This window comes from Acinetobacter sp. LF10, from assembly GCF_048585715.1.
Taxonomy (GTDB): Bacteria; Pseudomonadota; Gammaproteobacteria; order Pseudomonadales; family Moraxellaceae; genus Acinetobacter.
In genome coordinates, this window is the sequence record NZ_CP184160.1 from 1,036,082 (window position 1) to 1,151,424 (window position 115,343).

A 115,343-nucleotide genomic window follows, 5' to 3' on the forward strand; every position below is an offset into this window, starting at 1 on the left:
CCATTGTTTGCAGGGTTTATGTATTCAGCAGTGGGTAGTTTTTTTGCTCGTTCTTTGCGACTCTATAATGTTTCATTCGAGAATTTGCCGAATTTTGGCAATATGCTGTGTTTGGCAGTGTTGTCTTACCTTAACTTTATGAGCAAGTTTTTTATTCCTGATATTCGTCTTGCGCTATTTATTTGGAGCATCGTAATTTTTTGGAAAACTCGGCTTTATTTTCAGTTGCAGCAACATCGTTTTAAAGTGCCTATGCTACCGATTTTATTGTTGCTTGCTTTTTTGATTTGGATTGCAGAGAACATCAGTACTTTCTATAAAATTTGGCTTTATCCAAGCCAAGTTGATGCTTGGCATATGGTGGGTTGGGGCAAGTTAGGTTCTTGGTATCTATTATTACTTTTAAGTTTAGTCTTGGTTTTAAAAATATTAGGTGTGCGGGATAAAAATGGATCTTGGCGATTGCGCTAAAAGATTATAGTCGTGCAAATGGAGCTTTTATTGAGCTCCTTTTTGTTATGAATATTTCATATATATTTCAAAATTTATTTGCTAAAAAAGTTTAACCTCGTTATGTTAATCTTTGTGTAAGAACAATTACACAGCACAATAGTGATAACAAATAGTTAAAAATAATTGAGACTGGAGACATTTCTTATGTTAAAAAAAATTGCATTAGCAGCTTTGCTAGCAGCTGGCTCAAGTGTTGCAATGGCTGATAATGATGTTGGTTGCGGTGCTGGTACACAAATTTGGGCGGGTCAAAAAGGTATTGCACCTAAAATCCTTGCAGCAACAACCAATGGAATTTTTACCAACCAATTATTAGGGATTACGTTCGGTACTTTAGGATGCCGTCAAGGTGGTACAGTAACGGCTCAAGTTGTGACATTTACCAATGAAAATGCAGAGTCTTTAGCGCGTGATATGGCAGTTGGTCAAGGCGAAAGTTTAAATGTACTTGCCGAATTAATGCAAATTAAAGCCAACGACAAAGCTCGCTTCTTTGCTGTGTCTAAAGCAAACTTTGCTGAAATTTATTCAAGCAAAAATACAAACTCACTTCAAGTTTTAGATGCTTTACAAAGCGTGATGGCAAAAGACGCTGTGCTTAAAGCATACGTTTAATTTGTTGCACGATAAAACCCTGTCTTAATGGCAGGGTTTTCTTATACTTATTCTGATTATTTTTAAAAATTGCGATTGAATGAAATTAGCTACTTTTGTATTTACATCTTTGATATGTCATTTTACATATGCCTCGGTTGAATCTGATTTACAAAAGTATTTAGACCTTGCTCAACAAAAACAATTAGATCATCAAACCACATGGCAACGCTTGATGTATGCCGATCAAAAACAAAACAGCGAAGTCACTTATGCTGGTTATTTTTATGCCAAAGACGGCAAAACAAATTTAAAGAGTGAATTACAAGCAAATATTAAAGCCTTGTTTCTTGAAGCCCCAGATAACCAATCCATCCGTTGTAAGTTTCCTGCACGTAGTCGTTGGTTAATGCAACAACTCGATATTGATGTACAACAACTTCCAAAAGTAAATTGTGTTGAATTTAACGATTGGATCAATCAAATCAAGCCGCATAAAGCCACTTTGGTTTATGCCACTGACTTTATGGGCAATCCGAGTTCGATGTTTGGGCATACTTTGCTGCGTCTAGATCCTAAAGATCAGAAACAACTCAATCTAGTGTCCTATGCCGTGAACTATGCTGCCACAGTGAAAGGTGATGATAACTGGTCCTATGCATGGAAAGGCTTAACAGGACAGTATCCCGGTGAATATTCACTAATGCCGTATTATCGCAAAGTAAAAGAGTATGGTGATTTTGAAAGTCGTGATCTATGGGAATATGAGCTCAATTTAACACCTGAAAAAACTCATTTTTTGGTTGAACATATTTGGGAAATGCAGCATGTGAGTTTTCCCTATTATTTCGTCAGTGATAATTGTGCTTATCGTTTATTAGGTCTAATTGATTTAGTACGTCCCGATTTAAACCTAAAACAGCAGTTTAGTTACGCTGCAATTCCAATTGAAACCTTAAAGGCTGTTGATCAGCAAGCTTTAGTTAAAGAAGTGGTCTATCGTCCTGCATTGGAAACTCAACTACTTTCGCAAGCCAAACAACATGGTACAGATTTGGCTAAAATTGCCCATCAAATTGCTTTTATTGAAACTGATCAAGTTCAATCCACGCTAAAAACATATAGCCAGCAAGATCAGGCCAAAATTTTAGAAATGGCTTACGATGATTTATATCTACAATATATCAGCCGTCAAGTTGATGCCAATATTGCTCAGCCAAAATTAAGACAGCTTCTTGCTGAAAGAAGTCAGATTGAAGTTGAAAAGCAACGCCAACAACCAGAGCGTCCAAAAATGCAGCCTGTAGAAGGGCATCATGCACGTAATTTGTCAGTGAATGTGGGTGAGGTGCAAGGACAAAAGTTTGTGGAGCTGGGTCATCGTCAGGCTTATCACGATTTGATTGATCCACAAGGAGGTTATCGCACAGGCACACAATTACTATTTTTAGATGGTAGTCTACAATATCGTGATGACAAGCTCAAGCTCGAACATTTAGATCTATTGTCAGTGAATTCTTATAATCCAGTTCAACCTTTTAAATCGCCGTTAACTTGGGGATTTAATCTAGGTTGGAAACAGGAAGCGATTGAAAATGGGCAGTTGAGTGAAGATGAGCAACATGGCGTGATGAATCTAAATATGCAAGTTGGTTATAGCGTGGCAGATTATGATCGTCGACATCTGTGTTATGCCCAACTACAAAGCCATATTCAAGGCGGTAAAAATTTAGATAAAGGCTGGCGTGTTGGAGCTGGGCCGACTGTAGGTTGTATGAACGTATGGTCTGATAATATTAATAGTGTGGTGCAAGTTGAACTGCCGTATTGGCAAGATCAGAACCAGTGGAATTTAAGAGTCGGTACACAGCTACAATATAGTGTGAATACAAATCATGCTCTGCGTCTGAATTTGGATTTTGAACAACAAGATCATAAAGACTGGAATAAAGTAGGTTTAGGCTATGTTCTGTTTTTTTAGATAAGATATCACTAGGATCAGGCTAATTTCCAGTATCTAGACTTCAACGATGACATAGTATTTTTTAACTGCTTCAACGACTTCAAATGTACCGACAAATGCGGGTGGGATAATCCCTGCATTTCCAGCAGTCACTTCAATAAAAGAATGAGTTTTTGCATCATGGATACGGACAATTCCTTCAATCACTTGAAAAAACTCTTGTTTATTGTCAGCGAATTGAATATTCCAAGCACCAATTTCACATTTCCAAATACCGCAGTCCATATGTGGATGTTCATATAAGCTATAGGTGAGACGTTCAGGATTACCTCGAACCAGACGATCGGGACGAGGGTAATCAATAGTTGCTTCATTTACGATTAAATCGCCGAAACCTGCTAACTGAACTGATGACATTCTAATTGCTCAGCTTAATAGCTTTCAGGAACAGCACTTAAAAACTCACGACGTGCATCTTTATCCGTTTTAAAATCACCAACAAAAGAAACCGTACGTGTGGTTGATTCTTGTTTACCTACACCACGCATCATCATACACATATGCGCAGAGTCAATTACAACTGCAACACCACGTGCTTGAGTCACTTCTGCAACTGCTTCGGCAATTTGCTGTGTTAAGTTTTCTTGAATTTGCAAACGACGCGCAAACATTTCTGTAATACGTGCAAATTTAGATAAACCTAAAACTTGACCTTCAGGTAAATAAGCAATATGGACACGACCATAAAAAGGGAGAAGGTGATGTTCACAAAGCGAATAAAACTCGATATTTTTGACCAATACCATTTCGTGGTTATCGGATGGGAAAACCGCACTATTTGTAACTTCTTCAAGGGTTTTGCTATAACCAGAAGTTAAAAAAGAAAAAGCTTTAGCCGCACGCATAGGCGTATCTTTTAAGCCTGGGCGATTTAGATCTTCACCAACGGCAGTTAAAATATTTGCGTACGATTGCTGCATAGACATAACAATGTTCACTTAGGTGGGTTGAACAAAACGGGAATTGTATCAGAAAACGACTCAAAAACTTAATTTTGAACCAAATGCCGATTATTGTTTGTGCTTTGGGTTCTTTTCTGCACGTTTTAAGAGCACTAAAACAGCACCAGTACCCCCTTGATTTTCAGGTGCGCTGACAAATGCAAGTACATCACGATGTTGTCTAAGCCAGCCATTGACATAGGTTTTTAAAATGGCTTCAGGTCCTTTACCGTGAACAATTTTGATGACATTTTGATTTTCATCTTTTGCCATTTGAATGATCTGTAGAACGGCTGCTCTGGCTTGTTCAACGGTACAGCCATGTAAATCGACTGCTTCAAACCAACGAGTTTTACCTGTTTTTAAATCTTCAAAGACTTTGTGCTGCAAGGTTGCAATGCGATAGCTTAAAGTCGCTTGGCTTGCCACTGGATTTAAGATCGCTTGAGTATCCGAAATTTCTGTAAGCTCTTGCTCAGTACCACCTTCGGCTGCTGCGCGTTTTGCTAAAGTTTGGGCATCAACTTTTTTGCGACGTGTGACTTTGGTGTCTGCAATATTTTGATTGTCGATAGGTTTTACCCCAAGTAGGGCTTTTTTAAAAAGCTCAGTATCTTCCAACTCCTCATTGATAGCCTGAGTTTTTTTTGCCTCAACTTGTTTTGCTATAGCATTAGATTGAGGACTAGAGATTTGCTTTTTAAAAGCTTTCAGCAAGTTAAACTGATCTTTAGAAAGCGAGGAATCATGTTTACTCATAATTTTTAAGAAAATATGCAAGATACGAGAGAGATGGAAAAATTATAGTCCGAAACCGTGATGATTTGAACTGAATTGCATTCATGGAGCGATATGAGCTTTAAAGTGATGATAAATGCTTCAAAGTATTGATGGGATAAATTGATTTAGTTTCTTTATCCATTATCTACGGAAGCTACGTTTGTAATTTTTCATTTATTAAGAGGGAGTTAGAATCCTTATAATTCGTGATTGGTTTAAGCCTTTATTTTTTAAACGGTCGTACAGTTCAAAGCAAATATGTTGGTTAACTTGAACACGGGGTAAAGTATCATCGAAGTCAAAATAACGAATATAACCAGATTGATCCATCACAATTGCAAGGCGCTCGAAGTGACCTCTCCGTTTCTGAAAAGTTTTATATTGTTCTACTACACCGCATTCTTCAGATTTAATAAATGTATCTACAGGGGAAAAGTACATTCCGCTGCTAATAAAGATGACTCCAGGAATTAAACTAAAGAAATAAAATACTCTTGGATCTTTGAACTTCTGAATTTTTTGATAGCAATAGAGATGACTATAAATTGGAAAGCTAACTAAAAAGATCAGCCCTAGAATTAATAAAAAATTACTCATGTTTTTTCATCAGTCTTTAATCGTTGATTAATCTATTGGTATTTTCTAACTCTAATTTTTATTCTTTATTAAGAACTTATATTTAGTTCTAGCATCATTTAAAAGGTTCAAGGCAAAATTTTACCTTGAACCTCATAAATTTAAACCTGTTCAGTTTTTCCAAACAACTCACCAAACGCCAGATCAGGGTGGGGCTGTTTCATAAAGCTTTCACCAACAAGGAACGTATGAATATCATTGGCTTGCATCATTTCTACATCAGCAGGCGTTGCAATACCACTTTCTGTGACTAAAACACGAGAAGCAGGCAATAATTTCTTTAAACGTAACGAAGTATTTAAATCAACATCAAAGGTTTTAAGATTACGGTTATTCACACCTAGAATACAGTGCTCAGAAAGCTTTAACGCACGTTCCAATTCATATTCATCATGCACTTCAACCAACACATCAAGTTGATGCTCAAATGCGGTTTTTGACATTTCTTCAAGTTGTTGATCTGATAAACATGCCACAATTAATAAAATACAATCTGCATGCAGCGCACGTGCTTCAACAACATTATAAGGATCAACCAAGAAATCTTTGCGCAACGCAGGTAGGCCACAGTGATTACGTGCGATTGCAATATTTTCATCCGCACCTTGGAAGAAATCCACATCTGTTAATACAGACAAGCAAGCAGCACCTGCTTGTTCATATTGCTGTGCAATTTCAGCAGGATTGAAATCTGCTCGGATCACACCTTTAGAAGGTGACGCTTTTTTAATTTCAGCAATAACGGCTGGACGTTTATGTTGTAAAGCCTTGGCAAAACCACGAACAGGTGTTGCTTCTTTTGCCCACTGTTCAACATCATACAAACTACGTTGTTTTAAACGTGCTGCAAGCTCCTCATGTTTGCGGTCAACAATTTTACCTAAAATGGTATTTTGAATATCGATCATGAGAAGTCCTTAGTCTGCCTGAGATTGTTTTAATGTCTTGGTAAATTCAGCCAAGATACTCATTTTTTCTAAAGCTTGTCCGCCATAAAGAATATCTTGAGCGAACTCAACTGCTTGCTTGTAAGTCTTGGTGATACCAGCAACATAAATACCTGCACCTGCATTCAGTGCAATCATGTTTGCTGCTTTTTCACCAATATCTGATTTATCTCGGCTTAAAGCATCTTTGATTAGCTTTAAGCTTTCTTCTGAACTGTTGACCACTAAGCCAGTGAGGGTTTGAGAGGGAATACCAACTTCATCAGGCGTTAGCGTCCATTCGCTAATTTCACCATCTTTCAGTTCAGCGACAGTCGTTGGGGCTGCAAGACTGATCTCATCTAAACCATCTTTAGAGTGTACAACCAGTACATGCACTGCACCCAACTGCTTTAATACTTCAGCGATAGGGCGGCATAACTCATCTGAAAATACCCCGATCACAAAACGATTCACACCAGCAGGATTTGTTAATGGGCCAAGTAGATTGAAAATACTACGAATCCCTAACTCACGACGAGGTGCGACTGCATAACGCATGGCTTTATGATGATTTGGTGCAAATAGGAAACCTACACCCATTTCACGGATGCAGCGTTCGGTTTGTTGCATATCTAAATCAAGCTGAATTCCCATTTGTTCGAGTACATCGGATGAACCTGACTTACTCGACACACCACGGTTACCATGTTTGGCGATGGTTGCACCAGCAGCAGCTATAACGAAACTTGAAGCTGTAGAGACGTTAAATAGATTCTGACCATCTCCACCTGTGCCGACAATATCAACCAAGTGAGGAATATCACTCACATCAATTTTAATTGCAAACTCACGCATAATGCGTGCTGCTGCAGTGATTTCATCAATACTTTCACCTTTCATGCGCAAGCCCATCATTAACGCACCGATTTGTGCATCAGTTGCTTCGCCCTGCATAATGCTACGCATGACATCTTCCATTTGTGGCTGGGTAAGATGAATGTTTTTGGTAATGTGATTAAGAGCCTGTTGGATATTCATAGTCATGAGTTACAGCATTAATGATTAAAATTCTTAAGTGAAGTGGGTTAATAAAGAAGAAGGACTTGGTTTTGTGAGAAAGGCTCACTTGCTAATCGGCTATGTTAGCAGAAAATAGTCTCAGTTTTATGTTTGTGCTTAGATTTTAATTTAAATAGCTAGGTAGAGTGGTTCTTAATCTTTTCTAATCATGATCTGTATAAAATTAAAAGCCAATCATCGAATCGAATGATTGGCTTTGATTGAAACAATATTTGATTAATCGTTATTGATGCTGTTTCTAAGCCCAAGGATTTGACTTGTTGCCACACCAGCAGTCATAGAGCCATTTACATTTAAAGCCGTACGGCCCATATCAATCAACGGTTCAATCGAAATCAGCAAAGCCACTAATGTAACTGGTAATCCCATTGCTGGTAATACAATTAAAGCAGCAAAAGTTGCACCGCCACCAACACCTGCGACACCGATTGAACTCAGTGTAACGATTGTCACCAGTTGCGCTATCCATAAAGGATCAAGAGGATTAATCCCTACTGTAGGCGCTACCATAACCGCAAGCATAGCTGGGTATAAACCAGCACAACCATTTTGACCTATTGTCGCTCCAAATGATGCTGAAAAACTGGCGATGCCTTCTGGAACACTTAATTGTTTATGTTGTGTTTCAATGTTGAGAGGAATGCTTGCTGCACTTGAGCGGCTTGTAAATGCAAAAGTAAGTACAGGAAAAACTTTTTTGAAAAACTCAATGGGGTTGACACGAACGAATAATAAAATTAGCCCATGTACAATAAACATAACGGCAAGACCGAGATAAGAAGCGACTAGAAACTCACCTAGCTTAACAATGTCAGCAAGGTTTGCAGTTGCGACCATTTTCGCCATGAGTGCTAATACACCATAAGGCGTAAATTGCATCACTAAACGTACTAAGCCAATAATCAAGGCTTGTAATGCTTCGATACCATGTCGAATTCTCTCACCATTGATCGGGTCTTTATCCATCAGTTTTAATGCTGCAACGCCTAAAAAAGCTGAGAAGATCACCACACTAATGATTGATGTTGGTCGTATACCTGTTAAATCTGCAAAAGGGTTTTGTGGCAATAAAGAGAGAAGTAGTTTAGGTATATCTAGGTTCGTGACTTGACCAATGTAATCGCTTTGAATTGCAGCAAGGCGCGCAGTTTCTTTAGTGCCTTGGACTAAGCCCTCGGCAGTCAGACCAAATAAGTTAGTAATACTAATTCCGACAAAAGCAGCAATTGCTGTGGTAACCAGTAAAATACCAATAACAAATACGCTGATTTTACCTAAAGAAGTGGTTTGATGGAGTTTGACGACCGCACTTAAAATGGAGATAAAAATAAGTGGCATGATCACCATTTGTAAAAGTTGAACATAACCATTACCGATGAGATTGAACCATGCAACAGATTGTTCAATAATTGCACTGTTGCTGTAAATCGCTTTAAGACTTAAACCATAAATAATACCTACGATCATACCGATCAGTACTTTTTTAGAAAGACTCCAATCTTGTCGGTAACTAAAAAACAATCCTGCAATCAGCAAGAAAAAAACAATAATATTCAATAAAACTAAGATATTCACAATAGGTTATCCTGATTGATATTTCAGGGGGAGATCTCTAGAAAATAATGATTCAGATTCTATCATTCAGCACCCATGAAGCTTAATCATTCCTATAACTATACTTAATCTAAAAAATTAAAAAGGAATTCCAGAACTGAAAAAATGAGGATGAATTTCTTCTTCCGTAATACATGAAAAGTATTTTAATTTTTTAAAAAGAATGATTTGCTTTGAATTAAATTTTTAAGTCTTGATTTTAATGCTGAAAAAATAATCAGTGTGTATGAGTTATATAGTGATTTTATATGTTCAAAATAAAAACAGCCTATTATACAAATAAGCTGTTTTTAAATAAAACTTAGTAATTAAGCGTAAATATCTAAGAAGTTTTTAAAAATTTGATGACCATGTTCGCTCAAAATAGATTCGGGGTGGAATTGAACACCTTCAACAGGAAGTGTTTTATGTTTCACGCCCATAATTTCTTCAATTGTGCCATCTGTTTGGTTCGTCCAGCACGTCACCTCTAGACATTCTGGCAAAGTTTCTTGCTCAATTACCAATGAGTGGTAACGTGTAGCAGCAAACGGGGAAGGTAAGTGACTAAAAATTCCTTTGTCACTGTGATGCATATCAGATAAACGACCATGCATAACCGTTTTAGCGCGGATAATCTTGCCACCAAATGCCTGTCCAATCGCTTGATGTCCAAGACAGACACCCAATAAAGGAATTTTACCCGCAAAATGGTTAATTGCAGGAATAGAAATTCCTGCTTCACTTGGTGAGCATGGACCTGGACCAATTACCAAGTATTTAGGCTGCCATCGTTCAATATCTTCTAATGTGACTTGATCATTACGAACAACTTTTACTTCTTGATTCAACTCGCCAAAATATTGAACGATGTTGTAAGTAAAACTGTCATAGTTGTCAATCATTAAAAGCATGATTATAACCTTTTGAAAATACGCACTTTATTGTGCTTTTGCTTTTGATAAACCTATCTAAAAACGATATTCCTTTCGCGCTATATGCGTCGTAAAGGCATTTCTTAGATATAGAGGACAATAATCATAACAAAAACAAATGATCAATGTTGAATATTTCGTTTAATAGATGTTTTTATGGATTTATAAACCGAGGATATAAAGAACCATAGAAACAGATAATAAATTTCATAAATTGAATGACTTGGGTGAAAATATACAAAGTGAACCAAAAGTCTAAATGAATTGATTGGAATGAAGTTAAAAAGAATGATATAAAAAGCCAATTTATGCTAACTAGTGATGGTGTGCTTTTGCACTACATTAGTTCTCTGTTATATGTTTTGCACCACTTTGGTTCGTTATGTCTATTTTGGGGACTAGCTGGGATCGGAATGTTTAAATATGGTGCATTTGTGAAAGCAAACATTATAGTGGACATAGGACATGGAGCTTAAAGCATTTTTTCTGCAAAGAATTTCAATGTTTTAGGTATGCTTTAAAATTGTTGGTATGATAATTGCTAATTATATATCAACAACTAACACGCACTTAACAAGTGCATAAAAATTTCATTGGAGCAAATGAGCATGGCGAACAAGGTCCTTCAACTCATCAAAGAAAGTGGCGCAAAATGGGTCGATTTTCGCTTTACTGATACTAAGGGTAAAGAGCAACACGTAACTTACCCAGCTGACACAATTGATGAAGATACATTTGAAGACGGTAAAATGTTTGATGGTTCTTCAATCGCTGGTTGGAAAGGCATTGAAGCTTCTGACATGATCTTACGTCCAGATGCTGAAACAGGTTTTCTTGACCCGTTCTTTGCTGAGCCAACAGTTGTTGTAACTTGTGACGTAATCGAGCCATCTACTGGTCAAGGTTACGAGCGTGACCCACGTTCGATTGCTCGTCGTGCTGAAGAATATTTAAAATCTACTGGTATCGGTGATACTGCATTCTTTGGTCCAGAACCAGAATTCTTCGTTTTTGACGAAGTGAAATGGGACATCGATATGTCTGGCGCTCGCCATACATTAATCGCTGAAGAAGCTGCATGGTCTACAGGTAAAGATTACGAAGCAGGTAACTCTGGTCACCGTCCACGTGTTAAAGGCGGTTATTTCCCAGTTCCTCCAGTTGACTCTCATCAAGATATGCGTGCTGAAATGTGTGCACGTATCGAAGACATCATGGGCCCTGGTCGTGTAGAAGTACATCACCACGAAGTTGCTTCTTGCCAATTAGAAATTGGTGTGAGCTTCAATACTTTAGTTCGTAAAGCAGACGAAGTTCAACAATTCAAATATGCAGTTTGGAACGTTGCTCACCAATATGGCAAAACAGCGACATTTATGCCTAAGCCAATGGTAGGTGATAACGGTTCTGGTATGCACGTTCATATGTCTATCTCTAAAGATGGCAAGAACTTGTTTGCTGGTGATGAATATGCTGGTTTATCTGAAATGGCATTGTTCTTCATTGGTGGTATCATCAAGCACGCTCGTGCATTGAATGCAATCACGAACCCAGGTACAAACTCTTATAAGCGTTTAGTTCCACACTACGAAGCTCCGATTATGCTTGCTTACTCAGCACGTAACCGTTCTGCTTCTATTCGTATTCCTTACGTTTCTAGTCCTAAAGGCAAGCGTATTGAAGCACGTTTCCCTGATCCATTAATGAACCCATACTTAGGTTTCTCAGCATTGTTAATGGCTGGTCTTGACGGTATCCAAAACAAGATCCACCCAGGCGAAGCTGCTGACAAGAACTTGTATGATCTTCCTCCTGAAGAAGAAGCAAAAATCCCAACAGTTGCTCATAACTTAGAAATGGCAATTGCTGCACTTGAAGCGGATCACGAGTTCCTGTTGAAAGGTGGTGTATTCACTAAAGAAATGCTTGATGCATATATCGAACTTAAAACTGAAGATGTACGTCGTCTTAATACGACGACTCACCCAGTTGAATTTGATATGTACTATAGCTTGTAATACATTCGATTCTGAAAAAGCTCGCTTCGGCGAGCTTTTTTTATGTTTTTGATTCAATTGAAAGTCATGCGCTTTTTCCAAAGAAATTCATGTAAACTAGTTGCGATGTTTTTAGTGAGCCAAGCATGCGAAATTTACGACCAAACAGAATTAAGGGGCGAGAGATCCCAGCTGAATTAAAAAAATGGTTGTATGCATCTGGTTCTCTCACTCAGCAATTGACTGATTTGGGTGAGGGGGCATTTCATGTCGAGCGTCTCAACGAACAGTTTCAACGACTCACTTTTAACGATAGCCAATGGATGCAAATGCCAGCACACCATATTGCATGGGTGCGTGAAACGAATCTATATGGTAATCAGGCACAGGCTTGGGTCAAAGCAAAAAGTATTTTTCCAATTTTAAGCCTACACAAGAAAGCTCGATTATTTCGGCATATCCGTAATAAGCCAATCGGTTGGTTTTTATTTCAACGAACTAATCCAGCTTGTGAAAGAAGGGTTATTTATCTAGAAGAAGGTTGGACTAGACAAAGTTGTTATACTTGGCATGGTTGTAAATTTATCGTGCAAGAGACTTTTCTCCCAGCATTTGAGCAGTTTATTCAACAGCATTGACTCTAAGGATTCATCATGGAAACAGTGCAACACACAACATGGCGACAACGTTTAGAAGCCTATTATTATTTATGCCGCTTTGATAAGCCAATCGGTACAGAATTGGTTTTTTGGCCGACTATGTGGGCTTTGTGGATTGCTGCAAAAGGGGCACCAGATCTTAAAATATTATTGCTTATGATTTTGGGTGTTATTTTTATGCGTGCAGCAGGCTGTGCGATCAATGATTTTGCTGACCGTAAAGTTGATGCGCATGTTGAACGTACAAAAACACGCCCTTTAGCTACAGGTATAATTCGTGCTCGCGAGGCTGTTTTTGTATTTTTAGCTTTAGTTACTGCAAGTGCTATGTTGCTATTTTTCCTGCCGATCGAAACCTTTTATTGGTCATTTGGTGCATTATTTTTAGCGTTTATTTATCCCTTTATGAAACGCTTTACCAATTTACCACAAGTGTTTTTAGGTGCTGCTTTTTCATGGTCAATCCCGATGGCATATACTGCGGTTGGGCAAACGCCAGATTTAACCTGTTGGCTTTTATATTTCGGTAATTTGGCTTGGACAGTAGCTTATGATACACAATATGCAATTACTGATCGTGAATATGATTTGAAAATTGGTGTGAAATCTACCGCAATTTTATTTGGTAATTACGATATACAGATAATTGGTTTATTACAGTTTATTAGCTTGTTATTAATTGGCTCAGCTTTGTATCTGCAACATATTTTTATGCCGTTTGGAATGATTGCATTACTTATTGTTGCAGGGGATTTTGTTTATCAGGCATATAAAACTAAACATCGAGAACCACAGATTTGTTTCTGGGCATTCCGTCACAATCGTTGGGTAGGAATGATAATTTTTCTGGGAATCTTTTTGGAATTAATGTCTTAAAATGACTTATTGGTTGAAAAGTGTCCTATATAGGGCATTTTTTTTGTGCATTAATAAAGCAGCATCTAGTTTCGTGCGCAAGAAACAAAGACAAAAGGATATTTTATGAAACGGTCAAAAATTGCTTTAGCAATGACACTCTCTATTTCAGCATTATTTTTTAACTGCATGTAATGATGATTACACTGGAGTAGATTCGAGTAACCCCCATTTGTATGAAAGCAATTATGCGATTGATACGGTTAATACTGCTGCTTCGATTAAAGTAATGACCTGTAAAATTGCAAATGTTCAAGGGCGAACAGCAACTGCAACAGCGATGGTGCTTTTTCCTAAAGTTGCTAAACCTGTAGATTGTTATCGTATTGTTGTGTGGGAACATGGAACTGTTGGGGTGGGTGATGGTTGGGCACCAAGCAAAAATGTGATTAATCCTCGTTGTAGAATCCTTGCTGATACTCTATTGGTGGCTGGTTACGTTGTGATTGCACCTGATTATGAGGGGTTAGGTATCGCAGATTTAGCATATGGTCGTACCGGCGATGATGGTGCATGCTTGAGTTATCTAGCTCCAGATAGCGCTAATGGATTACAGGAGAAATTTAAAGCGGGGATTTTGGCTTTCTTAGTAGACCCTACACATCAAATCACACAGTTTGGTATTGATCTAACTAAGTTTAAAGAAGATGTTGTGGTGCAAAATTTCTTAGCGGCGACTCAGCCTGCAACCAATTCGACTAAAGAAAAAGTAATTAAGACACCTGTCTTACTTATTCAGGGAGAAAAAGATCAAGCGGTATTGCCAGCAGTTACGCAACTGTTAGTTAAGAATATGAAAGAGAATGCTTTAAAATTCTTTCCATAAGCAGCTTATGATGAAAATTATTTATTGGATATCGTACCAAATGCAACGCATACGCAGGCGATCATTTGTAGAAATGCAAAAGCAGTGGAATTTATTCAAAAATATATGTCAGCAGGTACGGGGATTGTGCTGACTGATGATCAAAAAGATGCGGGTCAAAATGCTCAGTCTACAGGTAAATTTTAAGCTTTTATTAAGATCATAACTTTCAAAAAAGAGTCTCTTCATAGCGGCTCTTTTTTGTTATATTGTTACATTAAGATGAGTTGTGTTATTGGAATCTGGATCATTTATGAGTCAACAATCTACTGAAAAGAAGCCGATACCTTGGTTATTAATGAGTCTGGGGCTTCTGATCCCAATCTTTATTATAGGCATGGCATTTCTAGCTGCAAAAAGTGATGCGCAAACCAAGAAAAAATACGATCAACAACATGCAGAAATTGCAAAGAAATTTGAAAAACAGAAAAATGCTGAATCAGCAATTCAGTCTGAATAATCCTTAATTAGAAAATTTGATTTATCGAATGTCCATCTGTAATTGTTTTACAGATGGAATTTGAGTGTAGCGATGCACTTTATACCCTGCCTCTAAAAGCATTTGATCGCGTTTTTTGTCTTCTAATTCTTTTCCAATATGACTTGGATCATCAAGTTCGATGATTGCCAATACATTCATTTCTTGGTCTAAAATCACGAAATCAGTCACTTTGCGATTGAATTGACTACGAATTTTATAATGATCGCTGGTAATTAAAGCACTGAAAGCGACTTGTGTAAGGATGTGATTGTTAGGGAATGCCTGTTTTAGCCTCGTGAACATCTTTGATTCAAATGTGGTAATAACAGGGCGAGCAAAAAACTTCTGCTGTGGTAGAAAAGAACGTAGACAACTAATTAAAAGTAATACTGTGCTAATCAAGCCAATAAGCAAAAAGATAATCTGATTAGATGCAAACATATTTATTATCAATACATGAATAAAAAACCCACTCAATAAGAGTGGGTTTTTAGAATTTTGGCTCTCCCACCTGGGCTCGAACCAGGGACCTGCGGATTAACAGTCCGTCGCTCTACCGACTGAGCTATGGGAGAATCTGGATAGGCATTCTATGCATGAATAGGAGTGTGGTCAAGAGCTGAATAACAAAAAATTTAAATATTGATTTGATTGTACTTTTTATCAGCATTTTTATAAATTTAATGGATAGGATACTTTGTTTTTAGTAGGAGCTAGAGGGAATTTCGGTCAATAAAAAAGCCCATATCATATTGGATATAGGCTTCTTTGAATTTGGCTCTCCCACCTGGGCTCGAACCAGGGACCTGCGGATTAACAGTCCGTCGCTCTACCGACTGAGCTATGGGAGAATCTGAATGCCATTATAGGCAGCTTTTAAAATCGGTCAAGCTAAAAGTGTCATGTTTCTTTCATTTTTTCACTGTATGCTTTTTATTTGCACAATTGGGGCGAAATCGGAAAAATAACTTGAACTTTGATCAAGCTGTTGTTAGATTCGAAACAGAAAAGTGTTTAGATTTTTATCTAGACCGTGTGGATTTAACCCAACTTGCCAGCACTAAAATGGCTAAATCGGAGGTCAAAATGACTATTCTTAGCATTCAATCTATTTTTTCAAATTTATCTTTTTATCAAGATCATTATCTTGAAATCATTGAAGATCCTCAGCGGTATTACACATCAGTTGAAAACTGTTTTTTAAATACATTTCCATTTAAGCAACAGGTTTTATTTCTAGGCGATTTATTGCAACTTTGGTTTGGTGATAAATGGAAAATCCAAAACGCTAAAAATTTATTGACGCAGAAAAATGTATTAACGGTGAATGAGCATTTCCCTTTGTACTTATTTCAGCTCGGTGGTGAGCTTATTTTGGGTGCAAATACTGCATTGGCTTGGTCAGTTGCAGAAAATAAAATTGTAGCTGTACAAGTGAAGAGTATTTGGCAATATGCTGTTTTCAGTCACTTATGCTCACGACCAAAAAACTTTCATGAAAATAAAGCGATTGCATGAAATCATAGTAAGCATAAATCTACAGCATAAAATTAAAGGGCGTATATGTATGTCACTGTATAATTTTTAATATTATCGCCCTTATTTTTGTATCAATCTAAATGAAGCTGATGTATGTCAAGTAAAAGCAAATAAACTATTTTGAAGTATCTTATGAATATAAGATTGTGTTGCAGAAATTATTAAATTCAATGTTTTTTTATTTTCTTCTAAAATTAATTGATAACAATTTTGAATAAAAGGTAAGTTTATAATGAAAGGACAATGTGTTTGTGGTGAAACCACATTTGAAGTTGAATTAAGCAATCATGACGTACATGCTTGTCATTGCTCAATTTGTCGTCGACAGACCAGTGGTGTGATTATGACGATTGATGTGAAACAGGGCAGCTTAAAATTTTTAAAACAAGACCATCTCTCTATCTATAATTCATCGGCTTGGGGCGAGCGTGGGTTCTGTAATGCTTGTGGCACAAATTTATTTTGGCGCACTAAAGATCAGAATTATTGCAATATTAATGCTTTTGCATTGAATCAGTCACCTCAAGATTTGAATTTTGATTTGGAAATCTATATTGATAGTAAGCCTGAGTTTTACGCATTTCAAAATGCAACGAAAAAGATGACTGAAGCTGATGTAGTTGCTTTATTTAATGCAGAAGCAAAAGAATAAATTTTTAGCTGATTCATAAAGAAAAAAAAGAAGCTTCATTAAGAAGCTTCTTTGTATCGCAACTCAGATTATTGAGCGGCTTTTTCTGCTGCAATCGAAGCAATTGCGGCATCAACACCATCAATTGAGTCTGCTGCTTTTTTAATACGCGCTAAAGCATCAACTAATACATCATCAGCAGTTGCATAAGAAATACGCATAAAACCACCTAAACCAAAAGCATCACCGGGTACAACAGCTACACCAGTTTCTTCAAGCAACCATTCAGAGAATTCTGTGCAAGATTTTAAACCTTTGGCACGAATCAATGGACGGATGTTTGCATAGGCATAGAATGCGCCATCAGCAGGTAAGCAAGAGATACCGTTGATTTCGTTTAAACCATTTACAACTAAGTCATGACGGCGTTTAAACGCTTCAATCATTGGTTTTAATACATCTTGTGGGCCATTTAATGCCGCTTCAGCCGCAACTTGTGAAATTGACGTTGGGTTAGATGTTGATTGAGATTGGATGTTTTTCATCGCACCAATGAGTTTTGCGGGACCAGCAGCGTAACCAATACGCCAACCTGTCATTGCATACGCCTTTGATACGCCGTTAAGAACAATTGTACGATCATATAAGTCAGGTGCAATTGTTGCGATGTTATAGAACTCATCTTCCCAACGAATTGGTTCGTACATGTCGTCAGAAGCAATTAATACTTGTGGATGACGACGAAGTACCTCAGCCAAAGCTTCTAATTCAGCTTTAGTATAAATCATACCTGTTGGGTTAGAAGGGCTGTTTAATACAAGTAAACGTGTATTTGGTGTAATAGCAGCTTCCAATTGTTCTGGTGTGATTTTGAAGCGTTGTTCTTCACCACATTTCACAATAACAGGCGTACCTTCAGCAATAATTACCATATCTGGATAGCTTACCCAGAATGGTGCAGGAATGATTACTTCATCACCCTTGTTTAACAAAGCAAGTGCCAAGTTAAAGAAACTTTGTTTACCACCACAAGATACTAAAATCTGGTTAGGTTGGTAGTCTAAGTTATTATCACGTTTTAATTTTGCGATAATTGCTTTTTTTAAGCTCGGAGTACCGTCTACAGCTGTGTATTTTGTAAAGCCTTTATTAATCGCTTCAATTGCAGCATCTTTGATATGTTGAGGGGTATCAAAGTCTGGTTCGCCTGCACCTAAACCAATCACGTTTTTACCAGCAGCTTTAAGCTCAGCGGCTTTGTTGGTTACTGCAAGTGTAGGGGACGGTTTGATAGCATTGACACGATCAGAGAGACGTACGTCCACGGCATTATTCCTTCTTATGGGATTAGAAAATAAAAAAGCAGCTCATTTTAGCTTAAATCGATTTATTTGTGGCTGAAACTTACCTTGATTGAATAAAAAGTTACCAAATTATAGGTTTAGATCGTACAGTACTTTTTTACATATTTTATTTTTAGCAAAATAATAAAAATCTATTACAATAGGCGCTAGAAATTTAAATTTCGAGAGAATTTCAATGACTGCGCAACAACCTAAAGCCAAGAAAGCTTTAGTCAAATTACCTTTCCCTATGCCATCTACTCAGGATGACTCTGAGGATGCTACGCATAATCAGGTGCGACCAAAACCTGAGCAATATGCAGATCGTACTTGGATGCCACCGCGTGGTACACGTCGTTCGATGGGGAAACGATAGTTTTTGATGGAGCATACTTTCGCAGTAGCTTCCTAAAAGATGAGTCGATAAAAAAGCCAATGTCATGTTTATATAAACGTATCATTGGCTTTTTTTTATTTGATTAATTTTTATTTATTACCAATCTTAAACGCTGCTAAAAATGCGGTTGGTTTATTGGCATCAAACACAACTCCATCTAAACGACTGGTTTGTGGTGGTTTTATGAATGTTGCTGTTGCAAGGTTTGGAAATTGTTCTTTTTTCATTTTGCCTTCAGCGATTAAACTATTTGCAGCCTTTGTGTAGATGTCTGGGCGATAGGCTTTCTGAGCGGTTTCAAGGTACCAATTATTCGGTTTAGTCTCCGCAATTTGTCCCCAACGGCGCATTTGAGTTAACCACCAAATTGCATCTGAATAGTAAGGAATACCGTACTGTCCTGTAAAGAAGGTATTAAATGATTTTAAAGGACGAATATCTCCTTTTTCGTATTCAAAAACACCCGTCATGCTATTTAAAATAATATCTTCATCGACACCAGTATAATTGGGTTGAGAAATTATCTTAGCGGCTTCTTTGCGGTTGATACGATCATTTTCATCTAACCAACTTGATGCACGAATGAGTGCTTTTACAACTTTTACTGTGGTATTTGGATTTTGTTCTGCAAACGATGCTGTAACTCCAAATACTTTATCAGCACCATTATCCCATAACACATCAGATGTAATGACAGGAACACCAAAGCCTTTTTTCACTGCTTTTTGATTCCATGGTTCACCGACTGAGTATCCTAAGGTTGTTCCTGTTACCATTTTTGCCATCATTTCTGGTGGTGGTACAACGGAAAGGGTTACGTCGGCACCGATATTACCACTCAAATCATTTTTATTTGGATCATACATACCTGGATTGATACCGCCAGCGGCTAACCAATAGCGCAACATATAATTGTGTGTGCCTGTTGGAAAAGTTATGCCTAAATTAAAAGGCTTATGCTTTTGTTTGTATTGATCCACAATCGGTTTAAGCGCCGATGCACTAATCGGATGCTGCGGTTTACCGTCTTCTAGAGGAATATTATTTTTCATTTCCGACCATATCGCATTTGAAATGGTGATCCCTGCACCATTGTAAGACATGGTAAATGGCGTGATAATTTCTGTACCGCTTGGTGTTGCAGTCATGGACGCAAGTGGCATCGCAGCAAGCATTTGCGCGCCGTCTAATTCACCTTTTTGTACACGTGTATATAATAGCTTCCAGTTGGGTTGTACTTCGAGTTGGACTGATAGCCCTTCGTCTTTAAAAAAACCTTTCTCAACAGCAACGGCTAAAGGTGCCATATCTGTTAGTTTAACAAAACCAATTTTTAGCGCCGTTTTTTCTGTGGTTGATTGAGCTGCGTTACTATCAGGGGATGGATGGCAGCCAGTGACTAATAAAAGAAGGCTCGCCATATAAGATATGATGAATGCCTTATTAAAAAATACTTTTCTCATTTAATTCCCCGTCAATAATAAACATCAATAGATACAGAGCAAAAAACATACCATTATTGTTATTTTATGTAAGTCATTGAGATTACTTTAATTTTATACACTTGTATGGATTTTGGTGTTTGCGACTTTTATGGTGATTTTTATTTGTTTTTTATTAAATATCATTATCTTATAATTTATTTTTTGTGGATTTTGGATGTTGTAACCAAATTGTAATTATGGGAAGAATCAAGTTTTATGCTTGAAAGATAAAACCTGATTCATCATCGAGTGAGTTAATGTTTTTTTAAGGTGCGATGAACAGGATGCTTAATAATACTTTTGCCCTGCCATAAAGCAATAAAGTCTTGCTCATCGAAATCATAGAGCTCCATTAATGCAATAATTGCACTAACAAAGATCATTGGACCTTCAGAATTATCATGAAAATCAAATATTTTGCCATTCAATTTGGCTAATATATCGTTAATTTCATATTCACGGCCTCTTCCATAACGATCACGCGGATAAAGTTCTTCATTAAGTACTATTAACGCGATGGCTTTTTCTGAAGGGCTTAGTTTTGTTTGTTCTAAAGCTTCTTCAAAAGATTCATACCCATGATTAAAATAAAAAATGACTTCATCACAGATAAAGCTATGCACCATTTTGGCAGTCAGATCTGGAAATTGTGAAACAGCATCGTCCTCGATGTAAGGTCGAAAGGATTCTGGAAAAATCACATTCGAATGAATTCCTTTGAATAAAGGGGCAATTTCAGAAACTTTATAACCCGCAATGCCACAACCGAGTGCCGTTAAAAAATATTTCACTTTAGGATGATTTTTAGCATAAATTTTAAAATCATCGACATAGTGCTCAATTTGAGAAAGTGGCATTTGTTGGATATGTTCATTTAAAGTTGGAATAGCAAAACTTTGCCCAGCCCAACCTCGTCCGACACCGTTAACTGCTGCGAAATGTTGTGCCGCGACACGTGCGGCGCCACTATCATGTATTCCAGCTAGATTACTACCAAAAACAAATACTGTATCTTCAGGAAGTTCAGTGACAATAGTTTCATCGTGATATTGATAAGACATATTTTTTATCATTCAAATGTATATTGATCTCATGTTGCAACCGATTGAATAAGGGGTCAATAGTGCTTTAGATTTTTCTTATCGTTATTTCTTGATTACACGAGCGATTTTATTGTAGATGGAACTTAAATGGATAGAGAGCGCATTGATTTAGCTATGAGCTTGTAAATTAGAGCATTAAATCAAAAGAGATTTGATTTCGACCATTGGTTTTTGCTTGATAGAGTAAATCATCTGCACGTTGTAATGCATATTCAATATCATACACATTATGAATATGGGTTAGACCATAACTTGCTGTCATTTTAATTTGATAATTCGTAAAAGTTGTCTGTTCTAGCAATGTCTTATAATGTTCGATGCGCATCAGGGCAGTAGCAGCATTTTCTGCGATGAATAAACAAATAAACTCTTCACCACCAAAACGAGCGATAAGATCTTCGGCTTGTTTATCTTTCAGCATCATTTGGCTAACACCATGTAAAATCTGATCGCCAATATAATGTCCCCAAGTATCATTAATGCTTTTAAAATGATCCAGATCGAGACTCACGAGAAAATATGATTGTGAGGTAAATGACAAGGATGCACTTCTTTCAAAGAAACCACGACGATTCAATAAGTGGGTGAGTGGGTCGTGCAAACGGTCATTATTGAGGTGATGAATGACATCTTTAATCGCACAGCCACTTAGTACAATTGCAAATAAAATATTCAAGATGATATTGATTGACATACCTAGTAACCACCATGAAGACGAAGTCAACGTGACATGGTTATGATCGATATGTTCTAGAAATAGAAAATTGATTATGGCTCTGATGAATGAGTAAAGCACATTAATAAAATAAAAAATCAGCACCCAACGATCAAATGATTGGCTTTTGGGTAGTTGATGGAAAAGTGCAGGAATAACGAGTAATCCAACACTACCTAGTGCTAAATTAAGAATAATCAGGCGAAACCAAATTTGCGGTTCAACATATGAATAGTAGGTTAATGCTAAAACCGCAAAAAAAATAATCCAAAAAGCTAGCTTATGTTGGAATACTGTATTTAGTTTTAAACTAATTGCATATGCGCCAAGCCAACTACCTAGCAAGTAAAGAATAGCAGTAAAAGGTGCAGCAAGTGTGAGTTGCGGATTGGACATTAGGCATTGCGCAAACAATGCAATAGAGGGAATGGTATATGCCAATCCAATCCATAATAAAAAAATATCAGCCTTAAAAAAAAGACGGCAGCAAGTAAATGCCAAACCAATAAAAAACAGGCAACTGGGGACAATTAATATAAAATATTGCGCATTGAGTGAATTCACAGCAATTTTTCTAAATTCTTGATATTTTTGAAAGGTGTAGATTAATGTGCTTTTATATATGAATTCAACACACTTAATCGAAAATATCAAAATAATTGAGTAAAAACTCTAGCTTGCTCATATTTTTTTATTCATTGGTAAATAATTTATATGTATTTACGATTGGCATAATATTTTATAGTGAAATACATAAAAGTGATTGTAAATTGAGTCAATTGCCTCCATCAATAAGGCATCGATTGAAAAGGGTATTCTTGTGAGCGAAAACCAACCTTTTGAGTTAGTCACCAATTATCAACCTGCTGGTGATCAACCACAAGCGATTAAGAAGTTAGTTAATGGCATTGAGCATGGTCTTCGTAATCAGTTACTACTTGGAGTGACGGGTTCTGGTAAAACCTATACGATGGCGAATGTGATTGCACAAACACAGCGTCCAACGATTGTCATGGCGCATAACAAAACGCTTGCTGCACAGCTTTATGGTGAGTTCAAAGCTTTTTTTCCGAATAATGCGGTTGAATATTTCGTCAGTTATTACGATTACTATCAACCAGAAGCCTATGTGCCGTCATCCGATACCTTTATCGAAAAAGACTCAGCAATCAACGACCACATTGACCAAATGCGTCTTTCTGCAACGCGTGCTTTATTAGAGCGTCGTGATGCCATTATTGTCGCTTCAGTTTCTGCGATTTATGGTTTGGGTGATCCGAATGCCTATATGCAAATGCTGTTGCATATTGTGCAAGGCGATCGCGTTAGCCGTGATGAGATCATTCGCCGTTTGGTGGAAATGCAATATACCCGTAATGAATTGGAGTTCTTGCGTGGTACTTATCGTATTCGTGGAGAAATCATTGATATTTTCCCTGCCGAGTCTGATAAAGATGCGATTCGAGTTGAATTATTCGATGATGAGGTTGATTCGATTCGTTGGTTTGACCCATTGACAGGAAAGTTGGTGCGTAAAGTACCACGTGTGACGATTTATCCAAAGAGTCATTATGTGACCCCGAAAGATCATTTAACCCGCGCGATTGATACCATTAAAGACGAATTGAAAGATCAGCTTAAATTCTTCAAAGAGCATGACAAATTACTGGAAGCACAACGTATTGAACAGCGTACCCGTTATGATTTAGAGATGATGCAACAGTTGGGTTATACCAATGGGATTGAAAACTACTCTCGCCATCTTTCAGGCCGCACAGCAGGCGAAGCGCCGCCTACTTTATTTGATTATATCCCTGAAGATGCATTGCTGATTATTGATGAATCGCATGTGACAGTTCCTCAAATTGGTGCGATGTATAAAGGTGACCGTTCACGTAAAGAAAACTTAGTGAATTATGGTTTCCGCTTACCCAGTGCTTTGGATAACCGTCCAATGAAATTTGAAGAGTGGGAGCGAATTGTTCCGACCACGGTTTTTGTGAGTGCAACGCCTGCACATTATGAACTGGAAAAGTCAGAGCAAATCGTTGAGCAGGTGGTTCGTCCAACAGGCTTGATTGATCCTGAAATTGAAGTACGTCCAGTGCTTACACAAGTCGATGATGTGCTGTCAGAGATTAATATTCGTAAGCATTTAAATGAACGTGTCCTGGTGACAACTTTGACTAAACGCATGGCAGAAGATTTAACCTCATACTTGAAAGAATACGGGGTTAAAGTGGCGTATCTGCACTCTGATATTGATACTGTTGAGCGCGTCAAAATTATTCACGAATTACGTACTGGTGTGCATGATGTTCTGGTGGGGATTAACCTACTGCGGGAAGGTCTAGATATGCCAGAAGTATCTTTGGTTGCAATCTTAGATGCGGATAAAGAAGGTTTCTTGCGTTCAGAACGTTCATTGATTCAAACCATTGGTCGTGCAGCACGTAATGTGAAAGGTAAAGCGATTTTATATGCAGATCGTATTACTGATTCGATGCGTAAAGCGATGGATGAAACAGATCGTCGCCGTAATAAGCAGATCGAATTTAATCAGCTTCATGGTATTACGCCACGTAGTGCAGTGCGCCAAGCAATTAAAGAAATAGATACGGGTGAAGTGCTCAGTGATGATGAAATTGATGAAAAAGTGTTAGAGCAAGCGCAGAGTATCAGTGCCGACGAACAGCATTTGTTATCTGATCCAAAGTTATTTGCCAAGCATATTACCAAGCTTGAAAAAGAAATGTTAAAAGCTTCAAAAGAGCTTCAGTTTGAGCAGGCAGCAAGATTGCGAGATGAAATCGTGCGTTTAAAAGCATATATGTTGCAATCGTAATCTAGCAGAGAAATCCTCAAGAGGGATACATATCGCAACAATCTTTGTTTATAAAATAGGCTATGTTGAAAAGCTAAATATATGACTATTGATAACAAATTTCTGTTTTGAGGATTTCCCATGCCGTTAATTAAGAATTTCCCTAAAGCAAGTTGGCGTTTAACAAAAATTGCAATTGGTGGAGTGGTCTTAACTGGACTGGCTGTAGGAACGATTGCTTATGCACAATCAAAGTCTTTACCTACAGTTGAAAAAGTAGAACTGGATAAATATTTAGGTGTTTGGTATGAAGTTGCTCGTAAGCCAATGTTTTTTGAGCGTAAATGCGCTTATAACGTGACAGCAACTTATACGTTAAACGAAAATGGCAATATTGTTGTTGATAACAAATGTTATGACAGTGAAGGTAATTTACAACGCAGTTTAGGTGAGGCGTTTGTTGCGAATGCGCCTTTTAACACCAAATTAAGAGTGAGCTTTTTACCTGAAGGCGTGCGTTGGATTCCTGTTGCACGCGGAGATTACTGGGTTTTAAAGCTTGATGAAGATTATCAAACAGTATTGGTTGGAGAACCGAGCCGTAAATATTTATGGGTGCTTTCTAGAACGCCTAATCCTAAGAAAGAAACAGTTCATGAATATTTAAATTATGCTAAATCATTAGGCTATGATATCCGTGATGTGATTTACCCTGAACATCGTTAAATCAGTTATACTTGTTGGAAACCATGCATGCATGGTTTTTTTATTTTTATATAGTGGATAATTCACGTTTTTAAGATACGTCCCAAATGCTTCTGAGGTCAAAATGTTAAAAGGCATCGCTTATTCAGTTTTGGCTTCTGTTACCTTTGGGATTCTGTATTTTTACACTCAATTACTGGGTGCATTAGATAGTGAACAAACTTTTGGGTGGCGAATTATTGCCACAATTCCATTTTTGACTTTATTTATGTGGTTTAGTGGTGACTTGACTCATATCAAAACCATATTTAATCGAATCATAGCAAAGCCTAGTTTATTAGTGTTTCTAATGATCACTTCCGTACTGACCTCAGCACAATTATGGTTGTTTTTATGGGGACCTATGCATGGTCGTGGGTTACAAGTCTCTTTGGGGTATTTTCTGTTGCCTTTGGTTCTTGTGCTTGCTGGAAGCTTTTTATATGGAGAAAAGCTTTCCAAGTTTCAGTATCTCGCCGTATTTCTGGCAGTATTTGGTGTTGGACATGAGATTTGGCGTTTAGGGACAATCGCATGGGAGACGGCTTTTGTCGCTTTAGGCTATGCAGCTTATTTCATTCTTCGTAAAAAAATTCAAACGGACCACTTAGGTGGTTTTTGGTGGGATTTATTGCTGATCCTACCAATTGCGATTTTCTTCACTCAAACTGGGGATACACCGTATTTAAAGTTTCTAGAGCATCCTAGTTTGGGAGTTGTCGTTCTAGGTTTAGGTTTGTTGAGTGCGATTGGCCTAGGAAGTTATATTTTAGCGAGTCGCTATTTGCCGCTGATTATTTTTGGCTTATTGGGCTATTTAGAACCCGTTTTATTGGCATTGGCCGCATTGGTGCTTGGTGAAAAAATTGGTGAGGGTGAATGGTTGACCTATATTCCTATTTGGTTGGCCGTATTGGTGTTGGTGATAGAAGGTGCATTACACCTCTTAAAACAAAGACAACGAAAACAACAGTTGGAGTTGAATATCAAACAATATTCCAAACATTTAGGCGATGATGAAGAGATTGGGCGCTGAATAAACCAGTTAAACTGGTTTTTCTTGCTTTAATTTTGAATATAAATAATAGCTTAAGTTTATGAGTAAAAACATTAAGATACGACCATATTCTTTAGGTAGGCAACCAACTTCACCATTACAATTGAAGAATGGTTCTCCAAGCCAAGAAATAGGGAAATAGACGATATTTGTCAGAACTAGTCCGATCATGCCAATAAAACCCATCGATACTTCGCAAGCAAGGGGGATGCTGATGAGTAATAACCATAATTTAAAATTCATTTTAGCTGTTTATGTGTTGTAGGTAATTAGAGATTATTATAAATACTTTATTCTTTTTATTTCATGTTTTTACATTAGTTTATACGATTTTTCTCGTTAAATGATTTGTCATGTATTACTTCCGTTTTTGCTTATTTTTAGCATACTGTTTGAAGCAAATAACGATAGCGTTAAGTTATCAGTAAAACTGTTATTAAAGTTAAACAAACAGTATGTATTTAGATGATTGCAAAAGGGTTTACCTAAAATCACAAAAATAATTATAGGTATTTTATGAATTTATAGTCAATTAGGACAAAATCTTAGCTCAATTAACAGCTTTTGATTCAATCTTGATGATAATTCCATTACAATTATGGCGTTTTAAAAATTCACGCCCAGTATAGATATTAAATTTGAGGACGTAACTGTGAGCAAAGACACTATCGTTGCCCTACACGCAGAACATCAAGGTCGTTGGAAAAACCGTGAAGAAATCGCGGAACGCATGATTGCTTTGATTGGTCAATTATACCGTGAGAAAAATATTGTTGTTTCTGTTTACGGTCGTTCTTTAATAAACCGTTCAGTGATTCAAATTTTAAAATCACATCGCCGTACACGTATGCTTGATGTAGAACTTTCAGTTGTTCATACCTTCCCAATTTTGGAAGCATTAATGAAAATTGAAAACATTGGTTCTGCTGAAGTAGACATCGGTAAACTTGCTGTTGAATATAAAAACCAAGGTGGTGATGTAGACGCTTTTGTTGCAAAAGCAGTTGAATCAATTGAAGGTAAAGCTAAAGCAGAACAACCTAAAGATGTTGTTCTTTACGGTTTTGGTCGTATCGGTCGTATCTTAGCGCGCTTAATCATCAGCCAATCTGGTTTAGGTCGTGGTTTAAGCCTTAAAGCGATTGTAGTTCGTAAATCATCTGACGGTGACTTGGCGAAACGTGCTTCATTATTACGCCGTGACTCTATCCACGGTACTTTTGACGGTACGATTTCTGTTGATGAAGAAAATGAAGCAATCATTGCAAATGGTCAATTCATTAAAGTGATCTATGCTTCAAGCCCAAGCGAAGTGGATTACACAGCTTACGGTATTGAAAATGCGCTTCTTATCGACAATACAGGTAAATGGCGTGATGCTGAAGGTTTAAGCCAACACTTGAAATGTGCAGGTATTGCACGTGTAGTCTTGACTGCACCAAGTAAAGGCGAGATGAAGAACGTTGTATACGGCGTAAACAATACAGATATCCTAGATGAAGACAAAATCATCTCTGCTGCAAGCTGTACTACAAACGCAATTACACCTGTATTAAAAGTTTTAGACGACAAATACAAAGTATTAAATGGTCATGTTGAAACAGTTCACTCATTCACAAACGACCAAAACTTAATTGATAACTATCACAAAGCTGATCGCCGTGGTCGTGCTGCGACATTGAACATGGTTATCACTGAAACTGGTGCTGCAAAAGCGGTTGCGAAAGCATTACCAGGTCTTAAAGGTAAGTTAACAGGTAACTCTGTACGTGTTCCTACACCAAACGTTTCACTTGCGATCTTGAACTTAAATTTAGAGAAAGAAGTTGATCGTGAAGAAGTGAATGAATACATTCGTCAAATCTCGATTAATTCTAGCCTACAAGGTCAAATTGGTTATACAAACTCGACTGAAGTTGTATCAAGTGACTTTATTGGTTCACGCACTGCAGGTGTGTTTGATGCGCAAGCAACAATCACTTCTGGTACACGTTTAACAGCGTATGTTTGGTACGATAACGAAGTGGGTTATAGCTGCCAAGTATTGCGTATCGCTGAACAAATGTGTGGCGTAAGCTATACAAAAATTCCAGCTGAAACAAATGCATAATTTGTGAAAGTTGAAAAAAGGAGCTGATTTAAAGCTCCTTTTTTATGCTTAGGTATATCTAAAATATTGTATTTTAATTTACCGTATGTTTAATTATGTTTCTAACAAATAAATGTGCTTCATAATGAAAAAATATATATTTACTATTTTAGCAATAAGCTTTGCCATGCATGTACAGGCAAATCCTCAAACTTTTGATTTAACGCCAGTTTTACAAGATCGTTATGAAAAAGATTGTGCAGTGCGTCCTGATTATGACTTATATAAATTTCCTGATATTTCTAAAAAACTGCAAGCCTATGTGGTCAGTCATGAACTGGAAGAAGAGCCCGCTGTAGTCAGTAATGTATTTACATTGAAGAATGTGGAATATCGGGGTGTACCCGTTACTAAGATAGAGTTCTCGTATGGGAATCTAGCTAAACAAATGAATCAAGCTTTATATTTCGATCTTTCAACCGCAAAAGCGAAACAGAGCTTTAGTAAAATTCAATTTAAGCGTAAGCAAACTAAAGCAGATGTAAGTTTAGACATTACCAAAGAGGGGAATATGACATCTGTATATTGCTCTTGGACAGATCGAAAAAACTAGATACCAACTTTGGGAATATTTAAAACACGAATATTCCTTATTAATCTTAATCGTACAAAATAAGGGCTGAACAACATACATAAATGAATGAAAATAACTGCATAGGAAAATAGTTCGATAGGGATATGTCATTGTTGCAGTTGAAGCGTTTATTTGCAGTTTTTGCTCTTATTGTTGTCGCAAACTTATGTGGTGTATATATTGCCATGTGGGTATTTAAACATTTAAATATTTATATTCCATTGAAAAATCAAGATGTCGCAATTGATTTACAGGAACCCCTACAAGTAAGCGTAAAGGTTAAAGATGCTTTAAATGTCGATGTAAATGGGCGCGTTGATGCAAAAATTCCAATTGATGAGCAACTCAATGTTCCTTTAACTCAAACACTCACCCCCCGAGTTTATTTCGATAACTTAGTTCCAATTAGTACGACTATTCCTGTAAAAGAAACCATTAAAGTAAATCAAAGTTTACCGATCGACACCAAGGTTCAAGTCAAGATTTTGGGTCAGGATGTCACTTTACCGTTAAAAGGTTCAATTCCATTAAATTTAGATGTTCCAATTGATATTCAAGTACCATTACAACAGAAAGTACATTTAAAATTCGATGCACCTGTTCGCACTGTTTTGAAAGAAAACTTAAATATTCCTTTGAAAGCTCAGCTAAATGCCAATATTCCAATTCAAGGAAAATTAAATGTCCCGATTACATCGGAACTTAATGCTTCTGTAGATGTAAAAAATACGTTGCCAGTAAAAATCGCGAAGGGAGAGCTGAAAATTCCTTTATCATCAATGCGTTTAAATCGGATTGAAGACCAGCATGTAGGAGTACCTAATACACAGCAACCTATTAAAGGTGAATGATGCTGATGATGAAATCTATTAAGAGTTTAGTGATTAGCTTTGTTATACTCACGACTTTGGTTGCAATCTTGTTTTGGTTTTATCTTAATATCCAAGCATCGCTGATTGTTTCTGCTCAGCAAACTGATATTCGTTTGCCAGCATCGCTTGCCACTAAAATTCAAGTCGGTGAACATTTACGTGTCCGATCCGAAGGGATGTTAAAAACTGCTGTTGCTATTGATCGAAATTTACAACTGCCTTTAAAAGGTAAATATTTGGCTGACTTAAGTTTTGAAGTAGAAACACCGATTACCGTGAACATTAATTATGAAACGATGTTAAAAGTTGATGAAGTGATGCCTGTTCAGACCACGACGGATTTAATTTATCAGAGCAAATTATTGCCAAAATTTCCCCTAAATCTAGATGTGCCTGTGAAATTGGATATTCCCTTTCAACTTAAACGTAGTTATACCATTCCTGTAAAAATAGTATTTAATGGACCTGTTCACTTTGCATTTGATGAATCCGTAAATTTGCCGATTAAACATGAGTTTAAAACGAATTTTTATATGAATGATGCAATTAATATGAGCAATATTTCATCTTTTAATGCGCTTATGTTTAATTCGGTTCAACAGACCAAAGCAAATTTAGATATGCAAATGGATTTGCCATTAAAGAATGTGCATCCTTAATTTTTGAGATATTTGAACTATATCTTGAGTGATTGGTTAAATTCTAAATTTCATATTACGAGGTGTAATATTTACTAAATACTGAATTTCTTCAACATTTGCACAGAATTCATTTGTTGTTTAATAAAATTCATGCAGAGCTGAGTAAATCTATTCGAGAAATTTATTAAAATGTGGCAAAATAGTCCGCTTTTAAGAATTTAGAGGATTGGCACATGCGCTTTGTTGATGAAGCAGTCATAACCGTAGAGGCTGGCGACGGTGGCAATGGCGTAGCCAGTTTTCGCCGTGAAAAATTTGTCCCTTTTGGTGGCCCAGATGGTGGAGATGGGGGACGTGGCGGAAGTGTTTATATTCAAGCCGATGATGACACAGGTACGCTCGTAGATTATCGTTATACGCGTCGATTCCGTGCTGAACGTGGTAAAAATGGTCGTGGTGCGAACTGCTCAGGCCGTGGTGGTGAAGACGTTATTTTAAAAGTACCTGTGGGTACAACCATTGTCGATACTGAATCAGGTGACATTATTGGTGACTTAGTTGCCGATGGTCAACGTGTCAAAGTTGCCAATGGTGGTGATGGTGGTTTAGGTAACACACACTTTAAATCTTCAACCAACCGTTCTCCACGTAAATGCACGCATGGTATCAAAGGTGAATACCGCGAAGTACGTTTAGAGTTGAAAGTACTTGCAGATGTTGGCTTGTTGGGTATGCCAAATGCAGGTAAATCAACGTTTATTCGTGCAGTCAGTGCGGCAAAACCAAAAGTTGCGGATTATCCATTTACCACGATGATTCCTAACCTTGGTGTGGTTGATGCAGACCGTCATCGTTCATTCGTCATGGCTGATATTCCAGGTCTAATTGAAGGTGCAGCAGAAGGTGCGGGTCTTGGGATTCGTTTCCTTAAGCATTTGGCACGTACTCGTATCCTGTTGCATATTGTTGATGTTCAACCGATTGATGGTTCAGATCCAGCACATAACGCCAAAGCAATTTTGGGTGAGTTGGTGAAATTCTCGCCAACTTTGGCAAAGCTCCCTGTGGTTCTTGTCTTGAACAAACTTGACCAACTTCCTGAAGAATCAAGAGAAGAGTGGTGTCAGCATATTCTTGATGAATTGCAATGGAAAGGTCCTGTATTTAAAACTTCTGGTTTGATGTCAGAAGGGACGAAAGAAGTTGTTTATTACTTGATGGATCAGATCGAGCAACAGCGTGAGCGTGAAGTTGAAGATCCTGAGTATGCAGCAGAAATGAAAGCATTCCGTGAGCAGCTTGAGGCTGAGACACGTGAACAAACCATCGCAGCAAAAGAAGCTTATCGTGCTATGCGTAAGGCTCAGCGTGAAGCTGGCTTAGAAGACGATGAAGATGATTTTGATGACGATGAGGATGAAGGCGGCGTAGAAAGCATTTACGTTCGTGATTAGTGAACCGAGGAAAAAATGATAGAAGTGGTCGATGGGCAACGTCAGCTCAATGCGTGTAAACGAATCGTTGTTAAAATCGGATCATCTTTACTGACTGCAAATGGGCAAGGTTTAGATTTAAATGCAATTTCGCATTGGGCGAAACAAATTGCAGATCTACACAATGCTGGACATGAGATTATTCTGGTGTCTTCAGGTGCAGTTGCAGAAGGGATGGTACGCATGAAACTTGCGAGTCGACCCACTGATTTACCCAGTTTGCAAGCTTGTGCTGCTATTGGCCAAATGGGTTTAATCCATACGTGGTCAAGCGTATTGGATCAACATGGGATTCAAACAGCACAAGTCTTACTCACGCATGACGATCTTGCCGATCGCCGTCGTTACCTCAACTCTTGTGATGCTTTGCAGAACTTGATCGATTGGCGTGTGATTCCTGTTATTAATGAAAATGATACAGTATCTACCGATGAGATTCGTTTTGGTGATAATGACACTTTAGCTGCAATGGTAGCGGGTCAAGTACAAGCAGAATTGTTGATCATTTTAACGGATCAACAAGGTATGTTCGATTCTGATCCGCGTAGTAATCCAAATGCCAAGTTATTTTCTTCAGTTCGTGCATTAGACGATACTTTATTTGAAATGGCGGGTGGTGGTGGTGTTTTAGGTCGCGGTGGCATGGTGACTAAAGTTCGTGCAGCACGTCTTGCGGCGAAGTCTGGTTGTCCTACTTTAATTGCTAGTGGTGAAAGTGACCATGTGTTGGCTCGTTTAATGGCGGGTGAGATGCTTGGAACATTATTTACAACTGATAATGACCGTGTGACCGCTCATCAACAATGGCTTGCAGCTCATTTGCAAACAGCAGGTCGTTTAGTGATAGATGATGGTGCTGTTGAAGCAATTAAACTGAAGCATCGTAGTTTATTGCCTGTTGGTGTGAAAGCCATTGAAGGTCATTTTGATCGCGGTGATGTCGTTGAATGTGTTGATAAGAATGGTGCTCGTATTGCTGTTGGTCGTGTGAATTTTAGTTCTCGTTCAGCAGAAATGGTGAAGGGTTTACCTTCTGAGAAAGTCTACCAAGTTTTAGGTGAGGCACGTTCTTTAGAAATGATTCATCGAGACCACATGGCAATTTACTAAATACAAATATAAAAAAGCTCGCTTAGGCGAGCTTTTTTACGTTCGTTCTATATTGGGACTAACTCTTAGGGCATCAAATTTTAATTCTGGAAGTGATTTATTTTCTCCCATCATGTACGGGTGGTCAGCCAATGACAACATATCCAGATCTTCTTCGCTATTTCCATAAGCATAGATATATTGATAGTCCTCTAAATTGTATTGTTGCAAAATCCGTAATTTTTTCTGTTCACGGCTACAATCTTGAGAGCGATAACGACCCGTTAAAGTACCATTCTTAATTTCTGTTTGGGTGCAAATCAACTCAATATTAAGCAATTCACATATTGGTGCTAAATATAAATCGACTGATGCAGAAACAAGAACAATATGATCACCACGCTGTTGATGGAGATAAAGCTGTTTTAGTAAAGCTGGATCTAATTGTTTTATTAATTTTTGCGCATATTCATAAACCAAATTTTCTACAAATGTGGCGGAGATACCTTCAAACATCGTTTGAAATAATCGAGGTCTCATCGCATGTGCAGGATATAAGCGTAAATAATAGGCTTGAATCCAAGGCAATATAATTAAGCCTTTTTTTACAATGTGACGCTTTGATAGGGTAAAGAAAATAAACCCTGTAAAACTATCTTTAGGATAGAGCGTGCCATCAAAGTCAAATAAAGCAAGATTTATAGTTTTATGCGTTTGGCTCTTTGCATGCATGTCTCATATCGTCCATTTACACGGCTTGCAAACCAGTTTGTATTGTAATCACGACTCAGTTTTGGTCCTGAAATAACGACTTGTGGCATGGTTGCATAAATTGGTTCTTTTTTGGTTTTATTTTGATATAGCTTTTGTACAGCTAAATAAGTTTGAGTATCTTCAAATTTTTTCTCTTTCTCTTTTTTCAAATCATCACGAATTTGGCGTGGTGTCACTAAAATATTATTTTGAGCAAAAACAGCGATGAGCTCTTTTTCACTTTGGCTTTGGGTTGATTTCACATCGCCATCTTTATTGTAAAGTAATAGATCACCATCGAGACTGATTTCAGTCTTGGTGAGCGCATTTAACATGCTTTGAAACGCTGCATTTCGACTTGAGTAAACACCAGAATTGTAGTCTGCAAAGCGATAGATTGCTTTGTCATAATCAGCAGGATATTCCATTAAGCGATGAATACCATAATATAATCCACCATATTGGGTATACAGATCATTGCGTAGCTCAGCAATGCTACCACTTTGGCGTTTATGTTCTTTGGCGTAATTAATATGAACTTGCATTGAACCCAATGTTGTAATTGGATTCATTTTTTCCCCGATATCTTGTCCAACGAGTTTCGCTGCACCCGTTAATGCACTGACATGATAATGTTTTGACATGTAGTCGAAAATCTCACGGTAGAGCAAATCCAGCTCGCGCTCGGTTTTAACTTTACGCATTTGACTCATGTAATTATTTTCTGGAGATGGTTGGTTTTTGAGTACGTCCTCAAAATAGCCTGCGACTGTTCCGCCGATGGTTTCACCCAACTTTGCTTCAAATTTTTCTTTGAGTCGGGTATTAATCTCTTGTACTGCTTTTTCCCCAAGTCCAGGTACGGCAGGGTCAGCAACAAAATTTGATTCCTGATCAACAACTGCAACAATACTGCACACATTCTGCTTTGTTTTAGGAATATCGAGTTGTTGCATGATATCAAAGATATCTTTTGCCCACGATTGACGATCATTTACACGGGGAGGAATGACCTTTTTAATCTGTTCTGCTTCCATTTCTGGTTCTTTACCATTAGACCACCATGCTTTATCTCCACAAGCTGATAAACTGAGACATGCAGTAATGATGCTAACAATTTTTAATAAAGGACGAGTAGGGAATGATTTATTCATAATCAGAACAACACCACATAATAAAGATGAGTCAAATGGGCGAATGAAGTATACTATGTTGCTCAGAATTTGTAAGAATATATATGTATATTGGTTCATATCAACTGTCAAATAATTTGATTGTTGCGCCTATGGCAGGTGTAACGGATAGACCCTTTAGGACACTGTGTAAATACTTTGGTGCAGGTCATGCCGTCAGTGAAATGATGACGGCTGATAAAACCCTGCGTATGAGTAAGAAAAGTTTATATCGGGCAAATTTTGATGGCGAACTTGCGCCAATTTCAGCACAAATCGCGGGTTCTGACCCAGAGCAACTCGCGGAAGCTGCTCGTTATCAAGCCGCTAACGGCGCGCAAATTGTTGATATTAATATGGGTTGCCCAGCCAAAAAAGTCTGTAATAAACTTGCAGGCTCCGCTTTGTTACAAGATGAGGACTTGGTTGCTCGTATTTTAGATACCGTGGTGGCTGCGGTTGATGTGCCTGTGACTTTAAAAACTCGATTGGGTTTTTTAAATGGACATGAAAATATTTTGCGTGTGGCAAAACGTGCTGAAGAATCAGGAATTGCAGCTTTAGCCTTACATGGTCGTACGCGTGAAGATATGTATTTGAACACAGCGCGTTATGAGCTGATTAAGCAGGTAAAAGAATTGATTGATATTCCATTGATTGCCAATGGTGATATTGATAGCCCTGAGAAAGCCAAATATGTTTTAGATTATACAGGTGCAGACGCGATTATGATTGGGCGTGCAGCACAGGGACGACCTTGGATCTTTAGAGAAATAGCACATTACTTAAAAACAGGTGAACACTTGGCAGCGCCTGATATTGCTGAAGTGAAAACTGTACTGTTAGGACATTTGGCTGAACTTTATCAATTCTATGGTGAATACTCAGGTTGTCGTATTGCACGCAAGCATATTGCTTGGTACACCAAAGGTTTACGTTCGAGTAATGAATTTCGCCAAAATATGTATAAAGTGGAAAATACTGCTGATCAGGCAAAAGTTGTAGAGGCATATTTTGATCAATTGCTTGATCTAGGGCAGCGTATGAGTGATGTGCAAGTTGAACAAGTTAATTTACTAGACATTAAATAGTGATGTGATTTTTATTCGTTTAAAAGCCTGTAATAATGGGTTTCATTACAGGCTTTTAATTATTCCAAATGTGCAGTGATTTTTTGCAGAATTTGAAAGATCACATCAAATTCACTTTGTAGAGGAGTGCTTTTACGAGTGACTAAAGCCAATGTGCGACTCGGGGCATCTTCAATTGATTTTACTGCAATCTCTTCATTGAAATGAATCATGCTGTTTTTCAAGGCAATTTCAGGTAGCAGTGTAAAGCCAAGATCTGACGACACCATTTCCACTAAAGTTGGAAGTGAGCTTGCCTTCAAACGATGATCATTTTTGCGCTCACCCACAGGGCAGGCACTTAAGGTGTGATCTCGTAAACAATGACCTTCTTCGAGTAGCATCAGACGTGATAAATCCAAATCATCTAGTGAGTTTGCATTCTCAGCATTCTTGTCATTTTTATTGTAGACAACAAATAAGTTTTCTTTTGTGACTTCAGCAACTTTTAACCCACGCGTATCGAAAGGGAGCGCAAGCACAATCATATCTAAATTGCCATGTTCTAGCTTTTCTACGATTTTCTCACTTTGAGCTTCATGTAAATGAAGCTGAATCTTCGGCAGTTGTCGATGCACTTCATCAAGTAGTTGAGTCAAAATAAATGGTGCAATCGTAGGAATAATACCGAGATGTAAATCACCTGTTAACGGTTCACTCATTTCTCTACTTAGGCGCATTAAATCTTGTGCATCGGCAAGTAATACTCGTGCACGTGCAACGACTTGTTCACCTAAAGGGGTTAAACGAACGTTTTGACGATCACGCTCAACTAGGACGCCACCTAAGAGGCGCTCTAGTTCCATGATACCACCCGACAAAGTAGACTGAGTGACAAATGACCGGCGCGCAGCTTCAGTAAAATGTAAAGTTTCTGACAACGTAACTAAATACGATAGCTGTCTTAATGAGGGTAATGCAGCCATAGAGTCCTAGTGTGATGATCTAAAGTGATGAGCAAACAAACCGCTAAGTTGTGGAATGAAGTGAGCAGGAATATCATGCCCCATTCCTTGAATTAATTCAAATTTAGCACCAGAAATCGCCTTTGCAACAGCTTTCCCGTGACTTGGTGGTAATAAACGATCTTTTGAACCATGTACAACCAAAGTCGGTTGAGTAATATTTTTGTTCAATGGTAACAAAGAACCTGTACATAATATTGCTAAAAACTGTTGAAGTACACCCGCTGGGTAAAAACTACGGCGATATAGTTTACGAATGGTTTGAATTGCTTCAACTTGATTCACATAACCTGGTGATCCAATAATATGAAATACTTTCAAACTATGATTCACAATCGCATCTTCGTCATGTGCTTCAGGTTTACCTAATAAACTGAAAAGTTGTTTTGGAAACGGTGGTGGTAGGAAGGGTTGATTATTACTAGTAAATAATAATCCTACTTTCTCAACTTTTTCTGGATATTTCGCTGCCACGATTTGAGAGATCATGCCACCCATTGAAGCGCCTATGAGATATGTTTTTTCAAGCCCCAATTGGTCGATTAACATCGAAACATCGTCAGCCATATCATATAAAGTATAGGGTGCACCTTCGTTACCAAGCCCGACGATGAAGCGACTCATGAGTTTCATAGTATTGAGGCGTTTTCGTTTTTCACGAATTTTTGAAGATAAACCAATATCACGATTATCGAAACGGATAACGCGAAAGCCTTGATCAATCAATGATTTACAAAAGAAGTCAGGCCAAAACAGCATTTGAGCACCTAAACCCATAATCAATAGAATTGTTGGGTGTTCTGGATTGCCGCCCATTTCAACATGCAGTTCAATACCATTACCTAAAGTGACTTTGGTTTCTTGCATAAATGGAGCATAAGGTGACACATTAAATTGTAAAGCACTGTTCATGGCATTCATTCCGAATTGAATTCTTTTTATAGAATTAGAGTCTGCTAGAAATTCCTTTCTCTACAGACTCTAATTTAAACCTTAAACTTGTGCTGGAATCAAGTCTGGAACAAGTTTGGTTAAAGTTAAACGTTGTTTGCTTGCGGTCGCACCTAAAAGCACAAAACCTCTTAATGTGCCTTCATCATCTGCTGCTCTAGCAAGCATACCATCTTCAAACTCTTCAGTTTCCCAACTCACATCCACACCAATTGGTGCTGGTAATACAGTTAATGGTGCAGCGGGTGTTTTTACCGCAACTGGCATTGCAGGGTAGTGTACAGCAGTACTTTGACCGCTCAGTGTTTTTGCTAATGCACGTGCTTGTTGCATGATTGGCATGACATATGGCAGTAATGTTCCATTCACTTCTGCACAGTCTCCAACAGCGTAAATATCTGCTTGATTAGTCTCAAGTAAGGTATTGGTAATAATACCGCGACTTGTTTGGATGTCTGCAGCTTTTGCTAAAGATATATTTGGCTGTAAACCAATCGCTGAAAGAACGATATCTGCGATTAAAGTCTGACCTGTTGCCAAAGTCACTTCGTAATCTTCACCATCATTGATTTTTGTTACTTTTTCAACAGTGGTCGACAATGCGAATTTAATACCCGCTTGTTCTAAGTTTGTTTTAAATGCTTCAGCAACGTGATTTGGTAGCAAGCGACCAAGTGGTTGTGGTGCAAGATCAATCACAGTGACATCGTAATTGCTATGTAATAAATCATTGGCAAATTCACAACCAATTAACCCAGCACCTAGAATCACAACGCGTTTATCTTTACGCTTTGCTAAATTTTCACGGAATGTACGGTAGTCGATCAAGGAGTTCACGACATGAATATCATCACTACCATCACCAGCAATTGCTAAACGAATTGGATTTGCACCCACTGCAAGGACCAGTTTTGAATAGGGTTGAGTGAAAATTTCACCATTTTTTTCTAAAGCGATTTCATGTTGTTCAGCATTAATTTCTTTCACCAAGGTTTCAGCTTCAATACGCATATTCAGTTGCGTTGCCATTTTAGCTGCATCACCTAGAGCAATTTGTTCAGGTGCTTTATTCCCTGCAAAGGCATTAGATAATGTTGGTTTTGCATAATTTACCGCATCATCTGCGCAGATCATAACGAGTTCTTGTTCTGGGCTTAGTTTGCGAAACTCACGTGCAACAGTATAGCCTGCCATGCCCGATCCGATGATGACGATAGGATGCATTATATTCTCCAGTATTTCTTTCAATAAAAACAAACGATAGGAAAAAAAAGACCATGATCATGATCACGGTCTTTTAGATCTATTTAGATTTCAATCATTTCAAAATCAGCTTTTGAAACGCCGCAATCTGGGCAAGTCCAATCATCAGGGATATCTTCCCATTTGGTACCTGCTGCAATGCCGTCTTGTGGCCAACCATCTGCTTCGTCGTAAATCCACCCACAAACGATACATTGATATTTTTTCATGTGACTCTCCAAACTGATAGGTATGCTCAAATTGCCTTTCAGTAAAACTATTCCATAATGTCGCTACGATCGCTGCAATACAACAAACTTTTGTTGATCAGGAGTTAGATTTTTACGCAGAACGCCATTTAAGTAAAGTAAATGCAAGAGTTTAATCATTTATGTAAAAAGTGGAATGGCAATTTGTTCTGAAAGTCTTGTTATTTGAGCAATTACTCTAATTTTTGTAGATATGTATATGCTTATAGCATTTTAAAAACAGTAAAAGTATAAATACAGAGTGGGTGAAAAATAACCATTTAAAATTAAAAGATCAAAAATAACACCAAAATTATGGAGAAAACAAAAATGCAGACCTTATCTTATGGAATTGAAATTCATGCTTCTAAACAAAAAGTTTGGGAGATTTTATGGCAAAAAGAAACTTATCAAGCGTGGACGCAATTTTTTTCTTGCAACTCGACCATGCAATCAGAATGGAAAGTAGGCGGTAAAACCTATTTCTATGATGATAAGGGAGATGGCATGATTTCAACAATCGAACGTTTAGATGAACCTAATGTGATTATTTTTAAACATATCGGGATGATTCAAGATGGAGAGGAAGATACTGAAAGTGAAGATGTAAAATCTTGGGCAGGTGCATTAGAAAAGTACATGTTATTTGATTTGGATGACGTTACTCAACTCTATGTAGAAGTGGATATTCAACCCGAATATATTGAAATGATGAATCAAGGATTTGAAAAAGGGTTAGCTTTGGTTAAACAACTCGCCGAGCAATAAAATCACTTTTGCCGTACATTTATTGCAAGATCGGCGTACTATTTTTGCTTGGAAATGGATAAATCTTTGCTTTTTTCGCCTTTGTGGTACTGAAATGATGCGAAAATGGGCTGTGATCTGCTATCCTATGCCACTTCAATTTTACTTAGATCGAGGCAGAGATGACGCAGCAAAACGCTCAATCGACTTCTGAACAAACACTTTCCGAAAACGATTTAATCGCACAGCGTCATGCCAAATTAAAGCAAATCCAAGAGACTGCCAAACAAACAGGTAAGAGTCCTTGGCCGAATACGTTTAAACGTGAGCACTATACGGGTGACTTACAAGAACAATTTAAAGATCAAGATAAAGCACAAATCGAAGGTGCTGAAAAAGTTTATGTAAAAGTCGCGGGTCGTGTCATGTTGAACCGTGGGTCATTTATTGTGATCCAAGATATGACAGGTCGTATCCAACTGTATGTGGATCGTAAAGGTTTGCCAGCAGACGTTTTAGAAACGATTAAAAGCTTAGACCTTGGCGATATTATTGCTGCTGAAGGTTATATTGGTCGCTCTGGTAAAGGTGATTTATATGTACACCTTGAAGGTTTTGAATTATTAACCAAATCACTTCGTCCGCTTCCAGATAAATTCCACGGTTTAACGGATACTGAAGCGAAATATCGCAAGCGTTATTTAGATTTGATCGTCAACGAAGAAACACGTAAAACCTTTGAAATTCGTGCCAAAGTGGTTGCAGGTATTCGTGCATTCTTGACCAATGAACGTTTCATGGAAGTTGAAACGCCAATGATGCATATCATTCCGGGTGGTGCATCGGCTAGACCATTTGTAACGCATCATAATGCTTTAGATATGGAACTCTATTTGCGTATCGCGCCAGAGCTCTATTTAAAGCGCCTTGTAGTAGGTGGTTTTGAGCGTGTGTTTGAAATTAACCGTAATTTCCGTAATGAAGGGGTGTCAACACGTCATAACCCTGAATTTACTATGATCGAGTTTTATCAAGCATATGCTGATTATAAAGATTTGATGGCATTGACTGAAAACATGCTCGAGAAATTGGCGATCGACATTTTAGGTTCTACCGATTTGCCTTATGGTGATGAAGTGTATAGCTTCAAAGGGCCATTCAAGAAAATTTCAATGTTTGATGCTATTCTTGAACATAATCCTGATTTCACACCTGAAAATGTGAATGATCGTGAGTTCTTAGCTAAATTTACTCAAGATGTGTTGAAAGAAAAAGTGAAGCCAGGTTTCGGTTTAGGTAAATTGCAGACGATTGTCTTCGAAGAAACTGTAGAAACGAAACTACGTCAGCCGACATTCATTACAGAATACCCTGCTGAAACTTCACCACTTGCGCGCCGTAATGATGATAATCCTCATATTACAGATCGTTTTGAGTTCTTTATTGGCGGTCGTGAATTAGCCAATGGTTTCTCTGAGTTAAATGACCCGATTGATCAAGCGGAACGTTTCCAAGCACAGGTTGAGGAAAAAGACGCAGGTGATGATGAAGCGATGCATTATGATGCAGACTTTATTGAAGCATTAGAATATGGTTTACCGCCTACAGCAGGTCAAGGGATTGGTATTGATCGTTTAGTCATGCTATTTGCCAACGCACCAAGTATTCGTGATGTATTATTGTTCCCACACATGCGTCGTAAAGATTAATTTTAAGTTAAATAAAAATAGCCACATCTGATTTGTGGCTATTTTTTTATCTGTACTTTATTGATTATTTTGTTTGCAGTTCTTTTGCGAGTTTTTCAGCGGCTTGCATGATTTTAGGTGTTAACTCACCCATTTGTTGCTGACCAATTTTCAGACTTTTTTGCATTACAATAGGTAATTTATTAATTGTCGATTGACCAACAGGTGTTTTATAAAATTCAAGCATGCCGTTGATTTCTTCTTGGGTAAATTCTTCAACATAGAGTTGAATCATTTCAGGCTCTAATTTAGCCCAAGTAAAATCCTGTTTTACAATGTTTGCAATGTCTTGATTAAAATTCTCAATGGCTTTCTTTTGTTTAGCATTGAGTTCTTGTCCTTGAGTGGCTTGTTCAATACTTGAAGCCATAATTTGGTGGACATATTGGCTTGATTGATCGATTAACTGTTCAGATTTAGTGACTTTTAATAGCTCTTTTACTGACTCTTTTGATGCCTGTTGAGCAAAAGTAGGCATGGAAATCACTGTGCCGATTATAAGGCTTAGAATAAACTTTCTCATTATCTAGTTTCAATGTTGCTATAGAAAGCCTAGATGGTACTCAGTCATCTCTTTTATTGTCAATTTCTTATTGGATGTTAATAAGTGTAATTGTTTGGATTGATGATTGAAAAACGTGCATAAAAAAACGATGATGTGCTAATGAATAAATTTGAGAACAGTTAGGGTATGTTTGTAAAAAAAACACTTTATATCGCATTATTTTCGGCTATTTCAGCTACTACTTTTGCACAAGGGCTTGTATTGAATGATGCAAACTTACGCACTGACTTAAATTGGTTAAATCAGCAAGGTGTTATACAAATCAGCACTTCAACTTGGCCGTTGAGTAGTGACGAAATTCAACATGCTTTATCTCAAGCAAAGGTCAGTAATAATACACAGCAAAAAGTGATCAATTCTGTACTAAATGCACTCCAGACTGATAATGAAACAGTAAAACTTGGTTTGCATGCAGACACAGATATTAAAACAATTCCTCAAACATTTGCTGATAATCAAAAATCACAATATCAGGTATCGGTCGAATTTAATGCAGGCGCTGAGAATTGGGATGCCAAGCTACGGATCAATGCTGAGAAAGATCCTTTAATTGATAATGGTCATGATGCCAATATTGAAGGCTCTTATATTGCAGGTAAATTGTGGAATCAATGGGTCGTTGCTGGTCAAATCCCTACTTATTGGGGGCCTGGACATGATGGAAGTTTGATCCGTGGTGATGCTAGTCGTCCTGTTTATGGGGTGACTGTTCAAAGAGCAAATCAAAATGCATTTGAATCAAAATGGTTATCATGGATTGGACCTTGGCAGTATCAAGCTTTTGCGGGTCAATTAGATGACTACAAAGCAGTCCCTGATGCGAAACTCATTGGTTTGCGTTTAACAGCTCATCCATTTCCAGCATTAGAAATCGGAGCTTCCCGTGCTATTCAATGGGGCGGTGATGGTCGATCTGAGAGTTTAAGCTCACTGTGGGATGCCTTTACAGGAACAAAAGATAATGGTGGGACGGGCAAAGCCGATCCATCTAATCAAATTGCAGGATTTGATGGTCGGCTATTTTTACAACCTTTATTGAACGTTCCAGTCAGTTTGTATGGTCAATTTATTGGTGAAGATGAAGCCGGTGGATTACCTGCAAAATATATGTACCTCGGTGGTGCAGATTTTTCTTCAATTTATAAAGATATGCCATATCAATTATATGCAGAATGGGCTGACACGCGTACCAATGGCGAGGTAAGACGTATTTCTTATGCCCATACTATTTATAAAGACGGCTATTACCAGCACGGTTTCCCATTAGGACATGCAATTGGTGGTGATGGGCAGACATATTCTATTGGTGGCGATATTCGTTTTGATGTGATGAATCGTCTAAGTGGACGTGTACTTTATGCCAAAGTGAATGAATCTAACTTGTTAATTAATGAGGCCTTTCCAAAACAAGATACCTTAAAAGGTTTAGATTTAACATGGACACATTATTTAAAGCCAACGATTCCATTGAAAATTAATGGTTGGGTGAGTGACTCGGATCTCAATGGTCGTGATGGTGGTCTTTCAGTCGGTGTAGAAATTCCATTAGAAAAGAATATGTTCCGTTTCTAACAAGTTTGAGTAAAAAAGAAGCCGACAATGGCTTCTTTTTTTGACCGTATTTTAGGTGTTTTAAAGTCGTGATCTTCTGTTTTGTTGCTATTCATATCACAATTTTGCATATTGATATGAAAAAAAAAGCTAAAGAAGCCGTTCTAAATTATTATAATGGATAAACTTTACTAGATTGCTCATTTGTCCACTAGTAAGAATATCGATATCACGAAAAATTGGAGTTGTTATGATACTCGTTCCTCCACACGGTCTTCCAAGTGGTGGTTTAATACCACTTATAGATTTTATGGGTCACATTGATAAGTGGGGATATGTACATGACTGAAAATAGATTAACGCACCTCAAGCAACTTGAGGCAGAAAGTATTCATATTATTCGTGAAGTTGCAGCTGAATTTGAAAATCCAGTGATGCTTTATTCAATTGGTAAAGATTCAGCAGTCATGTTACATCTTGCCTTGAAAGCATTTTATCCTGCTAAACTTCCTTTTCCACTCCTGCATGTAGATACAGGTTGGAAGTTTAAAGACATGATCACGTTCCGTGACAACATGGCAAAAACTCATGGCTTTGATTTGATCGTACAACAGAACAAAGAAGGTCGTGATGCAGGGATTAACCCATTTGATCATGGTAGTTCAAAATATACCGATATCATGAAAACTCAGGGTTTAAAACAAGCATTAGATAAATATCAGTTTGATGCTGCGTTTGGTGGTGCGCGCCGTGATGAGGAAAAATCCCGTGCGAAAGAACGTGTTTATTCATTCCGTGATACGAAGCATCGTTGGGATCCAAAAAACCAACGTCCAGAACTTTGGAATCTTTACAATGGTAAAGTGAACAAAGGTGAAAGCATTCGTGTTTTCCCTCTATCTAACTGGACTGAGTTAGATATTTGGCAGTATATCTATTTAGAAAATATTCAACTTGTTCCTCTTTACTTTTCAGCTGTACGTCCAGTTGTAGAGCGTAGCGGTACGTTAATCATGGTCGATGATGAGCGTATGCGTTTAAAGGAGGGTGAAGTTCCTCAAATGAAATCGGTACGTTTCCGTACACTTGGTTGTTACCCATTAACTGGTGCAGTTGAGTCTGAGGCGGATACATTGCCTGAAATTATCCAAGAAATGCTTTTGGCTACCAGCTCAGAGCGTCAGGGTCGTATGATTGACCATGATGAAGCTGGCTCAATGGAAAAGAAAAAGCAGGAAGGTTATTTCTAATTTTCTTAAGCAAGTCCCTCTTTTAAAAGAGGGATTTAGGGAAATTACAAAATTCGATTTCAAATTTTGTGGAGTTTTGAGCAATGTCTCATCAATCAGATCTTATTAGCCAAGATATTTTGGCATATTTAAAACAGCACGAAAATAAAGACCTTTTGCGCTTCTTGACTTGCGGTAACGTCGATGATGGTAAGTCAACGCTAATTGGTCGTTTACTTTATGATTCAAAGTTGATCTATGAAGATCAATTACAAGCGGTAACACGTGACAGTAAAAAAGTAGGAACGACTGGTGATGCGCCTGATCTTGCTTTACTTGTTGATGGTTTACAAGCTGAACGTGAACAGGGGATTACGATTGATGTAGCTTATCGTTATTTCTCAACTGAAAAACGTAAGTTCATCATTGCAGATACACCAGGACATGAACAATATACCCGTAACATGGCAACGGGTGCATCAACTGCTGATCTCGCGATTATTTTGATTGATGCGCGTTATGGCGTACAAACACAAACTCGTCGTCATACTTTTATTGCAAGCTTACTCGGTATCAAGAATATCGTTGTTGCGATTAATAAAATGGACTTGGTTGAGTTTTCTGAAGCACGTTTTAATGAAATTCAAGTTGAATATGATGCATTCTTAAGCCAACTTGGTGATCGTCGTCCAGAGAATATTTTATTCGTTCCGATTTCGGCATTGAATGGCGATAACGTCGTTAATCCATCTGCAAGTACGCCGTGGTACAAGGGTCAAACCTTGATGAGCATTCTTGAATCGGTGGAAATTAAACGCGAATCAAATAAAAATGAATTCCGTTTCCCTGTTCAGTATGTAAATCGTCCAAACCTTGATTTCCGTGGTTTTGCGGGTACGATTGCGCTTGGTGAAATCAACGTTGGTGATGAAATCGTTGCCTTACCTTCAGGTAAAAAATCAACGGTTAAAGAAATTGTGACCTTTGATGGGAATCTTGAACAAGCAATTGCAGGTCAAGCGGTTACTTTAACGTTAAATGATGAAATTGATATTTCACGTGGTAATGTTTTAGTTCGTGCAGGTGAACAACCTCTTATTTCGCGTAGTGTTCGTGCATCTGTTGTATGGATGAATGAACATCCTTTAGTGAAAGGTAAATTGTATAACCTTAAAATCGGTACTCAAACTGTTCCTGCAAAAGTCAGTGCGATCAATTACCGTGTCAACGTAAATACACTTGAACATACTCAAGTTGAAGAAATTGAGTTAAATGCGATTGCAGATCTTGTGATTGAGTTTGATGCTCCAGTGGTATTTGACCAATATCAAGATAGCCGTTATACAGGTTCGTTGATCTTTATTGACCGCTTGAGCAACGTGACTGTTGGTGCGGGGATGATTGAAGCCGCAGTAGAATGGACTGCGCATAGTAATCCTGTGACAGCGGAAGATCGTGCTGCTCGCTTAGGTCAGAAACCTGCTGTGATTGGTATTTCTGCGCAGTTAATCGAGAATGCACAAGCTTTAGAAAGTTTGTTGATTCAACAAGGTGTCGTTGCGATTGCGAAAGCTGGATTGACGACTGAGCAAACTGTTTTATTGCGTGAAACAGGTGTAGTGGTTATTACAACAACTGTTGATGGTACTGATACGGATATCACTGCTGAAACAGTTGAAGAAGCAGCTGAAAAAATCGTGGAGTTAGTTCGTCTTTAATAGCTTGGACTGACTTCTAAAAGCCTGCTTATGCAGGCTTTTTTATTTTATAAATTCGAGATTTATATGTTTGAAGGTTCTTGATTCTTCGATTTAATTTAAAAATAGTGATAAATATATCGGGCTGATATTTTTTTATTCTGTTTTGAAATGTCTTTTATGAGACAATAGTTCTTTGAATTATTGTCTAAGGACTCCCATGACTGAGCAAACTCCTGAATATTTAAGCGATATCGAAATTTTAGACATTTTACAGTCTATGAAAAAAGATAAGCTTGATGCAGAAGCGAACGAAATCATCCGTAATGGGGGTAAGGCCGGGCGTCAAGAAGCGCACAAGCAAGCTTTGGTTGCACTGAATACAAGTTTTGAAGATAAATTTGTAGAAGCCGTAACACTTGCATTAGGTTTAAATTCTGGACAAGCGAAAAAAATTCGTTATAAAAAAGATCGTATTCGTATTTTAAAAGTGCGAGGTATTGATTATCTTGCGATTGATGGGGCTGAAACAGCTCAAGTTCTGTCTCAAGTTGCTCAAGCAATTGTGCGTGAAGATTCAATAGTGACTCACGATCTACATAACATCTTTCCATTTTGGAAAGAAGGATGGCCAATGGTTCAGTTCGATAATGCATATAAAATCCTGTCAGAAGACATTGCAATTCATTATCAAGCTACATTAGATCAATTAATTTCACTATATGGTGGAAATTAAATTTTCTACGAAATCAAAATAAATTATTATAAATAACAAGGATGTTAAATTTATGAGTTTCAATATAGAGATGCCACGTGAGGCTCTAGATGCTTTAAGAGCAGGTCAGTTGATAGATGCAATCAAAATTACTCGTGAGAAAACAGGTCTTGGGTTGAAAGAATCTAAAGACTTGGTCGAACGATATTTAAAAGAGCATCCACAAGAGCAAGCGCTAATTCAGGAGCAGTTAGCCCAACGCAGTCGTGGCGGAATCCAAATCTTTATTTTGATTTTCATCATATTGGTGATTTTAGTTTGGTTTTTGACCAGATAAATTAAGCCCTTCAAAGGGCTTAATTTTTATGAGTTATTCAGTTGTTGTTGACGGCGGCTCATTTTCTAAGCTGGGAATAATTTGAGTGACCAGTAATTGATCGATTTTATAATGGTCAATATCAACTACTTCAAACTTAAAACCCGCATATTCTACCGCATCAGCTGGACGTGGAATTTTGCGTAAACGATACATGATAAAACCAGCAATCGTTTCATAATTTTCATTTTCAGGAAATTCCTCAATTTCTAAAACATGTTTCACATCTTCAATTGGGGTGCTACCATCAATTAGCCATGAGTGGTTATCACGCTTAATAATTTGTTGATCTTCTTCCATTGGTGTTACCCAATCACCCATCACCGTAATCATAATGTCGCTTAAAGTAATCACTCCAACAACTAGAGCATATTCGTTAATAACGACTGCAAACTTTTCTTTGGTAGAGCGAAAACGATCAAGTACTTCGGATAAAGTTAAGGTGTCAGGAATGATTAAGACGGTGCGGATTGTAGATTCATTGAGTTGAAGTAGAGATTGATTATTTAAGATACGGACTAAAATATCTTTGGTATCGACATAACCAATGACTTGATCAATATGCTCATTACAGACTAAAAATTTTGAATAAGGATATTCAGCGAGTTTTTGGCGAATACTACTTTCATTTTCTTTAAGTGTGAAATAAACAACATTTTCACGCGTGGTCATGCTTGAAGGAACGGTTCTTTCTTCAAGTTCAAAAACATTTTCAATGAAGTGGTGCTCCTGTTTTTGCAAAACGCCAGCTTGAGCTCCTGCATCCATGACAGCAGAAATATCATCAAACGTAATATTGTCATCACGAATGGTATTTACTTTAAATAACCGGAACAATAAGTTTGCAATTGCATTGATTCCCCAAGCTAAAGGCTTACAAATCTTGATAAAAACTTGAATCGGCTCAATAACACGAATAGAAATTTTTTCTGGAGCAATCATTGCCAAACGTTTTGGCATTAGATCCGCAAACAAGATAAAAAGGGAAGTTACTAAGGTGAAAGATAAAGCAAAACCAATCGTTTCTAGCCAAGGCCCCACATAAAACTGTTTAAGCATTTCTACAAAAAATGGGCGAAAAGCTGCTTCACCTAAAATACCGCCTAAGATAGCAACAGCATTTAAACCGATTTGTGAGGCTGCAAAAAAGTCCGCAGACTGTTCCTGTAAATCTAAAACTTTTTGTGCTCGAATTTCACCAGATTCAGCCAAAATTTTTAATTTAACTTTTCGAGCACCAGCAAGTGCAATTTCAGTGAGCGAGAGAAAACCTGCCGCAGTTATGAGCAGAATAATGATAATAATATTTTGGAAGAGACTCACACATCACCTGTGGTTCATCGTTTATTATGAATATGTTGTAACATAAAAAAAGAAGAGAGGTAATTGGGTATTACCTCAGTATAACAATTTTGCTTATGAAACAAGCATATCCGTAGAGGAAATCATATTGTTACAAAGCAATATTTTAGTATTGTGAAAATTGTGAATTATTTAAAAGAAACTCACGATTTTCTTCTTCAATCATTTGGCGTGCAACAAAGAGGATAAGTTGTCTTAACCAACGATGTGCTGGATGATGGTGTAGCAATGGACACCAAGCCATTTTAAGTTCAAATTCTGGAATGTAAAAAGGAGGGTCTTTAATAAGAAGACGAGGATTTTGTGCTTGCAAACGTGCCATACGTGTTGGTAATGTTGCAATCAGATCAACATTCTGCGCTAACAGTGCAGGCATTTGATAGTGGCGAGTAAAAACTGAAATCTTACGACGTTGACCAATTCGTTCCAAAGCTTGGTCAATCCAACCAAGTCCTGCTTGTTTATCTGGATTTACACCAAAGCCAACGCCCATACCTGTTTTAGAAACCCAAATATGTTGAGCATCTAAATAGCTTTTAAGGTTGAGATGGGTTACAGCAGGGTGCTTATCATTTAAAATACAGCTAAAACTATCGCGCCATACCAAAACTTGATGGAAGCTTTGTGGGATTTCATTGAAGCGGTTAATGGCTAGATCAACTTTGCCTTGCTCCATATCTCGATAAGAGACATCACTTGGGGTTAAGAAGTCCAGTACAACATTTGGCGCTTCAGAGCGAAGTGCTTTTACAAGACGCGGTACAAGCGTTGCTTCAGCATAATCGGAAGTCATTATACGAAAAACGCGGGTACTGGTATAAGGTCTAAATTCGGTACGTGGTTCGAGAATCATCGACAAATCTGATAATGCATCACGAATACGTGGTTGTAATTCGAGTGCACGCTCAGTTGGTGTCATTCCTTCAGAAGAACGAATGAGCAGAGGGTCGTTAAATAAATTACGTAAGCGACGTAAAATATTACTCATTGCAGGTTGAGTGACACCCAGTTGTTCTGCAGCACGTGTGACATTTTTTTCACGAAGAAGTACATCAAGATAAATTAATAAATTGAGATCAACCCGCTCCAGATTCATAAAAAAAATACCGAAAATAAAATTTTTGAATTGTGATGAATTATGACATAACTAAAGCCGTTTGTGTAACTTAAAACGAGATAAAAGGTATAGCAAATAGTTGAATGGTTTGGTCTTATTAAATTTGAATAAGCTCGTAACAGATTCATTATCATGAGGAAATTATATTCAATATATAAAACACTATAGCCATTTCTGCATTTATTCGAGTTATTCATTCATATGCTTTGGTATTGGATAGTTGTTTTAAATGTATAGAAATAATACGAGTTAGATTTTTTAATGAATAATTTATGATGAATTTTATTTTTAAAAATATTTATATATCAAAGTCTTGGATTGTTATTTTGAATATTCTATATCGTTTTATCTGTATATTTCATAAATAAATACTGAAAATTAACCAAGAATATTGGATTAATCTGTTTGCACAGACTAAGCTGTGCAACATGTTGATGAAGTGCTTAAAATCTAGACTATAAAAGCATGGTTTTTTGCGATCATTCGATGCCAATCCCTCTAAAGGAATATATCATGTCTACATATTTAACAGCGATTGATGCAATCCGCGAATTAAAAGCAAAATTCGGCGACACTTGGCGCGATATTAGCCCAGAAGATGCTGCTCGTATGCAAATGCAAAACCGTTTCAAAACTGGTTTAGATATTGCTAAATATACAGCTGCGATTATGCGTCGTGATATGGCTGCTTATGATGCTGACTCTAGCAAATATACTCAATCATTAGGTTGCTGGCACGGTTTCATCGCTCAACAAAAAATGATTGCGAACAAAAAATACTTCGGTACTACTGAACGTCGTTATATCTACCTTTCTGGTTGGATGGTTGCTGCACTTCGTTCAGAATTTGGTCCACTTCCTGACCAATCTATGCACGAAAAAACTTCTGTTCCTGCATTAATCGAAGAAATCTATACTTTCTTACGTCAAGCTGACGCGAAAGAATTAAACGATTTATTCCGCGCTCTTAAAAAAGCTCAAGAAGCTGGTGACACTGCTAAAGCTGCTGAAATCACTGCTCAAATCGATGGTTTCCAAACTCACGTTGTGCCAATTATTGCTGACATCGACGCTGGTTTCGGTAACGAAGAAGCGACTTACTTACTTGCTAAGAAAATGATCGAAGCTGGTGCTTGTGCGCTTCAAATCGAAAACCAAGTATCTGATGCGAAACAATGTGGTCACCAAGCTGGTAAAGTAACTGTTCCGCACGAAGACTTCATTGCTAAAATCCATGCATTACGTTATGCATTCTTAGAAATGGGTCTTGATGACGGTATCATCGTTGCGCGTACTGACTCTGAAGGCGCTGACTTGACTCAAAAAATCCCAGTGGTTAAAGAGCCAGGCGACATCGCTTCTCAATACATCAGCTACTTAGAAACAACTGAAATTGACATTGCTGATGCTCAAGAAGATGAAATCTTGATCAAACGTAATGGTAAATTACACCGTCCTAAGCGTTTAGCTTCTGGTTTATATCAGTTCCGTGCTGACACTCAAATTGACCGTGTTGTACTTGACTGTGTATCTAGCCTTCAAAATGGTGCTGACCTTCTTTGGATCGAAACTGCGACTCCAAACGTTGAAGAAATCGCTCACATGGTTAACCGTGTACGTGAAACAGTTCCAAATGCTAAGCTTGTTTATAACAACAGCCCATCATTCAACTGGACGTTAAACTTCCGTCAACAAGCTTACGACCGTTGGGTTGCTGAAGGTAAAGACGTTTCTGCTTACGACCGTGCTAAATTAATGAGCGCTGAGTACGATGCAACTGAATTAGCTGCTGATGCTGATGAGAAAGTACGTACATTCCAAGCTGATGCTTCTCGTGAAGCGGGTGTGTTCCATCACTTGATCACACTTCCTACTTACCACACTGCTGCTCTTTCTACTCATGAGCTTGCACAAGGTTACTTCGGTTCTGAAGGTATGTTGGCTTATGTTGCTGGCGTACAACGTAAAGAAATCCGTGGCGGTATTGCTTGTGTTAAACACCAAGCAATGGCGGGTTCTGACATCGGTGATGATCACAAAGAAATCTTCTCTGGTGACAACGCTCTTAAAGCGCACGATGATGCTAAAAACACAATGAACCAATTCGCTGCTCACTAAGCCTCGAATGATTCAAAAAAACCCTGCGTAAGCAGGGTTTTTTATTTTAATCATAAAAATGCCCGCAACAGCGAGCATTTAAAATTTAAAAAAGATTATTCAGCTTCTTTTTTGAGTTGATATTTATCAGCCAAATCACCAGTAATTTCTTTACCATCCATATCTAATGCTTTTAAATAACCCTCAGCAACAAAATATTTACGGCTATCACCAGCTTTATCTAATTCAATAATAGATGAATTTTTGCTATCGAATTTGAAACTACCCTTGCTTTCAAATGGTTTGCCATCACCCTTACCAAGATACGTTTCTTTAATCTCATAAGTTTTATCTGAATTAAGTTCTAATTCGGTTTTAATACCTTCACAATCTGCACAAGGCAGTATGCCTTTATATGTGCCATTCCAATCTAATGCATTTTCAGCAGTATGTGCAGTATCAGCTACAGTTGCTTCTGATACAGCTTCAGTTGTAGCTGGTGTTTGCTCTTCAACTTTTTTATTTTCAGTTTTACTACAAGCGACTAATACAAGAGAAGCTAAAGAAATTGCAATAATTGACTTTTTCATTTGGTATTAAACTCTTTTTTGAAAATATTGTTATTTAAACTATGGGATTTTAAGGAGAAAGGGTAGTGACAGTATGTAAGAGTTATTTAACCTTTGGTAAATCTATAAATGGCAGAATTTAAATTTATTATTTAACCTACTTATTGCAAAGTATTAAAATTTTAGAAAATAGTAAATTTTAAACATAAAAAAGCCTTTATCATTAGATAAAGGCTTTTTAAATTTTGGAGCGGGAAACGAGACTCGAACTCGCGACCCCAACCTTGGCAAGGTTATGCTCTACCAACTGAGCTATTCCCGCAATAGGAAGCATTATAGAGAGTTTCATTCAACTGTCAACTCTCGATGTTACTGAGTGTTGAATTAATCAGCACGTCGCCAAATTGTGCCTTGGCGAGTATCTTCTAAAACGACACCTTGATCGAGTAAAGACTGACGAATGCTATCGGCTTTTGCAAAATCTTTAGCCTTTTTCGCATTAACACGTTGTTGAATAAAATCTTCAATTTCTGTATCAGAGAGATTAAGTGCTTCTTGACCAATATCAGACTTTAAAAAATCTTCAACATCATGTTGCACTAGACCAAGAATTTTAGTCAGATAACGTAGCGTTGAATAAAGAATAGTTGCTTGTTCAGCCTGTTCTTCTTTAACCGCACGATTTAATTCTTTATTGATTTCAAATAGTACTGCGATTGCTTCTGCAGTATTAAAATCATCACGCATTGCACTATTGAAACGTTCAACAAGATCTTGCGCTAAAGTTTCAACTGTTTTTTGACCATAAACTTGCTGATAAGCTTTAAATGAATGATAAAAACGAGTTAGTGTGGTCTTTGCTTCTTTTAATGCAACATCAGAGAAATTGACAGGGCTACGATAATGTGATGAGACAATAAAGTAACGAATCACTTCGGGATGGAATTTTTCCATGACATCGCGAATGGTAAAGAAGTTGCCTAAAGATTTAGACATTTTCTCGCCATCAACATTGATGAAACCAACATGCATCCAATAATTTACATATTGTTCACCTGTTGATGCTTCACTTTGTGCAATTTCATTTTCATGGTGGGGGAACATGAGATCTGAACCACCACCATGAATGTCGAAATGATTGCCAAGGCAGCAAGTTGACATTGCAGAGCATTCAATATGCCAACCTGGGCGACCATTGCCCCATGGTGAAGCCCATGCAGGTTCATTTTCTTTGGCATGTTTCCAAAGAACAAAGTCAAAGGGGTGTTTCTTGTCTACTTCGACATCGACACGCTCTGAAGCGCCAGCCTGCATATCATCCAATTTACGACCAGATAAGCGACCATATTTATCAAATTTAGTCACTTCAAAATAGACGTCGCCATTGGCAGCGGGGTATGCAGCGCCTTTATCAACCAGTGTATTGATCATGTTTTGCATTTGATCAATATATTCAGTTGCTTTAGGCGCTTCATCAGGTTCAGCACAGCCTAAGTTAGCCGCATCTTGATTCATTGCATCAATAAAACGTGCTGTGAGTTGTTGGATGCTTTCACCATTCTCATTGGCACGCGCAATAATTTTGTCATCAATGTCAGTAATGTTGCGAATATAGCGAACTTTCCAGCCTTGGCTGCGTAAGAAGCGGATGATGTAATCAAATGCAACCATAACTCGAGCGTGTCCGATATGACAGTAATCATAAACAGTCATACCACAGACATACATATCGATTTGACCTTCTTGACGTGGGACAAATTCAACTTTTTTACGTTGCTCAGAATTATATAGAACAAAAGGTTGCATAAGGGTTTTCAAACACTCTACAAAAATCGTGATTCATCATAACGTATGCATTGTATTTCATAAAGTTATCAGGTGAAAAAAATGGAGGAGTGATTGCCTTTATAAATGCCTATTTTTTAGCAATATGGCATATTATAATTTTTTACTCTTGAGTTTATGATGCATAGCAATCTCAGATGTCTCATTCTTGCTTATCAAAGTGCAGTATGTGAGGTTCTAGCTCTTATGCAAGAATCTGGTATAAAGCAACCTATTACAAATATTGAATGGGCATGTATGGATATCCCTCAACTTGGTAAATTGATAGGAGGTATTCCATATTTTAAACATGGTTTTGGCTGTAAGGTTAAATTACCTAGAGGTGCCGTAGATTTTGATTTTGGAGAGCAGGGGCAGATCAATGGTTTTGATTTATGGAGATTGCTTGATTTTGCTGATTCAAGATTATTTGAATATGGATTTTCTAGCGAAGCTGCTTTAAAGCAATGTTTTGAAGATGAAGTGAAAGCAGGTCGTTTAGTCTATTCAGGGTATATGCTTTATTACTTAGTAGATTCTAGCAATTAACATAAGTTCAATCTCTCTTCATTTTCGATGAAAACTACTACATTTAGAAACGTGCATATTTTTCAATTATGCTAGAATCAGCATCATTCTTTTGATTAAAATCATCTACCTTCAGGTGGATAGCGTATTATTCTGGGTCAAACTCATATGTCACAAGCCATAAATTTTCAAAAAAGCGCATTAGAGACCCTACGAATCGAGCAACAAGCCTTAGAGGTTCTTGCGACACAAATTAATGAAAGTTTTAATCTTGCCTGCCAAATTTTGTTGCAGTGTAAAGGGCGTGTTGTTGTGACAGGTATGGGCAAATCAGGTCATATTGGTCGGAAAATGGCAGCGACATTTGCATCAACTGGGACACCATCATTTTTTATGCACCCAGGTGAAGCGGGGCATGGTGATTTGGGTATGTTGGTGCGTGGTGATGTTTTGATTGCCATTTCAAACTCTGGCAAGAGTGATGAAATCATGATGCTTATGCCCTTAATCAAGTATCTAGGTGTGCCATTAATTACCATCAGTCGTGATGATAAAGGACCAATGCCACAGAATGCGGATGTTGCATTGACATTAGGTGAGGCGGATGAGGCTTGTCCTCTCGGTTTAGCACCAACGTCTAGTACGACTGCAACACTTGTGTTAGGCGATGCATTAGCCGTCGCATTGTTGGAAGCACGTGGTTTTACTGCCGATGATTTTGCTCGTTCCCATCCAGCAGGAGCATTAGGTAAACGCTTACTTCTTCATGTAAAACATTTGATGCATACAGGTGTTGAATTACCCAAAGTTAAACCCAATACACCGATGAATAAGGTGTTATATGAAATCTCAGATAAACGTTTGGGTCTTACCACGGTTGTTGATGAGAATGATATCTTATTAGGTATTTTTACTGATGGTGATTTGCGTCGAATGATTGATCAACAACAAGGTTTTGATGTGAATCTACCTGTTGCTGAAGTCATGACCAAAAATCCACTTACTATTTCTCAAGAAGCCCGTGCGGTGGAAGCATTGGAAAAAATGCATGAGAAAAAAATTAATCAATTTGTAGTTGTTGATCATACCAATAAAGTGATTGGTGTGATTAGTATGCATGACCTTATTCAGGCAGGAGTAAATTAAGCCATGGCATCTTATGCTTTACAAGAACAAGCACGTCATTTACAAGCATTAGTGCTTGATGTGGATGGAATCTTAAGCGATGGCTTTGTAACCCTAACAAACTCAGGTGATGAACTTAAATCATTTGATATTCGTGATGGTTTAGGTATGAAATTGGTTCAACAAGCAGGAATGAAAGTGATTATTATCACTGGACGCAAGAGCAATATTGTTGAAAAAAGAATGACAGATTTAGGTGTTGATCTTATTTTTCAAGGGCGAGAAGATAAAGGTGTGGCATTACGTGAAGCATGTGCTCAGTTAAATATTTTACCTGAAGATTGTTTATATATGGGCGATGACTGGCCTGATTTATCTGCATTTGCGATTGCTGGCATGAGTATTACTGTTCCCAATGGCCATGAAGAAGTTCGTCGTCGTGCAAATTTAGTCACTCAAGCGATGGGTGGACGTGGCGCAGTTCGAGAAGTATGCGATATGCTCTTATTTTCAAAAGGCGTTTACCAAGAGCTACTTGCAAAATATTTAGCTGTACCACATTAATAGTAGCGTGAATTACCCAAAGGTCAGGTAACTCTGTTTATGGATACCAAGGTTTTATATGTTGTTGCTGTTTTGATTGCTGCTTTAAGTGGTGGCTATTATTATTACAGCGGCAAAGCAAAAAAGTTGGATGTTGATTCAGCGAAAAATATGACTTATTCAGCGCAGGGTGTTCACTTAACACAGACTGATGAGCAGGGTAATTTATACATTCGAGCTGAGGTGAAACAGTTGCAGCAAAATATGCAGCAGAAAACATCCCAACTTGATCAATTAAATGCCGTGATGTACAAGCAGGGTAAGGCTGATGCAACGTTTTATGCAAAACAAGCACAAGGCTATGACGATAATACAAAGATCATATTACAAGGCAATGTCGTTGCAACTAAATTGTCTGATCAGGGGAAAATGGAGTTTCATACTAATGAACTCACAGGATATCCAAAAACCAGAGAATTAGAGACGCAACACCCAGTTACTGTACAAACGCCAAGTTCTGAGTTTGTTAGTCAAGGTCTAAAGGCAAATTTGAATAATGGTCAATATGAATTCTATAAAATTCGAGGAAAGTATGCGCCAAGCTCTTAATTCTAAATTTCGTTTCACTTTCCTAAAACAAGTCACTTGTATTGCCGCTGTAGTATTTTCTTCGGCTTCAAGTTTTGCTTTGCCATCAGACCGTAGCCAACAGTTATCATTGGTTGCTGATCGTGCAACCTATAATGATAAAACGGGTGTAACAACCTATACGGGTAATGTAGTGATCGAGCAAGGCACGATGAAGCTTCAGGCTGATTCTATTATTGCGACATTGAATAGCAAAAAAGAAATACAAACGATTACAGCTAAAGGTCAGTTGGCAAAATTTCAGCAGCAAATAGATGCTAAAAAAGGTTTAGCGCGTGGTGAAGCGCAGACCATTGTTTATAATGCCGATACAGGAATTATTACTTTGACTGGTAAGGCATATCTGTATCAAGATGGTTCTAGTATTCGTGGTAATAGTTTGAAATATAGTATGAACAAAGGTGATGTAGAGGCACAAGGTTCTTCATCAAATCGAGTTCAAATTATTATTCCGCCATCAAGTTCTAAGAGTTCTCCAGGGGCGCGTGATTAATGGATCAATCAGTACAGCAATCACAAACTTTATGTATTAAACACCTAGCTAAAAACTATAGTAAACGTTGGGTGGTAAAAGATGTTTCATTTACGATGCAAAGCGGTCAAATTGTCGGTTTACTTGGACCAAATGGTGCAGGTAAAACTACAAGCTTCTATATGGTTGTTGGACTTGTTCGTATGGATAAGGGTGAAATCCATTTAGATAATTTAGATTTATCTGATCTAGCGATGCATGAGCGGGCACGTAAAGGTATTGGATACTTACCACAAGAAGCATCAATTTTTAGAAAGCTCACAATTTCTGAAAATATCATGGCAATTTTGGAAACGCGTAAAGATCTAAATAAACAGCAAAGACAGCAACGTTTAACTGAATTATTGAATGATTTTAAAATTAATCATATTAAAGACTCGTTAGGAATGAGTGTATCTGGTGGTGAACGTCGTCGTGCTGAAATTGCTCGTGCGTTGGCCGCTGACCCCAAATTTATGCTATTAGATGAACCATTTGCAGGTGTCGATCCAATTTCTGTGGGTGATATTAAAGATATTATCCAGACATTAAAGAGTCGAGGAATTGGTGTTTTAATCACTGATCATAATGTACGAGAAACCTTAGCGATTTGTGAAAAAGCATATATTGTCAGTGAAGGTTCTGTGATTGCAGAAGGAACTCCGCAAGAAATTTTAGATAATGAGCAAGTACGTAAAGTCTACCTAGGCGATGACTTCGTTGTTTGAATCAAATTCAATTAAGAGAAGAGAGAACCATTTATTGGTTCTTTTTTTTATTTAAAATTATTATGAATAATAAATATAGTAAAACCGTTTAATTATTCATACATTTATTGAAAAATAACCGAAATAATTGATCAATTGAATCAACCAACCACTCTTTACGCTTGCGTTTAACCCATGCCCACATCTTTTCTATAGGATTTAAATCAGGACTGTATGCAGGAAGCCAAAGTATCTGATGCCCTTGTTGTTCCAATAACGCCTGAGTATCCGCTCTTTTATGAAATGTTGCATTATTCATAACCACAATACTATTCTTCGGTAATTCAGGGATCAGTAATCGCTCAACCCAAAAATGAAAAACATCAGCATTGATTTTGCAATCAAATAATCCTACTGCAAACAATTTCTGTTGATGAATTGCTTCAATTGCATTGGTCTGATTTTTTAACTGCCAATTATATTGTCCAAAGCATGGTTTTCCTCTTTGCGAATAACCATTAGGTCTATGATCATGTGACTTGAAGCCACTTTCATCAAGGTAGACAATAGGATGACTTTTTTCTAATAACTCTATTTGTTCAATAAATCTTTCTCTAAGTTCTGAGTTAGCTTTTGGGTGACTTAGCGTCTTTTTTTTATTGTAATACCTAAGCGTTTTAAAGCATCACCAATAGATGAAGCTCCACATCCAAAACGTGCAGCCCGTTCATATTGATAGTCATCAGGATATTTTTCAACATCAGCACGTAAAGCATCATTATCGATTTTAGAAGGTTTACGTGGACGAGTTCTTTTGATCTCTATACGTTTCTTCCATTGGACAATCGTATTTTTATCAATTTCAAATTGAGCAGCAACAGCTCGAATAGAATATCCTTCTTCAAGCTTAGCTAATACTTTCTTTCTAAAATGTTCTGAATAACTCATTCCATGAGTGTATGCTATTTTTAACAGATTTACTATAGATACGTGATTAATGCATTTAAAACTAAAAGGTTTTAATTTTTAGATGATTGATTTTTAATTAATTTTTACTTTTATTTTATGCTGTTGTTTGCGCATTATTACGAAACTATTTTACAAAAAACAAACACTTAAGTGTGTCCGAATTAGCTGAAAGAGCATAGTTTTTTGTTGGAAAAAGTGAGTAGAATGATTGTGCTTTTAAACGATAATAATATGAAAAGAATATGAGCATAAAGAAAGATATAAACGTCAATAGTAGAACATGGAAAATATATGGAGATATTAAGTGGCTATTTTCTATAGCACTTTTATCGGTACCGATTACGCATGCTGAGACACCCAGTGAACAGTACCATACTTTAAAAAATAATTTGTCGCAGCTGTTTGCACCAAAAAGTAATGAAGACTTTAAAATTGCGAATATGCAGAGACTAAGCAATTTTTCGTTTAATCCTTCTAACGTTGAATTACCTGTAGTTGGTGCTAGTCATGCGATTGATACAGTTCCAAGTGCTTTATGGCAAAGCCAGCTGAAAGTTTTAAAAGATGCGGTAAAAGTAGTGGTACAGAGAAATCCAGAAATTTCCCAAACACTCGCGACTTTAGCAGCACAAAATGCAAATATTGATGTTGCAAAAGCTGGCTACTATCCACAGATTACTGGGGGCATTAACACTGGTGATTTAACAAAAAAAGCAGCTCGTGGACAACAGATCCTTGCATTAAATGCGACACAAATGCTTTTTGACTTTGGAAAAGTGAAATCAGGTGTCAACACGGAACAGGCAAAACTTTCATTAGAACAAGCAAAAGTGCTTATTAAAATTGATGATATTTCATTAGATGTCGCTCAAACAATAATTAATATACAACGTTATAAGAAGCTTATTCAGATTGCGAATCAACAAATTTCTGGAATTCGACGTATTCAAGAAATGGCAAATTTAAGAGCAAATGCAGGAATTAGCAGCCAAGCGGACCCTGTACAAGCACAGTCTTACTTACAGTCTGCTCAGTCTGCTTTAATTGCACAGCAATCTTTACTTGCCCAATACCAGCAGCATTTAAATACTTTACTTGGGTTTGATGTAAATAACGTGCAATGGGCGATTCCAGATGATTTGGTTCAACAGTCAGACTTATATTCAGCCCCACAATTTAACATCATTCCTCAAATGATTGCTGCGCAAGCAGGAATTGACGTTGCTCGTTCGCAGAAACAGCAAACACAATTAAGTCGATATCCTACATTATCTGTGAAAGGTGAATTGAGTCAGGCTTTACATGGCCGAAACCCAAATAATGATAAAGAGGGAGGTTTCGATAGTGCCATTATGTTGGAAGCGACCAGTCAATTTTATCAAGGTGGCGCAACATCCTCACAAATTAAAGCGGCTAGCTTTGCCGAAGAGGCTGCTAAAGCTCAAGTAAATGCAGTCTATCTACAAGTACTTGACCAGATTCGGACGAGTCGAGAACAAATTGAAAATAAACAAAGACAAATGCAAGTTCTCATAAGTCGTCAAGCGACAACCGTGAGAACAAAAGAACTTTATCAAGAACAATATAAATTAGGTACACGATCACTTGTAGATTTATTAAATGCTGAACAGGCAATTCACGGCGCAAATTCTGAGTTAGAAAGTGCACGTTACGATATTTATAGCAGTATTGCGCAATATATAGCGACCACAGGACGTTCGCGTCAAGCCTACGACTTAAATAATATACAAATTCAGGGGTTTGAAGTTCAGCCATGATGACAAAAATAAATTATCAACCGTGGTTGCAAGCGGTATTAATGATTGCAAAGCATTATCGTATAGAACCGTCTGAAGAACGTGTACGTTTGCAACTTGATTGGAATCAAAATCAAAATTTAGATGAAATTCTATTATTAATGTGTCGACAAGTTGGTCTTCATTTACGCAAAGTTAAGTTTAGTGATGATGTGGTCAATCCATGGCGTTTGCCCGTGATTGTTGAACTGAATGATGGTCAAGTTGGTGTTATTGATAAGGCTGATACGGAAGGAAACGTCAGTGTTCAATTAAGTGGTGATCAAGGGCTATCACAAAAATTTGCTGTTGGAGCACTTAAACATATTGTCAAAGGTGTTTATATCCTTCGACCAGAAAAATCAGTACCGGATGCACGTATTGATGAGTACATTAAGCCTTATGAAGCGAGCTGGTTTTGGTCAATTGTATTACAAGATTGGAAGCGTTATATCGATATAATGTTTGCCTCTCTTATGGCTAATATTCTGGCATTAGCCACCATCATTTTCTCTATGCAAGTGTATGATCGGGTTGTTCCATCGCAATCCATTCCAACACTTTGGGTGCTTGCAGGTGGAGTATTTATTGCAGCAATTTTTGAATTTGTTCTCCGTGTTTCGCGTGTTTATTTGTCAGATATTATTGGAAAACGTGCTGACTTACGTGTTTCGGATCGCGTATTTGGCCATGCCTTAAGGATAAAAAATAGTGAGCGTTCCAAGTCAACAGGAACATTTATTTCTCAGATTCGCGAGCTTGAAGGTGTTCGTGATCTCGTGACATCTACCACTATGGGTGCAATTGCTGATTTACCATTCTTCTTTTTATTCTTGGTTATCTTTGCAATTATTGGCGGTAATTTATTTTGGGTGATGCTCATTGTTGTCCCATTGATGATCTTACCTGGCATTTTAGTACAAACTAAATTAGCCCAACTTGCTCAAGAAGGGATGCGTGAGTCTTCTATCCGCAATGCAATTTTGGTTGAAGCAGTTCAAGGCATTGAAGATATTAAATTATTACGTGCAGAATCTCGATTTCAAAATCAGTGGAATCATATGAATGAGGTTTCCGCTGATATCAGTATGCAGCAACGTAAAATTGTTGGCGTTCTAACGGCATGGACTCAAAAAATTCAAGGTTTGACTTATGCCGCAGTAATTTTAGTGGGTTGTTTCGCGGTGATGGATGGTGAAATGACCACAGGTGCTCTTGTTGCTTGTTCAATTTTATCATCACGCATGTTGGTACCTATTTCTCAAATTACGGGTATTTTAGGACGTTTACAACAAGCAAAAGTTGCGAAAAAAAGCCTAGATGAACTCATGCAAAAACCTGTAGATCAAGCTGATCAAGCTCATTTAGTACATAAAGAAGTCTTAAACGGTGAGTATGAACTTAAAAATGTAATGTTCCAATATACTGAAGAAGACCCAAGACCCAGCTTAGCAATTCGCCAATTAAAAATTAAATCGGGTGAAAAAATTGCGATTTTAGGACGTAATGGAGCAGGTAAGTCGACATTACTGCAAATTCTCTCGGCGATGCAGTTTCCTACCAATGGCTCAGTTCATTTAGATGGTCTGGATATTAGTTTAATTGATCCTGCTGATGTGCGTCGGGATATGGGATTATTGAACCAAAATGCGCATTTATTCTATGGAACAATTCGTGAGAATTTAACGCTTGGTGCGCCCTTGGCACGTGATGAAGATATTTTAAAAGCCTTAAAAGTTACGGGCGCTTTAAGCTTTGTACAAGAGAAAAAAGAGGGTTTAGATCATTTAGTTTTAGAAGGAGGCGTTGGGTTTTCTGGAGGACAACGACAGGCATTATTATTAGCACGGTTACTTATTCGCCAACCCAATATTCTACTGTTAGATGAACCTACAGCTGCAATTGATGATGTTGCTGAGAAACAATTGATTGATCATTTAAAAGGTTGGCTTTCTCACCGAACTTTGGTGGTGGCGACTCATCGCCGTGCTGTTTTAGAATTGGTTGATCGTATTATTGTCATGAATGATGGCAAAGTGGTGATGGATGGACCTCGTGAACAAGTATTAAACCAATCTACTTTACAACAAAAACAAGTTAAGCAAGGGGATAATTCATGAGTGAACTAGAACAAGCCAATAGCCGTCCCATGAATGTTACCTATAAAGAACCAAATTTACCGCGTTCTAGCTTTGTGATATGGATTGTAGGAATTGGTTTACTTGTACTTCTAATTTGGGCGTGGTTGTTTAATTTAGAAGAAGTTTCAACAGGGACAGGTAAAGTTATTCCATCTTCTAAAGAGCAGATCGTTCAATCACTTGAGGGTGGTATCTTAACGAGATTGGATGTTCAAGAAGGGGATATCGTGCAAAAGGGGGAAGTTTTAGCTCAACTTGATCCAACACGTTTTGCTTCGAATGTTGGTGAATCCAAATCACTTCTTGTTTCATCTCAAGCGACAGCAGCTCGGTTGCGTGCAGAAGTAAATGGAACACCTTTGGTTTTTCCTGAAGAAGTTTTAAAAGAACCAAAATTGGTTAGGGAAGAAACAGCACTTTATTACTCTCGACGTGAAAATTTGGAACAGTCTTTAGCTGGTTTTCAACAAGCACTTAAGCTTGTGCAACAAGAATTGGTCATGACAGAACCGTTAGTTGCTAAAGGCGCAGCAAGCGAAGTGGAAGTACTAAGATTAAAACGTGAAGCGAATGATTTACAAAATAAAATGAACGATACCCGTAATCAGTATTACGTTAAGGCAAGAGAAGAGTTGTCTAAAGCGAATACGGATACTCAAACACAACAACAAGTGGTTATGGGACGCAGTGATAGTTTACAACGTTCGGTTTTTAAAGCCCCAGTTCGAGGAATTGTAAAAGAAATTGATGTTACGACTTTGGGCGGGGTCATCCCTCAAAATGGTAAATTAATGACGATTGTCCCATTGGAAGATAAATTATTAATTGAGGCGCGTATTTCTCCAAGAGATATTGCATTTATTCGTCCCGGACAAGAAGCATTGGTAAAAATCACAGCTTATGATTATTCAATTTATGGTGGTTTAAAGGGTAAAGTGACAGTGATTTCACCGGATACAATTCGTGATGAAGTGAAGCAGGATCAATTTTATTATCGTGTCTATATTCGCACTGATTCTGATAAGCTCAAAAATAAAGCAGGAAAAACCTTTGGTATCACGCCTGGTATGGTTGCTACGGTTGATATTCGTACTGGTGAAAAAACAGTGATGGATTATTTATTAAAACCATTCAATAAAGCAAAAGAAGCCTTACGTGAACGTTGATTCTGATTAAACCTAAACCTCGCCTAAAGCGAGGTTTTTTATTGTCGTGTGAAAAGTTATAATCTCTTTTTAGTTTGTATCTATGTTTTATGCCTTTCACTATTGCAAATACAGTTACTTTTGAAGAAGACATTAAAAAAAGTCGTTTCCAAGCGATTGCCGCAGTTGTTGAGAATGAGCAGCAAGTTAAAAATTTTCTAGAACACACCAAAGATATTTCAACTACACATCAATGCTGGGCATGGAAAATTGGACACAATGTTCGGTTTAATGATGATGGTGAACCTTCTGGCACAGCAGGTCGCCCCATTCTAGCGACAATTGAAGGCAATGACTTAACCAATGTCATCGTATTAGTCAATCGTTGGTATGGTGGGGTTAAGCTCGGTACAGGTGGTTTGGTCAGAGCGTATGGTGGATGTGCAGGTCAGTGTTTATTGCTCGCTGAAAAAATCGAATTGATTGAGAAAAAAAAGATTCAATTTGCCTGTCTATTTAATGAATGGGCAATTATTCAATATGAGTTGATGCAACAACAACTTGAATATCAAGAAAGTTACACTGAAACAGGTGTTCTTATTGAAGCACGAGTACAAGTACATCAAATTGAGCCTTTAAGGCATAAGCTCCAAGATGTGACACGTGGACGTGAATCGCTTAAGGTGATAGAGGAACAAGAAGATGACAACTGATCCTTTATTAAAGTATCGAGAACAACATAAGCATCGTTTGAATTATATGCCTTGGTTGTACTGGTCACTTAAAGCGAAGCATCGAGAATGGGCCGAAGCATGGCAAGCTGAATATCAAGCTTATTTGATGGAAATGGAAACGATCGAGATTGGTAAAAATTGTTTCATTTCACCTTTAGCACATATTTTTGCTGAGCGTGGTCGCAAGATCAGCATAGGAGATAATACCTTCATTGCAGCTGATTGTACTTTACATGGACCTTTAGAAATTGGTAACGAAGTCGCAATTAATCATCATTGTATTTTAGATGGTGGACGGACAGGGATTAAATTACATGATCAAGTCAGAATCGCAGCTTATAGTCATTTATATGCATTTGATCATGGCATGGGTCTAGACCGACCACTATACCAGCAGCCTGTTACGTCCAAAGGAATTGAGATTGGGCGAGATGTTTGGTTAGGTGCTCATGTTGGTATAAAAGATGGTGTGAAAATAGGGCATCATGCTGTGGTTGGAATGAATAGTATGGTCACAAAAGATATTGAAGATTTTGCAATTGTTGCAGGTAATCCCGCTCGATTCATTCGTTATCGTACTGAATAAAATCAATTAAAAGCTCGTGAGATTTTATACATAAATTTAACCCACCATACTTTGATCTGTGATAAGTTAAAAATAAGTAGAAGACCTAAGGTATATACCTAAAGAGAGGCGAAAATGAACCGTGTAATTGCATGTATCGATTCTTCACCCTGTATTGATGCTGTTGCAGAGGCGGCGGTTTGGGTTGCAAAACAAACTCAAAGAGAATTAGTACTGTTGCAAATCTTGGATTATTATCCTGCAAGCTATCATTTAGGTGAAATTAGTGGCGTAATTGGTTTTGAAAGTAATGCGATGTTACTCAAAGAGTTAGCCGAACTAGAGCAAAAGCAAAGTGAACTCGCGCTTGATTATAGTAACAATTTACTCAAACATATTTCAGAATTCATAGAGAAACAATACGATTTAACCAGTACCAAGATTCAAGAAAAGGGCGATTTTCTTGAACAAAGCTTTAACATCTTGAAAGAAAATGATGTTGTGATTATTGGTCGTGTGGGTGAGCGAGCAGCAGAAAAGAATAAGCCCATAGGCAGCAATGTTGAAAACTTTATTCGTGGTGCAAACTGTACAGTGATTACAGTAGGTGAGCATTTTGAACCACCGAAACGTTTTATTTTCGCTTATGAGTATTCACCTACCTGTCAAAAAATGCTGCAACGTATAGCACAAAGTGATTTATTGAAAAAGTTACAATGTCATTTGCTTTATGTCGGTGATCACCCAGAAATGCTAGCAGAGCCAGAAAAATATTTAAAAGATGCGGGTTTAGATGTTATACCCATTTATCGCTACGGGGATGTTGCCCAAAATATTCTTGAATATCAACGAGAACATGATATTCAACTGATTGTTTTAGGTGCTTTTAGCCATAGTAAAATTCATCAATTTTTCTTAGGCAGTATTACTACAACGATCTTCCGAAATGCGAATGTACCCTTACTCGTTGCTAAGTGATTCATTTTATTCCATATAGTTATCCGCAATTACTGTGGATAACTATATGGAAAAGCACTGTGGATAAATATAATACATTGATATTAAACAACTAATTATTTTAGATTGTTTTTTGATCTTTATTTCACAATTGCAATTGCAAAGCCATCATGTCCCTTTGAGCCAACTGTTTGTAATGCGGTGCAAGACAAAAGTTGAGGATGATCTTTTAATGCTGTGAATGCTTCACGAATGCCTTCAATACTAGGCTTCTTATTATTTTCATCTAAGATAGCACCTGCACGAATGACGTTATCAAGCACAATAATCGTTCCTGAATGAGAAAGTTGCAAGCTTAATTCAAAGTATTCACGATAACTTTGCTTATCGGCATCAATGAAAATCAAATCAAAGGGTTCACTGCCTTCAGCAATGAGTTGCTTCATAATATCTGCACCACGACCTTTCTTGAGCTCGATATTGGTTGGCATCTTGGCAAAATCAATATTTTCCTGAGCAATAATGACGTGGGTATCTCGACCTTCTACTGTGAGTAGATAGCCATCTTCAGGTAATGCTTTTGCAAGCCAAATGGTACTATAGGCACCAAAAGTTCCTAGTTCCAGTACCCGTTTGCATTGGTTCATCTGAATCAACATTTGCAAAAACATGCCTTGATTAGGCGCAACAGCCAAATGATTAGAAAATCCCTGCGTATCGGTATTGTCTAATGCATGTTGAAGTCTTGGGTCTGTGGGAATTAAATGTGAATTGATATAGTCATCAATGTCGGTCCACATCTGTTGCATAATCAAGTTTACCTACGAATCTGTTAGCTGCATTTTAAACATTTATGCTCAGAGTGCAATTTGATTACTGAATTAATCAGTGTCACTGAAATGAAAAAGAGACCGTTTAGATCTCTTCTTGATTTAAGTCTATTTAAATTAGACGTTACACATTGAACTATTACGGGTGAGGTCAGGTCCCCAAGTTCGATAACCTTGAGTATCAATATGAATTTGACCAGAACTGTACAAGCCGATTCCAAGATTTAAACTCTGCCCATGCTGCATCCAAAATTGGCAAAGTTTAAATTTGGTCTGTTCAATATATGCATAGTCTTGCGATTGCGGTACTTCAGGCCCGATACGGAAGTCGATTGCTGAATTGAACAAATGCTTAGAAGAACCCGCACCACCTGCACATTGGTTTAATGGCAAATCACGGTAAACGGAGGTTACTTCGAAATCGGTGAGAACTTTAGCAGCAATCAGATATTTAAAGACGCGTAAGGTTGAAAGTGAATTATTCCATAGCTCACGATTCGGCACCATATATTCCGAACGACCACATTTTTGCCAATCTCTAGCGGTACGTAATAATTCAAAACTTGGAATAATATGTGCAACATTATTACGATTTAAAAACTGCTCGTATTCGCGGACGCGTGCATAGTTTTCACCTTGATTGAGCCATTGGCGGTAAGAGATAGGTTCAACTTTATTGGGAATTGGGCGAGTAAAAGTGATTTGTTCTTCAGGAATATAAATTCTTTTACCCTGATTTTGATTCACTTTAGTGGCTGAACTGACACAACCGACCATCATCACAGGGATGATACAAAATGATAAGAGACCCTGTAATTTATTTCGCATCATAAAAAGGTGGTTCACAATCTATAGGTGATAGATGGATTATTTTAATGCAAAATAACGCACAGATAATGGTGCAATTGCAAAGAAATGTGTGATTCGAGTATAAAAAAAAGACCAGTCCGTACTGGTCTTTTTTATGATTATTTTTCTAAATATTGCAATTTATTTGGTTTGCCATTCCATTCTTCACGATCAGCAGGTTGTTCACCAATTTGAGTGATGTTATTGCCTGCCCATTTTTCAGAGAGTTCAGCATTCAGTTCAATAAACGCTTCTTGGCCTTCAGGTAGCTCATCTTCAGAGAAAATCGCATTTGCTGGACATTCAGGTTCACACAATGCACAGTCAATACATTCATCTGGATTGATGACAAGGAAGTTTGGACCTTCATAGAAGCAATCTACAGGGCAAACTTCAACACAGTCTTGATATTTACATTTAATACAATTTTCGGTGACAACAAAGGTCATGGCGGCAGCTACCTAAAAAATATGGTTTTCATTTTGCATAGTGTATTTTAGGCAAAAAATACCGATAGAAACAATTCCTTTTATTGATATTTATTATTCGTATCAATGAAATGGGCTTATTTATATGACTTTTATTGATAATAAGTCTCAATAACCTAATGAATTGTCGAATTTCTCCTTGCATTACATGATGCAAAATGAGCGCACAAATATAATTGCGATCTTATAACTAGAAAAATCAGCTCTGATCTAGGGCCAAAGCTGATGATTTAATCTTAATTTTCGAGTGCTTGGCTAGATTTGAATAAGGCTTTGAGCTGATAAAGTTGTTCAAGTGCCTGACGTGGAGTTAGATCATCTACATCAATTTTATCCAATAACTCAAGAACAGGGGATTGAGCTTCCACTTCAACAATTTTCTCAACAACTTGAGTTTCAATTTCATGCTCAAGCGAGCTGAATAAATCATTCTGAACTGTATTTTGCAAATGTTGATGCTGTTGCTTTTCCAGAATTTTCAAACGTTTCTGTGCTTCTTTAATTACACTTGCGGGAATACCTGCCAGTTTTGCAACTTGTAAACCGTGGCTTTGGCTTGCGGGGCCATGTTGTACCTTGTGCAATAAAATTAAATTACCATTCAATTCCTGCGCAGTGACATGATAGTTATCAATACCAACTTCACCGCCCAATTCAGTTAATTCAAAATAGTGTGTTGCAAAAAGACAGAGGCATTTCACCCGCTTGGTTAAATCGACAACACATGCCCAAGCTAAAGAGAGGCCATCATAAGTACTCGTACCACGACCAACTTCATCCATCAAAACCAAAGATTGGCTTGTAGCATGATGTAAAATCTGTGAAGTTTCAGTCATTTCCACCATAAAAGTAGATTTACCTGTCGACAAATCATCCGCAGAACCGATACGGGTAAAGATTCGATCAATTGAACCCAGTTTTGCCGATTTTGCGGGAACGAAACTACCACAGTAAGCAAGTAAACTGATTAATGCAGTCTGACGCATAAATGTCGATTTACCCCCCATATTGGGACCCGTAATAATGGCCATACGGTGTTGTGGGTCTAGAGTCGTATCATTCGGTGTAAATGGTGCTTTATTTAAAGCTTCAACAACGGGATGACGACCAGCTTGAATTTTGATGCTGGTTTCAGCCGTAAATTCAGGTCTTGTCCAATTATTTAATCTGGCTTGATGTGCAAAATTTGCCAGTACATCAATATGGGCAATCGCAGCGCTCATCATCTGTAAATGCGCAATGTTTTGACGAAGCTCATCTAGCAATGATTCAAACAACAGTTTTTCACGGGCAAGCGCACGTGATTCACTCGAAAGTACTTTATCTTCAAAGCTTTTGAGTTCAGGTGTGATATAGCGTTCAGCATTTTTGAGCGTTTGACGACGTATATAATCGGCTGGTGCTTGCTCTGCTTGGCTACGAGTCAACTCAATATAATAACCACTGACACGGTTATAACCAATTTTAAGAGTATTGATTCCTGTACGTTGGCGTTCTTTAATTTCTAAATCAATTAAAAATTGCCCTGCATGATCGCGAATTTTACGTAATTCATCCAGTTCATCATCATAACCTTCAGCAATCACATTACCATCGCGTAATAATACTGGCGGATTTTCAACAATTGCCGCCATTAAATGTTGATGTAGACTTTTGAAATCACCTAATTGATTATCCAACTGATTTAATAATTTAGATTGTTGGGTTTTCAGTACAGGTGCTAGAGCATGTCGTAAAAATGGAATTTGTGCACATGCTTGACGCAGTTGAACTAAATCGCGTGGACGTGCACTGCCCAAAGCAACACGACTCAGTACCCGTTCAATATCTCCAATCTCTTTCAGTACTAAACGAGCAGGAGACTCATGAAATCCTTTTAATAACTGCTCTGAAGCATCCAAACGAGCATCTAATATGGCAGTATCACGAATCGGTTGCATAAGCGTTCGACTCAGTAAACGTCCACCCATTGCCGTTTGACAATCATTAATTAGTTGGAATAAGGATGTACCATGATCAAATAACGGTTCAATAATTTCTAAATTACGGCGAGTAATGGGGTCGAGTGCAATAAAATCGGTACTTTGCTCAATCTGAATTGAACGAATATGCGGTAAAGCCGTTTTTTGTGTTTCTTTGGCATAATGAATCAAAGCTGCTGCTGCGGCTTTTGCCAAAGGGAGTGGATCTAGACCAAAGCCTGATAAAGTTGAAACTGAGAACTGGTCACACAAGGTTTTTTGTGCATTATTTAAATTAAAATCAACATTTGGACGTTTGGTAATCGGGCAGTCTAGATTCCTTTTAATCTGTTCAATAATATTTTTATCAATCAGATCTTCATCAATCAAAATCTCACTTGGCATTAAACGAGCCAGTTCAATTGCCAATTGTTCAGGTTTATAGTCTTGTTGCTGAACCTTAAAAATACCAGCACTTAAATCGAGTAATGCAAACCCAATTTGATTTTGTTGAATACATAAAGCAACGAGATTTGAAGACTGATAACTGCTAAGTAATGCATCATCAGTCAAAGTTCCTGGTGTAAGAATACGAACTACTTTACGCTCAACGGGGCCTTTTCCTGTGACTTCCCCAACTTGCTCACAAATTGCAACTGTGCGACCAGATTTAACTAAGCGGGCAAGGTAGCCTTCGGCTGAATGATAAGGTACACCAGCCATTGGAATCGGTTGCCCACTCGCTTTACCGCGATGGGTGAGGGTAATCCCTAAAAGTTTGGCCGCTTGATGAGCATCTTCAAAGAATAGTTCATAAAAGTCACCCATACGATAGAACAGCAATGCATGTTGATAGTCTGTTTTGACTTTGAGATATTGCTGCATCATTGGTGTGTGAGAAGATAAGTCAGCCATGATTTCAGCGCTGTTCATGCGTATTAAGTCCTTAAATTTTTAAATAAATTAAAATATAGAAAGTCTAATTGTCTAACTGATAGGGAGTCAACAGGATCTCATCTAGGAAAAAGTATCGCTTTTATATCTAAGAATTGAGCCAATAGTGAGTGAAATCTTATTTTAAACCTAGAACAGCAGTTTTAATAAAGAAAAATGAAATTTAAAAAATGTCATAGTTTGTTATTTGATAGAAATTAATGAGAGTACAATAATTGTTGACTAGCGTACTGGTCTTTAAAAAAGATAGCTGGTTCTCGTAATTTTAAAGGACAGCAGCATGAAACAAGAAGAACAGTATATGTTGATATCTTTGAAAAATTAGGAGATAGACGGGTAGGTATTATTGTAAGAACCTATCCAGAATATTTTCTATGCAAAAGTAGCCTTAAAAAGGCTAAATTAATGAACTGCAGGCTCGTATTTAGGTGCTTTTCACAGTTTTTCCAAAGCCTTCTACATTTTTCTAACCAAGCAAATGATCTTTCCACAACCCAGCGTTGTGGTATGACTGCAAATTTATGTAATTCACTTCGTTTAGCAACTTCAACTCGCGCTCTGATTAAATCATTAACAGCCAAAGAAAAGGGTTCGCCTGTATAACCACCATCAACAAGTACAACCTCTACATTTTGTAAGGTGTCTCTATGTAAAGTTATGGCATCTAATGCACCTTGACGATCTGTTTTATCTGCTGTCGTAATAAATATTCCATGAGGCAGACCTTGAGTATCAACAATGATATGTCTTTTAATCCCTGAAACTCTTTTACCAGCGTCATAGCCTTTATTACGTGCGGTATCTGTGTTTTTTACACTTTGTGAATCAATGATGATAAAGCTCGTTTGTTCTTTCCGTCCATTGTTGATACGGGCCTCGCCAACCACATTTTTTTAAAGCCTGCTCAAGTATGCTAGGTTCAGTTTCTGATGGTTTTCTATTCCAAATCGAGAAGTAATAATGCACAGTGCTTTTAGGTGGAAAGTCTCGAGGAAGCATACTCCATTGACATCCACTTTTTAGAATATAGAGCAAGGCGCAAAACACTTCATAGACATCAACGACTCTTGGACGTGTTTGTTTTCTTCCGCTCAATAGTAACGGTTCAATTTCTTTAAAGGCTTCTCGACTAATGTCGCTGGGATATGGTTTTCTCATGGGGGAGAATTTAACAAATTATTTTTCCAATTGCCAAAAAAGAATGAAATTAATATTGGATAGGTTCTAAGAAAAGATATTGTGGAACTTGTTAAAAGTATTGTTGATCATGGGGTGTAAGTTCAAGCTAGAAGAAATCTATTAGAATTGATCGCTACTTGAGACTATGCTATTGGTTTGGACAAATTTTCAGAAAATTTTGCTAATCCTATTTTATTGGCTAAATCTAGTTTAAAACAAACGCGTATAAAACTTAGTTCGTATAAGCGTAGCAGAGCAGAGTGCTTTTCAGATTCTTGGTTGAAACAATTGTTTTCTCAGTTGTCAGAATCATGTTTGTCTAACTATCATAAAAGTATATTAACGATTGTGCTATCTGGATTGAATCACAAATAATTCCCAAAAAGAGAGTTTTTTAACTCTCTTTTTTTATTTTGAAAATTAAATATTAATAACGAAAGAATAAGCTTTTTCATTAAGATTACTATCCATTAGAATTGCATCAAACGACATGTTTTCTAATAATGATTTGAGATTATGATCCATTTTCAATGACTCTGAAGAAAGATTAATAAGAATAATTCGATTAACTGGATCGATTATAAATTCAATATTTTCAGGTTTTTTGTCGGTTAAAGCTAAGCGATTTTCATGAAGTAGTTCTGTAATTTTTTCATTAAGTTGATTAATTTTAATTTCTTCTTCACCTGATGAGGTGGTTTTAGAGACATGAATTTGAGAAGAATAACGTTCAAAATCCTTTGGTGTGTCAATAATTTCAACTTTGTAAAAACTGAATGAGTCAGTTTCTAATTTTAAAGAAGATAATTGGTTCTTTTCTAAGAAGTCAGTTTCCATCGGTTTGATATTTGACTGATAAAGATTTGATACGTCTTTTGCTTCTTTTATAGCTTTTTTTGCTCTATTTTGTGCATTCAAGAGCGGGTCATAAGTATGCTCAATTTTTGATGAATTTACATGCTCATCGATACTAAAGAACTCTGGTACTTGATTTTCTGTTGGTGTATTTGCTGGTGCTGTACTATCAAATATTGTTTCACTGATTGGTTGAGGTTGAGGTTGAGGTTGAGGTTGATCGATTGTTGCTGTTGTTTGGGAATCTTTTGAAGACAAAAACATTGCATCTTTATGATTTATACTTGATGCCGAAATTAACGTAATCTTTATATTTGAAGTTATATGATCGTTTTTTTCAACTGTAAAATTTAAAATTACGATTACAATAAAAACATGCATGATAATGCTAAAGAGAAATGCGCTCTGTGAAACATTGAGTTTATTTTGAGACAACATATTTTTCTCCTCAGCATTTATCGCTCAGGTTAGAATAAATAGCGGAAGGTCATTCTGAGGTTTCTTCCCTCAGTAGGATGGATATGTCTATCATAAATTCCTTCACGTTCTGAAGAGTTAGGTGAGCATGAAGGCTCACTGAGATCTTGACGAGTGCATGATGCATAGTAGTATTCGATATCATTCGTTTTTTGATCGAATACATTAAAGAGTTCAACTTGTGCTAGAAAGTTTTTATTAAATTGATAGCTGCCTTGTAAGTTAACTAAAGTTGATGAATCGGAACGAATTGAGTTATCCTCAATCAAAGGGCGAGAACCAAAGTAACGTAAACGTCCTCCAAAATTAATTTGGTCATTCAGTTTATAAGTAAATCCAGCAGCTATGGTCTTTTCTATTGCCCCAGGAATATGATTTCCTTCCGAATTTTCATTTTTAAATCTTGCTTTTGACCACGCCAGATCTAGATCGATAATCCAAGCATCAGTTGGTTGATAGAATTGTGAAATTTCGATACCTTGTCTTTTACTTGGCCGACTTGCTTCTGTCGTACCAGCATCACCGATGAATACTAGTTCTGAATCTGAATCAAGTTGCCATAAAGCTATTGTTGAGGTGAGCTCAGGTATAAGTTTTGCTCTTAATCCCAGTTCTGAATTTATTGTTCTTACCAGTGGAGAAACGGGGAGAGTTGGTTTTAAATAGTTACTATCACGAGAATCAATGTTTAGGTGCGTTGTAGTTCCTCTAGCATCATTGCTATGAAAGCCATATGCATAATTAATGTAATACTCAATATTCTCCCACGGACCTAAAATTATGCTCATTTTAGGGCTGAAAATATGATCAGTTTTATGACCACTATTTTCTTGTTTATCAGAATTTACATCAAAAGAATAAAAATCACCACGAACGCCTAAAATAGTTTTTAACCATGGTTGCCACGTGGTTTGATTTTGTCCCCATATTCCAATAGACCATTGATTAACATCATCATTTCTTATCGTGTTGAAACGCTGTCGATCTTGTGTCTGGTAAAGGCCTAAGTTGTTAATATAATCATACCTAAGAGATGATCCAAATGAGTTTAAAAGCTCTTTGCTTGACCATTCACTTAATGAACCTTTTTGAAATTTAAATCCAAGTGTCGTTCGTTCTTCAGCTTGTTCAAACTGGTCTCCATGGACTGGATCATTTAAAAAATAACTAAAGTCAGAAAATAGATTCAGTTTGTTATATACGGCATAAGTGGAGATTGTGGAGTATTTCGTTTTCTCATAATTTTTAGCATTATACCAAATAGCAGTCCGAGCAGACTTACCACCATCACTCTTGTTTAAGCTATCAAAGCGATTAAGTTCACCGCTTTCAATCAGCCGCTCTGGAATTTGATCAGTAGCATCCCATCGTGCCTGATAATGTTGAAAGCTGATGGATTGATTTTTATTATGATCACCAGTGAAATATTTTAAGAATAGATTTTGTTTTGAAAGATTTTCAGGATTAACCCAAGGTCCGTCACTGTTGATGTTTTCAACTGCACCGATTAATTCCCCGTCATTAAGAACTAAGTTTCCAACGGCTAAAAATCTAAGTAAATTGTGGTTACCTAACGTTATTTGTGCATAAGGATTATCTAAAGAATGGATACTCGAAATTTTTGCTGTGCCTGCTGATGCAAAATCACCATCATCAATCGATACTGCTCCTTTGTGATATTGAATTGATTCAATCAGTTCGGGGATTAGAAAATTTAAGTCTGTGTAACCTTGACCGTGGGCATGACTCACCATGTTAATGGGTTGTTCATCAAATGATGTTGCAAAGTCAGTTCCATGATCTAAGTTAAAACCTCTCAGAAAGTATTGATTTGCCTTACCACTACCACTGTGTTGGGTCACAACGACACCGGGGATCGTTTCTAAAACTTCTGCTGGACGTGATAAAGGTCGAGTTTCAATTTGTTCTTTCGATATTGTTCCTTGAGATGAAGTAAATGCAACTCCAAATGCACTATCAGAATTTGATGATGCTGTTATTTTAATTGTAGGAAGGGTTGTTGTAAGTTCACCTCCAGCATGAGTAAGTTGAGCTAAATAGAAATGACTACTTCCTATCAACAAGCAATACAAAATTCTTTTTTTCATTTTTATTCCATTAATTTTATAAATTTTCGTGATTTTCGCAAACATGAAATTATTATTCATTTCATGTTTTTAGTTGTTTATCAACTTTAGATTTAGAGTTGCTTTAACATTTGTTTTAATCTTTGAATGTAGGTCGGATTTTGATAGCCAGTCTCATTACTCCAATTTAATAATTTTTCTGTGCTTTCACGATTTTTACTATCAAGTGCAAGGGCAGCATAGACCTCAAAATCATCATTTTCTCTTTGCATATTCCAATTTTTGGCAGCTATGCGTAAACCTTCATCATATTTTTTTGAAACCCACAGGAATTGAGCTTGCTCTCTGAGATGTATGTGATCCTTATGGTCGAGTAGATTTTGTACTCTTTGGGTGAGTTCATTTAGGTCTTTTTCTGCAAGGGGATCGTTTAGTTTCTGTTTGCTTAAAATAATTCTATACAACGCACCATCATGATAACGATATGGGGTCAGAATTTTGATTGCGTTTGAATATTCTTGTTGAGAAATATACCAATTGGATTTAGCAAGAGCATTGGGTAAATTATCTACATTAAGTAATGGAATAGATTGGCTCGCAAGAGTTGGATCATCAAATCTTGTCGCTATTTCCATCATAATATTACCTAACCATTGCTGATCATTTTTATTTAACCTTGTGGCCATTTGAAGAAGTTCATTTGTTCTAGGTTTTATTTCCGAAATATTTTTTGTCATTGCATCCACTTGCAGGACACAACCAGCTTGATAAAGTTTCACACTCTGTTGATCTAATTGATCACATAATTTAAGTGACTGATTAAATTGACCTTGTAATCTATATATATTTGCGAGTTGTAAAATTGCATCATAATTTTTAGGGTCTTTTTTTAATACGTCATTAAGTATTGTTTCTGCTCTGCTGAAATTATGATTTGCTTGAGCGAGTCGAGTTTCTAACAATTTATTTTCTGTGTCTGATGAATTGAAGCTTGATTTCATTAAGTTTTCAGCTTGTTCTAAAAACTCACCGTCGCCTTTTGAATAAGCTTTTTCAAGTAACACATTAACGATTTGATTTCTCAGCTCATCATTATGATTGTTTTTTAACATTACTGAATAATTTGGATGTTCTGAACTCGATGAAGATTCTTCATGGTGATGTTTGGGATGAGCGAAAGCAGTATTTAAATACAGTGAAGCCATTATTGATAATGTTAGCTGACGAATTAACATTTAAAACTCCTATAAAGACTCTTAACAGAAGTTTGTTAAGAGTCTTAATCTTAAAATTTCACTGCAACGGGTTCTGATTTGTTATCTATAGTAGATTCTGAAATGTCAGTAATACTTTTAGGTTCAGACTGTTCGTAGTTACTTTGAGGTTGATTGGTTAATGACAACGTTTCTTTAAGAACGGGGTCATTTTGAGATTGATTGTTATTATTTGGTTTTGAATTATTGTCATTACCACCACAGCCACTTAATCCAATACCAACCATGAACAGCAAAATGAATTTTCTCATGGTGACTACTCCTAATTATTTGCTAGCTGTATTAAATGGAGAGCCTGCTACTGGAGTATTTAAGTATGGGAAAGCAGTACCAAATTGTTGTGGTGATTGTAGAGCCCCATCAGTAAAGCCTATTCCTCCTGCTTTAGCATCGCTCGCTTTACAACCAACAGCGGTATTGACACCATCTATTGTGCAGAGTAAGCCCATAGCAACTCTAAGCTCAATATCGACGACATCATCACCAGGTCTACGACCGTTCGGGAATCCTGCAGTATCTCCACCGATTACACCAAGACGATTTTGTTTATCTTTTGCTGCTGGAGTAATAGCAGTATTTAGACGTAACATTTCAGATGCTTTTACATTTTTAGGTTGGTTTAAGCCAGGAATACCTAAAAGAAATGCGTTAACTAAGTCAGTTCTTGGGAAGTTTGTTGGCGCAACTACGGCACCACCAGTTGCTTCCTTAAAAAGAACTTCTATTAATGTAGGTAGGGTTGGGTTAGTCACATAGTCAGCAAATTGCCCATCATTCACAGGTTTACTTGCATTAAATTTATCTTTATCTTTAAGACCAATGACGACTTCATTAACTAAAGGCATACCTAAACGTGAAACTTGAGTCCAAGCACCACCAACTTTACTTGCACTGGTAAGATTGCTTTCAGGATTAGGGTTTAATAAGGTAGCTTGAGGTAAGCTTGCTGTTGTCCATCCTCCAATCACTGTATCATTTGAAGCAACTAAACAAGATTGTGGAACTTCTAAAGCAATTGTAGTGACGTTTTTATTTGCAATAGTATTCAAGCCTTGATCTTCAGCATTTACGCCTGAAGGTGCGAGTTGAGTAGCAGGAATCTTAATATTCACTAAATCGAATACTTCACCTAGGTTAACAGCAAAAGGATCTTGACGTTGACCTACAAAAACTTTACCAGAACCGCAATTCCCAAAGTTAATGTTTTGCACAAATGTATCTGCGTAGGCTGGATAGTTTGGAATTGATTTTGCGCCAACATTATCGAATGGCTTTTTAAAAGAGCCTAAAGTACTTCGATCACCTTTACGTCGGTCACCTTTAATCATGGTAACAGTATATGTTTCAGCGGTATTTTGAGCTGAACTACTATCATTTGTTATTTTACCAATGTTAGATAATGGTACAGAAACATTCTTGCCACCTACAGGAACTTGTAAGTCTTTTAATTCTTGATTGAATTTAAATTGGAAAGTAACGTCCTCTTGCCCATCTCCGTTGTTGTCAATGTGTATTTCATATAAGGCTTTAGGATCTAAAGCGAAATAATTAGGACCTCCATAAGCATCTTGTAAAGGCTGATAGTTTGCTAGTATGGTTACGAAATTACTTCGGCTCGGCTCATAACTTTTAAACATATAAAAATCTGTAGCGTCAACCTTGGGTGTTTTACTGATTGATGGTGCTTCGCGGTGGCTTGAAGCGAATGATGTCACACTAAAACTACTTAGCATAATTGCTAAAAGTAGGCGAGAGTCCATTTTGTATCTCCTTGACCATGCTGATCTTGGCTATATTTTTGAATAATAGTTATTCGTCTTATAATTTCCTTATATGAATTTAGATCAGTATAAGACTCTTAATATTTATACTGGGTCGATAGTGAAGTTTCTGTGAGCAACTGTTAATTTATAAAATTTTTTGGGCTGTAGTAGATAAGGTCAAATATCAGCCCAATTTAATAGTGTTTTCAACTGTTGCTTAGGGCTGCCATAATTAAATCGAAACTCACATTCTTTAATAAACAATAAAAAGGCATTTCGGTCAATACCATTGTATTTTCGAAGCACTCTTTTTTCCTGATTCCAAAAGTTTTCAATTCCATTGATATTATTTGAACCATCAGGAAAATGGCTTGAATGATTGATTCTATAATGACTAAATCCTGTGACATCTAAAGCATTATAACTATCCAGTGATCTGTATAAACAACGCTATCAGAAGTGATTTTATTTGATATTACAGGCATTAAGGTGCTCGATTTAGTATCAGGTACAATGACCGTATAGACTTTACCATTGCGCTTGAGTAAACCAAAAAACAATCACTTTACCAGCAGCACCTCTACCACGCTTACCTTTACCTGTACCACCAAAATAGCTTTCATCTAATTCGATCTGCCCTTGAAATACTTCAATGGCATCTTGGTCAAGGTGAAACATAATGATTTGTCGAATTTTCCTATAGAACAATGCTGCGGAATTAGGTTGAATTCCCAATAAATCAGCAGCAGTTCTAGCGGTAACTTCAGTAATGAAAAACTCTAATAACCTTATCTGAATTTTTCTATTAATTTACATATAGTTATCTTCATAAAAGTAGATTATCACAAGGCTAATCTACTACAGCCCCAAATTTTTTTTAGAGTATGTAGGATGGCAGGGCTTAGACAATTCTAGCTTTTAGGTGAGGGGGTGAAGAGTGTTTAGATATTGTTGAGGAGTTTTATGTGGAGAATTCTAAATCAGAGCATCGACAAAATCATGATTTGACTCATGTTCAGCATATTCAGAAAGGACTGCAGCAGAGTGTGCAGGCTTTGAATTGAAATGATTTTATTATCTAGAGTGTATTTTGGATTGAATTTAATTCAATCCAAAATAAAAAAAGCTTAATCTTTTTTTGTTAGTTGATCCGATACCACGTTTGACTTCTACCAAGCGCAGAAATACCAATGTAACCACGTCCACTAAGCTTTTTGCCATCAGGAGAAAGGTAGCATTGAAGCTATATGTTTTACCAGTTTTTGTGTCGAGAATTGAACTATTTTCATAGCTATTCATCTGCTGTGGTAATGCTTCGTTTTGGCAGAGTAAAATGTCTTGATTTCATTAATGTATCTTCAACCTTTTTAATGGTTCGATTCATATTACTTTCAGCGATATGGTAATTTTCCGCCAATTCCAATTGAGTGTTGTAATTTCACAAGTAATTGAGTGTTAATAATAATTGATCCTCTATAGCTAAAGTATGAGGACGCCCTGATTTCTTTTTGAGTAATTCTACTTCTTTTAAAACCTTTATCATTTCACCAAAAACTGGTCGAGGTACGCCAACCAAACGTTTGAATTCAGAATCTGAAAAACGGTTTAATTTTTGATATTTCATAAAATCTATATTGAGGCACTTTTTACTTTCACAAGAGGTTTAATTTAAAATTTTCTGAAATATTTTTAAATAATATTGTAACTGTATGGTTAGTTTAATATTAAAGAAATTTCTAACCAGTGCTTAATTTCAATCACTTAGGCGTCTAAAAAATAAAAATATAATAGTTATAAGTCTTGTTACAAGCTATTAGTCGACAATCCATAAAAAATTTCCCATAGTCCTATCAACAATATTTTGGGAAGAAGTATTATGGATAAGATTACGGTAATTATTAAAGATCAAGAAGAAAATGAATCGATTGTTGTGGCACAGCTCAATGATTTAGAAGACCAAGATATTCCTTTTTTTAAACGAGTTGAGCATATTGAAGTAGAAGGGAATATCATTTTTCCAAATATCGATTTACTTTTTGAAAGTCATATAGATGGAAAAATTTATAAGTTAGTTGCACCTGTGAATGACAAAAGATTTATCTGACCTCAATCTTGTATTTTCAATACGATAAAAAGACCCACTTATGAGATTCAAATAAGTGGGCTTTTATTTGAGGGCAACGAAAGTGATTTAAATCTTGAATGAAATCTAAAATAAAAATAATGAGCTTGTCGGTTTAAGGTGATCGTACAAGCCCTTAGCCATAGCAAACAGTTGTTGAAAACACTGTTATGTTATCTTAATGAATTGGGTTAAGCCCTTTAACAATGTCATTAAACTCAGAGCCATTGAGCCAAAAAGATTTTTTTAGAAAAAGGGTAGTCATAATACTTTCCGCTGCTTCACTATTTTGGTTTTCACAAAATAGTCCATAGCTCTCACCTAGTACATTGTTGTTCTCGATGAGACGAATAAAGAAAGCATGTTGTTCGTCAGCATAACCTAGAATAGCATCACGTCGATTGTTCATTTTTCATGTCTCCACATCAAAAATCTTTTGAGTAAAATCTACTGCTAACAGATCAAATATATTCTTGAATTAGATCAATGATTTAAGTTGCAAAAGTAAATTTATTATTTAAGTCATTGATTTTAAATACTAATATTGGCTTATTTCACATCCGTGTATTAGTTAAACAAGCCAAAATTTGATCTATTAAATCCATTGTTATGCAAAATTAATTGTACGTCAACTTGAATTTGTAACTTTTTCAAGTTAAATTGTTTGTAAGTATTTTAAACTTGGGTAAGGAGAAGTTATGTCCAAAAAAAATGAATTTGAGCATGGTGGCGCCCGAAGTAATGCAGGACGTAAAGCACAATTCAGTGAGCCAACTAAAGTCATCCGTGTTCCCGAATCTCAAGTTGATTTCATCAAAAATTGGTTACTGAATAATGTCAAAACCGATACTCGTACAGATTTGATTGGCCAAATGAAAATCCAAAATGTGCAAGTAAAGAATGACCGAATTTATCATATTCCACTTGCAACGGAACGAGTTGCTGCGGGTTTTCCATCGCCTGCCCAAGATCATGTCGAGCAATCACTCGATTTAAATGAATTTTTAATTCGTAACGAAAACTCGACTTTCATCGTCAAAGCCAATTCACTGTCGATGTTGGATGCAGGGATTGATATTGATGACCCATTAGTGGTGGATCGTAGTCTTTCAGCGAAGTCTGGGGATATAGTGATTGCTTTGATTGACAATGATTTTACTGTCAAACGTTTGATGATTGATCATCATTTCAGCCCACCAAAGGTATGGTTAAAAGCTGAAAATCCAGATTACCAAAATATTTATATCAAAGACGGACAAGAGTTACAGATCTGGGGTGTGGTGACATATAACTTGAAGCCAATGAGGTAAGCCAATGAGCCTACCGCAACGTATTTTTGCTTTAATTGATGTGAATAACTGTTATGTCAGTTGCGAGCGCGTGTTCAATCCAAAGTTAGAAAAGCGTCCTGTGGTGGTTCTATCTAATAACGATGGCTGTGTGGTTTCCCGCTCTTATGAAGCAAAAAAGCTCGGCATTCGTATGGCTGTGCCATTCTTCCAAATTGAAGATATTATTCGTCAGCATCAAGTGCAGGTCTTTTCCAGTAATTATGCTTTGTATGCGGAAATGTCGCGTCGTTTTATGAACATATTAGGCAATTTTGTAGATCCCTCTGAACAGGAAGTTTATTCGATTGATGAATGCTTTTTAGAGTTGACTGCCTATCAGCGTAGTCACGATTTAACCGAATATGCACACCAAATTCTAGACACAGTGAAAAACTGGTTGGGTCTGCCATGTTGCATAGGCATTGGTTATTCCAAGACTCAAGCTAAACTGGCCAATAATCTAGCCAAGACACACGCCTGTTTTGATAGTGTTTGTAATATCGTTGCTGAAGACCCATGCGTGATTGAAGACTTGTTGCAGAAGATGTCTGTAGGTGAGGTGTGGGGTGTGGGACGAAAGATTCGTCAGCGCTTAGAAAAAATGAATATCTACTCGGTGTTGGATTTGGTTCAAGCCGATCCTAAAATGTTAGGTAAGTATTTTTCTGTGGTCATGGAAAATACGGTTAAAGAATTACAAGGCATGGCTTGCTTAGAAATTGAAGATGTTGTGACAGATCGACGACAGGTGTTAAGCAGCCGTTCCTTTGGTCAGCCGATTGAGGACAAAACTAGCCTGAGTGGCGCTTTAACTGAATTTAGCTTACGTGCTATTGAGCGTTTGCGAAAGCAAAAATTACTGTGCAAAGCTGTTGGCGTTAGCATTCGCACCAATCGTTTTGACAAAGATCAATATTATCGCCCCTATATAGTGATGTATCTATCTGACTATAGCGATGATCGTTTAGAAATTATCAAAGCCGTGTTACAGGGGCTTGATCGAATTTATCAAGCAGGGCATCGTTATAAAAAAGCAGAAGTGATTTTGTTGGATATTATCCCACAACATAGCCATGCAGTAGATTTATTCCATGACACCAATAAGCTCGTTGCTCGAAAAAATCTTTCGATCGCTTTTGATGATATTAATAAAAGATTTGGTCGGGATTGTATGACACTAGGGCGATTGATTACGCCGCATGGGCGAGCGTGGCGTATGAATCAAAACCATAAGTCACCGAGTTATCTGACCAAGTGGGATGAGCTTCTGAGGGTTCTGTAAAGTATTAATACTACAGCTTATATTTTTCAATATTAACCTTGAAGCTCATTATTTTTCTTTGAGAACGTTTGAATTTAACACAGCAAGATCCTAATTATTTATTGAAGTATTTGAATAAAAATGTAGAAAATAGATGAATGAAAAATTATCTGTTGTTGTTAAATAATTGCCTAAATTAAAGATAAGCATATCTTATTAAATAATGAATTGAATTTGTATTGGTTTGATTGAACAAAAGGAAGCCATTTTGACGAGATCGGTTTATGTTAGACTACTCAGCTTACGGTATCGCAAATTACCGTGAGTAACCAGAATGAGTAGGTAAGATGATTGGGCAGCAGAGAAACAGGCTAGCAGCTTTGGGAATAGATGTTTGGATTCCTCGGGAAGTTGTATGTCAAAAAAACACTGCACCAAGTCTATGGCGAGATCAATTAATTGATGACGTTTCTGAGTCTACAGAACGTACATTTGAAATTGCACCGATTTTAGAAGATATTCCAGCAACATCTGCACATACGCCACCGATCACCGAAACTGAAGTATCGCAGCAAACGAAAGTTGTTACAGAACCTATTGTTAAAGCAGCGCTTGATGAAAAAGAACAGATTGTTATTACTGCTCAGGTTCAGTCATTTGAATTGCAAATGTATGTGTTGGAAAACTGTGCCATTTTATTAGAAAGCAGTCAGCTCAGCGATGCCCAAAGCCAACTTTGGCAAAATATTCAAAAGGCCAGATTAGGACAGTATGCTGAATTAAAATGGCCATTTCCTTTGGCTGCTTTTCAGGAAAGTCGGGGACTCTCCTCGTATATTCAAGGTTTTCTGGATGCAACCGCAACACAAAAAAAGATATTGTGCTTAGGTCAATTGGACTTTATTCAGCATTCTAATATCTTACATTTAGCGAGTTTAGAAGAAATGTTAGCCCAACCTTTATTAAAAAGACGGTTGTGGCAGCTCATGCAATAAAGATCGGAAATCGAATCATGAAGAAAGTTGTTGTATTCAGCCAAATAGATCAAGACGTTTTAGCGCAGTTACAGCAAGATTATCAGGTCGTGGTACTTAATCCTAAACTGGGTGATATCAACGAACAGATTCGAACAGAAGTCGCTGATGCTGATGCCATGATTGGCGCAGGACGACTGTTAAATGAAAGTAATTTAGCACCAGCCCAAAAACTTAAAATCATTTCGACAGTGTCTGTTGGTTATGATAATTACGATGTTAGCTATCTTAATCAAAAGAAAATTTGGCTTGCTAATACACCACATGTTTTGACAGAAACAACGGCTGATCTTGCCTTTACTTTGTTGCTGAGTGCCGCACGCAAAGTTCCATACCTTGATGCATGGACCAAACAAGGTCAGTGGAAACGCACGGTATCTACTGAACAATATGGTATGGATGTTTTTGGTAAAACTCTAGGCATTATTGGCTTAGGGAATATTGGTGCTGCCATTGCCCGTCGTGGATTTTATGGTTTTAATATGAATATTTTATACCATAACCGCCGTGAAAAGATTGAGGTGGCTCAAGCATTTAATGCACAATATCGGGACTTAGACCAATTATTGCAACAGTCTGATTTTATTGTAGTTGCTGTCGATTTAAATCATGAATCCCAATCACTGATTGGCGCAGAACAGTTTGACTTAATGCAAAAACATGCTGTCTTCGTCAATATTGCGCGTGGCTCTGTAGTAGATGAAGACGCTTTAATCGAAGCATTAAAACAAAATAAGATATTTGCTGCTGGATTAGATGTCTATGCCAAAGAACCTCTACAAAGTTCCCCATTATTTGAGTTGCCAAATGCAGTAACCTTGCCACATATTGGTTCAGCAACCGCAGAAACGCGTCAGAAAATGGTGAAACTTGCCTATCAAAATTTAGTGGACGCACTACAAGATAGAACACCTCGTTATCTCGTCAATCCAAAATTCGAATAATTACTTACAACTCGATTGTTGGATTTTTAATCTATATGGTCTTTTTAAGTTGATTAATATTGGTACACTTTCGCCTTTTGAAATTTTGTCTTCGGGGTGTCTGTGTTTGAGAAATTGGCTGAAAAAAGTTTAAATCTAATGGGTTGGGAGCTGGATAATCATTGGGATTTGAATGTTGATCAATGCGTGATGATTGCAGCTCCACATACCAGTAATTGGGATGCTTTATATGCACGGTTGGCATTAAAAGCTTTAGGTGTAAATGTTCGTCTTACGATTAAAGATAGTTACATGAAGTTTCCATTTGGTCCATTTGTGCGTGCAATGGGTGGTATTGGGATTGATCGTAGCGCGAAACAAGAAGGACAAGCGCGACCGAGTATGGTTCAACTCATGAGTGACTTGTTCAAAACACATCCTAAGTTAGTGATGTTAGTGACACCAGAAGGGACGCGTGCTAAACAAGAACAGTGGAAAACTGGCTTTTATCATGTTGCAACCACCGCAGGCGTACCGATTGCATTGGCGTATATGGATTATGCTAAGAAAAAAACAGGTGTAGGAAAAATTGTTTATCCTACGGGAGATTATGAAAAAGATATGGTTGAGATTATGTCTTTTTATGCAGAGATTAATGCAAAGTTTCCAGAGAAATTTAGTGTCGATCAACGTTATGTAAACACGAAATAATCGTGTTGCTTTCAAAAATATAAACTAAGGCAGGATTTTCCTGCCTTTTATAACACTTCGTTGCAAATATCTTCATTTTCTAATGTTATATTAAATTTCTTCATTAGAATCATAGAGAAACGACTTGAGATCGCTGCTGCTTGCATGTGGCTTATTGGCCACCACTCAATTGAGTCATACTCAGATCTTTTTGCCTACGCAGATAACTGGACAAACAGAAGTACCTGAAATTGGCAGTGGTATAGGTTTGCTTGATCAGCAGAAAGAAAAACTGATTGGTGAAAAAGTTTATCGTGAAGTTCATCGACAGATGCCAACAGTACAAGATGCGTGGTTAGAAGATCAATTTTTACAGGTTTTTTCAGGTATTCTTAGTCAGACTCAGCTGGGTCAACCGATTGGTTTAGTGGTTATAAAAGATCCACAAATTAATGCATTTGCAGTGCCTGGTGGTTTGTTTGCATTAAATACAGGCTTAATTACATCTGCAAAAAATTTGGATGAAATAGCAGGTGTCATGGCCCACGAGATCGCCCACGTTGCACAGCGACATTACAGTCGTTCACAAGAAGCATTTAAAGGACAGGGGTTACTTGCTCTCGCAGGTATTCTTGTCGGTGCGGCAATCGCATCTAAAGCGGATGGTGATGTTGGGTCAGCGGTGATGTTAGGCACACAAGCTGCGTTGATGGACAAGCAACTCAGTTATAGTCGTAATCAAGAGCGTGAAGCAGACCGTATTGGTATGCAGTTTATGTATTCTGCTGGATATAATCCACAAAGCATGGCAGATTATTTTGAAACTATGCATCGTGAAACAAGTCGTGTGAGTTTCCTACCTGATTTTTGGCTCACTCATCCACTAACGACAGAGCGTATGAGTGAAGCCCGACTACGAGCAAACCAACTCCCAAAAGTCAAATCAAAAATATATGATCTTGATTTTGAGATTTTAAAGTTATATACGCTCGTAATTTCAAACCAAGCGACAGAAACTCAATTACAAGCTTTTGCCAATCAAAAAAATACAGCTGCACAATTAGCGCTAAGTAAGTTTTATTTAGAACGTGGTGATTATACTCAGGCACAGGCAAATCTAGATTTGGTAAAAGCAAAGTTTAAATATCATGTATTGGTTCCACTGATTCAAACAGATATTTATTTAGGGCAAAATAAATTTGATCAGGCTTATAGTAGTATAAATTTTATTCAAAAAACGATGCCTGAAAATAGGGCGCTATCTTACAAACTTGCAGAAGTTTTAATTCGGCAAGGGTAGGCTGCTCAAGCTCAAACATTAGTTCAACGGTTTATCCATAAAAACCAGAGAGATATTGAAGGTTGGCAACTGTTGCAACAAGCAACAAACTTAGATAAAAGTTCGCCACTGCAAGCAATTAATGTGCTTTGTTACCGTGCTGAAGCTGAGTATTGGTCAGGATATGAAGAAAATGCGATTAAATCCATGTTGCACGCTCAGCGTTTAGCCAAAGGAAATTTAGCCATGTCAGCAAAAATTGACTCTCGCTTAAAACAAATGCAAGATGATCGACGTATGAAAATTTAATCTTTATCAAGAATTAAGAGAAATAAAAATGATTAAAGGGCAGTGTTTGTGTGGGGGAGTGCAGTATCAATATCATGGTGAAATTGAAAACAGCATTTTATGCTATTGTAGCCATTGCCAACAGGCGCAAGGTTCAATCGCTGGTTGGAACAGCCCACTTGACCAAACACAATTTAAAATTCTATCAGGACGCGATCAGCTCAAAGAATACTTCCACACACCCAATAAAGCACGCGTATTTTGTCAAAATTGTGCCAGCCCACTTTATTCATATCGTACAGATTTACCTAATGTGATTCGTTTACGTCTAGGAACAGTGACTGATGGGAATCTTCCTGCACCAAAAGAAGAATTTTTTTCTGAGCACAAGCCAAACTTTATTGAATTAAGATAAGATGATCTGCGTAAAAAATCGCTGAGAAGTTAGAACATTTATGAAGAAAATTTTAGTTTTTATTTTTGCGATAAGCAGTGTAGGGATTAGCTCAGCAGCATCAGTTGAGCAATATGTGAATTCGGTTGAGAAAATTCGTAGTGTCTATGCACAGGATATTCGTAGTTTTTTACGTAGCCTTAATCCACAGATTTCACAGTTCACACCTGAGCAGCAAGCTCAGTATTGTGGTATTAATCAGCGTTATATTCAGGATATGTCAGATGCGATTGAAAAAAATCGCTCATCCTTACCGCAGCAATATGCAAATATGACTAAACAGGATGTAATCAAACAAGTCACTGAGTCAAATGAGATGCAAATGCTAGTGAAATATAATGTTCAGTGTGATTTTAAGTAAAAATAATCTCTTGGGTTCATTATTTAATGAATCCAATTTTTAAATAGAATAATTTGTATAAAATAGAGGAAATTAAGCAGATTAGCTTAATTTTGCTTTAATTTTAGCAGATACTTGTGCAGGATCGGCACGCCCGGCTATGATCGGACGTAGAGAATTCATCACCTTACCCATATCTTTCATGCTAGTAGCTTCTTGAGCAGCAATCGTTTGCTCAATGATGGAATCAAGTTCTTCCTCAGTCATAGCGGCTGGTAGAAATTGAGAAATAACCTCAACTTCGGCTTGTTCCTTACTAGCTAAATCATCTCGACCAGCGCCAGAAAAGGCCTTGATCGATTCTTTACGTTGTTTAATTTGCTTTTCAATGACCGCAAGAACCTGAGCATCGTCAAGCTCTATGCGTTCATCGACTTCGATTTGCTTAATTGCTGCTTGTACACCACGAATAACCGTTACTGTTGCCATATCTTTGGCACGCATTGAGTTTTTTAATACGTCAGTAATTTGGTTTTTTAAAGTATTCATAGTCTCTTCAGCAGTCAATCACAAATTAATTAGTAAAGGCGAGTAGTACGTACAGATTCGCGAGTCAATTTCTTTTGATAACGCTTAACTGCAGCAGCTTTTTTACGCTTACGTTCTTGAGTTGGTTTCTCATAGAATTCGCGCTTACGAACGTCAGCTAAAACACCCGCTTTTTCGCATGAACGTTTGAAACGACGGATAGCTACGTCTACTGGTTCGCCTTCTTTCAACTTAACTTGTGGCATGTAAAATCCTCTAAGATTATGGATAAGATCTAATGCACGATTGCACTAGATCGCAAGTGAAGGTCAGTATTTTACTCATTTACAACTCAGATCACAAGTCTATAATAGCTCTGATATTATTTTTGATCGTTGTAAAGGCAGTTTAATGATTGTTTTGGGCTTAGAAACTTCGTGTGATGAAACTGGGTTAGCACTCTATGATAGCGAGCTCGGCTTACGTGGACAGGTTTTGTATAGCCAAATTAAACTGCATGCAGAATATGGTGGGGTCGTACCAGAGCTGGCTTCACGTGATCATGTTCGTAAAATGATTCCTTTGATTAATCAATTACTTGAGCAGAGTGGTGTTAAAAAGCAAGAGATTGATGCTGTTGCCTATACCCGTGGTCCAGGATTGATGGGTGCACTGATGACTGGAGCATTATTTGGCCGCAGTTTGGCGTTTGCATTTAATAAACCTGCAATTGGTGTGCATCATATGGAAGGTCATATGCTTGCGCCATTACTTTCGGAAACGCCACCAGAATTTCCATTTGTGGCTTTATTAGTTTCAGGTGGTCACACTCAACTCATGGCAGCCTATGGGATCGGTCAATATGAATTGCTCGGTGAGTCAATTGACGATGCTGCAGGTGAAGCCTTCGATAAAGTCGCAAAAATGATGAAACTGCCTTATCCAGGTGGGCCGAATATTGCGAAATTGGCGTTACAGGGTGATGCCAAGGCATTTGAATTTCCACGACCAATATTACATCAAGGTTTAGATTTTTCTTTTAGTGGTCTTAAAACAGCGGTTTCTGTACAATTGAAAAAGCTAGGTGAAGAGAATCGTGATGCCGATGTGGCAGCTTCTTTTCAAGAAGCAGTTGTTGATACACTCGCTAAAAAATCAGTGAAAGCTTTAAAACAAACAGGTTTAAAGCGATTGGTGATTGCAGGTGGTGTGAGCGCCAATCTACGATTACGTGAGCAATTGGAAACATCACTTAAAAAAATCAAAGCTCAAGTCTATTATGCCGAGCCTGCACTGTGTACTGATAATGGCGCCATGATTGCCTTTGCTGGATATCAACGTTTAAAAGCTGGGCAACATGATGGTTTAGCGGTGACGACGACACCAAGATGGCCAATGACTGAGTTAGAACCCACCTAAAATGGAACTTATCATTTTTGTAGGTGGGCAAGCTTCAGGTAAATCAACATTCTTTAAGCGATATTTCTCTGATACTCATATTCGTCTCAATCTTGATATGTTGAAAACCAGACATCGTGAGAAAATATTGTTTAATGCTTGTTTAGAAGCAAAACAGAAAGTTGTTATTGATAATACCAATCCAAGTAAACTCGATCGAAAGATATATGTTCAAGATGCAAAAAATGCACACTTTAAAGTGATCGCATACTATTTTGATAGCAGTTTGGATGATGCTCTTTTTCGGAATGAACGACGTGAAGGTAAGGCGAAAATTCCCCGAGTTGGTGTTATTTCAACTTTTAAAAAGTTAGAAATACCTGAACTTTATGAGGGTTTTGATGAAATTTACAGCGTTTCAATTGATCAAGAAAATGACTTTAATGTGAGATTGCTGTATCAAAGAGAACAATAATGAGATTTGAAGATTTAGATATAAGATTAAGAAAATATGAGACGGCTTACGATTTCTGTATTCCGCCCGAAAATTATATTGTCGTAAGGTTGGATGGTCGTGGATTTACACGGTTAACCAAAGATATTTGGCAATTTGAAGCACCATTTGATGTACATTTTAGAGATTTAATGGTAGAAACCACAACCCATTTATTACAGTGTGGTTTTAATATCGTTTATGGTTACACCCAGAGCGATGAAATTTCTCTTTTATTCCATTACCGTGATGAAAGTTTTAACCGTAAGGAACGCAAAATTCTTTCTATTTTAGCAGGTGAAGCCAGTGCAAAATTCTCAGTGATGCATGGTCAAATTGCTACTTTTGATGCTCGAGTTTGTGTTTTACCCAATTCGCAATTAGTAGATGACTATTTCCGTTGGAGACAAGAGGATGCTCATCGAAATGCATTAAATGCACACTGCTATTGGATGTTAAGAAAATCGGGTCATGCAGTAGCTGAAGCAACGGAACAAGTTAAAGGGTTAAATCGTCAAGAAAAGCATGATTTACTCTTTTCACAGCAGATTAATTTTAATGAACTTCCTGCATGGCAAAAACGTGGTACAGGTGTTTATTGGAAAGACGTTGAGAAAATGGGTCTGAATCCGAAAACTGGTGAAATTACACAAACGACAAGAAGGCAATTAGTTGCTGATTTTGATTTGCCTTTAAATGAGTTTTATAGTGAATTTATAGGTCAAAATTTTTTTTGAAAATATTTTTATGAACTAGCGTTCATAATGGAGTTGTAAGTTGAAAATTTCTTATATTTTTACATGTGGCCGATTAGAGTCTTTATTTAAAATTCTCTGTCTCACTCAACAAGGTGAGAAAAAGGTCGAGTCAAAAGAAAAGATCGTTGAACAATATAGAAAAGATATCGCTTTAGGACGTCCTTTTGAAGAAACTGAACTTTATCAAATAATTGAACAAAGTGAAGAAAAGATTGTCATTAACCGTTTGAGTAATATTCTGCGTGAAAAACCTACTCAGCAGAAGGGTAGCTTTGATGCGGATGAATATAAGACCGGCGCATGGTCTGAGTTTAGTGATTATAAGCTGGCGGTTCGATTCTCAAATGCGAAAACCGAGTTAAGTGAAAAGCACTTTGCGAAAACGGGTGAATACATGACCAGTCGTGGTATTGCAAAATTGACAGGTTTTAATCCAAGCAATATTAAGAATATGCTGCATCATAAAAGAAGTGTGGTGAGAAAAATGCTCACAACCTTAGAGAAGTTAGCAAAAGAGTATTAATATTTAAGCTGTATGTTTGATGCAGAGAAAATTTATTTTCTGCATCAATTCTGAATATCTCTAATCTTAAATAAAAAAATTAATTTGGTTTATCTACTTTAGACAACACGGCCAAACATACAAAAATCAATGCCATACCGACCCAACCAATCGCTGCCAGTTGCTCGCCTACCAATAAGACTGCGAATAAAGCGGCAACCAGTGGTTCAAACAAGGTCAGTGTGGTCGCGGTACTGGCTGAAATAGTCTTTAAAGCGTAACCAAATAGCAGATAGCCAAGGAACATTGGAATCAGCATCATATAACCCACTACATACAGATTCATAGATTCATCAAAAAGATTTGAACCAGTAAAAAACAGTGTTGGTAATAAGATTAAAGCGCCGAAGCCAAAAATTAATCCCATTGAAGCCTTTGAATCGACACCCCGATCAATCATTTTTTTAGCAGCCCAAGAATATAAAGAATAGGTCAGTGCCGCGATCAGTCCGAGAATAATGCCAATAGTTTTTTGGTCTGTAGTCATTATTTGTGTCGCACCTTGAGCGTGAGACTCTCCTAGAGATAACAGCAATACTCCTACAACACCAAAAACAAAACTAATAAACCATTTTCCTGAGAGTGCTTTTTTATCAAAGAATTTTTCTAGAAATGTAGTGAATAAAGGGGCTGAACCAATTGAAACGACAGTCCCAATAGTAATCCCCGCCATACGCATTGATGAATAAAAGGCGAGAGGATAGATCGCTACAGAGATCATGCCTATCAAAAGTAAAGGATAATAAGAGCCAATTTGAGGTAAATGACTGCGGATATTTCTATGGGCTAATAAAGCTTGTAATAAGCCACCGCCACCCATTGCGATTGCGCCAATCGCTAAAGGACTTAGATTTGGCGCGTAAGAGGCAGCAGTACCTGTCGTTCCCCATAAAATAGAGGCAATTAAAACGGCGATAAAACCAGAATGAGTACTGAAATTAAAAGATGAACTACTCAATTTGAAATCTCGCGTTCTAATAAATTTTGAACTATTTGTTTTGCCGAAAATACTTTCTCACTCGAACTTTCTAAACCTGCACGGGCAATCGAGCCTTCTAATATGAAAGAAATGAGTAGCGCAAGTTGTTGGACTTTTTGCGGTTCTTTGAATAATTGTGATAAATGTCCAGCCACAATATTTTCGATTTCATCTTTATGATTTTTAACGGCTAAACGCTCAGGACTATGTGCAGGAAATTCGGCTGCTGCATTCAGTAAACCACAACCACGAAAACCTTTTTCATAGGCAAATTTTGCATGATCTTGATAGGCATCAAAAATAGCTAAAATGCCATCCATCGGTGTTTTGATCTGAACTTTTCTTTTCTCATATAAGTCTAACCACTCTTGGTGTCGAGCTTCGATATAACAGGTAATTAAGTCGGATTTGGTTGGGAAATTATTATACAAAGACATTTTTGCGACTTTGGCTTTGTCTGTAATGCTATTAATGCCTGTGTTAGTAATCCCATCGTTGTAAAACAGGATGGATGCGGCATCTAGGATTTTTTGTTTTGCTGATTTGGTGCTCATAATTAAATATAAATTAGGTATACCGATCTACCTATTATTGTGGAAAAGTAGAGTAATTGACAAGAGAAATTTATTGAATTGATTGATAGAAAGTTTTCTATGAGCTTGCAGGGATGCAGAGAGCTTTGATCTCCTCCATCACGACTTTATTTATTTGATAGTCTTTTTACTATCAATCAATGCTAAACCATAAATTGGCCATTTGTTTTCTGATTTGAGGTTGTTGACTAACCAAGCAATCAGTACAAGGGCAATTGCACCGAGAAGTACAGGAAAAAACAAGAAGCTCCAATGGTATTCAATTGTATTCACAGTAAGTAGAATGACTAAAGGATTTGCTCCAGCAGGTGGGTGAATACAACGTAAAAATTGCATTGCAGCAATCGCACAGCCAACAGAAAGTGCAATACTGAATGCAGAGTTACCAAAAAGTTTAAGAAATAATAAACCAATCAATGCCGAGATAAAGTGCCCAAGAATAACATTACGAGGTTGGGCTAATGGCGATTGAGATACGGCATATAACAGTACGCAAGTTGCACCAAACGGTGCCATGATGAATAAATTATTTGTCAATTTACTGAGGAAAATCAGGATTAAAATACTCAGTGTTCCGCCGACTAAGCTTCTAATTAGATCACTGGATTGCGGTGCTGGGGCGAGGTGCTCTTTACCTTGGAATATTGATAACATTTCATTCTCATTGAATGGTTGCTTTGAAATGATGATATCGCTAAAATTACAAATAGTACAGATCTGTACTATTTGAGCGAGTAAATTTTTATGTCTAAATCGGCCCACAAAATATTGGATACAGCAGAAAAATTATTTTATGAAAATAGTTTTGTTGGTGTGGGTGTTGATTTAATTCGGGATGAGTCAGGCTGTTCAAAAACAACGATGTACACTTATTTTAAAAATAAAAATCAATTGGTGAAGTCGGTTTTACAGGCACGAGACGAAAAGTTTAGGAATAGTTTGGTTGCTTATGTTGCAGGTGAAACAGGGCGACCAGCATTAGATAAATTGATTGATTGGCATCTGTTGTGGTTCCAAGAAGATAATTTTAAAGGATGTCTATTTGTTCGAGCAGTTGCCGAATCGCATTTGGGTGATCAAGACATCATCATGGTTTCGAAAGAGCATAAGATTTGGATTCGAAACTTAATCGCGCAATATTTAGCATCTTTTTCCAATGCTGATGTATTAGTTGAAATTATTTATACTTTGATTGAAGGATTAATTAGTCGCTTTTTAGTAGAAGGTTATGATGTCAAAGTTGCAGTAGAGATTAAAAAATCAATCAGGCAAATTGTTGATAGTTTTACTCAGATTGATCTTAGTCAAAAAGAAATTTAATCCTAAATCAATAAGCCTTTGAACACTAATCAAAGGCTTATTTTTCTTAATTCAAGACTTTTAATCTTTAAAAGCATTTTGATTTTCGACATCAATATATTCAAGATAACCACGACCTTGAACTTTTTGGTTTTGATATTCGCCCGTGAAAGTGTATGCACTTGCATAACCGATTCCGTGCCTGCGGCTCTGGCATATTCATAGGTACATAAGCCTTCTGTAAGTGTTATTTGTCATTGATATTCGAGTTGCCCTTTAAATTTTGACAATAGACTAAAGTGATCATAAATCGGGGTTTTAATAAACCAAGAGGCTTGATCTGTAACATCCAAATCAAACTCAAACTTTAAGCCATGATAAGCACCGTTGAGATGAATATTGGGTAAAGTGCCTTCAATCGAAACTTCTTGTCCCAACTCAATTTGCCAACCATTTTCTTGAATATGAGTCTCTTCAGGCATGATATAGGCTTTTAATAGATGTTCATCTAAAGCGGCAGTACTTGAAAAGAAAGTTGCAGTCTTGCGCGGATCACCCAAAGTTATATCATCATGATCAAAAGCCAATGCCCCAGGCGTACCAAGCAAGATCATAATATTCAAATAACGATGTGGCTCAGTTAGCAATGGAAAGAAGATGCCATAGTGTGTCCATGTATAGAATTTTTCTTCAGTTCTAGGACGAATGATTTCTGGTTCAGAAAAAGGAATCGTTGAATATTTAATCGCTTGATCTAAGGTGCTTTGTGCGAGTAATAAACTTTTACCCAAAATTTTGCTTGTAAGGGATGAGGGTGGCAATTGTTTTTTCATCTTGTTTCCTACGTTCTTTCCATACTGAAAAGCTAGGTTATGAAAAACAATTGCCTTTGCTAAGCGGAAATAAGGACAAAGCCAAAGCTTTTTAGGGCAATCTCCCTAAACCTTGTTAGACAATTTTTCAAGGTTTTGCGAACCGATCCAATGCTTAGAGAACTGATAGGCTGCACGCCCTGAACGCTGCCCACGAGCTTGGCACCATTTCAAACTTTCAGCACGAACAATGTCGTTATATTCCAAATTTGCTTGAACAATATAATGCTCAACAATTTCTAAATACAGTTGTTGATCCATTGGATAGAAGGAAAGCCACATGCCAAAACGATCGGACAATGAAATTTTTTCTTCGATCGCTTCTTGAGGATGTAACTCGGTATATTGAGGAACATCGACTTTACGCACGGGCGTATTTTCATGCATAAACTCAGGTAATAAATGACGGCGGTTACTGGTTGCATAAATAATAAAATTACTTGAACCCGATTGAAGTGAGCCATCCAAGACACTTTTTAAACTACGATAATTTTCATCTTCTGCGTTAAACGCAAGATCGTCACAATAAACAATAAATTTTTCAGGGCGATGTTCTATTAATTTTTGGATTTTAGGTAAATCAGAAAGATCATCTCTTTCAATTTCAATTAAACGCAGACCTTGTGCTGAATATTCTGTGAGTAAGGCACGAACAATCGATGATTTCCCTGTACCGCGTGAACCTGTGAGTAAGACATCATTGGCAGGTAAACCATTGAGAAACTGTAAAGTATTTTGAATAATCTTGGCTTTTTGGCGTTCAATCCCTTTTAAATCTTCTAAATACATTTTTTTAGGTTGTTGAATTGCAAGCAATTGTTTATTTTCCCATCGAAATGCAGAAAAATCTGTGGGTTGTTTAGGAGCAGGGAGAACTTGTTGTAACTGTGTCAAAACACTGGATAACGATTGGATAATAGATTCGGGTAAATCAAGAATAGCCATAAACACAAACCAAACTCAGTGATTAATGAATAGGGATACTATCATCGCTATAGTCGAAATGCAGAAAATATCATGAAAAATGTTGCAAAAGGTCAATTTTACCCTTGATTGTTGGTGCTGCTTTTTGCATTGTATAAGTGCGAGATGATAAGAATATAATGAAAAATAGGAATGCTAATGTTTAATAGAGCTCAAGAAAAAAGAAATACATATCAATTGCATAGAGTCGATATGTTAAAAGAGAGCTTGCAACAAGCGAGTTCTTATGCGGAATGGAAAGAAATTGCACTAAAATTGGATGAAGAAGCGGGGCATGAAGCATGGAAATATGACAATCAATCGCCTTACTTTGATGCAGAAATTTTGTCTAAACGATATAACCTATTAAAAAAATATCGAATGCAACATCGAACTTTAGATTTAATTTATGTTCTTCGTGAAGGCTTATCTTATGACTTCGCCAATATTGGTCATCCAATGTTATTTGCACAAACCTATATTGGTACCAAAAGAATTATCGAAAACTATGTGGAAGAAATGAGTGAATGTCTTCGCTATTTAGCTTCTAGTGAATGTATTACTTTTCAACTCAAAGAAAAAATTCAATTTTTTAAAGAATGTCAAAGAGCCTATGGACAACCTGCACTTATGTTCTCTGGTGGTGCGACACTGGGTTTATTTCATACAGGTGTATGTAAGGCTTTGCTCGAACAAGATTTGATGCCTCGAGTTCTGTCTGGTTCAAGTGCAGGGGCGATCATGACTGGCATGTTGGGTGTATCATCGGCTGATAAAATTCCAGAACTGCTCAAAGGTGAACATTTTTTTAGTGATGCCTTTAAATTTAGAAAAATGACAGAATTGATTCGAGGGAATGGTGGAATTGCTGATGTGATGTATTTGAAAAAATTCCTAATGAATAATTTGGGGGATATAACATTTGCAGAAGCTTATCAACAGTCAAAACGCCACATTAATATTGTGATTGCGCCCTATAACACGGCACAAAATCCACGGATTATGAATGCACTGACTGCACCGAATGTTTTGGTTTGGAGTGCGGTTTTAGCTTCCTGTGCTGTACCTGTATTATTTCCGCCGGTGCATGTAACCAGTAAGCGTTATGATGGTCAACATACGCCGTATCTAGCCAATACAAGGTGGGTGGATGGAAGTATGCGCAGTGATTTTCCACAAGAAAAAATGGCACGTCTATATAACATTAATTACACTATTGCTAGCCAAGTAAACCCACATATTGTGCCTTTTATGCAAAGTGATACGGAACGATTTCGTCGAGATGTGCTGAGTTGGCCTGAGCGAATTATTCGGCATCAGGGCAAAGCTATTGCGATGGAATTTCTTGATCTAACGCGCCATTATATGGGGGATTTTTTCCCGATTCGCCGTATTTTAGATCATGGCTATGGAATTTTAGGACAACGTTATTATGGGGATGTGAATATTATCGCCAAGTATGGACTTCGCCATTATCATTACATGCTCAAAAACCCACGTCCAAAACTTTTTAAAATCTTACAGCAAGAGGGTGAAAGGGCAACATGGCCTAAGATTTCCTCCATCGAAATACATGCACGGATTGGTAAAACCATTGAGCATTGTTTAACATCATTGCGAAAGCAGCAAGAAAAGCAGCAGAATGATTTTTACTACGTGGATCTCTGATTCAAACTTTCAATGGGATGACTTAACTTTAACAACCAAATCTGAGAGCTATGCGTTTGGGCGGCGTTTATATACTTTTCAGGTCGCACAGCAACAGTACTGGCTCAAATTCCATCTAGCGAATACCCATGATGTGTTAGAGCAAGCTTTTCAGCGTGAATTAGATTTCTATCAACAACATGCCCAAATTGAGCAAACTTTTTTATTAGCACATCAAATTATTCAGCTTCGGGATATCACAAGTGGTATGGATTTTCCTGAGTGTGGGGTAGGGTTACTCAGTCCTGATACAAATCAATTTTTCGATACGATTGTAAATGTAGCGAATACTGAAGCGATTCAGCACAAGATTCTTATTGCATTAAATGCGCTAAACAATATGCATCAACTGGGTTGGATTCATGGAGACTTAAAAGTTGAACATTTCCGATTATATGAAAACTCATGCAAATTGATTGATTTTGAGCAAAGCTGCAAATTAGAGCATTCAATAGAGAATTTAACGGCGACTCCACGTTATATGGCACCTGAACTTTTTCATGGGAAGCCGAAAACCGTACAAACTGATTTATATGCATTCGGCATCATTCTTTATGAATGGTTGTCTCAAACGAGAGTATGTGCAAAAAATTATCATGATTGGGCAGTTTTACATTGCCAAAAACTAGAGATTCAATTGCCTAATGAGTTACAGTGTTTTTTACCTTTGCTAAATGGTCTATTGCACAAACATAAAGAACAGCGGTTGAACTCCGTTGTTGAAGCAAAACATTGTTTAAATGCGATTAATTTGCTGTAAAAATAAACATAAATAATTGATTTGAATATTATATGTGCATTTGGTAGGGTTTTTTATCAGAAAGACTTGTCATAAAGCATGTTTCTCACTAATATGCATACCCATCGGGGGCGTGGCGAAATTGGTAGACGCACTGGATTTAGGTTCCAGCGCCGCAAGGTGTAAGAGTTCGAGTCTCTTCGCCCCCACCAAATTTAAAAAGCAAGATTTTCTTGCTTTTTTTATGATTAAATCAGAAATGAGTTAATCATGCAGTTATAGAGGATTGGTGTAATGGTAGCATGACGGTCTCCAAAACCGTTCGTCAAGGTTCGAGTCCTTGATCCTCTGCCAAATATGAAAAGGAGCTTTAAATAAGTTCCTTTTTTTATTTCAATAATTTTTTCATTTGTATATGAAAAAAGCATTAGCTTTCAGATGCATAGTTTTTTTATAAAAAAGGCTTGTCAGCAAGAAAGTTTATCACTAATATACACATCCATTGGGGGCGTGGCGAAATTGGTAGACGCACTGGATTTAGGTTCCAGCGCCGCAAGGTGTAAGAGTTCGAGTCTCTTCGCCCCCACCAAATTTAAAAAGTAAGTGTTTTACTTTTTATGATTAAGTCAGAGATGAATTAATCATGCAGTTATAGAGGATTGGTGTAATGGTAGCATGACGGTCTCCAAAACCGTTCGTCAAGGTTCGAGTCCTTGATCCTCTGCCAAATAAATAAAAAAGCCCTTGTATTTACAAGGGCTTTTTTATGCTTTTTGATTCAATAATTCAATTGAATGAATATCAGTTTTTAATCATATTTGCTTAACGTATTAATCGTAATCAATCATCTATTCAATTGAGAAAACTAGAAAAAGCATAGGGAGCATATTCGCTCCCTATGCTTATTTTTGATCGTGTTTGATTATGGTGTTGCTAATGCTTTTGCCAATAGTGGTAAATTTTGACCTGTTGCAGCCGCTAAAATAAAGTTTTGGCTAGCTGTGGTAATCGTCCATTTTTGATTATTTCCACTGCTACAACCGTATGTGATTAAAGTACCACGACCATTTGCGGCTGGTGCACCGCCACCACTCAAATCAAGGCAAGTATTACCTTGACGGAATTGCTGTGTTGAGCCTGTTACAGGTGTTTCCCAAATCTGATTGCTTACGCTGTTATTACAGCTGGCAAGGGTTGCACCTGATAAACAAAGTTCAGGGTATTGTACGCTATGGATTTTACCTACAGCATCATAGACCCATAAACTAGCATTATCACCTGTACAGCCATTTTTGCCACTCATGTATACGCTTGGTTTTCCTGTGCTGCTCGAAATTTCTGTCTTGAGGCACGCTGAATTCATGTTTGGCATAACAAACATAGTGGCGCCAGCCAATGGATTACTATTGGAAAGACCAAGTTGAGCAACAAAGCTTTTTAAAGCAGTATGAGCAGCAGTCACATTCGCTGTTAAGTCACTACGATATACATTGACCCAGCGGTTTAAGCGATATAGCTGTTTTTGTTGGTTGCTAAAACGTTCTAATTCTTGCTGCGCAGTTGTTGAAAGTTCATTTTTAAAATTCTTATAAGAATCATAAAGAATTTTATTACTTGGAGATAAATTAGCGACGAACTTGCCTTGATTGCTGAGTAAAGCTTGTTCTAATTGTGGAAGTTCAACTTTGCGTAAAGCTTTATAACCTTGTTCCTTACCAATCGTTACGGCAGCAGGTAGAGGTTGGGCATAACTTGGAATAACAATCGATGAAAGTTTATTGGCTTGTTCATTCGCACGTTTACAGTATAAATCAACGCTGAGTGGTGCATCGCTTTGAGCCAAGTTAATGTGCAATTTATTTGCATTTCCATTCATTCGATTTGGTGCGAGCGCAATGTTTTCCTCAGCTTTTAATGCATATTTGACATTAATCCAACAGCTTGCATTTGCAAGACCCAGTTGTGCTTGAGGAAGTGAAAACACGTTCCCCCAATTACCACGTGCTGCAGGATAAAGCAGACCAATTTGGTTGACAGGGTCATAGCCACCTAAAATGGTAAAAACGGGTACACCAAATTGAGTGGGTTTTAAATAATTGCCATCTGGGCGGTTGTACCAAACTTGATTTGAGTTTGGAACTTTAGGTTGAGTGACATCCATTTGGCGAGTTGTCGCGTTCCAGCGTTTATATCCTGTTGGAGAGGTGGAATCCCACACAGCACGATCAAATGCAGGTTGAATTCTTAGTTGTGTGCTATAACCCGTGTAATGAGTAAAACGGGAGAGGGAGCTCGAGTAATTACCTCCTGCCATAGCATCAGTGCCGTAAGTATAGGCATTTTGGAAAATTGGTGTGCCACCTAAGCGATTTTCTAGATTTGTATTATTCCAGTTTAAATTGCCTCGCATACGGTTGCGATAAGCAATATAACCCCATCCACTGTCAGGATGATGAGCTGACCAAAAGTAGTTTTCAGCATTTTGTCCGGGATAATGCCCTAAACCATAGTGATGCCCAATTTCATGACTGAATTCATTACCCACAGAATCGATCAGCGTTAAGATACCATTACCACCACTTAAGCCATGATTGACATCACCATTTTGGTATTTACCCCAAGCATGGTGAATGACTGCACTTTGAGTCAGTTGAGGTTGCTCTTGGCTTGACATTGATGCACTGGTTACACCCCAATTTGCAAGATTTATTCCTGTACTAAATGTTGATTTAGCAGTATTTTCTCGCATATCACCACTGTAGACATCACCTGTTGTGGCACTTTTGTCATTATAAATGACACCACTTGCAACCATGACTTGATTCAGTTGCATGTCATCATACTTTGTGACGATCATTTTTGCCGCAGGAATCGTTTCAAAATAATCAGTACCCGCTTTTTCAGGTTCGTTCAGCATATAGTGACCGCTAGATTGTCGAGGTGCGGTGAGCATGCCTAAACGAATGCTTTGAACCACTAATTCACCCGGCGCTCCAAAATCAATCGATTGTGCATCGAGTCGCCCGTTTTTAAGGCTGACAGGATCTACAATACGAATATTTAAACCCGGTTTGACTTCATCCCAGTTAAGGGCTGCTGTCCATGTGCGTTTAGAGTATTGAACTCTTGGGCGAGCATCGCCGTTAGATTGATCTGAGGCGGGGATTTGAGTGGGTTCTTGTAATGCAACACGACGTATTAAACGACTATTTAAATAGATTTCTGCATTCAGTTGTTGTACCTCACCCATGTCGGTATTTGGGGTGACTAAAAGAAGAGCATCTTTTTCACTGGTAAGACGAGGCATACTTTTCGCCTCGTTACCATTCGGGTCTACGGTATGGTTTTGTGCAAATTGGATCATTGCTGAAAAACTACCGACAAGATCATTACGTAAAGGTCGCGTATTACCCTGTAAGTCGTAATCGTAGAATCCCAATGTATTTGAATCAAAAACATCCTTATTTGGCTCAGGATAAGCACCTGATGTCGTAAGTGCCTTTGCTTGACCATTTGTCGCTGAATCCGTTTTATTATTATCAGTTGTTTCTTGAGAGTTTCCCCCACAACCAGATAATAATAAGAGTGAAATACAAAAGCTTAATGTGCTTATTGAGGGTTTTGTCACATTTTTCATATTTTTAACTAACCGAGTTAATAAAGTGTTAAATAGGGATTTATTTAAAAATAATATAACTTATATTTAATTGATGAGTATATATATTTGATATGAGGTATATATGCTATTTCTGTGATATTGTTCTTGTTTTTTTAATCAAGTGTTAATGTTGTTTTGTAAATTTTTAATATAGATGTGGTGTTCTCAAAATATAAGGCTATGTTATTGAATGACATTTATTGACACATTTTGGCAAAAATTATAATTAGACATGGTTTGTTAAGCTTATTTTATTGAGCTTTAAATTGAATTATCAATTGGATTTAGTCTTAATTAAAAATGCATTGGGTTTTAAAATAGATATAATTAATGTATCTTTGTAATTATTTTGTGTGTCTACTTTATTATTTAAAATTCATCTTTTAAATAATGTGTTTAATTGCCTTTATTATATTGAAAATGATAAGGGGAACACATAATTCTTATATTTTGATTCCATTTTTTGAAATGGTAGTTTTAAGTTTGGCGCTGATATCAATTTTGGGGTGGCGTAGAAATGAATAAAGTTTATAGAACTGTATGGAATAAAAACTTAGCTTGTTGGCAAGTGACTTCGGAATTAACACGAAGTCATTCGCGAGGCGGTCAGAGTTCAACGGTGATAGGGCATGTTAAAGAGACAAAAACTTGGTTTCGGACCCTACGTTTATCTTTATTAAGTTTAGCACTGCTTCCGATCTCACTTTGGGCAGGAGTATCTGATGTACAATTGCCAACAGGTGGTAATGTCACAGTTGGCTCTGCACAAGTCAGTCAAAATAATAATACGTTAAATGTTCATCAAAATAGTCAAAATGTAGGTATCCAGTGGGATAGTTTTAACATTGGGCAAAATGCGACGGTCAATTTCTATCAGCCGAATACTTCTTCGATTGCAGTAAATCGTGTTTTGGATAGTAACGCCAGTCAAATTATGGGGAAACTGAATGCCAACGGGCAAGTTTTTTTATTGAATCCGAATGGTGTGATTTTCTCTAAAACGGCACAAGTGAATGTCGGTGGGATTGTGGCATCAACATTGAATGTCACCGATAGTGATATTGTCAGTGGGAAATTTAAGCTTCAAAATCAGGGAAATGCTGCCAGTGTTGAGAACTATGGCTCAGTTATTGCCAATGGTGGCGTTGTTGCTTTTATTGCACCAACGGTCATCAATGAAGGGCAGATTCAGGCACATAATGGTGTTATTTACTTAACAGCAGCAGATCAGGTCACTTTAAAATTACAAGATGGTCAACTGACTGAATACAAAGTTGAAATTGGGACCTTGCAAGGTCTGATTGATAACCGTGGCGCAATTCTTGCTAATAATGGTGCAATTTATTTAACTGCAAAAGCCAAAGATATCTTAAGCAAAGCCGTGGTGAATCACAGCGGTATTATTGAAGCCAATCGTTTGAGTCAAAATGCCAAAGGTGAAATTGTTTTGCTTGCCGATGTGCAACAAGGCACAACCAATGTCAGTGGTATTTTAAAATCAGAAGGTCGCAATGGTCAGGCGGGTGGTTTTATTGAAACCAGTGCGGCACAGGTGAAAATTGCAGATGGCACACACGTTTCGACTTTATCTGATGGCGGTAAAACAGGAACATGGCTGATTGACCCAACTGATTTTAGTATCAATACTGGCTCGGCTGCTCAAACGGGTAGTGGTATTGGTGCAACGACATTACAAAATAATTTGAATAGTACCTCGGTCATTTTGGAAACACAAAATGCTGGGGCAGAAAAGGGTGATATCAATGTTAATGCGGCAGTTACATGGAATAAAGACACCACACTGACGCTAAAAGCACATAACGATATTAATGTGAATGCCAGTATTACGGCACAAAACCAAGATGGTAAAGTGGTGTTGTTATATGGGCAAAATGGCAAGGAGAGTGCCAATTATTATATTAAAAATGGCGCTCAGATAAATTTAAAAGCAGGGCAAAATTTTAGTACACAAAAAGGTACGGATGTCAGCAAACGTATTGATTATAAGGTTGTGACTGATTTACAGGCTTTACAAAATATCAATAGTGCGCTGGCAGGTAATTACGTACTTGGAACAGATATTGATGCGACGGTGACCAAAGATTGGGGTGTTGGAGACGAAAAAGGTTTTAATCCACTTGGTAATGAATTTGATTATTTTACAGGACGTTTTGATGGCTTAGGGCATACAGTGAGTCATCTCACGATCAATCGACCTTATAGTTATGATGTGGGATTGTTTGGACATATTGATGGTGCTGTAGTTCGTAACGTCGGTTTGGTTGGCGGTTCAGTGATTGGTGACAGTTTTGTTGGCGGTTTGGTCGGGCAAAGTAGTCATCAAAGTTTGGTTGAGAATGTATTCAATACGGGATCGGTTCAAGGCTATGGGACTGTTGGTGGTCTAGTCGGAGGAAACTTTGATGGCAGTACCATTAAAAATGCTTATGCGACGGGGAATGTCACTGGCGCACAAAACTCAACCTATATTGGTGGTTTAGTTGGGGGTAATGATGGTGCAGTTATCGAGAATGTCTATGCTTCTGGAAATGTGAATGGTACTGATATTGTTGGTGGTCTGGTTGGAGATAACAATCATGGCGGTACAATCAATAATGCCTATGCAACAGGAACTGTGACTGGCGAGCAAAATGTTGGTGGTTTAGTTGGGAACAATTATTATAATGCCCAAGTGAAAAATGCTTATGCAACAGGAACAGTCACAGGTACTGATCGTGTCGGTGGCTTGGTTGGAGAAAACCTTGCTGCAAAGATTGAAAATACCTATGCACTTGGAAAAGTGACAGGGGTGACAGCAGTCGGTGGTTTACTCGGAAAAAATGTTCAGGGTGTTGTAACCAATAGTTATTGGGATAAGAATAAAACAGGACTAGATAGCAGTTCAGGCAGCGCCAATACTAGTGGTCTGACCAGTGATGAAATGTTCAATGCGAATAAATTTATTGGCTTTGATTTTGATAAAATTTGGGCAAATGCTGATAATCAAACCACGCCGTATTTTAAATATCATATTGGTCCAAACCAAGTCGTTAACAAACAAGATCAATTGGGCGGTTACTACAGCGTTATCCAAAATCTAAATCAACTACAAAACATAAATCAAAACCTTGCAGGTAATTACCTACTGGGTAATGACATTGATGCCAAAAACTCACAATTTTGGGGTGATGCAACTGGTATTGGCTTTAATCCGCTTGGTGATAGTAGTCACGCTTTTACAGGTAAATTAGATGGTTTAGGTCATCAAATTTCAGATTTATATATTTCTCGTGAAACCACGGATAACGTTGGGTTATTTGGCTATATTCAGAACGCCAATCTTAAAAACTTTGGTGTCGTGAATAGCAATATCAAAGGTCAAAACCATGTCGGTGCTGTCGTTGGAAGCAGTACACAGAGTTCACAACTTTATAGCATTTATAGTACTGGATCGGTTGTAGGTACGGGTGATGCTGTGGGTGGATTGGTTGGACAGCAACAAGATGGTTCAAAAATAGAAAGTGCATATTCAACCAGTCAAGTGACAGGTCAGAATCAGGTTGGTGGTCTGGTCGGTACTAATCAAAATGCAATCATTAAAGATACCTATGCAACTGGTGCTGTCAGTGGATTGAGTAATGTTGCGGGCTTAGTGGGAAGTAACCAAAACCAAGCAACGATCCAAAATGCCTATGCCACTGGGCGTGTTACAGGGAATAGTCTGGTTGGTGGTTTAGTTGGAAATAATAACAACGCAACCGTGAGTAATGGTCACTGGAATAAAGAGACCACGCTGCAAAATGCCAGCGCAGGGAGTAGTGCAAGTTCTGGTTTGACCAATGCTGAAATGAAAGATGCGTCTAAATTTACTTTCCTTGATGCTGATAGCAAATTAGGAGGAAAACAGACGGCATGGCGTATTTATGATGGTTTGAGCGTACCTTTACTACGCAGCTTTTTGACGACTAAGGATTTATCTGTTACGGATAAGACCACAACCTATACAGGCAAAGAACAACACTTTGCTGATGTATGGGGATTAGACAGCAGCAAATATACTGCCAATGGTCAAACCAGTGGAACGGATGCGGGTCTTTATAAAGCGATTTATTATAGTGATAACCAACATGGCTATGATTTCATTGGCAATGAAGGCACTTTAACGATTAATAAAGCTAAGGTGACCGTTACTGGAAATAGTGATTCAACAATCTATAACGGTAAAACTCAATCAGTTAATAATCCACATTATAGGGTTGATGGATTGGTGAATGGGGAAGCTGAGTCCTTACTTGGAAATATCGCGATAACAGGTGCTTCGGGTAAAGATGCAGGAACTTATACCAATAAGGTGACAGGCGAAAATAGCAGTACCAAAAACTATGACATCGCGTATGTTGATGGCAAGTTTGTCATTAATAAAAAGAAAGCAACGGTTTACGCACTGGATGAAACACGTGAATATAATGGTTTTAACCAACAAATTAATAGTTTCCGTGCTGATGGCTTAGTTGATGGGGAAACTGAATCTGTTCTCGCAGTAAATGCTGTTGCAACACGTAAAGATGCTGGAAACTATGTACATGCTGTTGCTTATAGTAATGCTGCAAAAGGCGATAAAAATTACGATCTCACCTTTGTAAATGGCACATATATCATTACTAAAGCCACTGCCACAATTAAAGGAAATAGCCTAGCAACGACCTATAATGGTCAGGTACAAAATGTTGCTGGATTTACGATTGCAGGCTTGAAAGGCAATGATGCAAACAATCAAGCAAATATCTTTAGTGGTGTTACTGCTTCTGGTGCGAGCGATCGAAATGCAGGTAGTTATACCAACACTGTAGCTGGAGCAGCATCAACTACGAACTATAATATCGTATATGAAAATGGTTCACTTAATATTGCCAAGAAACAAATCACAGGCGTATTAACAGCTCAGGATAAAGTTTACGATGGCACAACCAGTGCAATTGTAAATGGTAGTTTGAATGGTTTAATTACAGGTGACCAAGTCAACCTAAATGCGCAAGGACAATTTGCAGATAAAAATGCGGGTTCGAATAAAAATGTAAATGTATCAGGTAATTTAACGGGTACAGATGCAGGTAATTACGATCTTTCAGCGAATACATCCGCACAAGCTAACATCAGCAAGAAGCAAATCACAGGTAGTATCACTGCTCAAGACAAAGTCTATGACGGTACAACCAGTGCAATTGTAAATGGTAGCTTGAATGGTTTGATTACAGGTGACCAAGTTAACCTGAATGCGCAAGGACAGTTTGCGGATAAAAATGCAGGTTCAAACAAGAATGTAAATGTATCAGGTAATTTAAGTGGTATAGATTCAGGCAACTATAGCCTACAAGCGAATAGTCAGACTCAAGCCAACATTAGCAAGAAACAAATTACAGGTGTATTAACAGCTCAGGACAAAGTTTACGACGGTACAACCAGTGCGATTGTAAATGGTAGCTTAAATGCAAGTGATGTGATTACAGGCGATCAAGTCAGCGTGGGTACAACAGGACAATTTGTCGATAAGAACGCAGGCCAAAACAAAGTTGTCACAGCTTCAAGTAGCTTGGTTGGATTGGATGCAGGCAACTATGAACTCACCACCAATGGGCAAGTGACGGCTAACATCAGTAAGAAACAAGTCACAGGCAGCATCACCGCTCAGGACAAAGTTTACGATGGTACAACCAATGCGATTGTAAATGGTAGTTTGAATGCAAGTGATGTGATTACAGGCGATCAAGTCAGTGTGGGTACAACAGGACAGTTTGTAGATAAGAACGCAGGTCAAAATAAAGTTGTCACAGCTTCAAGTAGCTTGGTTGGATTGGATGCAGGCAACTATGAACTCACCGCCACTGGACAAGTGACGGCTAACATCAGCAAGAAGCAAATCACAGGTAGTATCACTGCTCAAGACAAAGTCTATGACGGTACAACCAGTGCAATTGTAAATGGTAGCTTGAATGGTTTGATTACAGGTGACCAAGTTAACCTGAATGCGCAAGGACAATTTGCAGATAAAAATGCAGGTTCAAACAAGAATGCAAATGTATCAGGTAATTTAAGGGTACAACAGGACAGTAGACTCAAGCGAGTATCATAAGAACGCAGGTCAAAATAAAGTTGTCACAGCTTCAAGTAGCTTGGTTGGATGGATGCAGGCAACTATGAACTCACCAAACCACTGGACAAGTGACGGCTAACATCAGCAAGAAACAAATCACAGGCAGCATCACCGCTCAAGACAAGGTTTACGATGGTACGACTAATGCGATTGTAAATGGTAGCTTGAATGGTTTGATTACAGGTGACCAAGTCAACCTAAATGCGCAAGGACAATTTGCAGATAAAAATGCAGGTTCAAACAAGAATGTAAATGTATCAGGTAATTTAAGTGGTACAGATTCAGGCAACTATAGCCTACAAGCGAATAGTCAGACTCAAGCCAACATCAGCAAGAAACAAATTACAGGTGTATTAACTGCTCAGCAAAGTTTACGACGGTACAACCAGCTTGTAAGAGCTTAAATGGTTTGACAGATGGTCAGCGTGGGTACAACAGGACAATTTGTCGATTGTAAAATTAAAGTTGTCACAGCTTCAAGTAGAATGGCTTAATCTTGGTTGGATTGGATGCAGGCAACTATGAACTCACCACCAATGGTCAGAGTCAAGCTAACATCAGTAAGAAACAAGTCACAGGCAGCATCACCGCTCAGGACAAAGTTTACGATGGTACAACCAATGCGATTGTAAATGGTAGTTTGAATGCAAGTGATGTGATTACAGGCGATCAAGTCAGTGTGGGTACAACAGGACAGTTTGTAGATAAGAACGCAGGTCAAAATAAAGTTGTCACAGCTTCAAGTAGCTTGGTTGGATTGGATGCAGGCAACTATGAACTCACCGCCACTGGACAAGTGACGGCTAACATCAGCAAGAAGCAAATCACAGGTAGTATCACTGCTCAAGATAAAGTTTACGATGGTACAACCAGTGCGATCGTAAATGGCAGCTTGAATGGTTTGATCACAGGTGACCAAGTCAACCTAAATGCGCAAGGACAATTTGCAGATAAAAATGCAGGTTCAAACAAGAATGTAAATGTATCAGGTAATTTAAGTGGTACAGATTCAGGCAACTATAGCAGACTCAAGCGAGTACAAGCGAATAGTCAGACTCAAGCGATTACAGGTATCAGCAAGAAACAAATCACAGGCTAACATCAGTATTACAGGTGTATTGACTGCTCAGGATAAAGTTTACGATGGTACAACCAGTGCAATTGTAAATGGTAGCTTGAATGGTTTGATCACAGGTGACCAAGTCAACCTAAATGCGCAAGGACAATTTGCAGATAAAAATGCAGGTTCAAACAAGAATGTAAATGTATCAGGTAATTTAAGTGGTACAGATGCAGGCAACTATAGCTTACAAGCGAATAGTCAGACTCAAGCCAACATTAGCAAGAAACAAATCACAGGTGTATTAACAGCTCAAGACAAAGTTTACGATGGTACAACCAGTGCGATTGTGAATGGCAGCTTGAATGGTTTGATCACAGGTGACCAAGTCAACCTAAATGCGCAAGGACAATTTGCAGATAAAAATGCAGGTTCAAACAAGAATGTAAATGTATCAGGTAATTTAACTGGTACAGATGCAGCGAACTATAGCTTACAAGCGAATAGTCAGACTCAAGCCAACATTAGCAAGAAACAAATTACAGGTGTATTGACTGCTCAAGATAAAGTTTACGATGGTACAACCAATGCAATTGTAAATGGTAGCTTGAATGGTTTTCAATCACAGGTAATTTAACTGACCAAGTCAACCTAAATGCGCAAGGACAGCTTTGCAGATAATGGCAGCTTGAATGCAGGTGTGATTACAGGCGAAAGTCAGTGTGGGTACAACAGGAAGTTTGTAAAAGAACGCAGGTCAAAATAAAGTTGTCACAGCTTCAAGTAGCTTGGTTGGATTGGATGCAGGCAACTATGAACTCACCACCACTGGACAAGTGACGGCTAACATCAGTAAGAAACAAATCACGGGCAGCATTACTGCTCAAGATAAAGTTTACGATGGTACAACCAGTGCGATTGTAAGTGGTGCATTAAACGCAGGTAGTGTCATCACTGGTGATCAAGTGAACCTAAATGCGCAAGGGCAATTTGCAGATAAAAATGCAGGTCAAACAAGCAGGTAATTTAAGTGGTACAATGCAAGTATTAACAGCTCAGGATAAAGTTTACGATGGCACAACCAATGCAATTGTAAATGGTAGTTTGAATGGTTTGATCACAGGTGACCAAGTCAACCTAAATGCGCAAGGACAATTTGCAGATAAAAATGCAGGTTCAAACAAGAATGTAAATGTATCAGGTAATTTAACTGGTACAGATGCAGCGAACTATAGCTTACAAGCGAATAGTCAGACTCAAGCCAACATTAGCAAGAAACAAATCACAGGTGTATTAACAGCTCAAGACAAAGTTTACGATGGCACAACCAGTGCGATCGTGAATGGCAGCTTGAATGCAAGTGATGTGATTACAGGCGATCAAGTCAGTGTGGGTACAACAGGACAGTTTGTAGATAAGAACGCAGGTCAAAATAAAGTTGTCACAGCTTCAAGTAGCTTGGTTGGATTGGATGCAGGCAACTATGAACTCACCACCACTGGACAAGTGACGGCTAACATCAGTAAGAAACAAATCACGGGCAGCATTACTGCTCAAGATAAAGTTTACGATGGTACAACCAGTGCGATTGTAAGTGGTGCATTAAACGCAGGTAGTGTCATCACTGGTGATCAAGTAAATGGGTGACCAAGTCAACCTAAATGCGCAAGGGCAATTTGCAGATAAAAATGCAGGTTCAAACAAGAATGTAAATGTATCAGGTAATTTAACAGCTTGAATGCAAATGCGCAAGGGCAGTGATGTGATCACAGGTGACCAAGTCAACCTAAATGCGCAAGGGCAGTTTGCAGATAAGAACGCAGGTCAAAATAAAGTTGTCACAGCTTCAAGTAGCTTGGTTGGATTGGATGCAGGCAACTATGAACTCACCACCACTGGACAAGTGACTGCCAACATCAGCAAGAAACAAATTACAGGTGTATTGACTGCTCAGGACAAAGTTTACGATGGTACAACCAGTGCAATTGTAAATGGTAGTTTGAACGCAAGTGATGTGATTACGGGCGATCAAGTCAGTGTTGGTACAACAGGACAGTTTGTAGATAAGAACGCAGGTCAAAATAAAGTTGTCACAGCTTCAAGTAGCTTGGTTGGATTGGATGCAGGCAACTATGAACTCACCACCACTGGACAAGTGACGGCTAACATCAGTAAGAAACAAATCACGGGCAGCATTACTGCTCAAGACAAAGTTTACGATGGTACAACCAGTGCGATCGTGAATGGCAGCTTGAATGGTTTGATCACAGGTGACCAAGTCAACCTGAATGCGCAAGGACAGTTTGCGGATAAAAATGCAGGTTCGAATAAAAATGTAAATGTATCAGGAAACTTAACGGGTACAGATGCAGGTAATTACGATCTTTTAGCCAATACATCCGCACAAGCTAATATCAGTAAAAAGCAAATCACAGGTAGTATCACTGCTCAAGACAAAGTTTACGATGGTACAACCAGTGCGATCGTGAATGGCAGCTTGAATGGTTTGATCACAGGTGACCAAGTTAAGCTAAATGCGCAAGGACAGTTTGCGGATAAAAATGCAGGTTCAAACAAGAATGTAAATGTATCAGGTAATTTAAGTGGTACAGATGCAGGCAACTATAGCCTACAAGCGAATAGTCAGACTCAAGCGAGTATCAGCAAGAAACAAATTACAGGTGTATTGACAGCTCAAGATAAAGTTTACGATGGTACAACCAGTGCGATCGTAAATGGTAGCTTGAATGGTTTGATTACAGGTGACCAAGTTAACCTAAATGCGCAAGGACAATTCACCGATAAAAATGCAGGTTCGAATAAAACTGTAAATGTATCAGGTAATTTAAGTGGTACAGATGCAGCGAACTATAGCTTACAAGCGAATAGTCAGACTCAAGCGAATATTGCAAAAGCCAAAGCACAAGTCATTGGTAATAGTTTAACGACGACTTATAACGGTCAGCAACAACAAGTCAATGGTTTCACTGCTCAAGGCTTAGTGAATGGGGAACGTGCTGAAGTTTTAACAAATGTAACGGCGACAGGTGCAAGCGCCATTTCAACAGGGAACTATCAGAATCAGGTCAGTGGTCATGATCAGAACTATGATCTGACATTT

106 protein-coding genes, 7 tRNA genes and 7 pseudogenes (2 of these 120 running past the window's edge) are annotated in these 115,343 nt (G+C 37.6%); 70 read left to right on the forward strand and 50 right to left on the reverse strand.

Annotation, left to right across the window (positions count from 1 at the left end; all coding sequences use genetic code 11):
• The 3 genes from ACN19N_RS04960 to ACN19N_RS04970 form a co-directional block, all read left to right on the forward strand.
• Nucleotides 1–471, forward strand: the 3' portion of a protein-coding gene (locus tag ACN19N_RS04960) for a DUF817 family protein (protein WP_420002356.1). Its footprint begins 294 nt before the window's first position; the window shows 471 of its 765 coding nt (coding positions 295–765); its start codon lies beyond the left edge, outside the window; it ends in the stop codon at nt 469–471.
• Between the two features lie 186 nt (nt 472–657).
• Nucleotides 658–1,128 (forward strand): DUF3015 family protein, encoded by a 471-nt coding sequence (locus ACN19N_RS04965; RefSeq protein ID WP_004663119.1) that lies wholly within the window; start codon nt 658–660, stop codon nt 1,126–1,128.
• A 79-nt stretch (nt 1,129–1,207) separates the two neighbouring features.
• Nucleotides 1,208–3,088, forward strand: a complete 1,881-nt coding sequence (locus ACN19N_RS04970; protein WP_420002098.1) for a DUF4105 domain-containing protein — start codon at nt 1,208–1,210, stop codon at nt 3,086–3,088.
• Nucleotides 3,089–3,124: 36 nt separating this feature from the next.
• On the opposite strand, the gene ACN19N_RS04975 is transcribed toward ACN19N_RS04970, so the two are convergent.
• The 8 genes from ACN19N_RS04975 to ACN19N_RS05010 all read right to left on the reverse strand — a co-directional run bounded on the left by ACN19N_RS04975 (nt 3,125) and on the right by ACN19N_RS05010 (nt 10,003).
• Nucleotides 3,125–3,487, reverse strand: a complete 363-nt coding sequence (locus tag ACN19N_RS04975) for a cupin domain-containing protein (protein ID WP_420002099.1) — start codon at nt 3,485–3,487, stop codon at nt 3,125–3,127.
• Nucleotides 3,488–3,501: 14 nt separating this feature from the next.
• On the reverse strand, nt 3,502–4,050 hold the full coding sequence (folE, locus tag ACN19N_RS04980; protein WP_017397502.1) for a GTP cyclohydrolase I FolE: 549 nt from the start codon (nt 4,048–4,050) through the stop codon (nt 3,502–3,504).
• A gap of 90 nt (nt 4,051–4,140) precedes the next feature.
• A complete protein-coding gene (locus tag ACN19N_RS04985; protein ID WP_293737933.1) occupies nt 4,141–4,830 on the reverse strand; it encodes a Smr/MutS family protein in 690 nt (229 codons plus the stop codon).
• Between the two features lie 198 nt (nt 4,831–5,028).
• Nucleotides 5,029–5,448 (reverse strand): hypothetical protein, encoded by a 420-nt coding sequence (locus ACN19N_RS04990; RefSeq protein WP_293737935.1) that lies wholly within the window; start codon nt 5,446–5,448, stop codon nt 5,029–5,031.
• Between the two features lie 140 nt (nt 5,449–5,588).
• Nucleotides 5,589–6,395: an indole-3-glycerol phosphate synthase TrpC gene (trpC, locus tag ACN19N_RS04995; RefSeq protein WP_420002100.1), complete on the reverse strand. Its 807-nt coding sequence runs from the start codon at nt 6,393–6,395 to the stop codon at nt 5,589–5,591.
• A 9-nt stretch (nt 6,396–6,404) separates the two neighbouring features.
• A complete protein-coding gene (gene trpD, locus ACN19N_RS05000; RefSeq protein ID WP_293737955.1) occupies nt 6,405–7,454 on the reverse strand; it encodes an anthranilate phosphoribosyltransferase in 1,050 nt (349 codons plus the stop codon).
• Nucleotides 7,455–7,712: 258 nt separating this feature from the next.
• A complete protein-coding gene (locus ACN19N_RS05005) occupies nt 7,713–9,071 on the reverse strand; it encodes an L-cystine transporter (RefSeq protein ID WP_420002101.1) in 1,359 nt (452 codons plus the stop codon).
• Nucleotides 9,072–9,418: 347 nt separating this feature from the next.
• Nucleotides 9,419–10,003, reverse strand: a complete 585-nt coding sequence (locus ACN19N_RS05010; RefSeq protein WP_004663108.1) for an aminodeoxychorismate/anthranilate synthase component II — start codon at nt 10,001–10,003, stop codon at nt 9,419–9,421.
• A 623-nt stretch (nt 10,004–10,626) separates the two neighbouring features.
• Here ACN19N_RS05010 and glnA point away from each other — a divergent pair.
• The 5 genes and pseudogenes from glnA to ACN19N_RS05035 all read left to right on the forward strand — a co-directional run bounded on the left by glnA (nt 10,627) and on the right by ACN19N_RS05035 (nt 14,920).
• Complete coding sequence (gene glnA, locus ACN19N_RS05015) at nt 10,627–12,042, forward strand: type I glutamate--ammonia ligase (RefSeq protein WP_269239314.1); 1,416 nt, start codon at nt 10,627–10,629, stop codon at nt 12,040–12,042.
• 125 nt (nt 12,043–12,167) lie between these two features.
• Nucleotides 12,168–12,659 carry a chorismate--pyruvate lyase family protein gene (locus ACN19N_RS05020; protein ID WP_004663105.1) on the forward strand — a complete coding sequence of 164 codons (492 nt, stop codon included), beginning with the start codon at nt 12,168–12,170 and terminating at the stop codon, nt 12,657–12,659.
• Between the two features lie 15 nt (nt 12,660–12,674).
• Nucleotides 12,675–13,556, forward strand: a complete 882-nt coding sequence (ubiA, locus tag ACN19N_RS05025; RefSeq protein WP_420002102.1) for a 4-hydroxybenzoate octaprenyltransferase — start codon at nt 12,675–12,677, stop codon at nt 13,554–13,556.
• A gap of 105 nt (nt 13,557–13,661) precedes the next feature.
• A pseudogene (locus tag ACN19N_RS05030) lies at nt 13,662–14,607 on the forward strand (alpha/beta hydrolase family protein).
• Nucleotides 14,608–14,713: 106 nt separating this feature from the next.
• Nucleotides 14,714–14,920 carry a hypothetical protein gene (locus ACN19N_RS05035; RefSeq protein ID WP_269239317.1) on the forward strand — a complete coding sequence of 69 codons (207 nt, stop codon included), beginning with the start codon at nt 14,714–14,716 and terminating at the stop codon, nt 14,918–14,920.
• 21 nt (nt 14,921–14,941) lie between these two features.
• Here ACN19N_RS05035 and ACN19N_RS05040 read toward each other — a convergent pair whose 3' ends face one another.
• The 3 genes from ACN19N_RS05040 to ACN19N_RS05050 form a co-directional block, all read right to left on the reverse strand.
• The gene (locus ACN19N_RS05040) at nt 14,942–15,382 is read right to left on the reverse strand and encodes a DUF2726 domain-containing protein (RefSeq protein ID WP_269228359.1); all 441 of its coding nucleotides are present in this window, start codon (nt 15,380–15,382) and stop codon (nt 14,942–14,944) included.
• 58 nt (nt 15,383–15,440) lie between these two features.
• Nucleotides 15,441–15,516 (reverse strand) — tRNA-Asn (locus ACN19N_RS05045).
• Between the two features lie 200 nt (nt 15,517–15,716).
• Nucleotides 15,717–15,792: transfer RNA gene (locus ACN19N_RS05050), tRNA-Asn, on the reverse strand.
• Nucleotides 15,793–16,027: 235 nt separating this feature from the next.
• Between ACN19N_RS05050 and ACN19N_RS05055 the strand changes: the two genes are divergently transcribed.
• Together ACN19N_RS05055 and ACN19N_RS05060 are read left to right on the forward strand one after the other, a co-directional pair.
• Nucleotides 16,028–16,459, forward strand: coding sequence for a hypothetical protein (locus tag ACN19N_RS05055; RefSeq protein WP_269239318.1), 432 nt, complete (start codon nt 16,028–16,030; stop codon nt 16,457–16,459).
• A 253-nt stretch (nt 16,460–16,712) separates the two neighbouring features.
• Complete coding sequence (locus ACN19N_RS05060) at nt 16,713–17,132, forward strand: GFA family protein (protein ID WP_269239319.1); 420 nt, start codon at nt 16,713–16,715, stop codon at nt 17,130–17,132.
• Nucleotides 17,133–17,200: 68 nt separating this feature from the next.
• On the opposite strand, the gene ACN19N_RS05065 is transcribed toward ACN19N_RS05060, so the two are convergent.
• Entirely contained in the window at nt 17,201–18,436 is a 1,236-nt protein-coding gene (locus ACN19N_RS05065) for a pyridoxal phosphate-dependent aminotransferase (RefSeq protein ID WP_005157664.1), read from the reverse strand.
• Nucleotides 18,437–18,650: 214 nt separating this feature from the next.
• On the opposite strand from ACN19N_RS05065, the gene ACN19N_RS05070 reads away from it, so the two are divergent.
• Nucleotides 18,651–18,830, forward strand: coding sequence for a hypothetical protein (locus ACN19N_RS05070; RefSeq protein ID WP_005217453.1), 180 nt, complete (start codon nt 18,651–18,653; stop codon nt 18,828–18,830).
• A gap of 110 nt (nt 18,831–18,940) precedes the next feature.
• On the opposite strand, the gene ACN19N_RS05075 is transcribed toward ACN19N_RS05070, so the two are convergent.
• The 3 genes from ACN19N_RS05075 to ACN19N_RS05085 form a co-directional block, all read right to left on the reverse strand.
• The gene (locus tag ACN19N_RS05075; protein ID WP_269239320.1) at nt 18,941–20,314 is read right to left on the reverse strand and encodes a CmpA/NrtA family ABC transporter substrate-binding protein; all 1,374 of its coding nucleotides are present in this window, start codon (nt 20,312–20,314) and stop codon (nt 18,941–18,943) included.
• 275 nt (nt 20,315–20,589) lie between these two features.
• Complete coding sequence (locus ACN19N_RS05080) at nt 20,590–21,396, reverse strand: hypothetical protein (RefSeq protein ID WP_420002103.1); 807 nt, start codon at nt 21,394–21,396, stop codon at nt 20,590–20,592.
• Nucleotides 21,397–21,565: 169 nt separating this feature from the next.
• Entirely contained in the window at nt 21,566–22,717 is a 1,152-nt protein-coding gene (locus ACN19N_RS05085; protein ID WP_420002104.1) for a GGDEF domain-containing protein, read from the reverse strand.
• Nucleotides 22,718–22,973: 256 nt separating this feature from the next.
• On the opposite strand from ACN19N_RS05085, the gene uvrB reads away from it, so the two are divergent.
• The 9 genes from uvrB (at nt 22,974) to proB (ending at nt 33,617) form a co-directional block, all read left to right on the forward strand.
• Nucleotides 22,974–24,998, forward strand: a complete 2,025-nt coding sequence (uvrB, locus tag ACN19N_RS05090) for an excinuclease ABC subunit UvrB (protein ID WP_269239323.1) — start codon at nt 22,974–22,976, stop codon at nt 24,996–24,998.
• A gap of 120 nt (nt 24,999–25,118) precedes the next feature.
• Nucleotides 25,119–25,703: a lipocalin family protein gene (locus ACN19N_RS05095; protein ID WP_269228352.1), complete on the forward strand. Its 585-nt coding sequence runs from the start codon at nt 25,119–25,121 to the stop codon at nt 25,701–25,703.
• Between the two features lie 103 nt (nt 25,704–25,806).
• Nucleotides 25,807–26,757 carry an EamA family transporter RarD gene (gene rarD / locus ACN19N_RS05100; RefSeq protein ID WP_420002105.1) on the forward strand — a complete coding sequence of 317 codons (951 nt, stop codon included), beginning with the start codon at nt 25,807–25,809 and terminating at the stop codon, nt 26,755–26,757.
• Between the two features lie 673 nt (nt 26,758–27,430).
• The gene (locus ACN19N_RS05105) at nt 27,431–28,888 is read left to right on the forward strand and encodes a glyceraldehyde-3-phosphate dehydrogenase (protein ID WP_269228350.1); all 1,458 of its coding nucleotides are present in this window, start codon (nt 27,431–27,433) and stop codon (nt 28,886–28,888) included.
• Nucleotides 28,889–29,012: 124 nt separating this feature from the next.
• Entirely contained in the window at nt 29,013–29,480 is a 468-nt protein-coding gene (locus ACN19N_RS05110) for a hypothetical protein (protein WP_420002106.1), read from the forward strand.
• A gap of 131 nt (nt 29,481–29,611) precedes the next feature.
• Complete coding sequence (locus ACN19N_RS05115) at nt 29,612–30,352, forward strand: MFS transporter (protein ID WP_420002357.1); 741 nt, start codon at nt 29,612–29,614, stop codon at nt 30,350–30,352.
• Nucleotides 30,352–31,032, forward strand: coding sequence for a hypothetical protein (locus ACN19N_RS05120; protein ID WP_420002107.1), 681 nt, complete (start codon nt 30,352–30,354; stop codon nt 31,030–31,032). Before ACN19N_RS05115 ends, ACN19N_RS05120 begins: the two co-directional genes overlap by 1 nt.
• A gap of 215 nt (nt 31,033–31,247) precedes the next feature.
• Nucleotides 31,248–32,468 carry an Obg family GTPase CgtA gene (gene cgtA / locus ACN19N_RS05125; RefSeq protein WP_269228347.1) on the forward strand — a complete coding sequence of 407 codons (1,221 nt, stop codon included), beginning with the start codon at nt 31,248–31,250 and terminating at the stop codon, nt 32,466–32,468.
• A 15-nt stretch (nt 32,469–32,483) separates the two neighbouring features.
• The gene (proB, locus tag ACN19N_RS05130; protein ID WP_004663068.1) at nt 32,484–33,617 is read left to right on the forward strand and encodes a glutamate 5-kinase; all 1,134 of its coding nucleotides are present in this window, start codon (nt 32,484–32,486) and stop codon (nt 33,615–33,617) included.
• Nucleotides 33,618–33,653: 36 nt separating this feature from the next.
• Here the strand turns inward: proB and ACN19N_RS05135 are convergent, their stop codons facing one another.
• Nucleotides 33,654–34,328: an HAD-IB family hydrolase gene (locus ACN19N_RS05135; RefSeq protein ID WP_420002108.1), complete on the reverse strand. Its 675-nt coding sequence runs from the start codon at nt 34,326–34,328 to the stop codon at nt 33,654–33,656.
• Nucleotides 34,295–35,503, reverse strand: a complete 1,209-nt coding sequence (locus ACN19N_RS05140; RefSeq protein WP_420002109.1) for a DUF1615 domain-containing protein — start codon at nt 35,501–35,503, stop codon at nt 34,295–34,297. Before ACN19N_RS05140 ends, ACN19N_RS05135 begins: the two co-directional genes overlap by 34 nt.
• Before the next feature lie 83 nt (nt 35,504–35,586).
• Between ACN19N_RS05140 and dusB the strand changes: the two genes are divergently transcribed.
• On the forward strand, nt 35,587–36,612 hold the full coding sequence (gene dusB / locus ACN19N_RS05145; RefSeq protein ID WP_420002110.1) for a tRNA dihydrouridine synthase DusB: 1,026 nt from the start codon (nt 35,587–35,589) through the stop codon (nt 36,610–36,612).
• Nucleotides 36,613–36,671: 59 nt separating this feature from the next.
• Here dusB and oxyR read toward each other — a convergent pair whose 3' ends face one another.
• The 4 genes from oxyR to rubA all read right to left on the reverse strand — a co-directional run bounded on the left by oxyR (nt 36,672) and on the right by rubA (nt 40,039).
• Nucleotides 36,672–37,577 (reverse strand): LysR family transcriptional regulator OxyR, encoded by a 906-nt coding sequence (gene oxyR / locus ACN19N_RS05150; RefSeq protein ID WP_420002111.1) that lies wholly within the window; start codon nt 37,575–37,577, stop codon nt 36,672–36,674.
• Nucleotides 37,578–37,583: 6 nt separating this feature from the next.
• Complete coding sequence (estB, locus tag ACN19N_RS05155; protein ID WP_046739706.1) at nt 37,584–38,528, reverse strand: esterase EstB; 945 nt, start codon at nt 38,526–38,528, stop codon at nt 37,584–37,586.
• An 81-nt stretch (nt 38,529–38,609) separates the two neighbouring features.
• A complete protein-coding gene (gene rubB / locus ACN19N_RS05160; RefSeq protein WP_269228343.1) occupies nt 38,610–39,791 on the reverse strand; it encodes a rubredoxin reductase RubB in 1,182 nt (393 codons plus the stop codon).
• 83 nt (nt 39,792–39,874) lie between these two features.
• Nucleotides 39,875–40,039 carry a rubredoxin RubA gene (gene rubA, locus ACN19N_RS05165; protein WP_004663059.1) on the reverse strand — a complete coding sequence of 55 codons (165 nt, stop codon included), beginning with the start codon at nt 40,037–40,039 and terminating at the stop codon, nt 39,875–39,877.
• 348 nt (nt 40,040–40,387) lie between these two features.
• On the opposite strand from rubA, the gene ACN19N_RS05170 reads away from it, so the two are divergent.
• Both ACN19N_RS05170 and lysS read left to right on the forward strand, forming a co-directional pair.
• Nucleotides 40,388–40,825, forward strand: a complete 438-nt coding sequence (locus tag ACN19N_RS05170) for an SRPBCC family protein (protein ID WP_420002112.1) — start codon at nt 40,388–40,390, stop codon at nt 40,823–40,825.
• A 161-nt stretch (nt 40,826–40,986) separates the two neighbouring features.
• A complete protein-coding gene (lysS, locus tag ACN19N_RS05175) occupies nt 40,987–42,513 on the forward strand; it encodes a lysine--tRNA ligase (protein WP_420002113.1) in 1,527 nt (508 codons plus the stop codon).
• Nucleotides 42,514–42,577: 64 nt separating this feature from the next.
• Here lysS and ACN19N_RS05180 read toward each other — a convergent pair whose 3' ends face one another.
• Nucleotides 42,578–43,075 carry a DUF2059 domain-containing protein gene (locus ACN19N_RS05180; protein ID WP_420002114.1) on the reverse strand — a complete coding sequence of 166 codons (498 nt, stop codon included), beginning with the start codon at nt 43,073–43,075 and terminating at the stop codon, nt 42,578–42,580.
• 168 nt (nt 43,076–43,243) lie between these two features.
• Between ACN19N_RS05180 and ACN19N_RS05185 the strand changes: the two genes are divergently transcribed.
• The 5 genes from ACN19N_RS05185 (at nt 43,244) to ACN19N_RS05205 (ending at nt 48,646) form a co-directional block, all read left to right on the forward strand.
• Nucleotides 43,244–44,689 carry a capsule assembly Wzi family protein gene (locus ACN19N_RS05185; protein ID WP_420002115.1) on the forward strand — a complete coding sequence of 482 codons (1,446 nt, stop codon included), beginning with the start codon at nt 43,244–43,246 and terminating at the stop codon, nt 44,687–44,689.
• Nucleotides 44,690–45,009: 320 nt separating this feature from the next.
• A complete protein-coding gene (gene cysD / locus ACN19N_RS05190; protein WP_269228339.1) occupies nt 45,010–45,918 on the forward strand; it encodes a sulfate adenylyltransferase subunit CysD in 909 nt (302 codons plus the stop codon).
• Between the two features lie 83 nt (nt 45,919–46,001).
• The gene (gene cysN / locus ACN19N_RS05195) at nt 46,002–47,615 is read left to right on the forward strand and encodes a sulfate adenylyltransferase subunit CysN (protein WP_420002116.1); all 1,614 of its coding nucleotides are present in this window, start codon (nt 46,002–46,004) and stop codon (nt 47,613–47,615) included.
• 199 nt (nt 47,616–47,814) lie between these two features.
• Nucleotides 47,815–48,330: a hypothetical protein gene (locus ACN19N_RS05200; protein ID WP_004663047.1), complete on the forward strand. Its 516-nt coding sequence runs from the start codon at nt 47,815–47,817 to the stop codon at nt 48,328–48,330.
• A 52-nt stretch (nt 48,331–48,382) separates the two neighbouring features.
• Nucleotides 48,383–48,646, forward strand: coding sequence for a ribosomal protein L7/L12 (locus ACN19N_RS05205; protein WP_269228336.1), 264 nt, complete (start codon nt 48,383–48,385; stop codon nt 48,644–48,646).
• Nucleotides 48,647–48,679: 33 nt separating this feature from the next.
• On the opposite strand, the gene ACN19N_RS05210 is transcribed toward ACN19N_RS05205, so the two are convergent.
• Both ACN19N_RS05210 and ACN19N_RS05215 read right to left on the reverse strand, forming a co-directional pair.
• A complete protein-coding gene (locus ACN19N_RS05210; RefSeq protein ID WP_269228335.1) occupies nt 48,680–50,008 on the reverse strand; it encodes a hemolysin family protein in 1,329 nt (442 codons plus the stop codon).
• A gap of 145 nt (nt 50,009–50,153) precedes the next feature.
• Nucleotides 50,154–51,143 carry a LysR family transcriptional regulator gene (locus tag ACN19N_RS05215; RefSeq protein ID WP_004663040.1) on the reverse strand — a complete coding sequence of 330 codons (990 nt, stop codon included), beginning with the start codon at nt 51,141–51,143 and terminating at the stop codon, nt 50,154–50,156.
• A gap of 534 nt (nt 51,144–51,677) precedes the next feature.
• Between ACN19N_RS05215 and ACN19N_RS05220 the strand changes: the two genes are divergently transcribed.
• The gene (locus ACN19N_RS05220; RefSeq protein ID WP_269228334.1) at nt 51,678–53,282 is read left to right on the forward strand and encodes an isocitrate lyase; all 1,605 of its coding nucleotides are present in this window, start codon (nt 51,678–51,680) and stop codon (nt 53,280–53,282) included.
• A 95-nt stretch (nt 53,283–53,377) separates the two neighbouring features.
• Here the strand turns inward: ACN19N_RS05220 and ACN19N_RS05225 are convergent, their stop codons facing one another.
• The 3 genes from ACN19N_RS05225 to cysS all read right to left on the reverse strand — a co-directional run bounded on the left by ACN19N_RS05225 (nt 53,378) and on the right by cysS (nt 55,636).
• On the reverse strand, nt 53,378–53,851 hold the full coding sequence (locus tag ACN19N_RS05225) for a copper resistance protein NlpE (protein WP_269239337.1): 474 nt from the start codon (nt 53,849–53,851) through the stop codon (nt 53,378–53,380).
• A gap of 225 nt (nt 53,852–54,076) precedes the next feature.
• Nucleotides 54,077–54,152, reverse strand: a tRNA-Gly gene (locus ACN19N_RS05230).
• A gap of 62 nt (nt 54,153–54,214) precedes the next feature.
• Nucleotides 54,215–55,636, reverse strand: a complete 1,422-nt coding sequence (gene cysS / locus ACN19N_RS05235) for a cysteine--tRNA ligase (protein WP_269228333.1) — start codon at nt 55,634–55,636, stop codon at nt 54,215–54,217.
• 225 nt (nt 55,637–55,861) lie between these two features.
• Here cysS and ACN19N_RS05240 point away from each other — a divergent pair, with 225 nt between their 5' ends.
• The 6 genes from ACN19N_RS05240 (at nt 55,862) to lptB (ending at nt 59,737) form a co-directional block, all read left to right on the forward strand.
• A complete protein-coding gene (locus tag ACN19N_RS05240; RefSeq protein ID WP_269228332.1) occupies nt 55,862–56,203 on the forward strand; it encodes a DUF6896 domain-containing protein in 342 nt (113 codons plus the stop codon).
• A gap of 147 nt (nt 56,204–56,350) precedes the next feature.
• A complete protein-coding gene (locus tag ACN19N_RS05245; protein WP_293746426.1) occupies nt 56,351–57,328 on the forward strand; it encodes a KpsF/GutQ family sugar-phosphate isomerase in 978 nt (325 codons plus the stop codon).
• Between the two features lie 3 nt (nt 57,329–57,331).
• Nucleotides 57,332–57,871 (forward strand): KdsC family phosphatase, encoded by a 540-nt coding sequence (locus ACN19N_RS05250; RefSeq protein ID WP_046739681.1) that lies wholly within the window; start codon nt 57,332–57,334, stop codon nt 57,869–57,871.
• Nucleotides 57,872–57,910: 39 nt separating this feature from the next.
• Nucleotides 57,911–58,459 carry an LPS export ABC transporter periplasmic protein LptC gene (gene lptC / locus ACN19N_RS05255; protein WP_004663028.1) on the forward strand — a complete coding sequence of 183 codons (549 nt, stop codon included), beginning with the start codon at nt 57,911–57,913 and terminating at the stop codon, nt 58,457–58,459.
• Nucleotides 58,443–58,991, forward strand: a complete 549-nt coding sequence (lptA, locus tag ACN19N_RS05260; RefSeq protein WP_004663026.1) for a lipopolysaccharide transport periplasmic protein LptA — start codon at nt 58,443–58,445, stop codon at nt 58,989–58,991. The genes lptC and lptA overlap by 17 nt, the downstream gene beginning before the upstream one ends.
• Nucleotides 58,991–59,737 carry an LPS export ABC transporter ATP-binding protein gene (gene lptB / locus ACN19N_RS05265; protein WP_004663024.1) on the forward strand — a complete coding sequence of 249 codons (747 nt, stop codon included), beginning with the start codon at nt 58,991–58,993 and terminating at the stop codon, nt 59,735–59,737. The genes lptA and lptB overlap by 1 nt, the downstream gene beginning before the upstream one ends.
• A gap of 88 nt (nt 59,738–59,825) precedes the next feature.
• Here the strand turns inward: lptB and ACN19N_RS05270 are convergent.
• Nucleotides 59,826–60,329 (reverse strand): annotated as a pseudogene (locus ACN19N_RS05270) (IS630 family transposase); the annotation flags it as partial.
• A gap of 29 nt (nt 60,330–60,358) precedes the next feature.
• On the reverse strand, nt 60,359–60,664 hold the full coding sequence (locus ACN19N_RS05275) for an IS630 transposase-related protein (RefSeq protein ID WP_269228194.1): 306 nt from the start codon (nt 60,662–60,664) through the stop codon (nt 60,359–60,361).
• A 263-nt stretch (nt 60,665–60,927) separates the two neighbouring features.
• Here ACN19N_RS05275 and ACN19N_RS05280 point away from each other — a divergent pair, with 263 nt between their 5' ends.
• From ACN19N_RS05280 to ACN19N_RS05305, 6 genes are all read left to right on the forward strand, one after another.
• Nucleotides 60,928–62,463: a TolC family protein gene (locus tag ACN19N_RS05280; RefSeq protein WP_420002117.1), complete on the forward strand. Its 1,536-nt coding sequence runs from the start codon at nt 60,928–60,930 to the stop codon at nt 62,461–62,463.
• Nucleotides 62,460–64,601: a type I secretion system permease/ATPase gene (locus tag ACN19N_RS05285; RefSeq protein ID WP_420002118.1), complete on the forward strand. Its 2,142-nt coding sequence runs from the start codon at nt 62,460–62,462 to the stop codon at nt 64,599–64,601. Before ACN19N_RS05280 ends, ACN19N_RS05285 begins: the two co-directional genes overlap by 4 nt.
• Nucleotides 64,598–65,788 carry an HlyD family type I secretion periplasmic adaptor subunit gene (locus ACN19N_RS05290; protein ID WP_420002119.1) on the forward strand — a complete coding sequence of 397 codons (1,191 nt, stop codon included), beginning with the start codon at nt 64,598–64,600 and terminating at the stop codon, nt 65,786–65,788. Before ACN19N_RS05285 ends, ACN19N_RS05290 begins: the two co-directional genes overlap by 4 nt.
• Before the next feature lie 89 nt (nt 65,789–65,877).
• Entirely contained in the window at nt 65,878–66,480 is a 603-nt protein-coding gene (locus ACN19N_RS05295; RefSeq protein WP_420002120.1) for an IMPACT family protein, read from the forward strand.
• Entirely contained in the window at nt 66,470–67,087 is a 618-nt protein-coding gene (locus ACN19N_RS05300; RefSeq protein ID WP_269228327.1) for an acyltransferase, read from the forward strand. The genes ACN19N_RS05295 and ACN19N_RS05300 overlap by 11 nt, the downstream gene beginning before the upstream one ends.
• Before the next feature lie 114 nt (nt 67,088–67,201).
• Nucleotides 67,202–68,044: a universal stress protein gene (locus ACN19N_RS05305; protein ID WP_420002121.1), complete on the forward strand. Its 843-nt coding sequence runs from the start codon at nt 67,202–67,204 to the stop codon at nt 68,042–68,044.
• Nucleotides 68,045–68,163: 119 nt separating this feature from the next.
• On the opposite strand, the gene ACN19N_RS05310 is transcribed toward ACN19N_RS05305, so the two are convergent.
• From ACN19N_RS05310 to ACN19N_RS05360, 11 genes and pseudogenes are all read right to left on the reverse strand, one after another.
• On the reverse strand, nt 68,164–68,832 hold the full coding sequence (locus ACN19N_RS05310; RefSeq protein WP_018677296.1) for an O-methyltransferase: 669 nt from the start codon (nt 68,830–68,832) through the stop codon (nt 68,164–68,166).
• A gap of 138 nt (nt 68,833–68,970) precedes the next feature.
• Nucleotides 68,971–69,684, reverse strand: a complete 714-nt coding sequence (locus ACN19N_RS05315; RefSeq protein WP_420002122.1) for a peptidase M15 — start codon at nt 69,682–69,684, stop codon at nt 68,971–68,973.
• 137 nt (nt 69,685–69,821) lie between these two features.
• Entirely contained in the window at nt 69,822–70,151 is a 330-nt protein-coding gene (gene fdxA, locus ACN19N_RS05320; RefSeq protein ID WP_004663008.1) for a ferredoxin FdxA, read from the reverse strand.
• Nucleotides 70,152–70,426: 275 nt separating this feature from the next.
• A complete protein-coding gene (mutS, locus tag ACN19N_RS05325; RefSeq protein WP_420002123.1) occupies nt 70,427–73,084 on the reverse strand; it encodes a DNA mismatch repair protein MutS in 2,658 nt (885 codons plus the stop codon).
• 377 nt (nt 73,085–73,461) lie between these two features.
• Nucleotides 73,462–74,263 (reverse strand): IS5 family transposase gene (locus ACN19N_RS05330; protein ID WP_269228195.1). Its coding sequence is split into 2 segments (ribosomal slippage): nt 73,462–73,998 and nt 74,000–74,263, totalling 801 coding nucleotides; the frame shifts between segments, so codons are not numbered across the junction.
• A gap of 441 nt (nt 74,264–74,704) precedes the next feature.
• Nucleotides 74,705–75,577 carry a hypothetical protein gene (locus tag ACN19N_RS05335; RefSeq protein WP_420002124.1) on the reverse strand — a complete coding sequence of 291 codons (873 nt, stop codon included), beginning with the start codon at nt 75,575–75,577 and terminating at the stop codon, nt 74,705–74,707.
• Nucleotides 75,578–75,606: 29 nt separating this feature from the next.
• Nucleotides 75,607–77,724 (reverse strand): TonB-dependent receptor, encoded by a 2,118-nt coding sequence (locus ACN19N_RS05340; RefSeq protein ID WP_420002358.1) that lies wholly within the window; start codon nt 77,722–77,724, stop codon nt 75,607–75,609.
• Nucleotides 77,725–77,816: 92 nt separating this feature from the next.
• Nucleotides 77,817–78,938, reverse strand: a complete 1,122-nt coding sequence (locus ACN19N_RS05345) for a tetratricopeptide repeat protein (protein ID WP_420002125.1) — start codon at nt 78,936–78,938, stop codon at nt 77,817–77,819.
• Between the two features lie 50 nt (nt 78,939–78,988).
• On the reverse strand, nt 78,989–79,228 hold the full coding sequence (locus ACN19N_RS05350) for a hypothetical protein (protein ID WP_269228320.1): 240 nt from the start codon (nt 79,226–79,228) through the stop codon (nt 78,989–78,991).
• Nucleotides 79,229–79,243: 15 nt separating this feature from the next.
• The gene (locus ACN19N_RS05355; RefSeq protein ID WP_269228319.1) at nt 79,244–80,737 is read right to left on the reverse strand and encodes a DUF4331 domain-containing protein; all 1,494 of its coding nucleotides are present in this window, start codon (nt 80,735–80,737) and stop codon (nt 79,244–79,246) included.
• Nucleotides 80,738–80,917: 180 nt separating this feature from the next.
• A pseudogene (locus tag ACN19N_RS05360) lies at nt 80,918–81,570 on the reverse strand (IS1595 family transposase).
• A gap of 96 nt (nt 81,571–81,666) precedes the next feature.
• On the opposite strand from ACN19N_RS05360, the pseudogene ACN19N_RS05365 reads away from it, so the two are divergent.
• Nucleotides 81,667–81,804: pseudogene (locus ACN19N_RS05365) on the forward strand (hydrolase or metal-binding protein); the annotation flags it as partial.
• A gap of 230 nt (nt 81,805–82,034) precedes the next feature.
• On the opposite strand, the pseudogene ACN19N_RS05370 reads toward ACN19N_RS05365, so the two are convergent.
• Nucleotides 82,035–82,364 (reverse strand): annotated as a pseudogene (locus ACN19N_RS05370) (transposase family protein); the annotation flags it as partial.
• Nucleotides 82,365–82,616: 252 nt separating this feature from the next.
• On the opposite strand from ACN19N_RS05370, the gene ACN19N_RS05375 reads away from it, so the two are divergent.
• Nucleotides 82,617–82,844 carry a hypothetical protein gene (locus tag ACN19N_RS05375; RefSeq protein ID WP_269228318.1) on the forward strand — a complete coding sequence of 76 codons (228 nt, stop codon included), beginning with the start codon at nt 82,617–82,619 and terminating at the stop codon, nt 82,842–82,844.
• A gap of 196 nt (nt 82,845–83,040) precedes the next feature.
• Here ACN19N_RS05375 and ACN19N_RS05380 read toward each other — a convergent pair whose 3' ends face one another.
• The gene (locus ACN19N_RS05380; protein ID WP_420002126.1) at nt 83,041–83,271 is read right to left on the reverse strand and encodes a hypothetical protein; all 231 of its coding nucleotides are present in this window, start codon (nt 83,269–83,271) and stop codon (nt 83,041–83,043) included.
• Nucleotides 83,272–83,560: 289 nt separating this feature from the next.
• Here ACN19N_RS05380 and ACN19N_RS05385 point away from each other — a divergent pair, with 289 nt between their 5' ends.
• The 8 genes and pseudogenes from ACN19N_RS05385 (at nt 83,561) to ACN19N_RS05420 (ending at nt 90,483) form a co-directional block, all read left to right on the forward strand.
• The gene (locus tag ACN19N_RS05385; RefSeq protein WP_293738341.1) at nt 83,561–84,172 is read left to right on the forward strand and encodes a LexA family protein; all 612 of its coding nucleotides are present in this window, start codon (nt 83,561–83,563) and stop codon (nt 84,170–84,172) included.
• Nucleotides 84,173–84,176: 4 nt separating this feature from the next.
• Nucleotides 84,177–85,475 carry a Y-family DNA polymerase gene (locus tag ACN19N_RS05390; protein ID WP_269228316.1) on the forward strand — a complete coding sequence of 433 codons (1,299 nt, stop codon included), beginning with the start codon at nt 84,177–84,179 and terminating at the stop codon, nt 85,473–85,475.
• Between the two features lie 326 nt (nt 85,476–85,801).
• Complete coding sequence (locus ACN19N_RS05395) at nt 85,802–86,449, forward strand: hypothetical protein (RefSeq protein WP_293738339.1); 648 nt, start codon at nt 85,802–85,804, stop codon at nt 86,447–86,449.
• A gap of 17 nt (nt 86,450–86,466) precedes the next feature.
• A complete protein-coding gene (locus ACN19N_RS05400; protein WP_293738337.1) occupies nt 86,467–87,432 on the forward strand; it encodes a 2-hydroxyacid dehydrogenase in 966 nt (321 codons plus the stop codon).
• A gap of 102 nt (nt 87,433–87,534) precedes the next feature.
• Entirely contained in the window at nt 87,535–88,122 is a 588-nt protein-coding gene (locus tag ACN19N_RS05405; protein ID WP_269228313.1) for a 1-acyl-sn-glycerol-3-phosphate acyltransferase, read from the forward strand.
• A 154-nt stretch (nt 88,123–88,276) separates the two neighbouring features.
• Nucleotides 88,277–89,689: pseudogene (locus ACN19N_RS05410) on the forward strand (M48 family metalloprotease).
• A gap of 28 nt (nt 89,690–89,717) precedes the next feature.
• Nucleotides 89,718–90,083, forward strand: a complete 366-nt coding sequence (locus ACN19N_RS05415) for a GFA family protein (protein ID WP_269239383.1) — start codon at nt 89,718–89,720, stop codon at nt 90,081–90,083.
• 40 nt (nt 90,084–90,123) lie between these two features.
• The gene (locus ACN19N_RS05420; RefSeq protein ID WP_420002127.1) at nt 90,124–90,483 is read left to right on the forward strand and encodes a hypothetical protein; all 360 of its coding nucleotides are present in this window, start codon (nt 90,124–90,126) and stop codon (nt 90,481–90,483) included.
• A gap of 81 nt (nt 90,484–90,564) precedes the next feature.
• On the opposite strand, the gene ACN19N_RS05425 is transcribed toward ACN19N_RS05420, so the two are convergent.
• Nucleotides 90,565–91,011 carry a GatB/YqeY domain-containing protein gene (locus ACN19N_RS05425; protein WP_004808327.1) on the reverse strand — a complete coding sequence of 149 codons (447 nt, stop codon included), beginning with the start codon at nt 91,009–91,011 and terminating at the stop codon, nt 90,565–90,567.
• 29 nt (nt 91,012–91,040) lie between these two features.
• Nucleotides 91,041–91,256 (reverse strand): 30S ribosomal protein S21, encoded by a 216-nt coding sequence (gene rpsU / locus ACN19N_RS05430; RefSeq protein WP_004652785.1) that lies wholly within the window; start codon nt 91,254–91,256, stop codon nt 91,041–91,043.
• 145 nt (nt 91,257–91,401) lie between these two features.
• Between rpsU and tsaD the strand changes: the two genes are divergently transcribed.
• Genes tsaD through ACN19N_RS05450 form a run of 4 tightly spaced genes read left to right on the forward strand, consistent with a single transcriptional unit; the run spans nt 91,402 to nt 94,162 of the window.
• Entirely contained in the window at nt 91,402–92,409 is a 1,008-nt protein-coding gene (gene tsaD / locus ACN19N_RS05435) for a tRNA (adenosine(37)-N6)-threonylcarbamoyltransferase complex transferase subunit TsaD (protein WP_293738283.1), read from the forward strand.
• Nucleotide 92,410: 1 nt separating this feature from the next.
• On the forward strand, nt 92,411–92,863 hold the full coding sequence (locus ACN19N_RS05440) for an AAA family ATPase (RefSeq protein WP_269228311.1): 453 nt from the start codon (nt 92,411–92,413) through the stop codon (nt 92,861–92,863).
• On the forward strand, nt 92,863–93,618 hold the full coding sequence (locus ACN19N_RS05445) for a tRNA(His) guanylyltransferase Thg1 family protein (RefSeq protein WP_269228310.1): 756 nt from the start codon (nt 92,863–92,865) through the stop codon (nt 93,616–93,618). The genes ACN19N_RS05440 and ACN19N_RS05445 overlap by 1 nt, the downstream gene beginning before the upstream one ends.
• A 40-nt stretch (nt 93,619–93,658) precedes the next feature.
• Complete coding sequence (locus tag ACN19N_RS05450; RefSeq protein WP_241305984.1) at nt 93,659–94,162, forward strand: hypothetical protein; 504 nt, start codon at nt 93,659–93,661, stop codon at nt 94,160–94,162.
• A 79-nt stretch (nt 94,163–94,241) separates the two neighbouring features.
• Here the strand turns inward: ACN19N_RS05450 and ACN19N_RS05455 are convergent, their stop codons facing one another.
• The 3 genes from ACN19N_RS05455 to ACN19N_RS05465 form a co-directional block, all read right to left on the reverse strand.
• Complete coding sequence (locus tag ACN19N_RS05455) at nt 94,242–95,159, reverse strand: DMT family transporter (RefSeq protein WP_420002128.1); 918 nt, start codon at nt 95,157–95,159, stop codon at nt 94,242–94,244.
• Complete coding sequence (locus ACN19N_RS05460; RefSeq protein WP_420002129.1) at nt 95,156–95,734, reverse strand: TetR/AcrR family transcriptional regulator; 579 nt, start codon at nt 95,732–95,734, stop codon at nt 95,156–95,158. The genes ACN19N_RS05455 and ACN19N_RS05460 overlap by 4 nt, the downstream gene beginning before the upstream one ends.
• 150 nt (nt 95,735–95,884) lie before the next feature.
• Complete coding sequence (locus ACN19N_RS05465) at nt 95,885–96,427, reverse strand: HPP family protein (protein WP_420002130.1); 543 nt, start codon at nt 96,425–96,427, stop codon at nt 95,885–95,887.
• 90 nt (nt 96,428–96,517) lie between these two features.
• Between ACN19N_RS05465 and ACN19N_RS05470 the strand changes: the two genes are divergently transcribed.
• Nucleotides 96,518–97,093: a TetR/AcrR family transcriptional regulator gene (locus tag ACN19N_RS05470; RefSeq protein ID WP_269228305.1), complete on the forward strand. Its 576-nt coding sequence runs from the start codon at nt 96,518–96,520 to the stop codon at nt 97,091–97,093.
• A gap of 60 nt (nt 97,094–97,153) precedes the next feature.
• Here ACN19N_RS05470 and ACN19N_RS05475 read toward each other — a convergent pair.
• A pseudogene (locus tag ACN19N_RS05475) lies at nt 97,154–97,905 on the reverse strand (DUF6670 family protein).
• Nucleotides 97,906–98,010: 105 nt separating this feature from the next.
• On the reverse strand, nt 98,011–98,889 hold the full coding sequence (locus ACN19N_RS05480) for an ATP-binding protein (RefSeq protein ID WP_420002131.1): 879 nt from the start codon (nt 98,887–98,889) through the stop codon (nt 98,011–98,013).
• Between the two features lie 177 nt (nt 98,890–99,066).
• Between ACN19N_RS05480 and ACN19N_RS05485 the strand changes: the two genes are divergently transcribed.
• The 6 genes from ACN19N_RS05485 to ACN19N_RS05510 all read left to right on the forward strand — a co-directional run bounded on the left by ACN19N_RS05485 (nt 99,067) and on the right by ACN19N_RS05510 (nt 102,080).
• Nucleotides 99,067–100,575 carry a DUF3336 domain-containing protein gene (locus ACN19N_RS05485; protein ID WP_269239391.1) on the forward strand — a complete coding sequence of 503 codons (1,509 nt, stop codon included), beginning with the start codon at nt 99,067–99,069 and terminating at the stop codon, nt 100,573–100,575.
• Nucleotides 100,550–101,374, forward strand: a complete 825-nt coding sequence (locus ACN19N_RS05490; RefSeq protein ID WP_269228302.1) for a protein kinase domain-containing protein — start codon at nt 100,550–100,552, stop codon at nt 101,372–101,374. Before ACN19N_RS05485 ends, ACN19N_RS05490 begins: the two co-directional genes overlap by 26 nt.
• Before the next feature lie 106 nt (nt 101,375–101,480).
• Nucleotides 101,481–101,565: transfer RNA gene (locus tag ACN19N_RS05495), tRNA-Leu, on the forward strand.
• A gap of 68 nt (nt 101,566–101,633) precedes the next feature.
• Nucleotides 101,634–101,707, forward strand: a tRNA-Trp gene (locus ACN19N_RS05500).
• 150 nt (nt 101,708–101,857) lie between these two features.
• A tRNA-Leu gene (locus tag ACN19N_RS05505) sits at nt 101,858–101,942 on the forward strand.
• Between the two features lie 64 nt (nt 101,943–102,006).
• Nucleotides 102,007–102,080, forward strand: a tRNA-Trp gene (locus tag ACN19N_RS05510).
• A gap of 195 nt (nt 102,081–102,275) precedes the next feature.
• On the opposite strand, the gene ACN19N_RS05515 is transcribed toward ACN19N_RS05510, so the two are convergent.
• On the reverse strand, nt 102,276–104,990 hold the full coding sequence (locus ACN19N_RS05515; protein WP_420002132.1) for a M66 family metalloprotease: 2,715 nt from the start codon (nt 104,988–104,990) through the stop codon (nt 102,276–102,278).
• Nucleotides 104,991–105,528: 538 nt separating this feature from the next.
• Here ACN19N_RS05515 and ACN19N_RS05520 point away from each other — a divergent pair.
• The 8 genes from ACN19N_RS05520 to ACN19N_RS05555 all read left to right on the forward strand — a co-directional run.
• Nucleotides 105,529–111,141 carry a YDG domain-containing protein gene (locus ACN19N_RS05520; RefSeq protein ID WP_420002133.1) on the forward strand — a complete coding sequence of 1,871 codons (5,613 nt, stop codon included), beginning with the start codon at nt 105,529–105,531 and terminating at the stop codon, nt 111,139–111,141.
• 89 nt (nt 111,142–111,230) lie between these two features.
• Nucleotides 111,231–111,566: a YDG domain-containing protein gene (locus ACN19N_RS05525; protein ID WP_420002134.1), complete on the forward strand. Its 336-nt coding sequence runs from the start codon at nt 111,231–111,233 to the stop codon at nt 111,564–111,566.
• 92 nt (nt 111,567–111,658) lie between these two features.
• Nucleotides 111,659–112,261, forward strand: coding sequence for a YDG domain-containing protein (locus ACN19N_RS05530; protein WP_420002135.1), 603 nt, complete (start codon nt 111,659–111,661; stop codon nt 112,259–112,261).
• The gene (locus ACN19N_RS05535) at nt 112,161–112,859 is read left to right on the forward strand and encodes a YDG domain-containing protein (RefSeq protein ID WP_420002136.1); all 699 of its coding nucleotides are present in this window, start codon (nt 112,161–112,163) and stop codon (nt 112,857–112,859) included. Before ACN19N_RS05530 ends, ACN19N_RS05535 begins: the two co-directional genes overlap by 101 nt.
• Before the next feature lie 151 nt (nt 112,860–113,010).
• Nucleotides 113,011–113,247, forward strand: a complete 237-nt coding sequence (locus tag ACN19N_RS05540; protein ID WP_420002137.1) for a YDG domain-containing protein — start codon at nt 113,011–113,013, stop codon at nt 113,245–113,247.
• On the forward strand, nt 113,225–113,869 hold the full coding sequence (locus ACN19N_RS05545) for a YDG domain-containing protein (protein ID WP_420002138.1): 645 nt from the start codon (nt 113,225–113,227) through the stop codon (nt 113,867–113,869). Before ACN19N_RS05540 ends, ACN19N_RS05545 begins: the two co-directional genes overlap by 23 nt.
• The gene (locus ACN19N_RS05550) at nt 113,862–113,960 is read left to right on the forward strand and encodes a YDG domain-containing protein (protein WP_420002139.1); all 99 of its coding nucleotides are present in this window, start codon (nt 113,862–113,864) and stop codon (nt 113,958–113,960) included. The genes ACN19N_RS05545 and ACN19N_RS05550 overlap by 8 nt, the downstream gene beginning before the upstream one ends.
• Nucleotides 113,961–115,343, forward strand: the 5' portion of a protein-coding gene (locus tag ACN19N_RS05555; protein ID WP_420002140.1) for a YDG domain-containing protein. 240 nt of this gene lie beyond the right edge of the window; 1,383 of the gene's 1,623 nt are visible here — the first part of the coding sequence; it begins with the start codon at nt 113,961–113,963; the stop codon falls past the right edge of the window. It abuts the gene before it with no gap.

What these genes read in the sequence shown, in the direction of transcription:
- ACN19N_RS05095 (WP_269228352.1), top strand. Translation starts at nt 25,119, where the DNA reads ATGCCGTTAATTAAGAATTTCCCTAAAGCAAGTTGGCGTTTAACAAAA.
- ACN19N_RS05545 (WP_420002138.1), top strand. Translation starts at nt 113,225, where the DNA reads ATGCAGGTCAAACAAGCAGGTAATTTAAGTGGTACAATGCAAGTATTA.
- ACN19N_RS05415 (WP_269239383.1), top strand. Translation starts at nt 89,718, where the DNA reads ATGATTAAAGGGCAGTGTTTGTGTGGGGGAGTGCAGTATCAATATCAT.
- rpsU (WP_004652785.1), bottom strand. Translation starts at nt 91,256, where the DNA reads ATGCCACAAGTTAAGTTGAAAGAAGGCGAACCAGTAGACGTAGCTATC.
- ACN19N_RS05350 (WP_269228320.1), bottom strand. Translation starts at nt 79,228, where the DNA reads ATGAGAAAATTCATTTTGCTGTTCATGGTTGGTATTGGATTAAGTGGC.
- lysS (WP_420002113.1), top strand. Translation starts at nt 40,987, where the DNA reads ATGACGCAGCAAAACGCTCAATCGACTTCTGAACAAACACTTTCCGAA.
- glnA (WP_269239314.1), top strand. Translation starts at nt 10,627, where the DNA reads ATGAGCATGGCGAACAAGGTCCTTCAACTCATCAAAGAAAGTGGCGCA.
- ACN19N_RS05440 (WP_269228311.1), top strand. Translation starts at nt 92,411, where the DNA reads ATGGAACTTATCATTTTTGTAGGTGGGCAAGCTTCAGGTAAATCAACA.
- rarD (WP_420002105.1), top strand. Translation starts at nt 25,807, where the DNA reads ATGTTAAAAGGCATCGCTTATTCAGTTTTGGCTTCTGTTACCTTTGGG.
- ACN19N_RS05245 (WP_293746426.1), top strand. Translation starts at nt 56,351, where the DNA reads ATGTCACAAGCCATAAATTTTCAAAAAAGCGCATTAGAGACCCTACGA.
- ACN19N_RS05380 (WP_420002126.1), bottom strand. Translation starts at nt 83,271, where the DNA reads ATGAACAATCGACGTGATGCTATTCTAGGTTATGCTGACGAACAACAT.
- ACN19N_RS05420 (WP_420002127.1), top strand. Translation starts at nt 90,124, where the DNA reads ATGAAGAAAATTTTAGTTTTTATTTTTGCGATAAGCAGTGTAGGGATT.
- ACN19N_RS05310 (WP_018677296.1), bottom strand. Translation starts at nt 68,832, where the DNA reads ATGCAACAGATGTGGACCGACATTGATGACTATATCAATTCACATTTA.
- rubB (WP_269228343.1), bottom strand. Translation starts at nt 39,791, where the DNA reads ATGCATCCTATCGTCATCATCGGATCGGGCATGGCAGGCTATACTGTT.
- ACN19N_RS05140 (WP_420002109.1), bottom strand. Translation starts at nt 35,503, where the DNA reads ATGAATAAATCATTCCCTACTCGTCCTTTATTAAAAATTGTTAGCATC.
- lptC (WP_004663028.1), top strand. Translation starts at nt 57,911, where the DNA reads ATGGATACCAAGGTTTTATATGTTGTTGCTGTTTTGATTGCTGCTTTA.
- ACN19N_RS05470 (WP_269228305.1), top strand. Translation starts at nt 96,518, where the DNA reads ATGTCTAAATCGGCCCACAAAATATTGGATACAGCAGAAAAATTATTT.
- cysS (WP_269228333.1), bottom strand. Translation starts at nt 55,636, where the DNA reads ATGCAACCTTTTGTTCTATATAATTCTGAGCAACGTAAAAAAGTTGAA.
- oxyR (WP_420002111.1), bottom strand. Translation starts at nt 37,577, where the DNA reads ATGGCTGCATTACCCTCATTAAGACAGCTATCGTATTTAGTTACGTTG.
- ACN19N_RS05445 (WP_269228310.1), top strand. Translation starts at nt 92,863, where the DNA reads ATGAGATTTGAAGATTTAGATATAAGATTAAGAAAATATGAGACGGCT.
- ACN19N_RS04990 (WP_293737935.1), bottom strand. Translation starts at nt 5,448, where the DNA reads ATGAGTAATTTTTTATTAATTCTAGGGCTGATCTTTTTAGTTAGCTTT.
- ACN19N_RS05185 (WP_420002115.1), top strand. Translation starts at nt 43,244, where the DNA reads ATGTTTGTAAAAAAAACACTTTATATCGCATTATTTTCGGCTATTTCA.
- cysD (WP_269228339.1), top strand. Translation starts at nt 45,010, where the DNA reads ATGACTGAAAATAGATTAACGCACCTCAAGCAACTTGAGGCAGAAAGT.
- cysN (WP_420002116.1), top strand. Translation starts at nt 46,002, where the DNA reads ATGTCTCATCAATCAGATCTTATTAGCCAAGATATTTTGGCATATTTA.
- ACN19N_RS04970 (WP_420002098.1), top strand. Translation starts at nt 1,208, where the DNA reads ATGAAATTAGCTACTTTTGTATTTACATCTTTGATATGTCATTTTACA.
- ACN19N_RS05465 (WP_420002130.1), bottom strand. Translation starts at nt 96,427, where the DNA reads ATGTTATCAATATTCCAAGGTAAAGAGCACCTCGCCCCAGCACCGCAA.
- lptA (WP_004663026.1), top strand. Translation starts at nt 58,443, where the DNA reads ATGCGCCAAGCTCTTAATTCTAAATTTCGTTTCACTTTCCTAAAACAA.
- ACN19N_RS05425 (WP_004808327.1), bottom strand. Translation starts at nt 91,011, where the DNA reads ATGAATACTTTAAAAAACCAAATTACTGACGTATTAAAAAACTCAATG.
- ACN19N_RS05300 (WP_269228327.1), top strand. Translation starts at nt 66,470, where the DNA reads ATGACAACTGATCCTTTATTAAAGTATCGAGAACAACATAAGCATCGT.
- ACN19N_RS04985 (WP_293737933.1), bottom strand. Translation starts at nt 4,830, where the DNA reads ATGAGTAAACATGATTCCTCGCTTTCTAAAGATCAGTTTAACTTGCTG.
- ACN19N_RS05120 (WP_420002107.1), top strand. Translation starts at nt 30,352, where the DNA reads ATGCTGATGATGAAATCTATTAAGAGTTTAGTGATTAGCTTTGTTATA.
- ACN19N_RS05335 (WP_420002124.1), bottom strand. Translation starts at nt 75,577, where the DNA reads ATGTTGTCTCAAAATAAACTCAATGTTTCACAGAGCGCATTTCTCTTT.
- ACN19N_RS05075 (WP_269239320.1), bottom strand. Translation starts at nt 20,314, where the DNA reads ATGAGAAAAGTATTTTTTAATAAGGCATTCATCATATCTTATATGGCG.
- ACN19N_RS05170 (WP_420002112.1), top strand. Translation starts at nt 40,388, where the DNA reads ATGCAGACCTTATCTTATGGAATTGAAATTCATGCTTCTAAACAAAAA.
- ACN19N_RS05225 (WP_269239337.1), bottom strand. Translation starts at nt 53,851, where the DNA reads ATGAAAAAGTCAATTATTGCAATTTCTTTAGCTTCTCTTGTATTAGTC.
- ACN19N_RS05180 (WP_420002114.1), bottom strand. Translation starts at nt 43,075, where the DNA reads ATGAGAAAGTTTATTCTAAGCCTTATAATCGGCACAGTGATTTCCATG.
- ACN19N_RS05305 (WP_420002121.1), top strand. Translation starts at nt 67,202, where the DNA reads ATGAACCGTGTAATTGCATGTATCGATTCTTCACCCTGTATTGATGCT.
- ACN19N_RS05390 (WP_269228316.1), top strand. Translation starts at nt 84,177, where the DNA reads ATGAGCCTACCGCAACGTATTTTTGCTTTAATTGATGTGAATAACTGT.
- ACN19N_RS05340 (WP_420002358.1), bottom strand. Translation starts at nt 77,724, where the DNA reads ATGAAAAAAAGAATTTTGTATTGCTTGTTGATAGGAAGTAGTCATTTC.
- ACN19N_RS05070 (WP_005217453.1), top strand. Translation starts at nt 18,651, where the DNA reads ATGACTGCGCAACAACCTAAAGCCAAGAAAGCTTTAGTCAAATTACCT.
- folE (WP_017397502.1), bottom strand. Translation starts at nt 4,050, where the DNA reads ATGCAGCAATCGTACGCAAATATTTTAACTGCCGTTGGTGAAGATCTA.
- ACN19N_RS04975 (WP_420002099.1), bottom strand. Translation starts at nt 3,487, where the DNA reads ATGTCATCAGTTCAGTTAGCAGGTTTCGGCGATTTAATCGTAAATGAA.
- ACN19N_RS05010 (WP_004663108.1), bottom strand. Translation starts at nt 10,003, where the DNA reads ATGCTTTTAATGATTGACAACTATGACAGTTTTACTTACAACATCGTT.
- proB (WP_004663068.1), top strand. Translation starts at nt 32,484, where the DNA reads ATGATAGAAGTGGTCGATGGGCAACGTCAGCTCAATGCGTGTAAACGA.
- mutS (WP_420002123.1), bottom strand. Translation starts at nt 73,084, where the DNA reads ATGAACAGCGCTGAAATCATGGCTGACTTATCTTCTCACACACCAATG.
- tsaD (WP_293738283.1), top strand. Translation starts at nt 91,402, where the DNA reads ATGATTGTTTTGGGCTTAGAAACTTCGTGTGATGAAACTGGGTTAGCA.
- trpC (WP_420002100.1), bottom strand. Translation starts at nt 6,395, where the DNA reads ATGATCGATATTCAAAATACCATTTTAGGTAAAATTGTTGACCGCAAA.
- ACN19N_RS05460 (WP_420002129.1), bottom strand. Translation starts at nt 95,734, where the DNA reads ATGAGCACCAAATCAGCAAAACAAAAAATCCTAGATGCCGCATCCATC.
- ACN19N_RS05205 (WP_269228336.1), top strand. Translation starts at nt 48,383, where the DNA reads ATGAGTTTCAATATAGAGATGCCACGTGAGGCTCTAGATGCTTTAAGA.
- ACN19N_RS05135 (WP_420002108.1), bottom strand. Translation starts at nt 34,328, where the DNA reads ATGCATGCAAAGAGCCAAACGCATAAAACTATAAATCTTGCTTTATTT.
- ACN19N_RS05520 (WP_420002133.1), top strand. Translation starts at nt 105,529, where the DNA reads ATGAATAAAGTTTATAGAACTGTATGGAATAAAAACTTAGCTTGTTGG.
- ACN19N_RS05220 (WP_269228334.1), top strand. Translation starts at nt 51,678, where the DNA reads ATGTCTACATATTTAACAGCGATTGATGCAATCCGCGAATTAAAAGCA.
- ACN19N_RS05375 (WP_269228318.1), top strand. Translation starts at nt 82,617, where the DNA reads ATGGATAAGATTACGGTAATTATTAAAGATCAAGAAGAAAATGAATCG.
- ACN19N_RS05110 (WP_420002106.1), top strand. Translation starts at nt 29,013, where the DNA reads ATGAAAAAATATATATTTACTATTTTAGCAATAAGCTTTGCCATGCAT.
- ACN19N_RS05345 (WP_420002125.1), bottom strand. Translation starts at nt 78,938, where the DNA reads ATGTTAATTCGTCAGCTAACATTATCAATAATGGCTTCACTGTATTTA.
- ACN19N_RS05490 (WP_269228302.1), top strand. Translation starts at nt 100,550, where the DNA reads ATGATTTTTACTACGTGGATCTCTGATTCAAACTTTCAATGGGATGAC.
- ACN19N_RS05240 (WP_269228332.1), top strand. Translation starts at nt 55,862, where the DNA reads ATGCAAGAATCTGGTATAAAGCAACCTATTACAAATATTGAATGGGCA.
- ACN19N_RS05080 (WP_420002103.1), bottom strand. Translation starts at nt 21,396, where the DNA reads ATGTCTTATCAATATCACGATGAAACTATTGTCACTGAACTTCCTGAA.
- rubA (WP_004663059.1), bottom strand. Translation starts at nt 40,039, where the DNA reads ATGAAAAAATATCAATGTATCGTTTGTGGGTGGATTTACGACGAAGCA.
- ACN19N_RS05020 (WP_004663105.1), top strand. Translation starts at nt 12,168, where the DNA reads ATGCGAAATTTACGACCAAACAGAATTAAGGGGCGAGAGATCCCAGCT.
- ACN19N_RS05400 (WP_293738337.1), top strand. Translation starts at nt 86,467, where the DNA reads ATGAAGAAAGTTGTTGTATTCAGCCAAATAGATCAAGACGTTTTAGCG.
- ACN19N_RS05480 (WP_420002131.1), bottom strand. Translation starts at nt 98,889, where the DNA reads ATGGCTATTCTTGATTTACCCGAATCTATTATCCAATCGTTATCCAGT.
- ACN19N_RS05055 (WP_269239318.1), top strand. Translation starts at nt 16,028, where the DNA reads ATGACTATTCTTAGCATTCAATCTATTTTTTCAAATTTATCTTTTTAT.
- ACN19N_RS05035 (WP_269239317.1), top strand. Translation starts at nt 14,714, where the DNA reads ATGAGTCAACAATCTACTGAAAAGAAGCCGATACCTTGGTTATTAATG.
- lptB (WP_004663024.1), top strand. Translation starts at nt 58,991, where the DNA reads ATGGATCAATCAGTACAGCAATCACAAACTTTATGTATTAAACACCTA.
- ACN19N_RS04965 (WP_004663119.1), top strand. Translation starts at nt 658, where the DNA reads ATGTTAAAAAAAATTGCATTAGCAGCTTTGCTAGCAGCTGGCTCAAGT.
- ACN19N_RS05250 (WP_046739681.1), top strand. Translation starts at nt 57,332, where the DNA reads ATGGCATCTTATGCTTTACAAGAACAAGCACGTCATTTACAAGCATTA.
- ACN19N_RS05285 (WP_420002118.1), top strand. Translation starts at nt 62,460, where the DNA reads ATGATGACAAAAATAAATTATCAACCGTGGTTGCAAGCGGTATTAATG.
- dusB (WP_420002110.1), top strand. Translation starts at nt 35,587, where the DNA reads ATGTATATTGGTTCATATCAACTGTCAAATAATTTGATTGTTGCGCCT.
- ACN19N_RS05550 (WP_420002139.1), top strand. Translation starts at nt 113,862, where the DNA reads ATGGGTGACCAAGTCAACCTAAATGCGCAAGGGCAATTTGCAGATAAA.
- cgtA (WP_269228347.1), top strand. Translation starts at nt 31,248, where the DNA reads ATGCGCTTTGTTGATGAAGCAGTCATAACCGTAGAGGCTGGCGACGGT.
- ACN19N_RS05385 (WP_293738341.1), top strand. Translation starts at nt 83,561, where the DNA reads ATGTCCAAAAAAAATGAATTTGAGCATGGTGGCGCCCGAAGTAATGCA.
- ACN19N_RS05290 (WP_420002119.1), top strand. Translation starts at nt 64,598, where the DNA reads ATGAGTGAACTAGAACAAGCCAATAGCCGTCCCATGAATGTTACCTAT.
- ACN19N_RS05355 (WP_269228319.1), bottom strand. Translation starts at nt 80,737, where the DNA reads ATGGACTCTCGCCTACTTTTAGCAATTATGCTAAGTAGTTTTAGTGTG.
- ACN19N_RS05485 (WP_269239391.1), top strand. Translation starts at nt 99,067, where the DNA reads ATGTTTAATAGAGCTCAAGAAAAAAGAAATACATATCAATTGCATAGA.
- ubiA (WP_420002102.1), top strand. Translation starts at nt 12,675, where the DNA reads ATGGAAACAGTGCAACACACAACATGGCGACAACGTTTAGAAGCCTAT.
- ACN19N_RS05200 (WP_004663047.1), top strand. Translation starts at nt 47,815, where the DNA reads ATGACTGAGCAAACTCCTGAATATTTAAGCGATATCGAAATTTTAGAC.
- ACN19N_RS05315 (WP_420002122.1), bottom strand. Translation starts at nt 69,684, where the DNA reads ATGATGCGAAATAAATTACAGGGTCTCTTATCATTTTGTATCATCCCT.
- ACN19N_RS05275 (WP_269228194.1), bottom strand. Translation starts at nt 60,664, where the DNA reads ATGAGTTATTCAGAACATTTTAGAAAGAAAGTATTAGCTAAGCTTGAA.
- ACN19N_RS05040 (WP_269228359.1), bottom strand. Translation starts at nt 15,382, where the DNA reads ATGTTTGCATCTAATCAGATTATCTTTTTGCTTATTGGCTTGATTAGC.
- ACN19N_RS05395 (WP_293738339.1), top strand. Translation starts at nt 85,802, where the DNA reads ATGATTGGGCAGCAGAGAAACAGGCTAGCAGCTTTGGGAATAGATGTT.
- trpD (WP_293737955.1), bottom strand. Translation starts at nt 7,454, where the DNA reads ATGAATATCCAACAGGCTCTTAATCACATTACCAAAAACATTCATCTT.
- ACN19N_RS05515 (WP_420002132.1), bottom strand. Translation starts at nt 104,990, where the DNA reads ATGAAAAATGTGACAAAACCCTCAATAAGCACATTAAGCTTTTGTATT.
- estB (WP_046739706.1), bottom strand. Translation starts at nt 38,528, where the DNA reads ATGAACAGTGCTTTACAATTTAATGTGTCACCTTATGCTCCATTTATG.
- ACN19N_RS05280 (WP_420002117.1), top strand. Translation starts at nt 60,928, where the DNA reads ATGAGCATAAAGAAAGATATAAACGTCAATAGTAGAACATGGAAAATA.
- ACN19N_RS05295 (WP_420002120.1), top strand. Translation starts at nt 65,878, where the DNA reads ATGCCTTTCACTATTGCAAATACAGTTACTTTTGAAGAAGACATTAAA.
- ACN19N_RS05060 (WP_269239319.1), top strand. Translation starts at nt 16,713, where the DNA reads ATGAAAGGACAATGTGTTTGTGGTGAAACCACATTTGAAGTTGAATTA.
- ACN19N_RS05215 (WP_004663040.1), bottom strand. Translation starts at nt 51,143, where the DNA reads ATGAATCTGGAGCGGGTTGATCTCAATTTATTAATTTATCTTGATGTA.
- fdxA (WP_004663008.1), bottom strand. Translation starts at nt 70,151, where the DNA reads ATGACCTTTGTTGTCACCGAAAATTGTATTAAATGTAAATATCAAGAC.